Source organism: Halopseudomonas sp. (genome assembly GCF_036961105.1).
Taxonomy (GTDB): Bacteria; Pseudomonadota; Gammaproteobacteria; order Pseudomonadales; family Pseudomonadaceae; genus Halopseudomonas.
In genome coordinates this window covers 344,294-458,566 of record NZ_JBALWW010000001.1, presented here as the reverse complement: position 1 = coordinate 458,566, position 114,273 = coordinate 344,294, and the positions used below count along the sequence as shown (strand labels likewise).

At 60.8% G+C, this 114,273-nt stretch carries 101 protein-coding genes, 3 tRNA genes, 1 pseudogene and 1 riboswitch (2 of these 106 only partly in view); of the genes and pseudogenes, 53 read left to right on the top strand and 52 right to left on the bottom strand.

Annotation, left to right across the window (positions count from 1 at the left end):
- Together V7756_RS02075 and V7756_RS02070 are read left to right on the top strand one after the other, a co-directional pair.
- Positions 1–527, top strand: partial view of an OmpP1/FadL family transporter gene (locus tag V7756_RS02075; RefSeq protein ID WP_335608500.1) — the 3' portion only. 772 nt of this gene lie to the left of the window's left edge; 527 of the gene's 1,299 nt are visible here — the last part of the coding sequence; the start codon falls outside the window, past its left edge; its stop codon occupies positions 525–527.
- 38 nt (positions 528–565) lie between these two features.
- A complete protein-coding gene (locus V7756_RS02070) occupies positions 566–1,501 on the top strand; it encodes an autotransporter domain-containing protein (protein WP_335608499.1) in 936 nt (311 codons plus the stop codon).
- Positions 1,502–1,593: 92 nt separating this feature from the next.
- Here V7756_RS02070 and V7756_RS02065 read toward each other — a convergent pair whose 3' ends face one another.
- Both V7756_RS02065 and V7756_RS02060 read right to left on the bottom strand, forming a co-directional pair.
- A complete protein-coding gene (locus V7756_RS02065; protein ID WP_335608498.1) occupies positions 1,594–2,955 on the bottom strand; it encodes a DUF1329 domain-containing protein in 1,362 nt (453 codons plus the stop codon).
- 445 nt (positions 2,956–3,400) lie between these two features.
- Positions 3,401–5,086, bottom strand: coding sequence for a fatty acid--CoA ligase (locus V7756_RS02060; protein WP_335608497.1), 1,686 nt, complete (start codon positions 5,084–5,086; stop codon positions 3,401–3,403).
- Between the two features lie 219 nt (positions 5,087–5,305).
- Between V7756_RS02060 and V7756_RS02055 the strand changes: the two genes are divergently transcribed.
- From V7756_RS02055 to V7756_RS02020, 8 genes are all read left to right on the top strand, one after another.
- Positions 5,306–6,487: an acetyl-CoA C-acyltransferase gene (locus V7756_RS02055; RefSeq protein WP_335608496.1), complete on the top strand. Its 1,182-nt coding sequence runs from the start codon at positions 5,306–5,308 to the stop codon at positions 6,485–6,487.
- 540 nt (positions 6,488–7,027) lie between these two features.
- The gene (gene urtA / locus V7756_RS02050; protein WP_335608495.1) at positions 7,028–8,326 is read left to right on the top strand and encodes an urea ABC transporter substrate-binding protein; all 1,299 of its coding nucleotides are present in this window, start codon (positions 7,028–7,030) and stop codon (positions 8,324–8,326) included.
- 106 nt (positions 8,327–8,432) lie between these two features.
- The gene (gene urtB / locus V7756_RS02045) at positions 8,433–10,136 is read left to right on the top strand and encodes an urea ABC transporter permease subunit UrtB (RefSeq protein WP_335608494.1); all 1,704 of its coding nucleotides are present in this window, start codon (positions 8,433–8,435) and stop codon (positions 10,134–10,136) included.
- Between the two features lie 84 nt (positions 10,137–10,220).
- Positions 10,221–11,279, top strand: a complete 1,059-nt coding sequence (urtC, locus tag V7756_RS02040) for an urea ABC transporter permease subunit UrtC (RefSeq protein WP_335608638.1) — start codon at positions 10,221–10,223, stop codon at positions 11,277–11,279.
- Complete coding sequence (gene urtD / locus V7756_RS02035) at positions 11,276–12,112, top strand: urea ABC transporter ATP-binding protein UrtD (protein ID WP_335608493.1); 837 nt, start codon at positions 11,276–11,278, stop codon at positions 12,110–12,112. The genes urtC and urtD overlap by 4 nt, the downstream gene beginning before the upstream one ends.
- Before the next feature lie 3 nt (positions 12,113–12,115).
- A complete protein-coding gene (gene urtE / locus V7756_RS02030; protein ID WP_335608492.1) occupies positions 12,116–12,811 on the top strand; it encodes an urea ABC transporter ATP-binding subunit UrtE in 696 nt (231 codons plus the stop codon).
- A 146-nt stretch (positions 12,812–12,957) separates the two neighbouring features.
- Positions 12,958–13,260, top strand: coding sequence for a hypothetical protein (locus V7756_RS02025; protein WP_335608491.1), 303 nt, complete (start codon positions 12,958–12,960; stop codon positions 13,258–13,260).
- A 121-nt stretch (positions 13,261–13,381) separates the two neighbouring features.
- Entirely contained in the window at positions 13,382–14,287 is a 906-nt protein-coding gene (locus V7756_RS02020; RefSeq protein ID WP_335608490.1) for an SDR family oxidoreductase, read from the top strand.
- Between the two features lie 270 nt (positions 14,288–14,557).
- On the opposite strand, the gene V7756_RS02015 is transcribed toward V7756_RS02020, so the two are convergent.
- Positions 14,558–15,721: a type III PLP-dependent enzyme gene (locus V7756_RS02015; protein WP_335608489.1), complete on the bottom strand. Its 1,164-nt coding sequence runs from the start codon at positions 15,719–15,721 to the stop codon at positions 14,558–14,560.
- A 481-nt stretch (positions 15,722–16,202) separates the two neighbouring features.
- Between V7756_RS02015 and V7756_RS02010 the strand changes: the two genes are divergently transcribed.
- The 4 genes from V7756_RS02010 to V7756_RS01995 are packed head-to-tail and all read left to right on the top strand — an operon-like array spanning position 16,203 to position 18,577.
- Positions 16,203–17,030, top strand: coding sequence for a MotA/TolQ/ExbB proton channel family protein (locus V7756_RS02010; RefSeq protein WP_335608488.1), 828 nt, complete (start codon positions 16,203–16,205; stop codon positions 17,028–17,030).
- Complete coding sequence (locus tag V7756_RS02005; protein WP_335608487.1) at positions 17,020–17,415, top strand: ExbD/TolR family protein; 396 nt, start codon at positions 17,020–17,022, stop codon at positions 17,413–17,415. The genes V7756_RS02010 and V7756_RS02005 overlap by 11 nt, the downstream gene beginning before the upstream one ends.
- Positions 17,412–17,840, top strand: coding sequence for an ExbD/TolR family protein (locus tag V7756_RS02000; RefSeq protein ID WP_335608486.1), 429 nt, complete (start codon positions 17,412–17,414; stop codon positions 17,838–17,840). The genes V7756_RS02005 and V7756_RS02000 overlap by 4 nt, the downstream gene beginning before the upstream one ends.
- Positions 17,837–18,577 (top strand): energy transducer TonB, encoded by a 741-nt coding sequence (locus V7756_RS01995; protein WP_335608485.1) that lies wholly within the window; start codon positions 17,837–17,839, stop codon positions 18,575–18,577. The genes V7756_RS02000 and V7756_RS01995 overlap by 4 nt, the downstream gene beginning before the upstream one ends.
- A gap of 49 nt (positions 18,578–18,626) precedes the next feature.
- Here the strand turns inward: V7756_RS01995 and V7756_RS01990 are convergent, their stop codons facing one another.
- Genes V7756_RS01990 through V7756_RS01980 form a run of 3 tightly spaced genes read right to left on the bottom strand, consistent with a single transcriptional unit; the run spans position 18,627 to position 22,016 of the window.
- Positions 18,627–19,517: an ABC transporter ATP-binding protein gene (locus V7756_RS01990; RefSeq protein ID WP_335608484.1), complete on the bottom strand. Its 891-nt coding sequence runs from the start codon at positions 19,515–19,517 to the stop codon at positions 18,627–18,629.
- 34 nt (positions 19,518–19,551) lie between these two features.
- Entirely contained in the window at positions 19,552–20,571 is a 1,020-nt protein-coding gene (locus V7756_RS01985; protein WP_335608483.1) for an ABC transporter permease, read from the bottom strand.
- Between the two features lie 59 nt (positions 20,572–20,630).
- Positions 20,631–22,016: a CmpA/NrtA family ABC transporter substrate-binding protein gene (locus V7756_RS01980; RefSeq protein WP_335608482.1), complete on the bottom strand. Its 1,386-nt coding sequence runs from the start codon at positions 22,014–22,016 to the stop codon at positions 20,631–20,633.
- Positions 22,017–22,739: 723 nt separating this feature from the next.
- Positions 22,740–22,841: riboswitch (guanidine-I (ykkC/yxkD leader) on the top strand.
- A gap of 51 nt (positions 22,842–22,892) precedes the next feature.
- On the opposite strand from V7756_RS01980, the gene V7756_RS01975 reads away from it, so the two are divergent.
- The 11 genes from V7756_RS01975 to V7756_RS01925 all read left to right on the top strand — a co-directional run bounded on the left by V7756_RS01975 (position 22,893) and on the right by V7756_RS01925 (position 40,504).
- Positions 22,893–23,921: a putative urea ABC transporter substrate-binding protein gene (locus tag V7756_RS01975; protein WP_335608481.1), complete on the top strand. Its 1,029-nt coding sequence runs from the start codon at positions 22,893–22,895 to the stop codon at positions 23,919–23,921.
- Positions 23,922–23,978: 57 nt separating this feature from the next.
- A complete protein-coding gene (locus V7756_RS01970) occupies positions 23,979–24,797 on the top strand; it encodes an ABC transporter permease (RefSeq protein WP_335608480.1) in 819 nt (272 codons plus the stop codon).
- A complete protein-coding gene (locus V7756_RS01965; protein WP_335608479.1) occupies positions 24,797–25,579 on the top strand; it encodes an ABC transporter ATP-binding protein in 783 nt (260 codons plus the stop codon). The genes V7756_RS01970 and V7756_RS01965 overlap by 1 nt, the downstream gene beginning before the upstream one ends.
- Before the next feature lie 28 nt (positions 25,580–25,607).
- Positions 25,608–26,324: an urea amidolyase associated protein UAAP1 gene (locus V7756_RS01960; RefSeq protein WP_335608478.1), complete on the top strand. Its 717-nt coding sequence runs from the start codon at positions 25,608–25,610 to the stop codon at positions 26,322–26,324.
- A gap of 11 nt (positions 26,325–26,335) precedes the next feature.
- Positions 26,336–26,977 carry an urea amidolyase associated protein UAAP2 gene (locus V7756_RS01955; RefSeq protein WP_335608477.1) on the top strand — a complete coding sequence of 214 codons (642 nt, stop codon included), beginning with the start codon at positions 26,336–26,338 and terminating at the stop codon, positions 26,975–26,977.
- Between the two features lie 85 nt (positions 26,978–27,062).
- On the top strand, positions 27,063–30,677 hold the full coding sequence (uca, locus tag V7756_RS01950) for an urea carboxylase (protein ID WP_335608476.1): 3,615 nt from the start codon (positions 27,063–27,065) through the stop codon (positions 30,675–30,677).
- On the top strand, positions 30,674–32,476 hold the full coding sequence (gene atzF, locus V7756_RS01945) for an allophanate hydrolase (protein WP_335608475.1): 1,803 nt from the start codon (positions 30,674–30,676) through the stop codon (positions 32,474–32,476). The genes uca and atzF overlap by 4 nt, the downstream gene beginning before the upstream one ends.
- A gap of 85 nt (positions 32,477–32,561) precedes the next feature.
- On the top strand, positions 32,562–36,431 hold the full coding sequence (locus V7756_RS01940; protein ID WP_335608474.1) for a DUF1631 family protein: 3,870 nt from the start codon (positions 32,562–32,564) through the stop codon (positions 36,429–36,431).
- Positions 36,432–36,590: 159 nt separating this feature from the next.
- Positions 36,591–38,021, top strand: a complete 1,431-nt coding sequence (locus V7756_RS01935; protein WP_335608473.1) for an alanine/glycine:cation symporter family protein — start codon at positions 36,591–36,593, stop codon at positions 38,019–38,021.
- Positions 38,022–38,075: 54 nt separating this feature from the next.
- Positions 38,076–39,479 carry an aspartate ammonia-lyase gene (locus V7756_RS01930; RefSeq protein ID WP_335608472.1) on the top strand — a complete coding sequence of 468 codons (1,404 nt, stop codon included), beginning with the start codon at positions 38,076–38,078 and terminating at the stop codon, positions 39,477–39,479.
- Positions 39,476–40,504 carry an asparaginase gene (locus V7756_RS01925; RefSeq protein ID WP_335608471.1) on the top strand — a complete coding sequence of 343 codons (1,029 nt, stop codon included), beginning with the start codon at positions 39,476–39,478 and terminating at the stop codon, positions 40,502–40,504. The genes V7756_RS01930 and V7756_RS01925 overlap by 4 nt, the downstream gene beginning before the upstream one ends.
- A 4-nt stretch (positions 40,505–40,508) precedes the next feature.
- On the opposite strand, the gene V7756_RS01920 is transcribed toward V7756_RS01925, so the two are convergent.
- Positions 40,509–41,321: a helix-turn-helix transcriptional regulator gene (locus V7756_RS01920; RefSeq protein WP_335608470.1), complete on the bottom strand. Its 813-nt coding sequence runs from the start codon at positions 41,319–41,321 to the stop codon at positions 40,509–40,511.
- A gap of 209 nt (positions 41,322–41,530) precedes the next feature.
- Between V7756_RS01920 and V7756_RS01915 the strand changes: the two genes are divergently transcribed.
- Positions 41,531–43,120, top strand: coding sequence for a peptide chain release factor 3 (locus V7756_RS01915; protein ID WP_335608469.1), 1,590 nt, complete (start codon positions 41,531–41,533; stop codon positions 43,118–43,120).
- 150 nt (positions 43,121–43,270) lie between these two features.
- Here V7756_RS01915 and V7756_RS01910 read toward each other — a convergent pair whose 3' ends face one another.
- Both V7756_RS01910 and V7756_RS01905 read right to left on the bottom strand, forming a co-directional pair.
- Complete coding sequence (locus tag V7756_RS01910) at positions 43,271–43,840, bottom strand: transcriptional regulator (RefSeq protein WP_335608468.1); 570 nt, start codon at positions 43,838–43,840, stop codon at positions 43,271–43,273.
- 37 nt (positions 43,841–43,877) lie between these two features.
- Positions 43,878–45,050, bottom strand: a complete 1,173-nt coding sequence (locus V7756_RS01905) for a zinc-dependent alcohol dehydrogenase (RefSeq protein ID WP_335608467.1) — start codon at positions 45,048–45,050, stop codon at positions 43,878–43,880.
- Positions 45,051–45,296: 246 nt separating this feature from the next.
- Here V7756_RS01905 and V7756_RS01900 point away from each other — a divergent pair, with 246 nt between their 5' ends.
- From V7756_RS01900 to V7756_RS01890, 3 genes are read left to right on the top strand one after another with little or no spacing between them, the layout of a single operon-like run.
- On the top strand, positions 45,297–46,091 hold the full coding sequence (locus V7756_RS01900; protein ID WP_335608466.1) for a TatD family hydrolase: 795 nt from the start codon (positions 45,297–45,299) through the stop codon (positions 46,089–46,091).
- Between the two features lie 59 nt (positions 46,092–46,150).
- A complete protein-coding gene (locus tag V7756_RS01895) occupies positions 46,151–46,615 on the top strand; it encodes a multidrug transporter (protein WP_335608465.1) in 465 nt (154 codons plus the stop codon).
- An 18-nt stretch (positions 46,616–46,633) separates the two neighbouring features.
- Positions 46,634–47,452: an SDR family oxidoreductase gene (locus V7756_RS01890; RefSeq protein WP_335608464.1), complete on the top strand. Its 819-nt coding sequence runs from the start codon at positions 46,634–46,636 to the stop codon at positions 47,450–47,452.
- Between the two features lie 30 nt (positions 47,453–47,482).
- On the opposite strand, the gene V7756_RS01885 is transcribed toward V7756_RS01890, so the two are convergent.
- Positions 47,483–48,514, bottom strand: a complete 1,032-nt coding sequence (locus V7756_RS01885; protein ID WP_335608463.1) for a Leu/Phe/Val dehydrogenase — start codon at positions 48,512–48,514, stop codon at positions 47,483–47,485.
- Positions 48,515–48,625: 111 nt separating this feature from the next.
- Here V7756_RS01885 and V7756_RS01880 point away from each other — a divergent pair, with 111 nt between their 5' ends.
- A complete protein-coding gene (locus tag V7756_RS01880) occupies positions 48,626–49,459 on the top strand; it encodes a Tim44 domain-containing protein (protein WP_335608462.1) in 834 nt (277 codons plus the stop codon).
- A gap of 384 nt (positions 49,460–49,843) precedes the next feature.
- Here V7756_RS01880 and V7756_RS01875 read toward each other — a convergent pair whose 3' ends face one another.
- Entirely contained in the window at positions 49,844–50,398 is a 555-nt protein-coding gene (locus V7756_RS01875) for a response regulator transcription factor (protein ID WP_335608461.1), read from the bottom strand.
- Complete coding sequence (locus V7756_RS01870) at positions 50,388–51,665, bottom strand: ATP-binding protein (RefSeq protein ID WP_442908939.1); 1,278 nt, start codon at positions 51,663–51,665, stop codon at positions 50,388–50,390. Before V7756_RS01870 ends, V7756_RS01875 begins: the two co-directional genes overlap by 11 nt.
- A 150-nt stretch (positions 51,666–51,815) precedes the next feature.
- Here V7756_RS01870 and V7756_RS01865 point away from each other — a divergent pair, with 150 nt between their 5' ends.
- The gene (locus tag V7756_RS01865) at positions 51,816–52,523 is read left to right on the top strand and encodes an SIMPL domain-containing protein (protein ID WP_335608459.1); all 708 of its coding nucleotides are present in this window, start codon (positions 51,816–51,818) and stop codon (positions 52,521–52,523) included.
- Between the two features lie 58 nt (positions 52,524–52,581).
- Here the strand turns inward: V7756_RS01865 and V7756_RS01860 are convergent, their stop codons facing one another.
- Positions 52,582–52,797, bottom strand: a complete 216-nt coding sequence (locus V7756_RS01860; protein WP_335608458.1) for a hypothetical protein — start codon at positions 52,795–52,797, stop codon at positions 52,582–52,584.
- A 71-nt stretch (positions 52,798–52,868) separates the two neighbouring features.
- Complete coding sequence (locus V7756_RS01855; RefSeq protein WP_335608457.1) at positions 52,869–53,555, bottom strand: energy-coupling factor ABC transporter permease; 687 nt, start codon at positions 53,553–53,555, stop codon at positions 52,869–52,871.
- A 188-nt stretch (positions 53,556–53,743) separates the two neighbouring features.
- Here V7756_RS01855 and V7756_RS01850 point away from each other — a divergent pair, with 188 nt between their 5' ends.
- Positions 53,744–53,917 (top strand): DUF3094 family protein, encoded by a 174-nt coding sequence (locus tag V7756_RS01850; RefSeq protein WP_335608456.1) that lies wholly within the window; start codon positions 53,744–53,746, stop codon positions 53,915–53,917.
- A 122-nt stretch (positions 53,918–54,039) separates the two neighbouring features.
- Positions 54,040–55,362 carry an NAD(P)/FAD-dependent oxidoreductase gene (locus V7756_RS01845; protein ID WP_335608455.1) on the top strand — a complete coding sequence of 441 codons (1,323 nt, stop codon included), beginning with the start codon at positions 54,040–54,042 and terminating at the stop codon, positions 55,360–55,362.
- A gap of 193 nt (positions 55,363–55,555) precedes the next feature.
- Here the strand turns inward: V7756_RS01845 and V7756_RS01840 are convergent.
- From V7756_RS01840 to V7756_RS01815, 6 genes are all read right to left on the bottom strand, one after another.
- Positions 55,556–55,631, bottom strand: a tRNA-Lys gene (locus tag V7756_RS01840).
- Positions 55,632–55,646: 15 nt separating this feature from the next.
- Positions 55,647–55,723: transfer RNA gene (locus V7756_RS01835), tRNA-Pro, on the bottom strand.
- Between the two features lie 13 nt (positions 55,724–55,736).
- A tRNA-Asn gene (locus V7756_RS01830) sits at positions 55,737–55,812 on the bottom strand.
- A 212-nt stretch (positions 55,813–56,024) separates the two neighbouring features.
- Positions 56,025–57,572: a phosphoenolpyruvate carboxykinase gene (locus V7756_RS01825; RefSeq protein ID WP_335608454.1), complete on the bottom strand. Its 1,548-nt coding sequence runs from the start codon at positions 57,570–57,572 to the stop codon at positions 56,025–56,027.
- 173 nt (positions 57,573–57,745) lie between these two features.
- Positions 57,746–58,627, bottom strand: coding sequence for an Hsp33 family molecular chaperone HslO (gene hslO / locus V7756_RS01820; RefSeq protein WP_335608453.1), 882 nt, complete (start codon positions 58,625–58,627; stop codon positions 57,746–57,748).
- Positions 58,628–58,662: 35 nt separating this feature from the next.
- Entirely contained in the window at positions 58,663–59,070 is a 408-nt protein-coding gene (locus tag V7756_RS01815; RefSeq protein ID WP_335608452.1) for an RNA-binding S4 domain-containing protein, read from the bottom strand.
- 368 nt (positions 59,071–59,438) lie between these two features.
- Here V7756_RS01815 and rimB point away from each other — a divergent pair, with 368 nt between their 5' ends.
- A complete protein-coding gene (gene rimB, locus V7756_RS01810; protein ID WP_335608451.1) occupies positions 59,439–59,900 on the top strand; it encodes a retropepsin-like aspartic endopeptidase RimB in 462 nt (153 codons plus the stop codon).
- A 45-nt stretch (positions 59,901–59,945) separates the two neighbouring features.
- Positions 59,946–60,851: a 30S ribosomal protein S6--L-glutamate ligase gene (rimK, locus tag V7756_RS01805; RefSeq protein WP_335608450.1), complete on the top strand. Its 906-nt coding sequence runs from the start codon at positions 59,946–59,948 to the stop codon at positions 60,849–60,851.
- A 306-nt stretch (positions 60,852–61,157) separates the two neighbouring features.
- Here the strand turns inward: rimK and yrfG are convergent, their stop codons facing one another.
- Complete coding sequence (gene yrfG / locus V7756_RS01800) at positions 61,158–61,814, bottom strand: GMP/IMP nucleotidase (RefSeq protein ID WP_442908934.1); 657 nt, start codon at positions 61,812–61,814, stop codon at positions 61,158–61,160.
- A gap of 81 nt (positions 61,815–61,895) precedes the next feature.
- On the opposite strand from yrfG, the gene nudE reads away from it, so the two are divergent.
- Both nudE and msrA read left to right on the top strand, forming a co-directional pair.
- Positions 61,896–62,462, top strand: a complete 567-nt coding sequence (gene nudE / locus V7756_RS01795) for an ADP compounds hydrolase NudE (protein WP_335608449.1) — start codon at positions 61,896–61,898, stop codon at positions 62,460–62,462.
- Positions 62,463–62,555: 93 nt separating this feature from the next.
- A complete protein-coding gene (gene msrA / locus V7756_RS01790; protein WP_335608636.1) occupies positions 62,556–63,203 on the top strand; it encodes a peptide-methionine (S)-S-oxide reductase MsrA in 648 nt (215 codons plus the stop codon).
- Between the two features lie 22 nt (positions 63,204–63,225).
- Here the strand turns inward: msrA and V7756_RS01785 are convergent, their stop codons facing one another.
- Positions 63,226–64,737, bottom strand: coding sequence for an HDOD domain-containing protein (locus V7756_RS01785; protein ID WP_335608448.1), 1,512 nt, complete (start codon positions 64,735–64,737; stop codon positions 63,226–63,228).
- A 128-nt stretch (positions 64,738–64,865) separates the two neighbouring features.
- Between V7756_RS01785 and V7756_RS01780 the strand changes: the two genes are divergently transcribed.
- Both V7756_RS01780 and V7756_RS01775 read left to right on the top strand, forming a co-directional pair.
- Positions 64,866–65,627, top strand: a complete 762-nt coding sequence (locus V7756_RS01780) for an AraC family transcriptional regulator (protein ID WP_335608447.1) — start codon at positions 64,866–64,868, stop codon at positions 65,625–65,627.
- Positions 65,628–65,713: 86 nt separating this feature from the next.
- Positions 65,714–66,580 carry a DMT family transporter gene (locus V7756_RS01775; RefSeq protein ID WP_335608446.1) on the top strand — a complete coding sequence of 289 codons (867 nt, stop codon included), beginning with the start codon at positions 65,714–65,716 and terminating at the stop codon, positions 66,578–66,580.
- Between the two features lie 20 nt (positions 66,581–66,600).
- On the opposite strand, the gene V7756_RS01770 is transcribed toward V7756_RS01775, so the two are convergent.
- Genes V7756_RS01770 through V7756_RS01755 form a run of 4 tightly spaced genes read right to left on the bottom strand, consistent with a single transcriptional unit; the run spans position 66,601 to position 68,837 of the window.
- Positions 66,601–67,812, bottom strand: a complete 1,212-nt coding sequence (locus tag V7756_RS01770) for an AI-2E family transporter (protein ID WP_335608445.1) — start codon at positions 67,810–67,812, stop codon at positions 66,601–66,603.
- Positions 67,809–68,081 carry a hypothetical protein gene (locus V7756_RS01765; protein WP_335608444.1) on the bottom strand — a complete coding sequence of 91 codons (273 nt, stop codon included), beginning with the start codon at positions 68,079–68,081 and terminating at the stop codon, positions 67,809–67,811. The genes V7756_RS01770 and V7756_RS01765 overlap by 4 nt, the downstream gene beginning before the upstream one ends.
- Positions 68,059–68,514, bottom strand: a complete 456-nt coding sequence (locus tag V7756_RS01760) for a hypothetical protein (RefSeq protein WP_335608443.1) — start codon at positions 68,512–68,514, stop codon at positions 68,059–68,061. The genes V7756_RS01765 and V7756_RS01760 overlap by 23 nt, the downstream gene beginning before the upstream one ends.
- On the bottom strand, positions 68,511–68,837 hold the full coding sequence (locus V7756_RS01755) for a hypothetical protein (protein WP_335608442.1): 327 nt from the start codon (positions 68,835–68,837) through the stop codon (positions 68,511–68,513). Before V7756_RS01755 ends, V7756_RS01760 begins: the two co-directional genes overlap by 4 nt.
- A 365-nt stretch (positions 68,838–69,202) precedes the next feature.
- Between V7756_RS01755 and V7756_RS01750 the strand changes: the two genes are divergently transcribed.
- Positions 69,203–70,381 (top strand): saccharopine dehydrogenase family protein, encoded by a 1,179-nt coding sequence (locus V7756_RS01750; protein ID WP_335608441.1) that lies wholly within the window; start codon positions 69,203–69,205, stop codon positions 70,379–70,381.
- 44 nt (positions 70,382–70,425) lie between these two features.
- Here the strand turns inward: V7756_RS01750 and V7756_RS01745 are convergent, their stop codons facing one another.
- From V7756_RS01745 to V7756_RS01725, 5 genes are all read right to left on the bottom strand, one after another.
- Entirely contained in the window at positions 70,426–71,268 is an 843-nt protein-coding gene (locus V7756_RS01745; RefSeq protein WP_335608440.1) for a 23S rRNA (adenine(2030)-N(6))-methyltransferase RlmJ, read from the bottom strand.
- A 199-nt stretch (positions 71,269–71,467) separates the two neighbouring features.
- Positions 71,468–72,148: a Fe2+-dependent dioxygenase gene (locus V7756_RS01740; RefSeq protein ID WP_335608439.1), complete on the bottom strand. Its 681-nt coding sequence runs from the start codon at positions 72,146–72,148 to the stop codon at positions 71,468–71,470.
- 209 nt (positions 72,149–72,357) lie between these two features.
- Entirely contained in the window at positions 72,358–74,655 is a 2,298-nt protein-coding gene (locus tag V7756_RS01735) for a catecholate siderophore receptor Fiu (protein WP_335608438.1), read from the bottom strand.
- Between the two features lie 390 nt (positions 74,656–75,045).
- On the bottom strand, positions 75,046–76,845 hold the full coding sequence (locus tag V7756_RS01730; protein ID WP_335608437.1) for a GspE/PulE family protein: 1,800 nt from the start codon (positions 76,843–76,845) through the stop codon (positions 75,046–75,048).
- A 66-nt stretch (positions 76,846–76,911) separates the two neighbouring features.
- The gene (locus tag V7756_RS01725) at positions 76,912–78,315 is read right to left on the bottom strand and encodes a CYTH domain-containing protein (protein ID WP_335608436.1); all 1,404 of its coding nucleotides are present in this window, start codon (positions 78,313–78,315) and stop codon (positions 76,912–76,914) included.
- Between the two features lie 125 nt (positions 78,316–78,440).
- Between V7756_RS01725 and V7756_RS01720 the strand changes: the two genes are divergently transcribed.
- The 6 genes from V7756_RS01720 to V7756_RS01695 all read left to right on the top strand — a co-directional run bounded on the left by V7756_RS01720 (position 78,441) and on the right by V7756_RS01695 (position 86,878).
- Complete coding sequence (locus V7756_RS01720; RefSeq protein WP_335608435.1) at positions 78,441–79,118, top strand: TIGR00153 family protein; 678 nt, start codon at positions 78,441–78,443, stop codon at positions 79,116–79,118.
- 37 nt (positions 79,119–79,155) lie between these two features.
- Positions 79,156–80,415 carry an inorganic phosphate transporter gene (locus tag V7756_RS01715; protein WP_335608434.1) on the top strand — a complete coding sequence of 420 codons (1,260 nt, stop codon included), beginning with the start codon at positions 79,156–79,158 and terminating at the stop codon, positions 80,413–80,415.
- Positions 80,416–80,476: 61 nt separating this feature from the next.
- A complete protein-coding gene (gene argE / locus V7756_RS01710) occupies positions 80,477–81,625 on the top strand; it encodes an acetylornithine deacetylase (protein ID WP_335608433.1) in 1,149 nt (382 codons plus the stop codon).
- Positions 81,626–81,700: 75 nt separating this feature from the next.
- Positions 81,701–82,984: an amino-acid N-acetyltransferase gene (gene argA, locus V7756_RS01705; protein ID WP_335608432.1), complete on the top strand. Its 1,284-nt coding sequence runs from the start codon at positions 81,701–81,703 to the stop codon at positions 82,982–82,984.
- A 160-nt stretch (positions 82,985–83,144) separates the two neighbouring features.
- Positions 83,145–84,983 (top strand): dihydroxy-acid dehydratase, encoded by a 1,839-nt coding sequence (gene ilvD / locus V7756_RS01700; RefSeq protein ID WP_335608431.1) that lies wholly within the window; start codon positions 83,145–83,147, stop codon positions 84,981–84,983.
- A 230-nt stretch (positions 84,984–85,213) separates the two neighbouring features.
- Positions 85,214–86,878, top strand: coding sequence for an EAL domain-containing protein (locus V7756_RS01695; protein ID WP_335608430.1), 1,665 nt, complete (start codon positions 85,214–85,216; stop codon positions 86,876–86,878).
- 34 nt (positions 86,879–86,912) lie between these two features.
- Here the strand turns inward: V7756_RS01695 and V7756_RS01690 are convergent, their stop codons facing one another.
- From V7756_RS01690 to V7756_RS01675, 4 genes are read right to left on the bottom strand one after another with little or no spacing between them, the layout of a single operon-like run.
- Positions 86,913–87,443, bottom strand: a complete 531-nt coding sequence (locus V7756_RS01690) for a dihydrofolate reductase (RefSeq protein WP_335608429.1) — start codon at positions 87,441–87,443, stop codon at positions 86,913–86,915.
- Positions 87,440–88,234, bottom strand: a complete 795-nt coding sequence (locus V7756_RS01685) for a thymidylate synthase (RefSeq protein WP_335608428.1) — start codon at positions 88,232–88,234, stop codon at positions 87,440–87,442. The genes V7756_RS01690 and V7756_RS01685 overlap by 4 nt, the downstream gene beginning before the upstream one ends.
- Positions 88,231–89,025 (bottom strand): prolipoprotein diacylglyceryl transferase, encoded by a 795-nt coding sequence (gene lgt / locus V7756_RS01680; RefSeq protein ID WP_335608427.1) that lies wholly within the window; start codon positions 89,023–89,025, stop codon positions 88,231–88,233. Before lgt ends, V7756_RS01685 begins: the two co-directional genes overlap by 4 nt.
- A 9-nt stretch (positions 89,026–89,034) precedes the next feature.
- The gene (locus tag V7756_RS01675; protein ID WP_335608426.1) at positions 89,035–89,817 is read right to left on the bottom strand and encodes a sulfite exporter TauE/SafE family protein; all 783 of its coding nucleotides are present in this window, start codon (positions 89,815–89,817) and stop codon (positions 89,035–89,037) included.
- A 164-nt stretch (positions 89,818–89,981) separates the two neighbouring features.
- Here V7756_RS01675 and V7756_RS01670 point away from each other — a divergent pair, with 164 nt between their 5' ends.
- Positions 89,982–90,743: an NRDE family protein gene (locus V7756_RS01670; protein WP_335608425.1), complete on the top strand. Its 762-nt coding sequence runs from the start codon at positions 89,982–89,984 to the stop codon at positions 90,741–90,743.
- A 21-nt stretch (positions 90,744–90,764) separates the two neighbouring features.
- On the opposite strand, the gene ptsP is transcribed toward V7756_RS01670, so the two are convergent.
- Together ptsP and rppH are read right to left on the bottom strand one after the other, a co-directional pair.
- Complete coding sequence (ptsP, locus tag V7756_RS01665; protein WP_335608424.1) at positions 90,765–93,032, bottom strand: phosphoenolpyruvate--protein phosphotransferase; 2,268 nt, start codon at positions 93,030–93,032, stop codon at positions 90,765–90,767.
- Between the two features lie 2 nt (positions 93,033–93,034).
- Positions 93,035–93,523, bottom strand: a complete 489-nt coding sequence (rppH, locus tag V7756_RS01660) for an RNA pyrophosphohydrolase (protein WP_335608423.1) — start codon at positions 93,521–93,523, stop codon at positions 93,035–93,037.
- A gap of 166 nt (positions 93,524–93,689) precedes the next feature.
- Here rppH and V7756_RS01655 point away from each other — a divergent pair, with 166 nt between their 5' ends.
- On the top strand, positions 93,690–94,343 hold the full coding sequence (locus V7756_RS01655) for an HAD family hydrolase (RefSeq protein WP_335608422.1): 654 nt from the start codon (positions 93,690–93,692) through the stop codon (positions 94,341–94,343).
- A 156-nt stretch (positions 94,344–94,499) separates the two neighbouring features.
- Here V7756_RS01655 and V7756_RS01650 read toward each other — a convergent pair whose 3' ends face one another.
- On the bottom strand, positions 94,500–95,693 hold the full coding sequence (locus V7756_RS01650; protein WP_335608421.1) for a class I SAM-dependent rRNA methyltransferase: 1,194 nt from the start codon (positions 95,691–95,693) through the stop codon (positions 94,500–94,502).
- A 136-nt stretch (positions 95,694–95,829) separates the two neighbouring features.
- Here V7756_RS01650 and V7756_RS01645 point away from each other — a divergent pair, with 136 nt between their 5' ends.
- Entirely contained in the window at positions 95,830–96,714 is an 885-nt protein-coding gene (locus V7756_RS01645; RefSeq protein ID WP_335608420.1) for an HDOD domain-containing protein, read from the top strand.
- Between the two features lie 99 nt (positions 96,715–96,813).
- Positions 96,814–97,335 (top strand): glycine cleavage system protein R, encoded by a 522-nt coding sequence (locus V7756_RS01640; protein WP_335608419.1) that lies wholly within the window; start codon positions 96,814–96,816, stop codon positions 97,333–97,335.
- 40 nt (positions 97,336–97,375) lie between these two features.
- On the opposite strand, the gene V7756_RS01635 is transcribed toward V7756_RS01640, so the two are convergent.
- The 5 genes from V7756_RS01635 to V7756_RS01615 all read right to left on the bottom strand — a co-directional run bounded on the left by V7756_RS01635 (position 97,376) and on the right by V7756_RS01615 (position 102,922).
- Positions 97,376–97,663 (bottom strand): ferritin-like domain-containing protein, encoded by a 288-nt coding sequence (locus tag V7756_RS01635; protein ID WP_335608418.1) that lies wholly within the window; start codon positions 97,661–97,663, stop codon positions 97,376–97,378.
- Positions 97,664–98,057: 394 nt separating this feature from the next.
- Positions 98,058–99,437, bottom strand: a complete 1,380-nt coding sequence (gene trkA / locus V7756_RS01630; protein ID WP_335608417.1) for a Trk system potassium transporter TrkA — start codon at positions 99,435–99,437, stop codon at positions 98,058–98,060.
- Positions 99,438–99,476: 39 nt separating this feature from the next.
- Positions 99,477–100,925, bottom strand: coding sequence for a TrkH family potassium uptake protein (locus V7756_RS01625; RefSeq protein ID WP_335608416.1), 1,449 nt, complete (start codon positions 100,923–100,925; stop codon positions 99,477–99,479).
- Positions 100,926–101,237: 312 nt separating this feature from the next.
- Positions 101,238–101,417 carry a general stress protein gene (locus tag V7756_RS01620; RefSeq protein ID WP_335608415.1) on the bottom strand — a complete coding sequence of 60 codons (180 nt, stop codon included), beginning with the start codon at positions 101,415–101,417 and terminating at the stop codon, positions 101,238–101,240.
- A gap of 134 nt (positions 101,418–101,551) precedes the next feature.
- Entirely contained in the window at positions 101,552–102,922 is a 1,371-nt protein-coding gene (locus V7756_RS01615; RefSeq protein ID WP_335608414.1) for an aminotransferase-like domain-containing protein, read from the bottom strand.
- A gap of 83 nt (positions 102,923–103,005) precedes the next feature.
- On the opposite strand from V7756_RS01615, the gene V7756_RS01610 reads away from it, so the two are divergent.
- Entirely contained in the window at positions 103,006–103,620 is a 615-nt protein-coding gene (locus V7756_RS01610; protein WP_335608413.1) for a DJ-1/PfpI family protein, read from the top strand.
- 139 nt (positions 103,621–103,759) lie between these two features.
- Here the strand turns inward: V7756_RS01610 and V7756_RS01605 are convergent, their stop codons facing one another.
- The 6 genes from V7756_RS01605 to V7756_RS01580 are packed head-to-tail and all read right to left on the bottom strand — an operon-like array spanning position 103,760 to position 109,146.
- Positions 103,760–105,700 (bottom strand): response regulator, encoded by a 1,941-nt coding sequence (locus tag V7756_RS01605; protein WP_335608412.1) that lies wholly within the window; start codon positions 105,698–105,700, stop codon positions 103,760–103,762.
- On the bottom strand, positions 105,690–106,535 hold the full coding sequence (locus V7756_RS01600) for a sensor histidine kinase (protein ID WP_335608411.1): 846 nt from the start codon (positions 106,533–106,535) through the stop codon (positions 105,690–105,692). Before V7756_RS01600 ends, V7756_RS01605 begins: the two co-directional genes overlap by 11 nt.
- Positions 106,528–107,532, bottom strand: coding sequence for an ATP-binding protein (locus V7756_RS01595; protein WP_335608635.1), 1,005 nt, complete (start codon positions 107,530–107,532; stop codon positions 106,528–106,530). The genes V7756_RS01600 and V7756_RS01595 overlap by 8 nt, the downstream gene beginning before the upstream one ends.
- Positions 107,529–107,933 (bottom strand): anti-sigma regulatory factor, encoded by a 405-nt coding sequence (locus V7756_RS01590; protein WP_335608410.1) that lies wholly within the window; start codon positions 107,931–107,933, stop codon positions 107,529–107,531. The genes V7756_RS01595 and V7756_RS01590 overlap by 4 nt, the downstream gene beginning before the upstream one ends.
- Positions 107,930–108,292, bottom strand: coding sequence for an STAS domain-containing protein (locus tag V7756_RS01585; RefSeq protein WP_335608409.1), 363 nt, complete (start codon positions 108,290–108,292; stop codon positions 107,930–107,932). The genes V7756_RS01590 and V7756_RS01585 overlap by 4 nt, the downstream gene beginning before the upstream one ends.
- Positions 108,293–108,294: 2 nt before the next feature.
- Entirely contained in the window at positions 108,295–109,146 is an 852-nt protein-coding gene (locus V7756_RS01580; RefSeq protein WP_335608408.1) for an STAS domain-containing protein, read from the bottom strand.
- Between the two features lie 513 nt (positions 109,147–109,659).
- Between V7756_RS01580 and V7756_RS01575 the strand changes: the two genes are divergently transcribed.
- Positions 109,660–110,937: a substrate-binding domain-containing protein gene (locus tag V7756_RS01575; protein ID WP_335608407.1), complete on the top strand. Its 1,278-nt coding sequence runs from the start codon at positions 109,660–109,662 to the stop codon at positions 110,935–110,937.
- Positions 110,938–111,020: 83 nt separating this feature from the next.
- On the opposite strand, the gene V7756_RS01570 is transcribed toward V7756_RS01575, so the two are convergent.
- The 3 genes from V7756_RS01570 to V7756_RS01560 all read right to left on the bottom strand — a co-directional run bounded on the left by V7756_RS01570 (position 111,021) and on the right by V7756_RS01560 (position 112,732).
- Entirely contained in the window at positions 111,021–111,182 is a 162-nt protein-coding gene (locus V7756_RS01570; RefSeq protein WP_335608406.1) for a hypothetical protein, read from the bottom strand.
- A gap of 129 nt (positions 111,183–111,311) precedes the next feature.
- On the bottom strand, positions 111,312–112,361 hold the full coding sequence (locus tag V7756_RS01565) for a DNA topoisomerase IB (protein WP_335608405.1): 1,050 nt from the start codon (positions 112,359–112,361) through the stop codon (positions 111,312–111,314).
- Between the two features lie 236 nt (positions 112,362–112,597).
- Positions 112,598–112,732 carry a hypothetical protein gene (locus tag V7756_RS01560; protein WP_335608404.1) on the bottom strand — a complete coding sequence of 45 codons (135 nt, stop codon included), beginning with the start codon at positions 112,730–112,732 and terminating at the stop codon, positions 112,598–112,600.
- A gap of 318 nt (positions 112,733–113,050) precedes the next feature.
- On the opposite strand from V7756_RS01560, the pseudogene V7756_RS01555 reads away from it, so the two are divergent.
- Positions 113,051–114,273: pseudogene (locus tag V7756_RS01555) on the top strand (ATP-binding protein) (its annotated part continues 439 nt past the right edge of the window); the annotation flags it as partial.

Genomic DNA, 114,273 nt, shown 5'->3' with positions numbered 1-114,273 from the left:
CGCTGCAAACGGCCAATATCAACAGCCTGGAGTTGTCCATGCAGGTGCCACAGACCCTGCTGCTGAGCACGCGCTATCAGGTCGATCCGCAGTGGACCCTGCTGACCAGCCTGGGCTGGCAGGACTGGAGCCAGTTTGGCGACATAGGCGTGGAAGTGGAGGCCGCCGCCGGTAGCGTCTCTACCGGGGTGGATCGCCAGTATCAGGATACCTGGCATGTCTCGGCGGGCGCGCAGTATCAGGCCAGCCCGCAGCTGCGCTGGAGCATGGGGGTCGGCTACGACAGCGCCATGGTCGAGGACGCAGACCGGACGGCAGACAATCCCGCCGCCGATACCTGGCGTTTTGCCGGCGGGCTTAACTACAAGGTGGACGACAGCCTCGACCTGCACCTGGCCTACACCCTGGTCTGGCTGGGCGACATGGAGCTGTCGCAAAGCAAGGCCCGTTCCGGCGATACGCTCTATGGCAGCTATGACAGCAGCGCTCTGCATATTCTGGGTGGCGGCGCGGTGTGGCGCCTTTGAGCGCCCCGGCCAAGCTGCAGCGCTGAGCCTTCGCGATCATGCTCCGACCGATTGACTACCTCAGCTTGTTCACCCTGCTCTCTGCGCCATCGGCGCTGGCCGCCCCCCTGCAACTGACTCAGACCAGCGTGGAAGACAAGATCAATGGCGTGCTCGCGCTGATGTCCTATTCGATGACGCTGGATCTCGCCTCCAGCGCGCTGCAAATCAATGACAACGAAACCGGCGACCCGGCACTGACCATGACTCAGCTGGGCGGCGGCGCCACCATGAGCGATGAGCTGCCACTGTATCTGGAGGGCTCGATTGCCTACAGCCGTTACGACCCCAAGTTCGTTGCCAGTGACGGCATCGATACCCGCAGCATTCCGGTGAAATGGACCTCGGTGTCCGCCGCCGGTGGTATCGGCTGGGACTTTGCACTGAATGATGAATGGGTCATACGCCCCATCGGCAACATCGCGCTGGGCTACATCAGCAGCGACATCAATTCGGCTCGCCTGTATCTGAGCTACGAGCTGGACCGCGAGATCGAGTTTCTCGACGATGGCCACATGAGTTCACTGGGGCTGGGTGGCGCCATGATGCTCGACTGGGAGCGGGTGCGTGACGACTACGAAGCCGATCTTGAGCTGCGCTACAGCTACCTGGATCTGCAGAATATCGGTGGCGACCGGGCCATCGAGGGCAATGTGACTGCACAGACCGCCAATCTCTGGACCCGCTACCGCGCCCCCACCGGTTGGACTGTGATGCACAACCCGCTGCGCTACGTGCTGGAGTACTCGCACTCGGAGTACCTGGGTGAGCAACGCGGCGCGCTGGGCTTTGTGCGCCTGTCTACCGTCGGCGCGGGCATAGAATTTGATTCCAGCGCCTACCCGGTTTTCATCACCCGTACGCGGGTGCTGATTCGCCAGATGTTCGGCGATGGCGTATCCGGCACCGCCCTGAGCCTGGCGGTCAGCTTTTGATCGCTCCCCCAGATACGAAAAAGGCGTATGGAGTGATCCATACGCCTTTTTGTTGTGCCGGCCTGCCACAGGCAAGCCGGTACGATCAACGCTTAGCGAACACCTGCCTGACGCAGCGCCGTGGGCGTAAAGTCGTTGCTTGACGCCTTGTAGCTGTAGTCGTAGTTGTTGCGCTCTTCGTTGTTCATGCCCATGGCCAGATAACGACCAGCCACCAGGTCATACAGGGTTTCCATCGCATAGCTTGGAACCTTGTCGGGGAAGCGCTGCAGGGCTTCGGCCTCAGCCACACGCCAGAGCTCGCCACGGCCATCGTAATGGTCGATGTGCGCAGCCTGCCAGGAGTCTTCGTCAAGGAAGAAATCGCGCTTGGCATAGATATGACGCTCGCCTTCTTTCACGGTTGCGGTCACGTTCCAGACGCGGTGCAGCTCGTAACGCACCAGATCCTGGTTGATGTGACCGGCCTGGAAGATCTGATCGTACTTGACGTCGGGCGACGCCAGCTCAAAGTTGTTATACGAGATGAACATCTCGCGCTTGCCTTCGAGTTTCCAGTCGTAGCGGTCAGGCGCGCCGTTGTACAGATCCAGGTTGTCGGAGGTACGCATGCCATCGGCTGCGGTACCTGGGCCATCGTAGGACACCTGTGGAGCGCGACGAACGCGGCGCTGGCCGGCGTTATAGATCCACGCCATGCGCGGATTCGCGACCTGGTTGATGGTCTCGTGCACCAACAGTACGTTACCGGCCAGACGGCTCGGGTCGGTTACCTGCTGCTTGAAGTAATACAGCATCTCATTGTTGGCGCTGGCATCGTAATCGGTCAGGGCACTTGGCAGCACGTACTCTTCAACAAACCGCACCAGGTTGTAATTGCCGTTCACCTGCGGGGTGGCCTGCGTCACGGTGCGCTGCAGCGAAGCACCGCGGTAACGGGTGATCTGGTTCCAGATCACTTCCAGACCATCCTTGGGAATGGGGAAGGCGTAGGCCATCTGATAATTCGTCAAGCCATTGCCACCGGCAACCAGCTCGGTATTCGCAGCATTGTGCTTGGCCGCGTCGTAGACTTCCTGCGGCAGGGCAGCGCTGCGGCGGCTTTCAAATACGCGCATCTTGAAGGTTTCAGGATAGCGCTTGAACATGGCGATCTGGCCTGGGGCCAACTGATCGGCGTATTCCTCGTAGTTGGCTGCGGTAATCACGAACAGCGGCTGGTCGTCGGCGTAGGGATTGGCAAAGAAGCCATTGGCGTCCACGGCGGCAGCGTCGGTTGCCAGACCACCGGTCCAGGCCGGAATGCTGCCTGCGGCGTTGCCGGCAGTTTCGGCGCCTACGGGGGTCAGGCTGTTGCCGAGCTCGGCAACTTTCTGTGCGTCGGCAGCGGCAAAGCTGATCTGTGCGGCCAGCGCGGAGGCCAGAAAAGTAGAAGCAAGAAGAATGGGTTTCATCGATTCGCCCTTGTTTTGCTTGATTATTGGCGGCTCAGCGCTGCTGGAACTCCACAGCTACAAGGCCGGATGGGTGACATCAAGGAAGCGCGGCCATCGCGCCTGCATAAAGTGTAGACGCACAAAAACGCCCGTGCCGCAGGGTCATTGACCACGGCAACACAGCGTTAAGGATTGTTAGGCTTTTTATATTCCTTGAGGAGCCGAGCACTTTATAGATTGGGATGCTGGCAATCAAGCCCGTCTGTCCCACTTCAAGCCATTATTCAAACCTGAAATGATAGCCGCAAAGCCTGTTGCCACGGGCGCTGGAGCGCGCAGAAGCGACAACCCAGGCACTTGCCGATGAGACATTCGGTGACAATTGCTCAGCAGACCCGGTAGCACCCACAAAAAGACCGCCAACCGATTACTCGGCGGGCGGTCCGGGACAACCAGGCTCAGCTTATTTCAAGGATGAGATACAGGCATCGTTTGACTCCAGCCACTGCTGAATCTCGCCACGAATGCGCTTCTTGTCCAGTTTGCCAACGCTGGTCTTGGGCACTTCACTGACCACCGCAATCTGGGTCGGAATGGCCCACTTGTTGATGCGGCCTTCTTCAACGAAAGGCGTCAGGTGCTCACTCAAGGTCTGCGCAGTCACTTCCTGTCCGGGCGCCGGGACCACCAGCGCGAAGGGGCGCTCATCCCAGCGCGGATCAGGCACACCCACTACAGCCACTTCACGAATCGCCGGGTTGCGGCTAATCAGATCTTCCAGCTCAAGCGACGACAGCCACTCGCCACCGGTCTTGATCACATCCTTGATCCGGTCGCGGATATCGATAAAACCCATCGGGTCAATGGTGGCCACATCGCCGGTGTGCATCCAGCCGCCTTCCCACAGCTCCTTGCTCTTTTCCGGCTCACGGAAATAAGCCTGGGTCAGCCAGGGAGCGCGCAATACCAGCTCGCCCTGAGTCTTGCCATCCTTGGGCAGCAGCTTGCCCTCGGTGTCCATGATCTGCGCTTCGACCATGGGGCCCGGCACACCGGCCTTGATGCGATGGGCGATGCGCTGATCTTCACTGCCCTCTTCCAGCTCCAGGTTGATATAACCGGCGGAAATCATCGGGCAGGTTTCCGACATGCCGTAAGCCGCGCCCAGCTGCATGCCCTTGGCCTTGGCAGTCTCATACAGGCTGCGGTTCAAGGCGCTGCCGCCGATGATCACGCGCATACCGCCAAAGTCGAAACCTTCGGCACCCTTGGCATTGAGCAACATCTGCAGAATGGTGGGCACGCAATGCGAAAAGCTGACCTTGTGTTGCTTGATCAGATCGACCAGCAGCTCAGGCTCGTAGCGGCCCGGGTAAACCTGCTTGAGACCCAGCATGGTCGCGGTATAAGGGATACCCCAGGCGTGCACGTGGAACATGGGCGTGATCGGCATGTAGACGTCACGGTTGCCGAACTGGCGCACCGTGTCCAGCGCCGACAGCGAGGCCGCCTGGGACAAGGTGTGGAGCACCAGTTGGCGGTGGGTGAAATACACCCCCTTGGGGTTGCCGGTGGTGCCGGTGGTATAGAAGGTGGTGGCCACCGAGTTTTCGTCAAAATCGGCAAACTCGTAGGCCGGTTCGGCCGCCGCCAGCAGTTGCTCGTACTCGCCGGCGAAACCGGGAAGATCGGCTTCCTTGTTGTCTTCGTCGGTCAGCAGAATGGTAGTGGTGACCGTGGTCAGTTGGTCTTCGATGGCCTTGTAGATGGGCACGAACTCACTGTTAACCAGCACCACCACGTCTTCGGCGTGGTTCATGGTATAGAGAATCTGGTCTGGCGACAGCCGCACGTTGATGGTGTGCATTACCGCGCCCAGCATGGGCACGGCAAACATGCATTCCAGATAGCGGTGGCTATCCCAGTCCATCATGGCGACGGTATCGCCGGCCTTGACGCCAGCCTTGGTCAGGGCATTGGCTACGCGGCATACGCGCTCGTTGAACGTCGCATAATCGTACCGGCTGATATCCCGGTAGATGATTTCCTGAGTACGCTCGTAGCGCTGCCCGGACAGCAGCAGGTTCTTGATCAGCAAGGGCGTGGAGCGCGCCTCATCGGTAGGCTTGAGGATACGAGTATTAAGCATGAAATGACCTAGTCTTGTTGGGATTGTCAGGGCAGAAGAAGCGTGCCAGAGCCGCGCAGACACTATATCAAATAGCTTCAGGATAGCTCAGGTGGCGTAGTGCGCGATCCATCATACGGATTTTATTCGAGGCCATTAAGCGTATAATTGTAAACAAAAGTCGCTTTATGACTGAATCCTAATTCATAGTTTCAATCACAATAAAATGGAGTCCCCAGCATGTCTGATCAGAGCATTGTCATTGTCAGTGGCGCACGCACGCCGATGGGCGGTTTCCAGGGTAGCCTGTCTGGCGTCAGCGCCGTGGATCTGGGCGCCCTGAGTATCCGTGAAGCGATCAAGCGCGCCGGTATCGAGCCGGAGTCGGTCGAGGAAGTCATCATGGGCTGCGTGCTGCCCGCCGGCCTCAAGCAGGGCCCGGCCCGCCAGGCCAGCCTGAACGCCGGACTGCCCGCCGCCACCGGCTGCACCACCATCAACAAGCTGTGCGGTTCCGGCATGAAAGCCGTGATGCTGGCCCACGATCTGATCAAAGCCGGCAGCAACAGCATCATGGTGGCCGGCGGCATGGAAAGCATGTCCAACGCCCCCTACCTGATGGAAAAAGCCCGTACCGGCCTGCGTATGGGCCACGGCGAGATCAAGGATCACATGTTCCTCGACGGTCTGGAAGATGCCCGCACCGGCCGCCTGATGGGCTCCTTCGCCCAGGATACCGCCGCGCAACACGGCATCAGCCGCGAAGACATGGACGCCTATGCCATCGAGTCCCTGAAACGCGCCCAGGCGGCCATCGAGAACGGCTCGCTGGAGAAGGAAATCGTCCCGGTCACGGTGCAGACTCGCAAGGGTGAAGTGGTGATCAAGGATGACGAGCAGCCGCACAACGCCAATCTGGAGAAAATTCCCACCCTCAAACCGGCCTTCAGCAAAGAGGGTTCAATTACCGCCGCCAATGCCAGCTCCATTTCCGATGGTGCCAGCGCACTGGTCATCATGAGCGAAGCCGAAGCTCTAAAGCGTGGCCTCAAGCCATTGGCACGTATCGTCGGCCACGCGACCCAGAGCCAGGACCCCAGCGAGTTCACCCTGGCCCCGGTAGGCGCGATGCGCAACCTGTTCGCCAAGACCGGCTGGAGCAAGGATGATGTCGACCTGTTCGAGATCAACGAAGCCTTTGCCATGGTGACCATGCTGGCCATGCGCGAACATGACCTGGATCACGCCAAGGTCAACATCTACGGCGGTGCCTGCGCCCAGGGCCATCCGGTCGGCTCCACCGGTTCGCGCATCATCGTCACCCTGATTAATGCCCTGCAGAACACCGGCGGCAAGCGTGGCGTCGCATCACTGTGTATTGGCGGTGGTGAGGCGACTGCCATTGCGATCGAGTTACTCTGACCTCGTGCGTGGCGCTCGACCGTTTCAGATGAGTACGCCACACACTGCCCGTCTTTTGCTCTGACAGCATCTTCGCACCAAAATAGGTCGATGCACCGTCTCGGTGCTCGACCGCTGGGCACCATGCTCCAGCCTGCTTCCAAAACCCTGTTCCAGCAAAACCCACCTATAGAATAAGCCGCTGATTTAAAAAGCCTTTATTTGACAATGCGTGACATTGTCAAACTCTGGCACGGTCCCTGCTCTGCCCTTTATGCCTACAAGGCAGCTACCCGCGACGGACAGGAAACCGATGACTCGCTCATTTCAGGGGCACTACTCAGAATCACCGCAGCCACAGCGCCACGCCGTAGCGGTGTCGCGTCATATCCGCCTCCGGTTTCCGCTTAGCGGCACATCCCGCAGCCACCAACCCACCCGGTTGGCAGCGTGCGCCGATGCTCTGCATATGTTCTGCAGTAGCCAGCGCCATTGGTCTGGCTGCCTGATGCTGTCTCAACACCAATCACTGGACACAATCACAACAATGGAGATGTACCCATGAAACTGAAGAATCTGGTCAAGAAGGCCGGCGCGCTGGGCGTCGCTTGCAGCATGGCGCTGGGTGCGCTGAGCGTGCAGGCCGAAGAAACCATCAAGGTCGGCGTACTACATTCGCTGTCCGGCACCATGGCGATTTCGGAAACCACCCTGAAAGACACCATGCTGATGCTGATTGAAGAGCAGAACAAGAAAGGCGGCCTGCTCGGCAAGAAGCTCGAGCCTGTGGTAGTCGATCCGGCCTCCAACTGGCCGCTGTTTGCCGAGCGTACCCGTGAGCTGCTGGAGCAGCACAAGGTTGATGCCATCTTCGGCTGCTGGACCTCGGTCTCGCGCAAATCCGTACTGCCGGTGATCGAAGAGCTCAACGGTATGCTCTTCTACCCGGTGCAGTACGAAGGTGAAGAATCCTCGCGCAATGTGTTCTATACCGGCGCCGCGCCAAACCAGCAGGCGATCCCGGCCGTTGACTACCTCAAGGATGAACTCGGCGTTGAGCGCTGGGTACTCGCCGGTACCGACTACGTTTACCCACGTACCACCAACCGCATTCTGGAGGCCTACCTCAAGGCAGCCGGCGTCGCGGAAGAAGACATCATGATCAACTACACGCCCTTCGGTCACTCCGACTGGCAGAACATCGTGGCTGAAATCAAACGCTTCGGCAGCGCCGGCAAGAAGACCGCGGTGGTTTCCACCATCAACGGTGATGCCAACGTACCTTTCTACCGCGAACTGGGTAACCAGGGCGTATCCGCTGAAGACATCCCCGTGGTGGCCTTCTCGGTCGGTGAAGAAGAACTTTCCGGTATCGACACCACGCCGCTGGTTGGCCACATGGCCGCCTGGAACTACTTCATGAGCGAAGACACCCCCGAAAACGAAGCCTTCATCAAGACCTGGCACCAGTTCATCGGCGATGAGAAGCGCGTCACCAACGATCCGATGGAAGCGCACTACATCGGCTTCAACATGTGGGTGAAAGCGGTCGAGAAAGCCGGCACCACCGATACCGACAAGGTGATCGACGCCATGGTGGGTGTGGAAGTACCCAACCTGACCGGTGGCACCAGCAAAATGCTGCCAAACCACCACATCACCAAGCCGGTTCTGATTGGTGAAATCCAGGACGACGGCCAGTTCCTGACTGTCTCCAGCACCGACGATCTGGTGCCTGGCGACGCCTGGTCCGACTACCTCGAAGGCAGCAAGGATCTGAAGTCCGACTGGACTGCGCCCATCAGCTGCGGCAACTACAACACCAAAACCAAAACCTGCGTCGGCGCCCAAGCCGAATAACAAGCAGGACACACCGCTGGCGACCTGAGTCGCCAGCGGCACTAGCAGCAGCGGAGCGCCGCTGCTGTCTTGATTGCCCCCGAACCACACCTTCAGGACCGCAGTTATGAACCCACTTTGCCGCTTCACACCCCGGCATACTGCTCGCTTTCTGCACGCTGCGCTGCTCTGGCTGTTCTGCTTCAGCCTGTTGCCGCTGCACGCGAGCGCGCAAGAACTGGAAACACCCCCCGACACTCCGCCCGAAGCCCAAACCGACGCCGTGCCTGCCGCGCCGCACGGCTTCGAGCAACCCAGTTTCGAACAACTGGTACAACAACTGGCCGGCGGTAGCCTGCGTGACCGCGCCGCCACCGTGCAACAGCTCTCCAGCCAGAGCGATGAACGCCTGGCCGATATCTTCAACGCCCTGGTCAGCGGTGATTTGCTGGCCAACAAGGACAAACCACCGGTCGTGGCCATTCGCAATGGCGACCAACTGACTGACGCCCTGACCGGCGCCGAACTGGCCGACAGCAAGGGCCTGCGCCGCATCCCGGTAAATAACAGCCTGCGCACTCAGCTGCGCGGCCAGGTGGCGCAGCTCAACCTGAACCACCCCAACACCGATAAACGCTACGCCGCCGTGCAGCGGTTTATCCGTGACGGCGTGGATGCCGAGACCGCCGCCCTGCTGCGCGCGCATCAGGACGTGGAAGAGTCCGGCCGCGTGCAGGATGCCATCAGCACCGCGCTGGCGGTCTATCAGCTGCAGTCCGACGATCGCGACGTGCGCCTTGCTGCCATTGACGAACTCAGTGGCTCGCTGGAGCAGGAAGCACGCAATGCCCTGCGCGGTATTGCCGAGAACGATGCCGACGCCGAGCTTCGCGGCGCCGCCGCCGAGGCCATCGAATCGATTCAGGGCCGCATCAGCTTCTACCGCTTTGTCGAGAACCTGTTCTTCGGCCTGAGCCTGGGCTCGGTGCTGCTGCTGGCCGCCATCGGTCTGGCCATCACCTTCGGCGTGATGGGCGTGATCAACATGGCCCACGGCGAGCTGATCATGATTGGCGCCTACACCACCTGGGGCGTCCAGGTGCTCTTCCCCGATCTGATCGAGTGGAGCCTGCTGATCGCCATCCCGGCGGCCTTTCTGATTACCGCCCTGGTGGGTATTGCCATCGAACGCGGCGTCATTCGCTTTCTCTACGGTCGCCCGCTGGAAACCCTGCTGGCGACCTTCGGCCTGAGTCTGGTGTTGCAGCAAGCTGTGCGCACCCTGTTCAGTCCGCTCAACCGTTCGGTCAGCTCACCTGATTGGATCAGCGGCACGCTGAGCATCAACCCGGTGCTGTCGATCACCTACACCCGCCTGTACATCCTGATCTTCGGTCTGATGGTGTTCTTCGCGCTGATGCTGGTGATGAAACGCACCACGCTCGGCCTGAAGGTTCGTGCCGTGTCGCAGAACCGCGCCATGGCCCGCGCCGTGGGCGTGCGCTCCAGCTGGGTCGATGCGCTCACCTTTGGTCTGGGTTCCGGCGTTGCCGGTGTGGCCGGCGTGGCGCTGTCGCAGCTCACCAACGTGGGCCCCAACCTGGGCCAGGCCTACATCATCGACTCCTTCATGGTGGTGGTGTTCGGCGGCGTGGGTAACCTCTGGGGCACGCTGGTCAGCGCGATGAGCCTGGGTCTGATCAACAACTTTCTTGAGCCCTATGCCGGCGCCATGTTGGCCAAGGTACTGGTGCTGATCATGCTGATTCTGTTCATCCAGAAAAAGCCCAAGGGACTCTTCCCGCAGAAAGGACGGGCGGCGGCTGACTGATCGCCCCGCCATCCAGAGTCAAACGAATTCAACGAGGGAAGAAGTATGCTTACCCAACGACTGTTACTCAGTGATCGGGGCGGAATGCTGGTGCTGGGCCTGGTGGTCCTCATGGCGATTGTCGTGCCGTTTCTCAACCTGGCGGTGCCCAGTGATTCACCGCTGTACGTTTCCAACTTTACTGTCGCACTGCTCGGCAAATTTCTCTGCTTTGCCCTGCTGGCGCTCTCGGTCGATCTGATCTGGGGCTACGCCGGCATTCTGTCGCTAGGCCATGGCGCCTTCTTTACGCTGGGCGGGTACGGCATGGGCATGTACCTGATGCGTCAGATCGGCGACCGTGGTGTGTACGGTCATCCCGAGCTGATGGACTTCATGGTGGTGCTCAACTGGCAAGAGCTGCCCTGGTACTGGCAGGGTTTCGACATGTTCTGGTTCGCCATGCTGATGGTGCTGCTGGTGCCCGGTCTGCTGGCCCTGGTGTTTGGCTGGCTGGCGTTCCGCTCGCGGGTCACTGGTGTGTACTTTGCCATCATCACCCAGGCGCTGACCTACGCACTGATGCTGGCGTTCTTCCGCAACGAAATGGGCTTTGGCGGCAACAACGGCCTGAACGATTTCAAGGAAATCCTCGGCTTTGATCTGGCCGCCAAGGCGACCCGCGTGGGTCTGTTCATCGCCTCCGCCATTGCATTGGTGATCGGCTATCTGGCCTGCCGCTACATAGTGACCTCACGCGCCGGCCGGGTGATCGTCTCGATCCGCGACGCTGAAAGCCGCACGCGCTTCTGCGGTTATCAGGTAGAAAGCTACAAGCTCTGGCTGTTTGTGTTCTCCGCCATGCTGGCCGCCGTCGCTGGCGCGCTCTACGTGCCGCAGGTGGGCATCATCAACCCCGGTGAGTTCTCGCCGCTCAACTCCATCGAAATGGTGGTGTGGGTCGCAACCGGCGGGCGCGGCACCCTGTTTGGCGCCATCGTCGGTGCCTTCAGCGTCAACTACGCAAAAACCTTCTTTACCACCTTCTCGCCGGAAACCTGGCTGTTCATTCTTGGCGGCCTGTTCGTGCTGGTCACGCTGTTGCTGCCACAGGGGATCGTCGGCCTGTTTGATCGCCTGCGCCGCAAGGGAGACAAATCATGAACCCGCTTAATCGCCTGCGCGAAACCTGGCGCCCCGATCAGGTGTTCGACATCGTTCAGCCCACGCCGACCTTCGACAAGTCGCTGGACACCAAGCACGGCCCGATTCTCTATGTTGAAGACGTCAGCGTCAGTTTTGATGGCTTCAAGGCGCTGAACAACCTCAACCTGTACATAGACGACGGTGAGCTGCGCTGCATCATCGGCCCCAACGGCGCCGGCAAGACCACCATGATGGATGTGATCACCGGCAAGACCAAACCCGACACCGGCAGCGTCTATTTCGGTCAGCGTATCAATCTGCTCAAGCTGTCCGAGCACGAGATCGCCCGTGGCGGCATTGGCCGCAAGTTCCAGAAGCCGACCATCTTCGAGGCGCTCTCGGTATTCGAGAATCTGGAGCTGGCCACCGCTTCCAACAAGCATGTGTGGTACACGCTGAACAAGCACCTCAGTGGCGAGCAGCGCGACCGCATTGATGAAGTCCTCACCCAGATCGGCCTGACCAGCCACTATCAGCAGGAAGCCGGTGCGCTCTCCCACGGCCAGAAACAATGGCTGGAGATCGGCATGCTGCTGGTACAGAACCCCCGCGTACTGCTGGTGGATGAGCCGGTCGCCGGCATGACCGGTGAAGAGGTTGAACACACCGCGCAACTGCTCACCTCGCTCAAGGGCCGTCACTCGGTGATCGTGGTCGAGCACGATATGGCCTTTGTGCGCTCCATCGCCAACAAGGTCACGGTGCTGCACCAGGGCTCGGTGCTGGCCGAGGGCAGTATGGATCAGGTGCAGAGCGATCCGCGTGTGGTCGAAGTTTATCTGGGGGAATAAGACGTGCTGAACATTCAAGGCATTAACCAGTACTACAACCAGAGCCACATTCTCTGGGATCTTGATCTGGAACTGAAAGAAGGCAGCTGCAGCTGCCTGCTGGGGCGCAACGGCGTGGGCAAGACCACGCTACTCAAATGCATCACCGGCCTGCTTCCGGTGCGCGACGGACAGATGAGCCTCAAGGGGCAGGACATCACCCGCATGAGCACCGAAAATCGCGCCCGCTCCGGCATCGGCTACGTGCCACAGGGCCGCGAGATATTCCCGCTGCTGACCGTTGAGGAGAACCTGAAGATCTCGCTGGGCGCGCGCCCCGATAAGGCGCGGCAGATACCTCCGCAAATCTACGAGCTGTTCCCGGTACTCAAGGAAATGAAACATCGCCGCGGTGGTGACCTCTCGGGCGGCCAGCAACAGCAGTTGGCTATCGGCCGCGCGCTGGTGCTCGACCCCAAGCTGCTGATTCTGGACGAGCCCACCGAGGGCATTCAGCCCAACATCGTGCGCGACATTGGCGAGGTGATCCGCAAGCTGAACAGCGAGCTGGGCCTGACCGTCCTGCTGGTCGAGCAAAAGCTGCCCTTCGCCCGCCGCGCGGCCGAGCACTTCTTCATCATGGAGCGTGGCCGCGTCGTCGCCAATGGCGAAATGACCGCGCTGGACGATGAGCTGATCCAGCGTTATCTGACCGTCTGAAGACAGCAGCCTGAGGCCCGAGCGCGGGCCCCGGGCACTGTTTCGCCTGCCAAGCGCTACCTGCATCACAAAGGCTCCATAGCGATGTTGCCGTTACGTGCCGGGCTGCAGAAAATGCCGCGTCACTTGCACACGAGGACCACCGCATGTCGGGCTACTCCGCGCTCATCCCCGTACGGCCTTTTGCACTGCTACCACCTCGGCACGCGCCAGCACCACAACCCCAGCCGAGCTCGCCCAACCCCTATGCCACCACGCTCAAAACCGCATTGGCGGCAGAAGACCGCGTCCTGCGCTGCATGGTGTTCGCACCCCTTGCATTCCCGCTGCATGCCCCAGCCTTGCTGCTTGCAGCTGGTCTGGAGATATTCGCTGCCGCCCTGGTGGATACCGCGCTGCTGCCAGCCGAGCTGCAGAAAAAACAGCAACGCGCGTGCCGCTTACCCTGACCAGCATTTATAACGGGCCATTCACCCGTCGCGCCAAGCTTGCCTTAATCAAACGACTGTTCGACACTGGCTGCCACATTTTCATTTGCACACCGTAAATCCGCACATAAGGGAAGAATCCATGAGCGATATTCGTTTTGACGACAAAGTCGTCATCGTCACTGGCGCCGGCGGCGGTATCGGCCGCGCCCACGCCAAGCTGTTCGCCAAGCACGGCGCCAACGTCATAGTCAACGACCTGGGTGGCAGCACCCAGGGCGAGGGCGCCAACAGCGACGCCGCGCTCAAGGTCGTGGAAGAAATCAAGGCTGCTGGCGGTACTGCCGTTGCCAACCCCGACAACGTGATTGATGGCGACAAGATCGTTCAATGCGCCATGGACAACTTCGGCCGCGTCGACGTCGTCGTCAACAACGCCGGCATCCTGCGCGACAAGAGCTTCGTCAAGATGACCGATGCCGACTGGGATCTGGTCTACAAGGTCCACGTTGAGGGCGCCTACAAGGTTACCCACGCTGCCTGGCCCTACATGAAGGACAGCAACTTCGGTCGCGTCATCTTCACCGCGTCCACCTCCGGCATCTACGGCAACTTCGGCCAGGCCAACTACGGCATGGCCAAGCTGGGCCTGTACGGCCTGACCCGCACCCTGGCCATCGAAGGCCGCAAGAACAACATCTTCGTCAACGCCATCGCCCCCACCGGCGGCACGCGCATGACCGAAGGCCTGTTCCCCGAAGGCGCGTTTGAAAAGCTCAAGCCCGAGCTGGTCAGCCCCCTGGTAGCCTTCCTCTGCTCCGACGACTGCAAGGAGACCGGCAGCCTGTTCGAAGTCGGCGGCGGCTGGATGGGTAAAGTACGCTGGGAGCGTTCACTGGGCATTGGCTTCAACCCCGATGAAGGCTTCACCCCGGAAGACGTTGCCGCCAACTTCGAGCAACTGTGCAGCTTCGAAGGCGCCGTACATCCGAAGGACAACATCGAAGCCCTGCGTGAGTTGATGGCCAATATCCAGAAATTTGCTTAACCGCAGCTGCAAGCTTCAAGCGGCAAGTGACAAGCTGAAGGTCAAAAGCTGGAAGCAAGCGTGATAAGCCCGCCCCCTGATGCAACCGGGGGCGGGCTTTTTTTGTATCCGATTGCCCTGCACCACATGTAGGGCGGGTAACGCCGCAGGTTTACCCGCCATGGCGGATGGCTTCGGCCATCCGCCCTACACCACAAAAAAGCCCTCACTGTTTCCAGTGAGGGCTTTTGCTTGTTGCTTGTTGCTTGTTGCTTGTCGCTGCCTGCTACGTTAAACGTAAAAGGCTTCAAGCGGCGGGAAGCCGTTGAACTCGATGGCGCTGTAACTGGTGGTGTAGGCACCGGTCGAGAGCCAGTACATGCGGTCGCCGATGGCGAGGTTCAGCGGCAGGCCGTACTTGTAGTTTTCGTACATGATGTCGGCGCTGTCGCAGGTCGGGCCGGCGATCACGGCTTCTTCCAGTTCGCCCTGCTTTTCGGTCCAGATCGGGAACTTGATGGACTCGTCCATGGTTTCGATCAGGCCGGAGAACTTGCCCACGTCGGTGTACACCCAGCGCTCCAGCGCGGTGTGCGACTTGCGTGACACCAGCACCACTTCGCTGACCAGAATACCGGCGTTGGCGATCAGCGAACGGCCCGGTTCGAGGATGATTTCCGGCAGCTCGTCACCAAAGTCTTCCTGCAGGAAGCGGGTGATTTCTTCCGCGTAGGTCTGCAGGGTGTTGGTCTTGGTGATGTAGTTGGCCGGGAAGCCACCACCCATGTTGATCATCTTCAGGACAATGTTGTCCTCTTCCTTCAGACGCTCGAAGATCACCTTGACCTTGGCGATGGCGGCATCCCAGGCGCCGATGTCGCGCTGCTGGGAACCCACGTGGAAGGAGATGCCATAGGGCTCCAGGCCCAGCTCCTTGGCCAGTACCAGCAGGTCCATCGCCATGTCGGTCTGGCAACCGAACTTGCGCGACAGCGGCCAGTCGGCGGTGGTGGAGCCTTCGGTCAGGATGCGTACATAAATTTTCGAGCCCGGCGCGGCCTTGGCGATGTTGCGCAGGTCGGCTTCGGAGTCGGTGGCGTACAGGCGCACGCCCTTTTCGTAGAAGGCGCGGATGTGACGCGCTTTCTTGATGGTGTTGCCGAAGCTGATCTGCTCCGGCTTGACGCCCAGCGCCAGCACCTTCTCCAGCTCATAGATGGAGGCGATGTCGAAGTTCGAGCCCTTGTCGCGCAGCAGCGAGAGCACTTCGTTGGCGGGGTTGGCTTTTACGGCGTAGTAGACCTTGGCGAACGGAAAGCCGTCGACCAGCTCGTCGTAGGCACGGTCAATGGTTTTCAGATCAACGACCAGGAAGGGGGTTTCACGCTGGTCAGCGGCGGCCTTCAGACGGCTGAAGGTGTCACGATCGAAGTAGTCGTCAAGTTTGATGGACATGGCGTCGGCTCCAAAGCATTAAGTTCGGGTGACGGACCGCGTGGGGACGAAAAGAGGATCAGATATGCAGGGCAGAGGTGCACACGCACGCCCCGCTCGATGAGCAGGAGCCTGAGGTACGCCTTCCGACGGAAGCGACTCTGAACGCTTTCAGCCAACACACAACCCGGGGGTGCGAACGTCTGATCAGTATCCCCACTTTGGTTCGCCTACTTCCCAAGGCGTGCGCCGAAAGCAATAAGCCCGCTCTGTTCTGCGGTCTTGCTGTCTCGTCGTCAGTACTTGAGCCGTATGGATCGTGCCAGCCTCAACGTTCGGTGCGAACCATAAAACCAAGTGACCTTAGGGTCAATAGTAGCCAAAAAAATAAGGCACTACCGGATACAGACCTGCGGTTTGCCGGGCTGGTTCAATAAATGCATTGTCAATGCAAATAAGAACACCTATCATTTGCACCTCAAAATTTTCTCTGGAGCATACCGTGAGCACTGCAGCTACCAGCAACGCCTCAGGCGAAGCCGTCACCACCGCCTCCAACAGCACAATTTCTACCGCCCCTGACGCCCTTGCCGGCGCAGCCAGCAGCGTCGATCCGACCCAACTCCCCGCAGAGCAGATGGTAAACGCTGCGCATGACAGCGCCGTGGCATCGATGTCCATGGCAGAAACCCTGCAGGGCTGGCTGGTGGTCGGCGGCCCGGTGGTATGGATTCTGCTGGCCATGTCGGTGGCCGCGCTGAGTATTCTCTTGATCAAGTTGTGGCAGTTCAACATGCCGCGCCCAGAAGGTGGCCGCGCAGTGAACCGCAGTCTGTCGCTCTGGCACAAGGGCGATGCCGAAGGCGCTATCGCGCAACTCAATACCCGCCAGACAGTACCGGCGGTACTGCTGCTGGCCATGCGCGGTATGCGCAACGGCACCGATCAGACGCTGCTGCGAGAAGAGCTGCAACGCGTGGGCAGCTATCGGCTGAACCAGCTCAAGCTGCTGCTGCGCCCGCTGGAAGTGATCGCCAACCTGGCGCCGCTACTGGGCCTACTGGGCACCGTACTGGGCATGATCGAAGCTTTCCAACAGATGGAATCTGCCGGCAGCCGGGTTGACCCCTCGATTCTCTCGGGCGGTATCTGGCAGGCATTGCTCACCACCGCAGTGGGTCTGGCCGTAGCCATCCCGGTGGTGGCGATTCACAGCTGGCTGGAGCGCCGGGTCGAGCGCATCGCCGCGAGCCTGAATGATGCGGTAACCCAGGTGTTCACCCATCAGCCCAAACCCCAGCACAGCGCGAAGGTGGCCAATGCAGCTTGAGGCCTTTCCGGGCAAAAAGCGGCGCGGTATCAGCCTGACACCGCTGATTGATGTGGTGTTCATTCTGCTGCTGTTCTTCATGCTGTCTTCGGACTTTATGCACTGGCGGCAGATCAGTCTGTCTTCGGCTAACGAGACCGAGAGTGAACCTGATAACGTCATGTTGATTCGCATTGAAAGCGACACCGGCGAGCTGAGCCATGATGGCAAGCGCTACGCCCTGCAGGATTTGCCTGCGCTGGCCGCTCTGGTGGCCGAGGATCCTGAAGCCGTCTATGCGGTGGAGTCGGTGCCGGGCGTACGCACCCAGACGCTGGTCAGCGTGCTGGACCAGTTGCACAAGGCCGGTGCCGACAAGGTGTCCATGACCGGGGTGCTGCCATGAACTTTACCGGGCACGAGGCGCCGCGCAAGGACAATAGCGAAGATCAGTTGATTCCGCTGATCAACATCGTCTTTCTGATGTTGATTTTCTTCATGGTCGCCGGACAGATCAGCGAACAGGACGCGCAGTTTATCGCGCCGCCGGAGTCCATCAGCGAAACGCCGACAGATGCCGATGCGCCGCGTGTGCTGATTGATGCTGACGAGGTGCTCTGGCTGAACGATCAGGAGATTGCCCTGGAGGCGCTGGAAGCGCCGCTGGTGCAGGCGTTCGAGCAGGCTGGCGACCCTGAGACGTTCAGCATTGCGGTCAAGGCGGATGGTCAGGTGCCGGTGGAAACCCTGCAGGCAGTGATGCGCAGCATCAAGGCCGCCGGCTTCCGCAGCATTACGCTGCTCACGCAGCCCAGTGGGGAGGCCGGATGATTCGTCCTCGACACTGGCTGATTGCTTTCTTGCTGGCGGCAGGCGTGCATCTGGCGGCCTTTGCCGTGCTGGCTTACCACAAGCCCACAGGCGATGCGGCCGATGCCGGCTTGCAAGGTATCGAGATCGACCTGGGCATGCTTGGCGATCTGGGCGAAGCCCAGGAAACCGAGCAACCCGAGGAAGTGGCTCCACCGCCGCCTCCCGCAGCCAAGCCGCCACCACCTCCACCGCCTCCTGCACCGCCGCGCCAGCAGGCCGTGGCCAAGGTTAAAACGCCACCCAAGCCGGAGCCAGAGCCGCCACGCGAACCGGAACCGGTAGCCGAAGCAGTTACCGCGCCTGCTGCCGTGCAGACTGGCGAAAGCCAGGCCGACGCCAATAAACTGAAGCAATCAACCGGTTCTGGCAATGCATCCACAACAGGCGGTCAAAGCAGTGCGACCAAATCCTACTATTCGATGCTGGCTTCGCAACTGGCGCGCAACAAGCGTTATCCCTCAGCCTCGCGCCGGCGCGGCGAAGAAGGTGTTGCGACGCTGTTCTTTGTGGTTGCCCGCGATGGCTCGGTGAGCCAGGCCAGCATACGCACCAGCTCGGGTTCACGGCGCCTGGATGAAGCGGTGCTGGATATGCTCAAGCGCGCCACTCCGCTGCCGGCGTTCAACGCCGACATGTCGGAGCAGCAGCTCACTATCGTCATCCCGGTGGAGTTCAAGCTGAACAACCGGCGCTAGCCTAAGGGCGGACAAGGTAGACCTTGTCCGTCCCCGGCAACCGCAGACCTCAGGTCCCCTCTGGCCGGCGCTGACGCTCGTAGAGAAAAGTCAGCACCTCGGAGCGCAACTGGTTGTAGCGCTCATCACTGGCCAGCGCCAGGCGATGGCGTGGCCGTGGCAAGTCTACCTCCAGCACCTCGCCCACGGTGGCAGAAGGGCCGTTGGTCATCATCACTATCTTGTCCGACAGCAGCACGGCTTCATCCACATCGTGGGTCACCATGATCACGGTGTTGTTCAGATGGCTCTGAATCTCCATGACCGAGTCCTGCAAATGCGCGCGCGTCAGAGCGTCCAGAGCGCCAAAGGGCTCATCCATGAGCAGCACCGAGGGCTCCATTGCCAACGCCCGCGCGATCCCTACCCGTTGTTTCATCCCGCCGGAGATCTCCGCAGGATACTTGTGAATGGCATGATCCATGTGCACCAGCTTGAGGTTGTGCTCTATCCATTCACGCATCTCGGCACGATTCTTTCTGCCCTTGAACACGCTCTTGACCGCCAGTTCAACGTTCTGATAGCAGGTCAGCCAGGGCAGCAGCGCGTGGTTCTGAAACACCACGGCGCGCTCCGGTCCCGGCTCGTTGACCTCCTTGCCGTTGAGAATGGCGCCGCCCTCGGTGGCCTGCGCCAGCCCGGCGACTATGTTCATTACCGTCGACTTGCCGCAGCCCGAGTGGCCAATGATGGACACGAACTCGCCCTTGGCGATCTTCAGGTTGACCTTGTTCAGCGCCCGAAACGGGCCCTTGCGGGTCGGAAAGTCGATGGAAACGCCCGAAAGCTCTAGAAAGCAGCGGTCTCTGTTGCTGCTGGCTTCACTGCCTTGTTGCGCTGTCACTTCAGACGCTGTCTCTGCCACATTCAGCTCGCGTTTGAGCATTTGCACGACGGACATGGTGTCACCTCGTAATCTTTGGAGTTAAATGGGTTCAGTGGCCGGCCGGTTTCTGATGCGACAGCAGGGCCTGCAGGGTGGTCATCAACCAGTCGAGCAGAAAGCCAATGATGCCGATGGTGATCACCGCGACCATGATGCGGCCGAGCGAGTCGGAGCTGCCGTTCTGGAATTCATCCCAGACGAACTTGCCCAGGCCCGGATTCTGCGCCAGCATCTCGGCGGCAATCAGCACCATCCAACCCACCCCGAGCGACAGCCGCAGGCCGGTGAAGATCATCGGCAGCGCCGCCGGAATGGCGATCTTGAATACCTGGGTTACCCAGCTCAGGCGGATTACCCGGCCGACGTTGATCCAGTCCTTGTCGATCGAAGCTACCGCCACTGCGGTGTTGATCAGGGTCGGCCAGAGCGAGCAGAGGGTGACGGTCACCGCCGAGGTAATAAACGACTTCTGGAACAGCGGGTCGTCACTGATATAAACCGCGCTCACTACCATGGTGACGATCGGCAGCCAGGCCAGCGGCGATACCGGCTTGAATATCTGCACCAGCGGGCTGATGGCGCCGTACAGCTTGGGACTCAGGCCGCAGGCCACGCCCAGCGGAATGGCGATCAAACTGGCCAGCAGAAAACCGGTGAATACCGTAACCAGGCTGGTACCAATCTGATCGATGAAGGTCGGCTTGCCGGTGTAGTCGCGCCACTTGATCTCGGCCTCCGGGTTGGCGGCCAGCTTCTTGGCGTTGCGCTCTTCCTGCCGCGCGTAAAAGGCATCGGCCTTCTCCCGCTGCTGCAGGTGTTCGTCATACAGATTGGTCGCCTGATGCCAGACGGCAACCGGGCCCGGCAATACGCCCAGACTGGTTTTCACCTGCGCCGCGCCGGCCGACCATATGGCCAGAAACACCAGCAACGCGATCAGCGGCAAACCCACCTTGGTAAACAGCTCGGCGGCCTGCTCGCGTACATCTTCGCCTTTGCACAGTCTGACCATGGGCACCATCCAGGACAGCCCGGCGGTTTCCATGTAGCCAATCAGTTTGTTGCTCATGAGCTCATCTCCACAGGTTACGCGTGGGATGGCGGCGCGCTGCGCCGCCGGGTCCCGGTTCAGATCTGGTCATCACCCTTGAGGCCAATCTCGAACTGCTGCAGATAGGCGTTGGGTTTGCTGCCGTCGTAGGTCAGGTTATCGATGAACTCGGACTGCGGCGGCTTGAAACCGGTCTCGCTGGCAAAATCAGGGAAGGCGGCCGCCGGAATCTTGCCCTCGGCAATCAGCTCCTTGGCCGCCACCGCGTAGATATCCGGGCGATAAACCTTCTTGGCGATGTCCATGTACCAGCTGTCTGGCTGGGCCTCACCAATCTGGCCCCAGCGGCGCATCTGGGTCAGATACCAGATGGCATCGGAGTAGTAGGGGTAGGTCGCGTTGTAGCGGAAGAACACGTTGAAGTCCGGTACCGAACGCGTGTCGCCTTTTTCATACTCAAAGGTGCCGGTCATGGAGTTGGCAATCACCTCGGCATCGGCACCGACATAGGCCGATTGCGAGAGGATCTTCACCGCTTCGCCGCGGTTGGCGTTGTTGTCGGCATCCAGCCACTCGGCGGCGCGAATCAGTGCCTTGACCACGGCGATGTGGGTATTGGGGTTCTCATCCGCCCACTGCTGGCTGACGCCGAAGACTTTCTCCGGGTTGTTCTTCCAGATTTCGTAGTCGGTAATGACCGGCACACCAATGCCCTTGAACACGGCCTGCTGGTTCCAGGGCTCGCCCACGCAGTAACCGGAAATGGTGCCGGCTTCCAGCGTCGCCGGCATCTGCGGCGGCGGCGTCACCGAGAGCAGCGCATCGGCATTGATCTGGCCCGAAGTGTCACCTTTGGCCGGGGCGTAGAAACCTGGATTGATACCACCGGCTGCCAGCCAGTAGCGCAGCTCGTAGTTGTGCGTGGAAACCGGGAACACCATACCCATATTGAAGGGCTTGCCAGCCGCCTTGTACTGCTCGATTACCGGCTTGAGTGCGGCGGCGCTGATCGGGTGCTGTGGTTTGCCGTCGGCGTCTAGCGGAATGTGCTTCTTCATCTCCTCCCACACGGCATTGGAGACGGTAATGCCGTTGCCGTTGAGGTCCATCGAGAAAGCGGTAATCACATCGGCCTGGGTACCAAAGCCGATGGTGGCGCCCAGCGGCTGCCCGGCCAGCATATGCGCGCCATCCAGTTCGCCGTCGATTACCCGGTCGAGCAGCACTTTCCAGTTGGCCTGAGCTTCCAGGGTTACGTAGAGGCCTTCGTCTTCAAAAAAGCCCTTTTCATAGGCAATCGCCAGGGGCGCCATGTCGGTCAGCTTGATAAAACCGAACTTCAGCTCTTCCTTCTCCAGGTCTTCTACGGCCTGGGCGCTGTGCAGCGGCAGCAGGCTGCCGAGCGCGAGCGCGACCGCCAGGGACAGGCCTGCACCAAAGGTCTTGCGGCTAGATTGCTTCATGGGAAATCTCCGTTAGCAGTGTATGTCCGTAACATCATCAAATTTGCAGGGCGCCGGCTCCCCGAAAAAGGGCCTGCCGCCAAGCCCAGGGTGGGCGCCAGGTAAAATGCGTCGCTCTTGCTTCGCTGATGCAAAAGCACCCTTTCCTGAAAAACGCGCACAAAAAAAGGCGTCCACGAACATAGCTGTCGAGAACAGGTATGTTGGTGGACGCCTTTGCCCGAAAATTCTGTAATTGCTTTTACTGAGACTGACGCCGCGCCCAGTCGTTGAGCGTTGCATCACAGAGGAATTAGCAAGCGCTGTGCCAGAGATTTCAAGCCGTTGTTTTTGATATTTATTTCAACAAGGCTCGCAGCAGGGGCCAGGTTGTACTGCAATAGTCCAGTGCAGGTTGTGCCTTCATCGCACTACTGCTGTGCAAGCAGGCAGACAGATCAACAGGCTTTTTTTCAACTGTCGCCACTCCTCGCCGAACCACCGCTCACCTCAACAGGCTAGCAGCTACTGACGGTTACCGAGCAAGACTGGCCACTTTGCACCACTAAAGCGCATGCAGGAATCTACGCCCCAGAAGGGTGCGCAAAAAATTCGCCTGACCCAGCCTCGCAAGCGATCAACCGCCGCAAGACTGCGTTGCCGCTTGAGACAGACGATTCTGGTCTGCTATTTGCTTTGAAAAAAGCGTTCGCACTCCTTCACGCAGTCGCAACACACAATTTGCAAATAGAGCGCTAGGGTTCCGGCTGAGCTGTTCAGTGACTGGTCCGAGAGCACTCGACCTTTCAGTCAAAGGTTACACGGTGGGACAAAAGCCCGGGAGACGATTGGCATAACGCCAGGAGTGCTCCGCGTGTCACTGAATGAGAGGTCATTATGAAAAAGATTTCCGCACTGGTTCTATCCCTTCTGCTTTCCTCCACCGCCCAGGCGCAGGACAGCTTCAAGGTCTGCTGGTCCATTTATGTCGGCTGGATGCCTTGGGCCTATGGCGCAGACAGCGGCATCGTCAAGAAATGGGCCGACAAGTACGACATCGATATCGAGGTCGTGCAGATCAACGACTACATCGAATCCATCAACCAGTACACCGCTGGCCAGTTCGACGCCTGCACCATGACCAACATGGATGCCCTGACCATTCCCGCTGCGGGCGGCGTGGACAGCACCGCACTGATCGTCGGTGACTTTTCCAACGGCAACGACGGCATCGTGCTCAAGGGCAAACAGCAACTGGCTGACATCAAGGGTCAGAACGTGAACCTGGTTGAGCTGAGTGTCTCCCACTACCTGCTGGCCCGCGCGCTGGAATCGGTGGATATGAAAGAGGCCGATGTGCAGGTGGTGAATACCTCGGACGCCGACCTGGTCGCCGCCTACGGCACCGACGACGTCACCTCGGTAGCGACCTGGAACACGCTGCTGAACGAGATCGCCAGCCAGCCCGACAGCCACAAGGTGTTCGACTCTTCACAGATCCCCGGTGAAATCATCGACCTGCTGGTGATCAATACCGAGACCCTGAAAGCGCACCCGGAGCTGGGCAAGGCACTGACCGGCGCCTGGTACGAGATCATGCAGAAGATGCAGGCCGACGAAGCCGTACGCACCTTCCTGGCCGAAGCCTCCGGCACCGATCTGGCTGGTTACGAAGCGCAGCTGGCCAGCACCGAGATGTTCTATACCCCTGCCGCCGCCCTCGAGCTGACCAACAGCCAGAAACTGCAGCAAACCATGCAGTACGTGGCGGAGTTCTCCTTCGATCACGGCCTGCTCGGCGAGGGCGCGCCGGATGCCGGTTTTATTGGCGTCGAGATGCCTGCCGGCACCTACGGCAACAGCAACAATACCAAGCTGCGCTTCGACCCCAGCTACATGCAATTGGCCGCCGACGGTCAGCTCTGAGCTGATCCGCTGCGCTGAATTCACCAGGGGTTTGCGCCCCCGCCGCAAGGAAACACCATGAAGCGACTGATCAACCTGTCCCCCGCGCCAGCCACCCGGCTGTTCATCGGGCTGCTGCCGTTCGTGCTGTTGCTGCTGGTGTATATAGTGGCGTCCGATGCGCGGCTTGAGGCCAACCCCAACGACAAGCTGCTGCCGGCGTTCAGCCAGATGGGCGCTGCGATCGACCGCATGGCGCTGGAGCCGAGCAAGCGCACCGGCGAATACCTGTTCTGGGTAGACACCGCCAGCAGTCTCAAGCGCCTGGCCATGGGCGTGGCCATCGCCGCGTCCATCGGCCTGGCGCTGGGCCTGCTGACCGGCGCGCTGCCGCTGATCAACGCCAGCATGAGCCCACTGCTGACGGTGGTCTCGCTGATTCCGCCGCTGGCGATTCTGCCGGTGCTGTTTATCGTCTTCGGGCTGGGCGAGCTGTCCAAGGTCATGCTGATTGCCTTGGGCATCACGCCCTTCATTGCCCGTGACCTGCTGCGCCGCACTCAGGAAATCCCCAGCGAACAACTGGTCAAGGCGCAGACGCTGGGCGCCAATACCAGCCAGATCATCGTTCGCGTGCTGCTGCCGCAACTGATGCCCAAGCTGATCGACGCGGTGCGCCTGTCGCTCGGCGCCGGCTGGCTGTTTCTGATCGCCGCAGAAGCCATCGCCTCCACCGACGGGCTGGGCTACCGCATCTTCCTAGTGCGCCGCTATATGTCGATGGACGTGATCCTGCCGTACGTGGCCTGGATCACCCTGCTCGCCTTCCTGTTCGATTGGCTGCTGGCCACCCTGAGTCGTCGCCTGTTCCCTTGGAACGTGCAAGGAGGCCACTGATGATTGAAGTAAAGAACGTCGGCAAGCGCTACGGCGACAACGTGGTGCTGGAACGCCTGAATATAAACGTAAAAGAAGGCGAGTTCGTCACCCTGGTGGGCGCCTCCGGTTGCGGCAAGAGTACCTTCCTGAAGATGCTGCTGGGCACCGAATCACCGAGCAGCGGCCAACTGCTGCTGGACGGCAAACCCATTGCCGACGAGCCCGGCCCGGATCGCGGCATCGTGTTTCAGCAGTACTCGGTCTTCCCGCACATGACCGTGCTGGACAACGTGATGGCCGCCGTCGGTTTTGCCCAGCGCGGGCTGAGTGGCTACCTGTTCGGCAGCAAGCGCAAGCAGGCACGCCTTGATGCCGAAGCCATCCTGCAGGAAGTCGGCCTGGGTCAGGCGCTGAAAAAGTACCCCCACGAGTTGTCTGGCGGCATGAAGCAGCGTCTGGCGATTGCCCAGGCACTGCTCGGCAAGCCGCGCATCCTGCTGCTAGACGAGCCCTTTGGTGCGCTCGACCCGGGCATTCGTGCCGACATGCACGAACTGGTACTGCGGCTGTGGAAGGAGCACAAGCTGACCATATTCATGGTCACCCACGACATCAAGGAAGGCTTCCATCTGGGCACCCGCCTGTGGGTGTTCGACAAGCTGCGCCACGACCCGCACGCGCCCCAGGCCTTCGGCGCCACCATTACCTACGACCTGCCGATCGACAGCAGCGCACGGCAACCGGCGGCGCGCACCACCGCTGAAACCATTAAGCCACTGCTGGCCGAGAACGCCAGCTGATCGCTACCCAGATACGGAGACACCGGCAATGAGCATCACGCACTACAGCACTGAAATCCCTGGCGCCAGCCACTGGTCCCTGCGCGTACGCGCCGGCACCCTGATGCGCCTGACCGACCTCACCGGCGGCGCCAACGTCGGCATGCTGTTCTACAACCCCGACAACCTGCTGGAACGCTATAACGCGCCCGACACCCTGAAAGGCCAGCACACCTTCAAGCTGACCCTGGGCAACTGCCTGTACTCCGACATGGGCCGGGTATTCGCCTCCATCGTCGAGGACCAGCTTGGCTGGCACGAAACCGTCTGCGGCAACAGCAACGCCGCGCAGGTGGCCGAGCGCTGGGGCGCAAGGGACTACCAAAGCGACCGCAATGAATGGCACCAGAATGGCTATGACGCCTTTCTGGTCGAGCTGGCCAAGTACGGTCTGGGCCGCGCCGACATGGCCGCCAACTTGAATCTATTCAGCAAGGTCGCCACCGATGAGGCCGGCAACCTGCAGCTGGTCGAAGGCCATAGCGCCGCCGGCAGCCAGATCGCCCTGCGCTTCGCGATGGACACCCTGGTGCTGCTGCACACCTGCCCGCACCCGCTGAACCAGGCCAAAAGCTACCCCTACACCCCGGTGCAGGTTGATCTGAGCCAGGCAGCCCCCGTGGACGATGACGATTACTGCCGCAACTTCCGCCCGGAAAACCAGCGCGGCTTCATGAACAACGCCCTGTATCACCTGGGCAAGTAAGCGAGGACATTATGATCAAGACCAGCTCACGCCAACCCGAGACGGCCTCGCAACGCACTAACATCGGCGCCGGCGACTACTACATCGGCATCGTCAAGGCCGGCCAGACCCTGCGCCTGCTCGACCTGGAAGGCAATCAGGCCGCCGACACCCTGTTCTTCAGCGCCGCCAACCCGGTCGAGCGCTACAGCGTGACCGATACCATCCGCGAGCAGGGCAATGTGTACCTCACCGCCGGATCGGTGATTCGCTCGAACGAGAACAACCCCATGCTGGAGATCGTCGCTGATACCTGCGGCCGTCACGACACCCTGGGGGGCGCCTGCGCCAGCGAGAGCAACACCATCCGTTACGACCTGGAGAAACGCTGCATGCATTCCTGCCGTGACAGCTGGATGCTGGCCGTGGCGGAAAACCCCGAGTACGGCATCAGCAAGCGCGACATCACCCACAACATCAATTTCTTCATGAACGTTCCGGTTACCAGCGAGGGCGGCCTGACCTTTGAGGACGGTATTTCCGGCGCCGGCAAGTATGTCGAGCTGACCGCGCTGATGGACGTGGTGATCCTGATTTCCAACTGCCCGCAGCTGAACAACCCGTGCAACGGTTACAACCCGACGCCAGTTGAATTGCTGGTTTGGTCTGAGTAACCCGTACAACGAGACATCACAGCTTCAGTGGACGGCCACTGTCGTAAACAAAGCAGCCTGGGACGGCCCGGCAAAGGCTAGCGACATGTTCAACAAGGTTCTGATCGCCAACCGTGGCGCCATCGCCACCCGCATCATCCGCACCCTGCGCAACCTGGGTATCGGGTCAGTCGCCGTCTACGCCGAATGCGACGCCGACAGCCTGCACGTGCGGCTCGCTGACGAGGCCTACAGCCTCGGCGAAGGCGCCGCCGCCGACACCTACCTGCAGGTCGACAAACTGCTGGCCATCGCCGCCGACACCGGCGCCCAGGCCATCCACCCCGGTTACGGCTTCCTCAGTGAGAACGCCAACTTCGTGCGCCGCTGCGAGGCCGCCGGGGTCGCCTTTATCGGCCCGACGCCCGAGCAGATGCTGGCCTTCGGTCTCAAGCACCGCGCCCGCGAGCTGGCGGAGCAAGCCAATGTGCCGCTGCTGCCGGGCACCGACCTGCTGACCGATCTGGCTGCTGCCAGAACCGAGGCAGCGCGCATCGGCTACCCGGTGATGCTCAAGAGCACGGCGGGCGGTGGCGGTATCGGCATGCAGCTGTGTCACAGCGAGGACGAACTAGTCGGCTCCTTCGACAGCGTCAAGCGCCTTGGCGCCAGCAACTTTGCCGACGACGGCGTGTTCCTGGAGAAATTCATCGACCGCGCCCGCCACATTGAGGTGCAGGTGTTTGCCGACGGCAAGGGCAACGCGCTGGCACTCGGTGAGCGCGACTGCTCCAGCCAGCGCCGCAATCAGAAAGTAGTGGAAGAATGCCCGGCACCGAACCTGAGCGACGCGGTCCGCAGCGAGCTGCACGCCACCGCCGAAAAGCTGCTGTGCAGCATCGGATACCGCAACGCCGGCACCGTCGAGTTCATCTACGATGCCGACAGCCACGAGTTCTACTTTCTTGAAGTAAACACCCGCCTGCAGGTCGAGCACGGCGTCACCGAAGAGGTTTATGGCGTTGACCTGGTCGAGTGGATGCTGCGCCTGGCCGCAGGCGAAGCGCCAGACCTGGATGCGCAACGCAAAACGCTCAAGCCACAGGGCCACGCCATTCAGGTACGCCTGTACGCTGAAGACCCGTTCCGCGACTTCCAGCCCTGTGCCGGCCTGCTTAGCGAGGTTGTCTTTCCGTCCGGCGACGGTATTCGCATCGACCACTGGATCGAGTCCGGGCTGGAAGTACCGCCCTACTTCGACCCCATGCTGGCCAAGGTTATCGTGCATGCCGCAGACCGCGATGCCGCGCTGGCCAAGTTGCAAAGCACGCTGGACGCCCTCCGCCTGTACGGCAGTGAAACCAACCTCGACTACCTGCGCGCACTGACCCGAGACCCGGCGCTGCTGGCCGGTGAAGTCACCACCCGTTACCTGAACAGCTTCCGCTTCCAGCCGGCGCGTATCGACGTACTGGCCGGCGGCACCCAGACCACCATTCAGGACTTTCCCGGCCGCACCGGCAGCTGGGACGTCGGCGTGCCGCCGTCCGGCCCGTTTGATAGCTACGCCTTTCGCCTCGGCAACCGCCTGCTCAACAACGCCAAAGACGCCGCCGGGCTGGAAATCACCCTGCAAGGACCGACCCTGCGCTTTGCCGCAGCGAGCCAGATCGTACTCAGCGGCGCCAGCATCGACGCCAGACTGGACGATCAGGCCATTGAGCCCTGGCAAGTCATCGATGTGGCCGCCGGCCAGACCCTGACCCTGGGGCGCATCAAGGACGCCGGCACCCGCGCCTATCTGGCGGTACTGGGCGGCTTGCAGTGTCCGGACTACCTGGGCTCCAAGTCGACTTTTACCCTCGGCCAGTTTGGCGGCCACAACGGCCGCGCGCTGCGTACCGGCGACGTGCTGCACCTGAGCGCATCGGTCAGCCCGGTTGCGTCCGCCAGCGTGCCGTCTGAGTTACGCCCCAACATCAGCAATACCTGGGAACTGCGCGTGATTTACGGCCCGCACGGCGCGCCCGACTTTTTTACCGGCAAGGATGTGGACACCTTTTTCAATACTGACTGGGAGATTCACTACAACTCCAGCCGCACCGGCGTGCGCCTGATCGGCCCCAAACCCGAATGGGCGCGTGAAGACGGTGGCGAAGCAGGCCTGCACCCGTCCAACATTCACGACAACGCCTACGCCTTCGGCACCGTCGATTTTACCGGCGACATGCCGGTGATCCTCGGCCCGGACGGCCCTTCGCTGGGTGGCTTCGTCTGCCCCGCCACCGTGATCACCGCAGACCTGTGGAAGCTCGGCCAGCTGCGCGCCGGCGACAAGGTGCGCTTTGTGCCGGTCAGCATCGAGCAGGCGGTGGCGCTGGAAGCGGCGCAGATCAAACAGATCGACGCCCTGGCCGCCGAGTCGGTTGCCTGGCAGCCGGTGCCGGTCGACAGCCCCATTCTCAAGCGCTTGCCCGCCGAGCAGTTTGGCGACGAGATTGTCTACCGCGCCGCCGGCGATCACTTCCTGCTGGTCGAGTACGGCGAGCAAATGCTGGATATCCGCCTGCGCTTTCGCGCCCACGCGCTGATGCAGTGGCTGCAGCAGAACCCGTTGCCCGGCATGCGTGAACTGACGCCGGGCATCCGCTCGCTGCAACTGCACTTCGACAGCCAGCAGCTCAGCCATGCTGCACTGCTGGAGCACCTGCTGCGCGCCGAGCAGGCGTTGTCCGAAAGGCTCAACGAGCTCTCGGTGCCCTCTCGCATCGTGCACATTCCGCTGTCGTGGGACGACGAGGCCTGTCAGCAGGCGATCGAGAAATACACCCAGTCGGTACGCAGCAACGCGCCCTGGTGCCCGAGCAACCTGGAGTTCATCCGCCGCATCAACGGGCTGGACAGCATCGACGACGTCAAGAAAGTGCTGTTCGAGGCGTCCTATCTGGTGATGGGCCTGGGCGACGTGTATCTGGGAGCGCCAGTCGCCACACCGACCGATCCACGTCACCGTCTGGTGACCACCAAGTACAACCCGGCGCGCACCTGGACCGCGGAAAACTCGGTCGGCATCGGCGGCTCTTACATGTGCGTCTACGGTATGGAAGGCCCCGGCGGCTACCAGTTTGTCGGCCGCACCCTGCAGATGTGGAACCGCTACCGCCAGACCCGCGAGTTCAGCAAACCCTGGCTGCTGCGCTTCTTCGACCAGATCCGCTTCTATGAAGTCAGCCACGACGAGCTGCAACAGATTCGCCGCGACTTTCCGCAGGGCCGCTACCCGCTGCGCATCGAGCAAAGCCAATTCAGTCTGTCGGAGCACGAAGCCTTTATCGCCGACAACGCCGCCGAGATCGATGCTTTCAAACAGCAACGCAACGCCGCCTTCGCCGAGGAGCTGCGCCAGTGGCACGCCAATGGCCAATTCAATTTCCAGAGCGAGGAGCTGGAAAGCGCCGCCGACGACATCAGCTGGCCGGAAGACAGCGTGGGCGTGGACAGCCCCGTCTCCGGCAGCCTGTGGCAGGCCGAGGTCAAGGTCGGCGACCAGGTCAAGGCCGGGCAGACCCTGCTGATTCTCGAGTCCATGAAAATGGAAATCCCCTTGCAGGCGCCGTGCGACGGCGTCGTTACCCACGTATTGCAGCAGCCCGGTGGCCGTGTACAGGCCGGCCAACCGCTGGTGGTATTGCAGGACGCCGCCCAGGAGAACAACGCATGACAATCGATATGAGCATCAACGGCCTGAAACAGGCCTATGCCAACGGCAGCCTCACCCCCGCCCAACTGCTGGCCAGCATCCGCGAGCAGGCCGCCGCCCTGGCTGACCACAACATCTGGATTCACCTGCTCAGCGAAGCCGAGCAGCAGCCCTACCTCGCCGCACTGGCAGCCAAGGACCCGGCAACCACACCACTGTGGGGCGTGCCCTTTGCCATCAAGGACAATATCGACCTGGCCGGCATCCCCACCACCAACGGCTGCGCGGCTTTTGCCTACACGCCGAGCGAATCGTCACAGGTGGTACAGCAACTGATCGACGCTGGCGCCATTCCGGTCGGCAAGACCAATCTCGACCAATTTGCCACTGGCCTGAACGGTACGCGCTCACCGCATGGCGCATGCCACAATGCTTTTGATTTCGATTACATCAGCGGCGGCTCCAGCGCCGGCTCGGCGGTGTCGGTCGCCAAGGGTCTGGCCAGTTTCAGCCTGGGCACCGATACCGCCGGCTCCGGCCGCGTGCCCGCCTGCTTCAACAACCTGGTTGGCCTGAAACCGACTCGCGGCCTACTCTCGGCCAGCGGTCTGGTGCCGGCTTGCCGCAGCCTGGATTGCATCAGCATCTTTGCCCTCAACAGCGACGACGCCAACAGCGTACTGACCAGCGCCGAGGGCTTTGACGCGCAGGACGGCTACAGCCGCGCCAACTCTTTCGACAACCAGACTCGGCACTACGGTTTGCGCAGCGGGCCGCTGAAAATCGGCGTGTTGCCGGCCGAGCAACTACAGTTCTTTGGTGATGAGCAATACGCCGCCGCCTACACCGCCACCCTTGAGCAACTGCGCGGCGATGACATCGAACTGGTCAGCATCGATTACACCCCCTTCAACGAAGCCGCTTTGCTGCTGTATGAAGGCCCCTGGGTAACCGAGCGCTACCTCGCGGCGCAGCCGCTGATCGACGACAATCCCGAGGCCATCTTCCCGGTGGTACGCGAGATCATCGCCCCCGGCGGCAAGCCGCCGGCTACCGCACTGTTCAAGGCGCAGTACCGGCTGGAAGAACTGAAAAAAGCCAGCCATGACCAACTGCAAGGGCTCGACTGCCTGCTGACCCCCACCGCCGGGCGCCTGTTCAGCATCGCGGAAATGCTCGAAGAGCCGATCCTGCGCAACAGCCAGCTGGGCTACTACACCAACTACATGAACCTGGTCGACATGACCTCGATCGCCGTGCCCACCGCCTTCACCCAGGCGGGGTTACCGTTCGGCGTGACCCTGGTCGGCCCGGCGTTCAGCGACCGCACGCTGCTGTCGATTGCCAATCGTGTGCAGCAACGTTTGCCTCTGCCCGCCGGCGCAAGCCAGCTGCCACAACCAGCGCTAAACAACCAGGCAGTCGGCGCACGCGACTGCATCGATGTGCTGGTCTGCGGCGCTCACCTGGAGGGCCTGCCGCTTAACTGGCAGTTGCGCGAGCGCGGCGCGGTGCTGCGACAGCGCACCCACACCGCTGCATGCTACCGCATGTACGCGCTGGCCGGCGGTCCGCCGTTCCGGCCAGGGTTGATCCGTGACGAACAGGCGGGCGCGGCTATCGAGGTGGAAATCTGGTCCGTGCCCAGCAGCGAGTTCGGCAGCTTCGTCGCCGGCATCCCCGCACCACTGGGTATTGGCAAGGTGCAGATTGCCGATGGCAGTTGGGTCTGTGGTTTCATTTGTGAGCCCTGCGGGCTGAACGGCAGTGACGAAATCACCCAAATAGGTGGCTGGCGCGCTTACCTGGCAGCACGCTGACGACAGCCAGCAGACAATGCAAGACATTTGGCAGAACTGCACATAAACTGATCTCGGTGACCACGTAGTCAGTTGGGTGCAGTTCATGGAAAAACGGAAATTCCCCCGCCAGGTATGTGCAGTGGATGCGCTACTGACGGTAGGCGAGGGAGAGAGCCATCAATGCGTCATCTGCGAGTACAGTCAAGGTGGCTTGCAGATCACTTTTGATACCGCCACCGCTGGCGGCATCATCAGCAGTCTCAACCGTCTGGCAGCCGAGCACGGCAACGCCAGCGTGAGCTTTCGCCAGGCCGGGCAACATCTGCGCATTCCCGTGGCCATCATCCGTTTGACTCCCCAGGGCGCCGGCCTGCAGCTGCTGGCGCCGCAAGCCTCGGTCTTTCGCGTATTGCAGCACCTGTCAGCCGCCCAGCACGCAGCCGCGAGCGACCGCAGCAGGTTGCCGGGCAACCAGCTTGCACTAAGCAGCCGGCATCGCAAGACCCTGATGCGGGCAGCCTGCACCGTGTTGCACAACTTCCTGCGCCAGCACTACTCCTGCTTTTGCCACCTGCTGGAACACGAGTTGCTGGCGGCCGCCGACAAACAGACCCAAACCGACGCGCAGCAACATTTTCTAGTTGCCATTCGCCAGTTTCGCAAGGAACGCCAGAACCTTTTCGCGGCGCTGAGTCAGAGCATGATTGCCGAAGCCATGCAGCTCAGCCGAGGCCAACGGGTGGAAGACCCCGAGCCAGGCGCCGGCCCCAAGCGCTCCTCGCCGCTGGAGCTGGTCACCAAGAGCGACTTTGAAGACTGGCTGCTGGTGCGCGTGGCGATTTCCAAGGTGGAGCTGAAATTGCGTGATGCCCTTATCGAACTTCAGGTTCGCGTGGATGCCGCCTTCGGCAATCGCGATGGCAAGCGCACCTACAATCCTTTTTCGCCCGCGGCGCTGTGCAACGGCTTTGCCGATCAGGTGCGCAGTCTGAATTTGCAGCACGCGCAGTTGCAGGTGGTGATAGGCGTACTGCAGAAAACCATCCTCAGCGAACTGCCGAATTTCTATCAACAATTGAATCAGGTGTTCATTGATGCCGACATCCTGCCGGATATCGACGTCGATCAATATCTGGCCGAGCAGGCCCTGCAGCGGCGCCCAGCGCCGACCCCCGAGACTGCCACGCCTGCTCCGCCAGCCGCCGTGCCTGGTGCGGGCAGCCCGGCTCCAAGCGTCGCCACCAGCACGGGCGACGGTCCGGCGAGCGATGCGACAATCAGCCAGAGCACGCAAAGCATTCAGAACAATGCGATAGCCAGCACTGCTGCGCCGGCGGCAGCCGCGTCTGCCTATGGCACGGTCAGCCAGTTGCTGGGCCTGCGCCGCCAGGCGCGCGGTGAAACCGGCACCGCCACTACGCTGCCGGAAGAGCGCCATGCCACGGCGCAGCAGTTGGGCCAGCTGCAGGAAAGCGTTCTCAATGGCGCTGTGCCGCTAATCGACCCGGGCGCGCTGAAGCAATTGATGCAGCAGGCCAAGGGCGATACCCAGCCCTTGAGTGCGCAGGAACAGGACGCCGCGGATACCATCGAGGGCCTGTTCGACAGCATCATGCACAGTGATCGCATCACTGCCGAGCTGCGCGATGAGTTCCGCAAGCTGCAGGTACCCTTGTTGCGGGCCATGCTGCAGGATCCCGAGATTTTTTCCGCCGAGTCGCACCCGGCGCGCCAGGCACTGAATTACATTGCCCTGCTATCGGACAAGAGCAGTACCAATCTGGCGTCCAACACGCCGGTCATCCTCGACGCCATTCGCAGCATTCTCTCCGACAAGACCGACACCCAGGGCTTCAGCCAGAGTATCGGCAAGCTTGATCAACTGGTGAGCCGCGAGAAGCGACTGATAGAGCGCAACCTGCAGCGCATTCGCCAGGGGTGTGACGGCCAGCAGCGACTTCGCCACGCCAACCGCCAGATTCACCACGAACTCGGCCGCATGCTGGCCGAACCAGTGCCCCAGGCGCTGATTGATCTGATCGAGCACGGCTGGCGCGACCTGCTGCGTCTGAGCTATCTGCGCGAAGGCGTAGCCAGCCGCTCCTGGGAAATCACCCTGCAGATTCTCGAGCAACTGGCCGCCAACAATGACCCCGAACGCCTCAGCGCCATAGAACGCCCGATCAATCAGGAGCAATTGCTGCGCCTGCTGGAAAAAGGCCTGTCCAAGGTGCCGGAAGATCAGGTGCCGCACAGCCAGCTCCTGACCCAGTGCCAGCAACTGCTTAACGCGGAGCCGGGTACGCTGTCGCTGAGCCATTATCAACCGCCAGCCGTGCCTGAACCTGGTCTGCAGGAGCGGCTTGAGACCCTGCCCGACGGCGGCGTGTCACTGCAGCGCTGGATCAAGCGGGTACGCGATCTCAAAGTGTCGCAATGGTTCGAGCTGACCCACGGCAAGCTGCAGGAAAAGTTGGTGCAGCTGGCATGGATCGCCGACGACGACAGCCTGTACGTCTTTGCCAATCATCAGGGCACACAGAAGCTGGAGCTACCGCTTGAGCGGGTTGCGGCATTGCTGCGCGACGGCAATCTGGTATTGCTCAGCGACGCTGCGCTGCCGGCAGTGGAGCAGGGCCTGGATGCCCTGGTGCAGAAGGTTTACGACAAGCTGGCCTTCGACTCCTGCCACGACCCGCTGACCGGCTTTCTCAACCGCAAGGAATTCTGCCGCGCGCTGGCCCAGCGGGTCGCCAAGGCCGACGAGGAAGCTCAGGATTTCAGCCTGATCTTCATCGACATCATGCAGTTCAAGATCATCAACAACACCTGCGGCTACGACGCCGGTGACAGCTTTCTGCGCGAACTGGCGCAACGCCTGAAGAGTTTTCTCAAGGAAGGTTCGCTGGTCGGCCGCCTGGGCGCCGACCAGTTTGCGATAGTGCTCAACGAAGAAGCCGAGACCTTTGGCTACACCAGCGCGCGCGAACTCAAGGCCATAGTCGAAGAGAAGCGCTTCGTGTACGAGGAGCACAGCTTTGTGATCAGTACCGCGCTCTCGCTGGTGGGCTTTGACAGCAAGAACCAGAAGATCATGGAGCTGCTGCGCTCCGTAGAAGCGGCGACCAGTCTGTCGAAGAAGTCCGGCTTCCATGATGTGCAGGTGGTGCGCCCGGGCAACCAGCAACTGGAGCGGCTGGACGAGGTGATGGCCTGGGTCACGCGCATCAACCGTGCGCTGGACAACGACAATCTGAAACTGCGCTGTCAGAAGATCGTGCCCATCAACGGCAGCGCACGCACGCTCGCGCATTATGAAGTGCTGCTCAGCGTATTGGATGAACAGGGCGAAGCCTCCCCGCCGGCCGAGTTCATCAAGGTCGCCGAAGAGTACAACCGCATGGCTGCCGTCGACCGCTGGGTAGTCGAGCATGTACTGCAGTGGATGCATCAGAACATGGACGACCTGCACCTGTTTGGTGGTTTCTCGGTCAACCTCTCGGGCCACAGCATGAATGACGAGACCTTCCTCGATTTCATCTTCGATGCCCTGGTGCGCTACCCGGTCCCGCGGGACAAGCTGGTGTTCGAGATCACCGAAACCGTGGCCGTGACCAATCTCGATGATGCGGCAGATTTCATCAAGGAGATGCGCAGCATCGGCTGCCGCTTTTCGCTGGACGACTTTGGCGTGGGCCAATCGTCCTACTCCTACCTCAAGCGCCTGCCGGTTGATTTCATCAAGATCGATGGCAATTTCGTGCGCGACATCAACAACAACGATGTGGACTACGCCCTGGTCAAATCCATCACCGAGATGGGCCATTATCTGAAGAAGAAAGTCATCGCGGAGTACGTCGGCAGCCAGGACATCCTCAACACGGTCACCCATGTGGGCGTGGATTATGCGCAGGGTTACCAGTTCGGCCAGCCGCTGATGCTGGACCATCTGGATCTGCGCAAGCAATTCTGAGCAACACCCAAAGGGTAACTGTCGCTACCTGACGCTGATGATGAATCATTCAGCACCAATACGTATCAAGTTACAAACTATTCACATCGAATTCTCTCCGTTTCAATGAGCCTGCGCGTTTGCAAATAAAAATCGGCTCAACCGAATAAGGAGTTCGTCATGCTTTCCCTTCTCAGCGATCTGCTATGGAGCAAGGTCCTCATTGCGTTGCTCATTGGCCTCGGCGTGTGGTTTACCATCGCCTCGCGTTTCGTGCAGTTTCGTTATTTCGGCAAGATGTTCGGCATTCTCACTGCCAATCATCACGAAGCGGACAAGCGTCACCTCAGCTCCTTTCAGGCTTTGATTCTCTCGGTTGCCGGCCGGGTTGGCGGCGGCAACATCGCAGGCGTCGCCGTGGCCATCACCCTGGGCGGGCCGGGTGCGATTTTCTGGATGTGGGTCGTCGGCCTTATGGGCATGGCAACCAGCTTCTTCGAGTGCACCCTGGCGCAGGTCTACAAGACCGCTGAGCCCGATGGCGCCTTTCGCGGCGGCCCGGCGCACTACATCGAACGCGGCCTGGGCAAGAACTGGAAGTGGCTGGCGGTCATTTACTCGATCCTGCTACTAGTGACCTTCGGCATCGGCTTTATTGCCCTGCAATCCTATGCGGTAGCCACCTCCCTGCAGGATGCCTTCGACATTCCCCTGTATTACAGCGGCATCGGCCTGGCACTGGTGGTAGGGCTGATCATCTTTGGCGGCGTCAAGCGCATCGCCCAGGTGGCCGAGGTATTGGTGCCCATCATGGCCGGCGGTTATCTGCTGATTGCCATTGTGGTGCTGGGACTCAACTTCAGCGCCATTCCCGATACCTTGATGCTCATCGTCAACAGCGCCTTTGGTCTGGGCCCGGTCGTGGGCGGCGGTATTGGCGCCGCCATCATGATGGGCGTCAAGCGCGGGCTGTTTTCCAACGAGGCCGGTCTGGGCAGTGCACCGAACGTGGCGGCGGTGGCCTTTGTGCCGCACCCGGCCAATCAGGGCGTGGTGCAATCGTTCTCGGTATTCATCGATACCATTTTGCTCTGTACCTGCACTGCGCTGATCATTCTCATGGGTACGGCCTATGACCCCAGCCTGACCGACTCCAGCCAGGGTGTTGCGCTGACGCAGGCGTCACTGGCGACCCACATCGGTGAATGGGGCCGGGTGTTCGTGAGTATCGCCATGTTGCTGTTCGGCTTCAGCACCGTGCTCTACAACTACTACCTGGGCGAAAACAGCGTCAGCTACCTGACCGGCGGCCGCGGCAATGAATTTCTCATGAACGGCTTCCGTGTGGTGGTGATCTGCCTCTGCTGTCTGGGCGCGATCATGGACCTGGGCACGGTATTCGGTTTTGCCGACCTGACCATGGGCCTGCTGGCACTGGCCAACCTGATTGCCCTGGCCATGCTGTGGAAGAAAGGCCTGCGGGTGATGCGCGACTACGATAGCCAACTCAAGGCCGGCAATCCGACACCCGTGTTCCGCGCCGAAGACTTTGCCGATCTGGACCTGGACCCCGAAGCCTGGCCGCGCACCCCGCAAGTCAAACAAGCCTGACGCTGACCCGGCGCCCCGATTCCGGGGCGCCCTTCCCTTTCGGTAGAAAACCACATGAACACCCGCTCAGAATACGATCTGCTCGGTTATCAGGATGTGCCCAGCGATGCCTGGTATGGCATCCAGACCCAGCGCGCCGCTTTCAACTTTGCCATCACCGGCGTACCCATTTCCCACTTCCCGGAACTGATCCGCGCACTGGCGATGGTCAAGCAAGCCGCTGCGCTGACCAACCACGACTACCGCTTGCTCAGCGCCGAAAAGAAGGACGCCATTGTCTCGGCCTGCCAGGATATCGCCCAGGATCAATACCACGACCAGTTCATTGTCGATGTAATTCAGGGCGGTGCCGGCACTTCAACCAACATGAATGCCAACGAGGTGATCGCCAATGTGGCGCTGGTCAAGCTCGGCCACCAACGCGGCGACTATCAGTTCCTGCACCCCAATGACGACGTAAACCGCTCGCAATCGACCAACGACGCCTACCCGACCGCCGCCTGTCTGGGGATTCAGTTTGCCGCGGACGCCTTCGTTCCGGCACTGGCCTCGCTGAAAGCCGCACTGGAAGACAAGGGCCGCGAGTTTGCGCATATTTTGAAGATGGGCCGCACCCAGCTGCAGGACGCGGTCCCCATGACGCTGGGTCAGGAGTTCGACGCCTTTGCGGTAACTCTGGGCGAAGACATCGACCGCATCAGCGAGGCCTGCGCCCTGCTCTGCGAGGTCAACCTGGGCGGCACCGCCATCGGTACCGGCATCAATACCCCCGATGGCTATTCCGCCAAGGTGGTGGCATGCCTGGCGCAGATCTCGGGCAAACCGCTGGTACCGGCCAGCAACCTGGTGGAAGCCACCTCGGATATGGGCGCCTTCGTGTTCTTTTCCGGTATTCTCAAGCGCCTGGCGATCAAGCTGAGCAAGATGAGCAACGACCTGCGCCTGCTCTCCAGCGGCCCGCGCACCGGCCTGGGTGAAATTCAGTTGCCGCCCATGCAGCCTGGCTCGTCGATCATGCCCGGCAAGGTCAACCCGGTGATCCCCGAGGCGATGAACCAGACCGCCTATCAGGTAATCGCCGCCGATCTGGCGGTGACCCTGGCCGCCGAGGCGGGGCAGCTGCAGCTCAACGCCATGGAGCCGATGATCATCTACAATCTGCTGAACTCCCTGAAGATGCTCAAGGAAGCCTGCCAGATGCTGGAGCAGCGCTGCATTCGCGGCATCATTGCCAACGAGCAGGTGTGCGCCGCGCACGTGGACAACAGCATTGGCATCATCACTGCCCTGGTGCCGCACATCGGCTACGCCAACGCTTCGCGCATTGCCCACACTGCCTTGATGACAGGCGGCACAGTGAAGGCGCTGATCATTGCCGAGAACCTGATGTCGGAAGCACAGCTGAATCTGCTGCTCAGCCCGCAGTCGATGCTGGCGCCACACAAGGAGGCGTCATGAGTGCCGCGGTGCTGATCCTGTACACGGGCGGCACCATCGGCATGACCCCGACGGATCAGGGCCTGACCCCCACGCCCGGCCTGCACGGGCGTATCGAACAGCAGTTTGGCGCCAGCCTGGCTGAGCTGCCGAGCTTTGACCTGCTGGAGCTAGAACCGCTGATCGATAGCGCCAACATCACCCCGGCGCACTGGCAGCGTCTGGCCGCGCTGCTGGCCGAGCATTGGGACAACTATCAGGGCTTCGTCATTCTGCACGGTACCGACACCATGGCCTACAGCGCTGGCGCACTGGCATTCATGCTGGGCGCCTGTGCCAGAAATGTGCTCTTTACCGGCGCGCAGATTCCACTGGGCCTGCCCGGCAGCGACGCTGCAGACAACCTGCGTAACGCCCTGTTGCTCGCAGCTGGGCCGCGCCTTCCCGATGTCTGCCTGGTTTTCAATAACCAGCTGTTGCGCGGCAGCCGCATCCGCAAGGTCAGCAGCAAGCGCTTTGCCGCTTTCGACAGCCCCAACGAGGCGCCGCTGGGTGAACTTGGCGCCGCAGCCAGGCTGCATCATGAACGCCTGCTGAGCGCAGATTCTGCATCTCGCGCCCCGCAGCTGGCGGCTCAGCTGAACTTTGAGCCTGGCGCGGTCGCTCTGCTCACCCTGCATCCCTGCATGCCGGCGGCCCTGTACGATGCGCTCCTGGCCGACAACCATTGCCGGGCGATAGTGCTGCTGAGCTATGGCGCCGGCAATATCCCCAGCCGCGACCAGGCTTTCAATGCCTTTTTGCGCCGCGCCCGCGCGCGCAGCAAGGTACTGGTAAACGTCAGTCAGTGTCTGGACGGCGGCGTCAGCCCGGGTACCTACGCTGCCAGTGCAGCCTTGCAGGAACAGGGCGTTCTCAGTGGCGGCGACATGACACCGGAGGCCGCCTTCTGCAAACTGCACTGGCTGATTGCCGGCGGCCGCGACCAGCAGGCGCTGCGCGACGATTGGGCACAGCTCTACTGCGGTGAACGCTCAAGCGATTGAGCGTTCAGAAGCGCGCCCGGAAGTGCCATTCACCCGCACCGATGTCATTGCGTACCGAGGCGCGAATGTCTTCGTCCAGTTCTGGATCATCAGCAGCATAGAGGCCGCAGAGCGCCAGCACCCGATGCAGGTCCACCCGCGTTCCCAGGTACTCGTAGAGCACTCGGGTGCAGCACGGCACGCGTTCGCCACTCCCGGATACGCCCAGCCGCAAACCGGTGATGCGGTCTACGCGGTTCTGGAACGAAGGGTAGAGAACGGTCTGGGTCATCTCGAAATTGGTCAGGGTTTCGTAATCGAGCAGAAAGATGCGGTCGGAGAGAAACTGCACCAGGCCCTTGTACACCCCGTGAAACGGCTTGCCACCCCGTCGGGGCTTGATCCGTTCAGTGCGCTGATAGCAGGTATTGCCGTCGCGCTGCTCGATGCAAACCAGGGTGCGCAGAATACTGCCCGGATAGGCCATGGACAGGTAATACTCGAAGTAATAGCCCAGATACTTGTCCAGTCCCGCCTGACCAACCCCATTCAGATGCCCCAGATGCTCTACCGCTGCCGAACGCGCTACCGGACGTGACTGCTGCTGCGGTCGCACCTGCACCAGCCGCTGAAACTGGCTATGCGGCAATAGCATCTCGTGAACTTCAACGCCAAAGAAATCGCAGAGCCTGCGCATGGTGCTGTCCGAAGGCTTGTTGACGCCGTTGAGATAGCGATTGAACTGTGGGCGGTTGATGCCCAGGCGACGGCAGACTTCGGCGGTGGATTTGTAGTAACTGCACAGCAGCCGCAGATTGTCGCCAAAATCATCGCGCATGGGGGCTCTCCATTTTTGCGCCATACTAGTCAAAGGCCACGCGCTTGGAAACCGCCTGCTTTGCGTCACTGCCGAGCGGGTCATTTGTCCGCTGTCGATTGTGTCTGGGTGCCGGATCAGGGAAAATGGCTGCCACTTTTCGTTCAAGCCGCACGCCACGCCGCATCCAGGCCGCGCGCCGGCAGCCAAACTCTGGAATACCTCAGCAGATGTCGAACTCCCCGATCGCCAAGGAAGTCGGTAAGCGCCGTACTTTCGCCATTATCTCCCACCCTGATGCCGGTAAGACCACCATCACCGAGCGCCTGCTGTTGATGGGCCAGGCAATCAGCGTGGCTGGCACGGTCAAATCGCGTAAATCCGACCGCCACGCCACCTCCGACTGGATGGCCATGGAGAAGGAGCGCGGCATTTCGGTGACCACCTCGGTCATGCAGTTCCCCTACCGCGACGGCATGATCAACCTGCTCGATACCCCTGGTCACGAAGACTTCTCGGAAGATACCTACCGCACCCTGACTGCGGTCGATTCGGCGCTGATGGTGCTCGATGGCGGTAAGGGCGTGGAGCCACGCACCATCGCCCTGATGGATGTGTGCCGCCTGCGTGATACGCCCATCGTCAGCTTCGTCAACAAGCTCGACCGCGATATCCGCGACCCGATCGAGCTACTCGATGAAATCGAGGAAGTGCTCAACATCAAGGCTGCGCCCATCACTTGGCCAATCGGTTGCTACCGTGACTTCAAGGGTGTGTATCACCTGAGCCGCGACTGCATCATCGTCTATCAGCCAGGCCACGGCCACGAGCGTACCGAAACCAAAACCATCGAGCGCCTCGATTCGGACGAGGCGCGCGCACACCTGGGTGATCTGTACGAGGACTTCGTCGAGCAGCTGGAACTGGTGCAAGGCGCCTGCCACGAGTTTGATCACGAGGCTTTCCGCAAGGGTGAAATGACCCCGGTCTTTTTCGGTACCGCCCTGGGTAACTTCGGCGTGGATCAGGTACTTGACGCTGTCGTCGATTGGGCGCCGCCGCCGCAGTCACGCGCCAGCCATGAGCGCACCGTGGAGCCCACCGAGCCTCCCTTCACCGGTTTCGTGTTCAAGATCCAGGCGAACATGGACCCCAAGCACCGCGACCGCATCGCCTTCGTGCGCATTTGTTCGGGCCGCTACGAAAAGGGCATGAAGCTGCATCACGTGCGTACCGGCAAGGACGTGCGCATCGCCGACGCCCTGACCTTCTTTGCCGCCGAGCGCGAGCATCTGGAAGAGGCCTGGGCCGGCGACATCATCGGTCTGCACAACCACGGCACCATCCAGATCGGCGACACCTTTACCGAAGGCGAGAAGATCGGCTTCACCGGTATTCCACACTTCGCCCCCGAGCTGTTCCGCCGGGTGCGCCTGAAGGACCCGCTGAAATCCAAGCAGTTGCGCCAGGGTCTGCAGGAGCTGGCCGAGGAAGGCGCTACCCAGGTGTTCTTCCCCGAGCGCAACAACGACATCATTCTGGGCGCCGTGGGTGTGTTGCAGTTCGACGTAGTCGCCGCGCGCCTCAAGCAGGAATACAAGGTGGAATGCCTGTACGAGCCGATCAACGTCTGGTCGGCGCGCTGGGTTGAATCTACCGATCGCAAGAAGCTGGAAGAATTCAGCAACAAGGCAACCGACAACCTGGCAGTCGATGGCGGCGGCCACCTGACCTATCTGGCGCCGACGCGCGTCAATCTGGCGCTGATGGAAGAGCGCTGGCCGGACATCAAGTTCCGCGCTACGCGCGAGCATCACTAAGCCGCAGCGCGGCTTAGTAGCGGCAAGCGGCAAGCGGCAAGCGGCAAGCGGCAAGCGGCAAGCAATGAGAAGCCCGTTCCGACGTCCGGTTCGGGCTTTTTGCTTTTTTCTTGTCGCTTGCGGCTTGCGGCTTGCAGCTTGCCGCTTGGTTTAAACCAGCTCGCCTGGATCAGGCGGCGCCTTGGGCGTGACCAGCTCGGCGTTCTCGCCCAGGTCGGCACCTGATTGCCCGCGATCCTTTTCGCTGGTCGCTATGCCGCGCATTTGTGAGGCGGGTTTCGGGAAGCCGCTGCGGTCACTGTAGTCATACACCTTGTGCGGCTGATGCTCGGTCTCCAGCCCCTTGCTGCACTTCCAGTCCATGGCCGCGATGCCCGCCACACTGCCGGCGGCCAGAACGGCGTTCAACGGCTTGTTGCCGAACTGCGCCGCCAGCCCCAGGCAACCGAGGTCCAGTGCATCACCTGCTACCCGCGCCTTCATCCAGGGCTCGGGCTTGTCGGTCAACAGCAGGCCGGCGCCGGTTGCCAGTTCGCGCATGCCGCACATGCGCAGTAACATGCCAGCGGCAGACGGCAATCCCAGGGTGCGCGCCATTGGTGCTGCCAGGCACAGTTGTGCCACCCCCAGCCCGACACTCATCCAGCCCATGCGACGAGCTGATTTGCGGGCCGGAAAATTACGCCGATATTCTTCATATTGCTCACGTGTAAGCGACATTTCTTATCTCCTCTGAGTGTAAGTCAGCCAGCGTGACTCAAGGCTTGAGTACCACTTTCACGCAGCCGTCCTGCTTGTCCCGAAAGGTCTTGTACATCTCCGGGCCCTGCTCCAGCCCAACGCTGTGGGTAATCACGAAGGAGGGATCGATCTGACCTTCCTGAATGCGCCGCAGCAGGTCATCGGTCCAACGATTGACGTGCGTCTGGCCCATGCGGAAAGTCAGGCCCTTGTTCATCGCCGCACCAAAAGGGATCTTGTCGATCAGACCGCCGTACACCCCGGGAATAGAGAGAATGCCGGCGGGCCGGCAGACATAGATCATTTCGCGCAGTACATGGGGGCGATCGCTTTCCAGCTTCACCGCCTGCTTCACCCAGTCATACATGGAATCGATGGAGCGCGCGGCGTGTGCCTCCATGCCGACGGCATCAATGCACTTCTCCGGTCCCTTGCCCAGGGTCAGCTGCTGCAAGCGCTCGAGCACGCTTTCTTCATCAAAATTGATGGTGATGGCTCCGCCGGCGCGTGCCATGGACAGACGTTCGGGCACATTATCGATGCAGATGACCTGCTCGGCGCCGAGCATGATGGCGCTGCGAATAGCGAACTGAGCCACCGGTCCTGCGCCCCAGATCGCCACAGTGTCGGTCGGCTCGATGTCGCATTGGGCAGCTGCCTGCCAGCCAGTGGGAAAGATATCGCCAAGAAACAGTACCTGCTCGTCGGTCAGACCGTCCGGTATTACCACCGGGCCCACGTCGGCGTAGGGCACACGCACATACTCCGCCTGGCCGCCGGCGTAACCACCAGTGAGGTGGCTGTAGCCGTAAAGTCCGGCGGTGGTATGACCGAATATCTTGTCGGCAAGCGGCTTGTTGCGGTTGCTGCGCTCGCATACCGAAAAGTTGCCGCGTCGGCATTGGTCACAATCACCGCAGACGATGGTAAAGGGCACCACCACACGATCACCGACCTTCAGCTTGTGCTTGGCAGATCCCAGTTCCACCACCTCGCCCATGAACTCGTGACCGACAATGTCGCCCTCCTTCATCCCGGGCATGAAACCATCGTGCAGGTGCAGATCGGAGCCGCAAATGGCGCAGGCAGATACCTGGACAATGGCATCGCGCGGGTCTTCTATCTTCGGGTCCGGAACATGATCATCGCAGCGGATATCGTTCTTGCCATGCCAGCGTAGTGCTCTCATGAAAGTCTCCTGTTCGGTAGCGTAGATCCCCGGATGAATTCCTGCGTGTTATAGCGGAGGCAGCCTGAACAGGCTGAGGACAGGCCGTGACCGGGTGCTACAGTTTTAGTAGCCAGGGCCTGACGAAAAGTTGCGGTTATATTTTTCTGCTTGCTTGCGGGTCTCAGCGCAAGCTGGCTCAAGCAGTTTGTACACACTGGACCGTCAGGGCTTGCAGCGCATGGCCGGCCGTCGTAGCGTTAAGCCATGCGCTACATAGACACTCATACTCATCTCGACTTTGCAGCCTTCGACCACGACCGCGAGGCCGTCCTGCAGGACTGCGCCCATCTGGGCGTGGAGCGCCTGGTGGTGCTGGGCGTGACCGCCGACAACTGGACCAAGGCGTGGCAGCTAAGTCAGCAGCAGCCGGCGCTGTACGCGGCCTTTGGCTTGCATCCGATGTTCGGTGAGCAGCACCGAACAGAGCATCTGCAGCAGTTGCGTCAGCGACTGCAGGACTGCCAGGGCAGCGAGAAGCTTTGCGCAGTGGGCGAGTTTGGCCTGGACTTTTATATCGAAGGCGCCGACCGCGAGGCCCAGCAAGCGTTGTTTGAGCAACAACTGGCGCTCGCCGCCGATTTTGCGCTGCCGCCGCTGTTGCATGTACGTCGCGCGCACGCCCAGTGCATCGCCACCCTCAAGCGCTTCAAGCTCAAGCGCGGCGGCGTAATCCACGCCTTTACCGGCAGCCGCGAAGAAGCCGAGGAGTACATCAGGCTGGGGTTTCGTCTGGGCTTTGGCGGCGCCGCCACTTGGCCACAGGCCAAACGCCTGCATCGCACCGTGGCCGACCTGCCGGCCAACAGCATGGTGCTGGAGACCGACTCGCCCGACATGCAACCCAGCTTTGCCAGGGGCGAGCGCAACAGCCCGCAGAACATCCCGCAGATTGCCCGCTGCCTGGCCGAGCTGCGCAATGAGCCAGTCGAACGCTTTGCCGAGCAGTGCTGGCATAACAGCTGTGAATTATTCGACTGGGCCGAGACGCCGATGCCTTGAGGCGGGCGGTCTGCTACAGTCGCAAGCCTGTGCCATAGAGCAACCGAGGAGACCGACCCATGCCATTCCTGGGCGCTGCCATTTTTCTGGTCTGGTTGATATTGCTGCTGCGCTTTCCGCGGACCATGCTGCCCGTGAGTGGCGTACTGGCCGCGATCGGCCTGCTGCTGGGTCTGGGCGTCGGTTTCATGCAATGGCAGCAGGCGCAGCGCCTGGACCAGCTGGAGTTCGCTCTGGCCTACCAACCACAGCAATGCGAGTTCGGCAAACCTCTGACTGTGCGTATCCGCAACCAGAGTGAGTATCCCGTGCAGCACATCCGTTGGCAGCTGATAGCCAACCAACCCGGCTACAATACCAACCTGCTGGATGCGGGGGTGGCCCAGGAGTTCAGCAGCGCCGCCCGTTTGCAGCCGGGAGAACAACGTCTGCTGTGCTACAGCGTGCCGCGTCTGCGCCGCGGCTATCGCGAAGCAGAGCTGGAATACCGCGTCGAAGCGGTCAACGCAGAATTCATCCGATAATCAACAAGGACAACAAAGATGACCCAAGAAGTCGCGTTGATAACAGGCTGCTCCACCGGCATTGGTCAGGCTCTGGCCCACTGCTGTCTGGATGCCGGCTATCAGGTATGGGCTACCGCCCGCAATCCCGACACCCTGGCACCATTGGTGGCACGCGGCGCCATCGCCGTCACCCTGGACGTCAACAATGCCGAACAGCGCCAGTCCTGTGCCGAGCGGCTGCGCAGCGAAGCCGGACGCCTGGATCTGCTGATCAACAATGCCGGTTACGGCGCCATGGGCCCTATCATGGACGCTGACCGCGAGACCCTGCTCAAGCAATTCGATACCAATGTATTCGCGCCCTTGCAACTGGTGCGCGATACCGCTGATCTGCTGCGTGAAAGCAAGGGTCTGATCGTCAATATCGGCAGCGTATCCGGCGTGACTACCACGCCATTTTCCGGCGTTTACTGTGCCTCCAAGGCGGCGTTGCACGCCATTTCCGACGCCCTGCGTATGGAGCTGCATCCCTTCGGCATACAGGTACTCACGGTGCTGCCGGGCGCCATTGCCTCGGATTTTGGCAACAACGCCAGCGCCGCCATTACCATGGCCGAGACCTCCTGGTTCAAACCTTGGGAGAAAGCGGTACAGGCCAGGGCCAAGGCCTCGCAGAACAGCAAGTCGACCAGCAGCGCCGATTTTGCCAGGGAGCTGTTGGCCTATGTGAAGAATCCGGTTCGACCGGAGCAGGCCCTGATCGGCCACAGCGCTCGCAGCATGGTTCGGCTCAAGCGCTGGCTGCCGCTGTCGATACTCGACAAGCGCATGCGCAAGCGCTTCAAGCTCGAGTAGGCAGGCTACTGCCAGCAGTTACTGGACGCGCTAGAAACCCGTGTCCGGATAGAGAATGCGCTCCGCCTGGCGGTCCGCTACTTCGGCCGGCGAGCGCCCCTCGGCTCTGCTTTGAGCAAAGATGCTGTCCAGGCGCTCACCGATCTGCTTGACGCGCGCAGCTATATCGCCGTGAGCCACGCCGCGGTGCGTCAGCGCCACATGCAGCAGGCCGCCGGCATTGATCACGTAATCTGGGGTATAGAGAATGCCGCGTGCGTCCAGCTGGCCGGCCATATCCGGCTCGGCCAGCTGATTGTTGGCGGCGCCCGCCACGGCGGCGCAGCGCAACTGGCCGATGCTGCGTTGATTGATCGCGCCACCCAGCCCGCAGGGTGAAAAGATGTCACAAGGCGCTTCGTAGACCGCTTCCAGCGCCAGCGGCTGCGCGCCCAACTCCTCTTCCGCCAGACGCACCTTGCCATGATCCAGATCGCTGACCATCAGCTCGGCGCCTTCCGCGTGCAGCAACTGCGCCAGGGCATAGCCAACATTCCCCAGTCCCTGCACGGTAATGCGCACGCCCGACAGGCTGTCCTGCCCCAGACGAGTGCGCACCGCAGCGCGGACGCCGGCGAGCACGCCAAGTGCGGTATGGGGCGAGGGATCCCCCGCTTCGCTGGTGCTGGTCACGTGGCCAGTCTGCTGGGCTATACAGTCCATGTCTGCGCTGCTGGTGCCGCTGTCCATGGCTGTGATGTAACTACCGCGCAAGGATTCGATACAGCGACCAAAGGCTTCGAACAGCGCGGCGCGATTGGCCACATGCGGCTGACGCACTATCACCGCCTTGCCACCGCCCTGCTCCAGGCCCGCCAGCGCTGCCTTGTAGCTCATGCCGCGGGCCAGACGCATGGCGTCGTCCACGGCATCATTGAAACTGTTGTAGGCCAGATAGCGACAACCACCCAACGCCGGGCCGAGACGGGTGTTGTGAATGGCAACAATGGCTTCCAGCCCGGTTTGCTGATCGCTGAACAGATGCAAGGATTCAACTTTCTCCGACCGCATGGCTGCAAACATGTACGCACTCCTGCTTTTTTCCGGTGTCTGAAATAACCATACACACTAATTCTATTCATTACCCGTGACGCTTTGGCAAACTTGCCTTCTTCTAAAACCGGAGATTCAAAGATGCGTTGGATGCTGCCTTTTTTTGCTGTGATGCTGATGGTTGTAGTCAGCGTTCCTGATGCCGAAGCCCGTCGTATGGGCGGTGGCAAGAGCTTTGGCAGTACCCCTGCCCACCAGAGCGCGCCGGCCCAGCGCCAGGCGCCGCGTGATCAGGCCGCACCCCGGCAGCAGCCAGGCGCCGCCGCTACGTCCGGGGCCAGCCGCTGGCTCGGCCCGCTGGCCGGCATCGCTGCCGGTGGCCTGCTCGCGGCCATGCTCTTTGGCGATGGCTTCGAGGGTATTCAGCTATTCGACATCCTGCTACTTGGGCTGATCGCCTTTGTGCTGTTCAAGTTGTTCGCCCGCCGCCCGCAGGCGAGCCCGCAACCCGCAGGCGGACCGGCCATGCGGGAAACGCAGGCACCGATTTTCGGCCGTCAGCCAACCCCAACCGCGTCCGCCAGCAGCAGTGCGGCGATGGATGCCCCCGCCTGGTTCGACCCCGAGGCCTTCCTGCGCGCGGCCGAAGAACACTTCTATACGCTGCAACGCCACTGGCGTGACGGCGACACCAGCGCCATGGCCGAGTACCTCGACCCCTCGCTGCTGCAAGTGCTGATTCAGGCGCGCGCCGAAGAACCACCGGCTGCCAACGGCTTCGTCGAGCAACTGCAGGTACGTCTGGACGGCGTCAGCCAGCGCAACGGCAGCACCCTGGCCACCGTGAGTTTCAGCGGCCTGGATCGGGACTTCCCGGAAGATGAGGGCAATTGGTTCGATGAGAGCTGGGCACTGGAACGCGCCGACGGCGACAACCAGCCCTGGATCATCACGGGCATTCGGCAGAACGGCTAGGCGCGCGCTGCGCGCCAGCGGCAAGCTGCAAGCTGCAAGCTGCAAGCTGCAAGCGATGAGAAGCCCGTTCCGGTTATCGGTTCGGGCTTTTTTCTTAAGCTGGAAGCTGGAAGCTATATCAGGATGGCGCCTGTGGAATCGGAGTCAAGACCACAGCTCCACCTGGTCCTTTCCTGCCACAGGGCCATTTCTCGAACCATGTCATTTCCCCGAGGCACGTCCACCGTTATCTCCCGTTACTACGCACCGCCATTTCCGCGCCGGCGGAAATCCATGTGCCCGGTTAGTACCCCTGATCGCTGGATTTCCGCCTGCGCGGGAATGACGGGTTAGGAAGCGAGCTGCAGCTTTTGGCTTGAAGCTTGAAGCTTGCGGCTGGCGCGCTCAGCGCCGCACCGGCCTTTTCTGCAATTTGCGTTGCAGGGTGCGGCGGTGCATGCCAAGCGCTCTGGCGGTAGCGGAGATGTTGCCGTCGTGCTCGGCCAGCACGCGCTGGATGTGCTCCCATTGCAGGCGGTCGACCGACATCGGATGCTCGGGCACCAGGGTGTCCGGGTCGGCCTGATCAGAGAGCAACGCGGTGAGCACGTCATCGGCATCGGCCGGTTTGCACAGGTAGTTGCAGGCGCCACGCTTGATGGCTTCCACCGCTGTGGCGATGCTGGAATAGCCGGTCAGAATGACGATCTTGAGCTCCGGGTACAACTCCAGCAGGCGCGGCATCAGTACCAGACCCGAGTCGCCTTCCATCTTCAGGTCGAGCACGGCAAAGTCCGGCTGACGCTCGCGCGCTATCTGCATCGCCTCCTCCGCTCCACCGGCGGTGTCCACGCGCAGGCCGCGACGGCTTAACGCCCTGGCCAGGACCCGAGTAAAGGTCGGGTCGTCGTCCACCAGCAGCAGCAGCGGCTGCTCTTCCGGGTTCAGTTCATCGCTCATGCCTGATCTCCTGTGCAATCGGCAATTTCACTTCGGTCAAGGTACCACCACCTTCCTGATTGAACAGCCTTACGGTGCCGCCAATGCGCTCTACTGCAGCCTGGCTGAGGAACAGACCCAGGCCAAAGCCCTTCTTGCCCTTGGTGGTAAGAAAGGCGGTACCCAGTTGCTCGGCGATATGCAGCGGCACACCTGGGCCGCGGTCATGGATACACAGCGTGACGCAGCGCTGATCCCAGGCAAGGCTTACGCGAATCTGCTCGGGGCAGGCGTCAGCGGCGTTGTTCAGCAGATTCAGCATGGCCTGTCCCAGTTCCGGGCTGGCGCGCAGGTAGGGCACCGGGCCATCGGGCAGCGCCTCCCATTGCCAGGATACTTCCGGGCGCATCAGTTGCCAGCGTGCGAGCAGCGCACGCAGCCAATCATCTGCCGGCTCCACGCGCTCGGGCTGGCGGCGGTTGTCTTCGGCGCTACGCACCATGTGCTGCAGACTCTCCTTGCATAGCCTGACCTGCTCCTGCAGTACGGCCAGATCTTCTTGCAACTCGGGCTCGGGATAATCCTTGCGGATGTCCTTGAGCAGCACACTCATGGTCGACAGTGGTGTAGACAGCTCATGCGCTGCGCCGGCCGCCACGCTGGCAATACCCAGCAGCTGGGCATCCCGGATGCTCTGCTCGCGGCGCTCGGCCAGACGCTCGGAATGCTGACGCAGGGCATCCGCCATGCGTACCACAAAGAGGCTGATCAAACCGGCGCTCATGGCAAAGTTCAACCACATGCCAATCACATGCAGGCTCACCAGCCCGCCGCCCAGCGGTACGTCAAAAGCGGTCAGCGGAACGTACCACACCAGCAGCGCGCTGTAGGACGTAACGGCCACCACCGCCAGGACGGCGGTGAAGAACCAGGGCAGCGTCGCAGCCGCGATGGTCAGCGGCACCAGATAGTAGGACACAAAGGGGTTGGTCGGGCCGCCGGAGTAATACAGCAGCACGCTGTGAATGAACATGTCGAACAGCAACTGCAGGGCGTATTCCAGACTGGTCACCGGCCAGTCGCGGCGCAGCCGCAGCAAGGTCAGAATGCTGACCAGCGCCGAGCCACCCAAGGCCACTAGCAGCGGAGCCCAGGGCAGCGGTAGCCAGCCGCTGAGGTAGGCGGCCATGACCGATACACTCTGCGCCAGCAACACCAGCAGGCGAATGAGAACAAGACGCCAGAGGTTCTGACGGGAGGGCGACAAAGCTAGGGTATTGGGGCTCATGAGTGATCGCGTGGACATGCCGGACTCCAGTATAGGCTCGCCAGGCTATTGCCCGGCGCGACACAGGGTCGCATAAAGCGGCGATTCAGGGGAGTATGGAACCAGTAAGCAGGCATTGAGTCTGAGTGTGCATTATCAAGGAGACCTACCATGCGTTCACTTCCCCTCCCGCTAACCGGCCTGTTTCTGAGCATGAGTCTGTTGGCTGCCACTGCCCAGGCAGAACCACTGCGCTACAATCAGGTGTCGCTGCACGCGCAGGCAGAGCAGTCGGTCAATCATGACACCATGCGCGTGATCCTGTTCAGCGAAGCCCAGAACAAGGACCCGGCCAAACTGGCCGAGCAGATTACCCGCACACTGAACGACGCTTTGACTACCGCCCGCCGCCAGGACAAGGTTGAGGTCAGCAGCGGCAGTCGCAGCAGTCAGCCGGTGTACGATGAAAAGCACGAGAACATCATCGGCTGGCGCGAGCGTGGCGAAATCATCATTGAAGGCAGCGACTTTGCAGCCATTTCCGCGCTGACCGGCGAACTGCTGGGTGATCTGAGTCTGGCTGACATGCAGTTCAGTCTGTCCGCCGGCAGCCGCAGCGACACCGAAGACGAGCTGATGGCCAAGGCCATCGAAGCCTTCAAGGCGCGCGCCAACATTGTTACTCGCAGCCTGGGCGGCGCCGGCTACAAGATCGTCAACCTGAATCTGAATACCCAGTTCATGCAGCCGATGCAGTATCGCGGGCAACAGAAGATGGCCCTGGCTGCCGACATGGAAATGAGCAGCCCATCGGTAGAAGGCGGACAGTCGGACGTGACTGTCAGCGCCGACGGCACCATCGAGGTCCAGGGACTGTAATCGCGCGCCGAGCTGCGTGTAGCAACGCAGCTCGGCATTGCCCTACCCGGTGCCGGGGTCAGGGGCGCATGAACGCGTACTCTTGGTCCTCATCCAGGTTATCGGCCTGAAATTTCAGCTCGCTGGCAATGTCGTCCATGCTGCGCGCGCGCCGGTAAACCGCAATCACCTCGGTCATCATTGCACGAGCAAAGGCCTGCTCATCGTAGCCCTCGCCTGCCGCCTGCTCGATCCCCTGCGCCATTACGGCTTTGGCCAACTTGTAAACCGACATGTTCTTGCTCCTTCGTGAATATCACCAAGCCATATTGCATCACGCCAGCGCCTGGCTGATTTTGATCTGGCTCAGCGTTTGTCGTTGGAATCATAGGGCTCCTGCAGATAACGATCGGTGTTGAAGGTATCGACCCAGTCGGGACAGAATACAATCAGCGCCGCCACCGCAGTGCCATTGATAAAGCCCTCCGGGAACATCACCAGCAACAGGTAACCCAGCAACTCAAGCAGACTGTCCGGCGCCAGCAAACTGCCAGACCACTGCAGCAAGCCCATGCCAACCAGCACCGTGCTCGCGGCAGCCAGCCCGGCAGCAAAAAAGCCACTGATAAAGATATATAGAAACAGGTTACGCGGCTGGAAAGACTCCAGCGCCCGGCTCAGCACCAGCGTAATCGCCACCGGCACCAGAATGCGCAACAATCCATTGGCACCCAGAGCGGCGCTATCATCCAGACCCAAAAGGCACAATCCCAGCTGAGCCAGGCTGCCCGCGACTATCGCCAGCGGCCAGTCGAGCAACAGCATCACCGCTGTGACGCCGATAAAATGCACCGTCAGGCCGTTATCGAATTCGCGGCGCACCAACCACAGGGCAAAAAGCGCAAACACGCTACCAAAGAACAGATGATGCCGCCGGCTGTCGGCAATCAACTCGACCCAGCGCACTCTGGTCAGCGCATAAAGCAGTACCAGCGCATAGATTACCCCGCAGATCAGCAACTGGCTGGACGTCAACAAGGTGGCAGAGAGCATGGAGCAACCTCCTGGATCAGGGCACAGCATGATAGCAGTCGAGCAACGGATTCTCAGCCCTTGGCAAGCGCTGCGCAATACGGACACCGCGTGCTGATGCAATATATCCGGGGCCGTACTAGAATGACCGCAAAGTCAGTCAAGCCTCCGCGCAGCAATGTACTGCGTCGCCTACAAAAGGTCGCACCATGCCAAGTCGCCTGAATCAGCAGGATCAGGAAAGGGTCGCCAAGTATCTCGAATCGCCGATCCACCAGGTGCCGCGCCGCCCCTTCAAGGTGTGGCTGCTGTTTGCACTGGTGATAGCGGTGGTGGTCGGCCTGGGCCTGCTCTCGCGCTTGCTCGGACAACTGGTGGTGTAACCCGCAGAGCCCCATTGGCCCTGCGATCTCGCCGCACCATCCTGCCGGCGCGCGCCAGCGATAAAGCGCCATCCAGAGCACGACTGACACCCGGCTTCCTACACTTCCGTGAGTAACCACGCATGTCAGACGCAGAAACCCTGAATCAATCTCCCCGCATCCTGATTGTCGGCGGCGGCGCCGGCGGCCTTGAGCTGGCCACCAGTCTGGGCCGCAAACTGGGCAAGAAGCGCAAGGCCAGAGTCACCCTGGTAGACACCAACATGACCCATATCTGGAAGCCACTGCTGCATGAAGTCGCGGCCGGCTCCCTGAACTCCACCGACGATGAGCTCAACTACGTCGCCCAGGCCAAGTGGAACCATTTCAACTTCCAGCTAGGCGCCATGACCGGGCTGGACCGCGACAACCGCACCATCACCCTGGCGCCGCTGCTGGATGAGCAGGGAACCGAGCTGGTCGCCAGTCGCACCCTGGATTACGACTACCTGGTCATTGCGGTGGGCAGCACCACCAATGATTTCAATACACCCGGTGCCGCCGAACATTGTCTGTTTCTGGATACCCGCGCCCAGGCCGAGCGCTTTCACCGGGCCCTGCTCAATCAGTACATGAAGACCCAGGCAACCGACCGCCGGTCGCCCGGCCAACAGATCAACGTGGCCATCATCGGCGCCGGTGCGACGGGCGTGGAACTCTCGGCCGAACTGCATCACGCCGCGCAGATGCTGCAGGCCTACGGCTTTGACCGGATCGAGCCGGAAGATCTGAATATCAATATCATCGAGGCCAGCGAGCGGGTGCTGCCGGCCCTGCCCGAGCGCATCAGTGGGCCGGTAACCCAGGTTCTCAAGGATCTGGGCGTCAAGCTGCACACCGGCTCGGCAGTGAAGGAAGTGTTGGCCGACCGGCTGGTGCTGGCCAATGGCGAAGAAGTGCCCGCCACCCTCAAGGTCTGGGCCGCCGGCATTCGCGCTCCGGTCTTTCTCACCAGCCTGGGGCTGCCTACCAACCGCATCAATCAGCTGGAAGTGGAACGTACACTACTGGTGAAAGGTGAGGATCGTATCTTCGCCTTCGGTGACTGCGCTGCCTGCCCGATGGGTGACGAAGGCCGCTTCGTCCCACCGCGCGCGCAGGCAGCTCACCAGCAGGCCAGCCTGCTGGCCAAGAACCTGCGCAAGATACTTGAAGGCAAGCCGCAGGAAGAATACAGCTACCGCGACTACGGCTCGCTGATCTCACTGTCGAGCTTCAGCGCCGTGGGTAACCTGATGGGCAACCTGACCGGCAATGTGATGCTGGAGGGGCGTCTGGCTAGGATGTTCTACGTATCACTGTATCGCCTGCACCAGATGGCGCTGTACGGCTTGCCGCGTACCCTGATGCTGATGCTGAGCGATCAGTTCGGCCGTTCTACCGAACCTCGCCTGAAACTGCACTGAGGCTCGCCGGGGCGCGCGACCGCGCGCCTCTTCTCTCTTCTACACCTTCCCCGTGCGCGCTACGCGCAGCCGGCAGGCAAGAAACCGGGACACGCGCACGACAAAGCGCAGCAAAGAAGCTGAACCGGCTGACATTCAAATGGGGGTGAGTACCACGAGGAGGCCGTGCAAGAGTACAACAGAAAGGTTTGAGTGGTGGGTCGTGTAGGATTCGAACCTACGACCAATTGGTTAAAAGCCAACTGCTCTACCAACTGAGCTAACGACCCAATGCTCAAAAAAAATGGTCGGGGTAGAGGGATTCGAACTCTCGACATCCTGCTCCCAAAGCAGGCGCGCTACCAGGCTGCGCTATACCCCGATCCTGCTTGAAGTGGCTCCGCGACCAGGACTCGAACCTGGGACCCAATGATTAACAGTCATTTGCTCTACCAACTGAGCTATCGCGGAATTACCTTCAAAACATCTCAACCTGGGCGGTGGTTGGTGACACATAACCCCTGCTGAGGCGCGCCATTTTACCGACCAGCGCAAAGCTGTCAACCTTTTTTAAGCCTTTTATTTCAAGGTTCTATACCAAACCCCAGCCAGCCGCCGGGCGGTACGCCAGAAACACAAAACCCGCCATATGGCGGGTTTTGTCAAGCCTTGCAGAGTGGACTTCAGCCGAGCTGAGGACCCGCCGCCACAATGCTGTCGGCCACGTCGAACTTCTTGAAGTTCTCGACAAACAGCTTGGCCAGATCGGCCGCGGCCTTGTCGTAGGCAGCCGGATCGGCCCAGGTATTGCGTGGGTTGAGCAGCTTGGTTTCAACGCCGGGTACGGCCTTGGGCACGTCCAGGTTGATGCCGGGCAGGTGCTCGGTCTCGGTACCGATCAGCGCACCGGACTGAATCGCGGAAATGATGCCGCGGGTAGTCGGAATGCTGAAGCGAGTGCCTTGGCCGTAGGAGCCGCCAGTCCAGCCGGTGTTGACCAGATAGACCTTGCTGCCGAAGGCGTTGATGCGCTTGATCAGCAGTTCGGCGTATTCGCCAGCCGGACGCGGGAAGAAAGGCGCGCCGAAGCAGGTAGAGAAGGTCGACTTGATGCCGCCACCAGAACCCATTTCGGTCGAACCCACCAGCGCGGTGTAACCGGACAGGAAGTGATAGGCAGCCTGCTCGTTGTTGAGAATCGACACCGGCGGTAATACGCCGGTCAGATCGCAGGTCAAGAAGATGATGGCGTTCGGCTCACCGGCACGGTTGGCTTCAACGCGCTTCTCGACGTGCTCGAGCGGGTAGGCCGCACGGGTGTTCTGGGTCAGGCTGACATCGGCGTAGTCGGCAACGCGGCTGACCGGATCGATCACCACGTTCTCGACGATGGAGCCAAACTTGATGGCATTCCAGATCACCGGCTCGTTCTTCTGCGACAGATCGATGCACTTGGCGTAGCAGCCACCTTCGATATTGAACACGCTGCCTTCGGCCCAGCCGTGCTCGTCGTCGCCAATCAGGTTGCGCGACTCGTCGGCAGACAGGGTGGTCTTGCCGGTGCCGGACAAGCCGAAGAACAGGGTGGTGTCGCCATCGTCACCCACGTTGGCGGCGCAATGCATCGGCAGCACGTCCTTGGCCGGCAGCAGGAAGTTCTGCACCGAGAACATGGCTTTCTTCATTTCACCGGCGTACTGCATGCCGGCGATCAGGACCTTGCGCTGGGCAAAGTTGAGAATCACGCAACCATCGCTGTTGGTGCCGTCACGCTCGGGTTCGCAGGTAAAATACGGTGCGTTGAGAATCTGCCAATTGGCCTTCTCGGACGGGTTGTACTGCTGCGGATTGATGAACAGCGTTCGGCCGAACACGTTGTGCCAGGCGGTTTCGGTTTCCATCACCACCGGCAGGTAATGCTCGGGATCGGCGCCCACGTGTACGTGAGACACAAAACTTTCACTGGCGCCAAGGTAGGCTGCCACCCGATCCCACAGGGCATCGAACTTGTCGGCCGGGAACTTGCGGTTGATCGGCCCCCAGGCAACGGCGTCCTGAGTGGAAGGCTCTTCAACGATGAAACGATCCATCGGAGAGCGACCGGTACGTTCGCCAGTCTTGACTACCAGTGCGCCGTTATCAGCCAGCTGGCCTTCCTTGCGCTGAATAGCCAGCTCAATCAGCTGAGCAATGCTCAGATCGGTGTACACAGTATTGGTAGCTTGCGTCATCAAACATAGTCCTCTTCGACTTAGACCGAATATTCCAGAAAGACCGACAATCGGCCTCAGCACGTGGGGGTGTAAGGTTTATTTATCATCCATTGATACTGCACTGGCTCAGCGCGCAGGCGCGCCATTATGCCAAAAAAAAACAGCCTGCGCGAAAACTCCTCGCCCAGCGGTCAGTGCAACTGCCGCGCGTGCTCGTCGGCCGCAGAAAACAGCGCCTCGACCGCCGGTTCGTCGAAACGATAACGGGCATTGCAGAACTGACAATCAACCTCTATCTCACCGCCCTGTTCCTGCAGCAATGCCAGCACATCGGCCTTGCCCAGGCTGACCAGCGCGTTGCCTGAACGCTCAGCTGAGCAACTGCATTCAAAGCGCACCGGGCGTGCGTCAAAGAGCCGCAGCGGATCCTGGTGAAACAGGCGATGCAGCAGAGTTTCATTATCCAGGCCAATGAGCTCTTCGGCACTCAGAGTATCGGCCAGCACATTGAGGTGTTGCCAGGTGGCCGCGCGCTCCTCCGGATCGGTCTGGCGGTCGGCGGGCAACGCCTGCAGCAGAAAGCCGCGCGCCATGCGGCCATCGGCCTGCAGGCGGAAACGCGTGGGCAACTGCTCGGAGTTGGCAAAGTAGCCATCCAGTGCAGCCGCCAGCGAGCCGCCAGCCAACGAGACTATGCCCTGATAGCGCTGACCGTTGTCAGGATCAATGGTGATGGCGAGCACGCCCTCGGGCATCAGCTCGTCCAGGCCGCTGCCCTGCAGGTCTTCGGCGTAGCGGGCGATGCCCCGTACCGCCTGATCACTGGAACACTCGACCATCAGCGTGGACAGCGGGCCTTCGGACTTGGCCTGCAGAATCAGCAGACCGTCAAACTTGATGGTGGTGGACAACAATATGGCCGCCGCCAGCATCTCGCCCAGCAGCGCCTTGACCGGCTCCGGGTAGGGATGTTTGGCCAGAATCTCGCGGTAGCTCTGGTCTGCGGAGACCATTTCGCCCCTTACGTCGGCGTTCTCGAACAGAAAACGTTGGGTAATGTCCTGCGACGCCATGCTGGATTCCTCGCAAAAGGCGGAATTATAACCAATCAGTCGTCGCCAGGTGCATTACGTTCATCGCGGAAGCGGTGGATCTGGCGTCGCTGTTTCTTGGTGGGTCGGTGTTCACTGATCAGACCGCTCGCGCCCAGAGCCTTGCGCTGCGCTGCGGCAGCCTCGCGGCGGCTGAGACTCTCTGCCGTTTCGGCATACAAGGCCTGCGCCTCGGCCGCGCCGCGGCGCTGCTCGCTCAATACCAGAACCGCTACATCGCGCACATCGAAGCCCTGACGTATCTGCAGCTGATCGCCCACACGAATTTCCTTGCTGGGCTTGCACCGTTCGCCCTGGCACTGCACCTTGCCACCCTCGATGGCGGCCTTGGCCAGCGAGCGCGTCTTGAAGAATCGTGCGGCCCAGAGCCATTTATCCAGCCGCAACTTGCCATCTTGCTGCATAAGGTCTGTACTCCCCTTTCGGCCTGCAGTTTAACAGGCTTGTCGAAACCCGTGCGTTAACGCATGATGCGCGCAATTGGCGGAGGGTCTGTTGCCGTTTCATCACGACCGCGCCGGCGCCAGTTTTTGCGCGGAGCAAGGCGCGAGGAATGTAGTTTGGTTATTCCAAATGAATGACGCGTAACGCAGCGCCGCACAAAAATCGGCACCGGCCCTACGGGTTGCGCTTGAAAATTGGCCATGCGTCGTTGTGATACTTGGCGAGGGAACGCCATTACCTACGCCTCACGCCTTGCCTGGCCAGTTTTCAATCAGCAACGCGGCTCGCGATGAAACGGCAACAGACCCTGCGGTCTGGAGAAACAACCATGAAAACCTTTGACCATTTGACCGTGATCGGCCTGCGCGAGTGGGTCGGTTTGCCGGCTCTGGGCGTCGACCAGATACTGGCCAAAATCGACAGTGGCGCCAAGACCTCCTCCCTGCACGCCAGCAATATCGAAACCTTTGAACGCGACGGTGAAACCTGGGTGCGTTTTGATGCTCATATTGGTAGTCGCAGCAAACAGCGCACGCGGCAATGCGAGGCGCACCTGGTTGAGGTCAAACGGGTGAAAAGCTCCAACGGACATTTGCAGGAACGCCACACCATACGCACCCCCATGGTGCTCGGAGACCGCTGCTGGCTGGTTGAATTCACCCTCACCTGCCGCAAGTCCATGCGCTACCGCATGCTGATGGGCTGCACCGCCATGCTCGATGGCAATCTGGTCATCAATCCCGGGTTACGTTTCGTGCAGGAAAAGCCACAAACCCAAGAATTTGCCTGATTCCCAGGCCCCCCAACACCGCACCAAAGCGTTAAAGGAAACACCATGAAAATCGCGGTTCTGTCACGCAACGCCAATCTGTACTCGACCCGCCGGCTGGTTCAGGCAGCGACCGAGCGTGGCCATGAAATACGGGTGATCGACACCCTGCGTGCGTATATGAACATCGCCAGTCACAAGCCATCTATTCATTACAAGGGCCAGGAGCTGGAGGGCTTCGATGCGATCATTCCCCGCATCGGTGCCTCCATTACCTTCTACGGCTCGGCCGTGCTGCGCCAGTTCGAGATGATGGGCGTGTATCCGCTGAACGAGTCGGTCGCCATCAGTCGCTCGCGCGACAAGCTACGCTCCCTGCAGCTGCTGGCGCGCAAGGGCGTGGGCCTGCCGGTCACCGGCTTTGCCCATTCGCCGGATGACATCCCCGACCTGATCAACATGGTGGGCGGCGCGCCCCTGGTGATCAAGCTGCTGGAAGGCACCCAGGGTATCGGCGTGGTCATGTGCGAAACCGAGAAGGCCGCCGAATCGGTACTCGAAGCCTTCATGGGCCTCAAGGCCAACATCATGGTGCAGGAATATATCAAGGAAGCCGGCGGCGCCGACATTCGCTGCCTGGTAGTAGGCGACAAGGTGATTGCCGCCATGAAGCGCCAGGCCAAGCCCGGCGAATTCCGCTCCAACCTGCACCGCGGCGGCAGCGCCAGCCTGATCAAGATCACCCCGGAAGAACGCATGACCGCCGTGCGAGCCGCCAAGGTCATGGGCCTGAACGTGGCCGGTGTCGACATCCTGCGCTCCAACCACGGCCCGGTGGTAATGGAGGTCAACTCCTCCCCCGGCCTGGAAGGCATCGAGTCCACGACCGGCAAGGACGTCGCCGGCCTGATCATACAGCACATCGAAAAGAACTGGCGCCCCAACAAGACCAGCACCAAAGGGACCGGCTAAGCCGGTCCCCAGCCGCAAGCGGCAAGCAGGTACTGCGTGGGCTGCTGGTTTGGGTGGCTGGCAGTGGCTTGAAGCTGGAGGCTTGAAGCTGGAAGTTAAAAGCGGTCCGCGCGAGCGGCTGGTTTCACCTGCGAACTCAGGACCTAGCGTTTTAAACCGCTACCCACACGATCGGCGTCAAGCTTCCAGCTTCAAGCCTTCAGCACTGCACTCACACAAAAAACCAACCACCCACACCTATTCGCTTGTAGCTTGCCGCTTGCCGCTTGCCGCTTGCCGCTTGAAGCTTGAAGCTGCTTCCCAGGCCTAAAGGCCGGCAAGCAAGGCCGCGTAGTCTTCTACTGCGTCGAACTCTTCGGTATCGCGGGCGGTGCCGCGGCTGTCAGGTTCGCGCACGGCAAGCAGGTGGCCTATGCCGTAGTCCTTTGCGGCCCGCAAAACGCTAAGGCTGTCGTCGATAAAGAGCGCACGTTCGGGGTCGAAGGGCAGATCCGCTTGCAACGCCTGCCAGAAACTCCGGGTTTCCTTGGGATAGCCGTAGTCATGCGAGCTGATCAGGCGCTGGAAATAGGTACGCAGTTCAATGCGTTCCATTTTCAGTGACAGCGAATCGCGATGCGCATTAGTTATCAGCACCACCTGTTTGCCGCTGCGCTGCAGCGCCTGCAGAAAGGCCTCCGCGCCGGGGCGCAGGCTGATCAGATGGGCTATCTCTCGTTTGAGCTCGATGATCGGCAGGCCCAGCTCGCGGGTCCAGTAATCCAGGCAATACCAGTCGAGCTGCCCCTGGATTTCACGCATCATCGGGTAGACTTCGGCCTTGGCCCACGCCAGCGACTGGCCATGATGGCGGGCATAACAGGCGGGCATGTGCTCCAGCCAGAAGTGGTTATCAAAGTGCAGATCCAGCAGGGTACCGTCCATATCCAGCAGTACGGCATCAATCTCGTTCCAATTCAGCATATCCAGTCAACCGGCAGTTGGGCTTGGGCTTGATGTGCGGCTATGATACCCAAGCACCCGCCCCACCACCACGGAGTCCGCATGCCGCAAAAGCCAGAAACTCTCGAAGCTCGCATTGTTGCCAAGAGCCGACTGTTTACCGTCGAGCAGGTCCAGCTGCGCTTCAGCAATGGCGTCGAGCGCACCTACGAGCGGCTAGTCAACAAGGGCCAGGGCTACGGCGCCGTCATGGTAGTGGCGATGCAGGACGCCCGCACAGCCGTGTTGATCGAAGAGTATTGCGGCGGCATGGACAGCTACCAGTTGTCACTGCCCAAGGGCCTGGTGGAGCCGGGCGAAGACGTGCTGGAGGCAGCCAACCGCGAGTTGATGGAAGAGGCCGGTTTTGGCGCCGAGCAACTGGAATTGCTGACCAAGCTGTCGCTCTCGCCGGGTTACATGAGCCAGGAAATCAGCGTGGTGCTCGCGCGCGGTCTGTACGAGAAACGTCTGCCCGGCGATGAGCCCGAGCCGATTCGCGTCGACAGCATCGATTTGTATCAACTGAGCGAGCTGACCCAGCGTGAGAACTTTACCGAAGGTCGCGCCCTGGCGGCGCTGTATCTGGTGCGCGACCTGCTGGAGCAGCGTGGCGAGCTGAGCCGCTGAGCAGCGCGCGTACTGTAACAACCGGCCTGCCGCGTAGTCGAATACCCATATCGGCAGATACGTTCTGCCCTTCTTGATCCGTAATGGGAGCCGCTGATGTTCATGCAACGCACACCCGAATACAAATTGCGCATGCCGACCGCCGAGGAAGCCTTGCCGGGGCGCGCGCAGCCGATTCCGACCAGCAGCACCCACACGGTGCTGAACACGCCGATACAGCCACCTTTCCCGGACGGCATGCAGCAATTGATCGTGGGCATGGGCTGTTTCTGGGGCGCGGAGCGCCGCTTCTGGCAGGTGCCCGGTGTCTACACCACGGCGGTCGGCTACATTGGCGGCATCACGCCCAACCCCACCTACGAGGAAGTCTGCTCGGGGCGCACCGGTCACAATGAGGTAGTACTGGTGGTATTTGATCCAGAGCAGGTAAGCCTGGAGCAACTGCTGAAAGTATTCTGGGAGTCGCACGACCCGACTCAGGGCATGCGCCAGGGCAACGACAGCGGCACGCAATACCGCTCTGGCATCTATGTCAGCAACATGGCGCAGCGCGCCAAGGCGGAGGCCAGCAAGATCAACTTTGCCAGCGCCCTGGAAGACGCTGGCAAAGGCAGCATCACCACCGAGATACTCGAAGCGCCGACCTTTTATTACGCCGAGGCTTACCACCAGCAGTACCTGGACAAGAATCCGGGTGGCTACTGCGGCCTGGGAGGCACCGGCGTCTGCCTGCCGAACTGATCGCGCAAGCACGTGCTGGCCTTCAGTTGCGCGCCTGACTGAGGCGCTGCAACGCCAGCCCCGCCAGCTCCGCCGCCTTGCCAAAGGCGGATAACTGCAACTCGGCAGGCTCGCGACCGGACAGGCGCATATCGGCGTAAAGCACCCCCACCTGGCGTGTGCCCGCCCACACCGGTGCCACCACGCAAGGTCCGGAACCTATGAGCTCAAGCAACGGCTCGGTCATCAGAGATCCAAGGCGCTCCTTGCTCTGTGGACCAAAATAGAGCATCTCGCGTTGCTGCAAGGCATGCGAGAACAGCTGCGGCGAAGCATCCAGATTGGTCAGATTGAAATTCTCCAACCATTGCTGACTCCCCTTGCCGGCGACCTTGCGCGCCTTGAAACGAGTCTGCCGTTCGGCCAGCACGGCCAGCATCACCCGTTCGAAACCGGCACCGCGATGCACCGCCTGCATTACCGTAGACAAGGCCGACTCGACGTCCACCGCCGTGCGCGCCATCAGTCTGAGATTCTGCAAAGACAACTTGAGCAGCTCCAGATCCGGTTGCAACAAGGGCTCCGCTGGCTCGCTGAGCAGCGTTGTGGCCGACGGCGCAGGTGGCGTGCTGTGATCGGCCTGTAATAGCGCAGAGAGATCCAGTGGCAGGTCGTCGGTGCGCGGGATCCAGGCCTTGAGGTCGCTATTGGCACAGGTGCCGGCGACTCGCACGGCTTCATCACCACTGGCCACCAGCTGCTGCCAGGCCTGCTCGGGCTCGACGCCGATCAGACCGGCTACCGGCGCGATCAGCTCCTGCACCTGCGCACTGGTCCAACCGTGCGAGGCCACCGCGTCGGCCAGCTCGGAACCCAGGGCCACGGCCAGCGCCGCCGGGCCACGCTGACTCTGACTGGCCTGGATCAATTGACCGATCTCACCCATGTTCCAGCTTTTCAGCAAGCCGATGGTGAGCTGCTCAAAACCGGTGCCCAGCACGCGCTTGACCACTTTTTCCCGATCCGCATCAGGCTCGGCCAGCGCGCTGGCCAGTTCCTCGGCCTGCTTGCCGCCATGACTCCAGAAAGCCAGTTCGCCCAGATTGAGCAGCAAGGTGGCGATAAAAACTTCTTCTTTCTGCTGCTGGCTGATGTGCTGAGCCAGGTTGCGTGCCTGCACGGCGCCATGGAAGGAGCGTGCCAGCAAGGATTGCAATTGTTCACGGGGAGAGTCGCGCAGCAGGCCATCCAGCAGACTCACCGAGAGACCTATCATGCGCACCTGATCGAACCCTACCACCACGACCGCGCGAGAAATGGTACGGACCACCTCACGACCCGGGTTGCAATAGACGCTGTTACTCACGCGAAGGACTTTTGAGGTGAGCGAGGCGTCACGCATCAGCACATCGGCCAATTGCCGGACCGAGGCGGTGGCGGACTGCGACAGGCGCAGTAAATCGTGCACCACCACGGCCATGGCGGACAGTTCGGCTTTGTTCAACTGGTCCATCCAGGACCTGAGGCCGTGGGTTTTATTGTTCAAATGTGCCACCTGGTTTTCTCGTACAGCTTGATAGTGTCAATATAACATCAACCGTATTGACTAGCTTGCGCACAGGCTCGCAAAGACGGCTGATGCGACGGCTTCTCTCGCCGCACCAAGGCTAATAGAATACTCTCATGTCCAACCTGCAATTAAACACACATTACTACCCCACGGCAGCAGCCAGCCACGCCCATGCAGAGCACAGCCAATTGGTGTTCGGCCTGCATGGCAGTCTGGAATTGGAGTTCGCCGGCCATGGCGCGCAGGTTGACTGCGCCGCTGTTGCCATCATCGCGCCCGGGGACAACCATACCTTTCTCAGTAGAGACAATGGTCGCTGTCTGGTGCTGGACATCACCCCGCAGCAGCAGCTTGAAGGCCTTTCTGCCGACATGAGCCAGCAGCAACGACTGCTCGAACATACCGCCTTACGTACCCTCAGCCCGCAACAAAGCAGCCTGGTTCGCAGTCTCGCCGGACTCATGGAGACGCAACCGGGACTGAGCATGGCCGGAGCCAGTCTGCTGCTGGCAAGCTTGCTGCAGCAACCTGCCTTGACTGGACGCCTGCCGCTGGCGGCGCTGGATGACTACATCGATTTACACCTGGCTCATCCCATCGAAGCCGGTGATCTGGCGTGCATCGCTCACTGCTCTGCCTCTCGCCTGCGCCACTGGTTTGCGCTGGAGCTGGGATGCAGTCCGTTGGAATATGTCCGCCGACGCCGGCTGCAGCGCGCGCGCCAGTTGCTCGAATGCGGCCACGAACCGGTGGCAATCATTGCTGAACGCTGCGGTTATGCCAGCCAAAGTGCTTTCGCGCAGGCGTTCAAACGGCACTGGGGGATGTCGCCGCAAGGGGCACGCCATCAGGCAGGACGCCGCAACGCGCGTTAGGCAACAATAATCGAGCGTCTGACGACACTGCTTGCCAGCTCGGGTGGCTACACTGGCCGTCCATCCCACTCCATGGCAGAGGCGACATGCCCAAACTGACTCATCAGCGCGCCTTGATCTACATGCACATAGCCGCGCTGCTGTTTGGCCTGACCGGTATTTTCGGCAAACTTGCCAGCGTCGGGCCCGATGTCATAGTGCTGGGCCGGGCGCTCTTCGCCGTACTCGCATTGTTGCTCTTCGCGGGTTACTACCGGCACCCCATGGTGCGCGGGCTCAACCCGAGTCGGTTGTTGCAGCTGGGCATTTGCGGGCTATTGCTTGGAGTGCATTGGCTCACTTTCTTCCATGCCATAAATCTCTCCGGCGTAGGTGTCGCCACGTTGGGCTTCGCCAGCTTTCCGGCATTCGTAGTGTTGCTGGAGTGGCTGATCTGGCGTGAGCAGCCCAGTGGCATGGACCTGCTCAAGGTCGGCTTGGTGTGTGCCGGCCTGATGCTGGTGCCGCCAAGCTTCGATCTGCAACACAGCAGCGCCGAAGGACTGCTCTGGGCTCTGTGCTCGGGCCTGTGCTTTGCAGCGGTATCGGTGGGCAACCGACTGACCAGCGGCAAACTGCACCCAGTGCAGATCGCCTGCTGGCAAAATCTGGTGATTGCCCTCTGTCTGCTGCCGCTCAGCAGCAAGGCGATGCTACAGATGTCGGGACTGGACTGGCTGTGGATCGCCCTGCTGGGAACGCTCTGCACCGGAGTGGCGCACGGCCTGTTCGTTACCAGCCTCACCGTGCTCAAGGCGCGGGTAGCATCCCTGTTTTTCGCGCTCGAGCCGGTTTACGGCATTCTGCTGGCCTGGTACCTGTTTGCTGAAGAACCGAGCCTGCGCATGTTGCTGGGCGGGACACTGATCGTCAGTGCCTTGTTGCTGGTGCAGCGCGCGCCTAGACCGGCCTGAGGCCGGCGATAGTGGATTGATCAGCCGGGAGTCTCGATCAGCTTGACCCAATGGGTGAAGACGTTGAGACGCGCCGCTGCCAACTTCAGGCACACCAGCAAAGGCACCGCGATCAGCACCCCCACCACACCCCAGACCCAACCCCAAGCGATCAGCCAGAGCATGAGTATCAGCGGGTTGAGGCGCATGTTACGGCCCAGCACGGTTGGCGTAATGAACTGCGCTTCCAGCAAATTGATGCTGAAGTAGATGAGCACCGGCATCAGCGCCGTCAACACTGGCCCATACTGCACCACGCCGGCAAGGCAGAGTACCGCCATACCGATGATGGGGCCCACGTAAGGCGCGAAGTTCAACAACGCCACCATGACCCCCCAGAGCAGTGCATCTTCTACACCAAATGCCCAAAGCGCAAAACCGGTCACCACACCAAGTGCCGTATTGATCACACTGACAGTGAGGATGTAACGCGATAGCTCATGTTGCACCTCCGCCAGGAGATCATTGGCCGCTTCCTTGTCACGCACCTGCGGGAATACAGTAATAAAGTTGCTGTACAGCAAGGGTCCGAAAACCAGCATGAACAGCACCAGAATGACAAAGGTAGTGAACTGTGCCAGCACCAGGGGCGTTGCGCCCAGCAGTTGCACCATGAGCTCCACCCCACCTTGCATCACGCGGTCTGATACGGCGCTGTCGGAAGTCGGCGCAGGTGCGGGCGCCGGCGGCTTTTCTGTTGCCTCCTCGTCGGGCTCATCGTCACGGAACCAGCCGAATAGCTTGAAGCCTTCCTTTTCTTCAATCTCCAGCTTTTTTGGGGCGTGCACCGTCACCGGCGCGGTGGAGGGGGACAGTTTTTCGCTGAACTCGTCGAGTTCTTCGGTCAGCTGGGCGGACAATTCCGGTATGCGTTTGACCCACTTCTGCGCGGGATCGGCCAACTGCATGCCCAGCAGAGTAAAGGGCACGCCAATCAGCGCCAGCAAAAGCAACGCGGAGATAACACGGGGGATATGAAAGCGCTTGAACAGCCCTACCAACGGGCTAAGCAACAGCGCAAAGAGGGCCGCCACCACCACGGGAAGAAAAAGCGTCTTGGCAAAGTAAAGTGTGTAAACCACAGCCAGCGCCAGCAACCAGTACAAAGCCATCTGTACGGGAGGTACTTTCTTGCGTGGGCCGGTAATTTCATCGATTTCATTGGTTGGAGCTTCCTGCTCCAACTCGTTCATTCGCGCGCCCCAATACTTCGACCCAGATGAAACGCATGCTGCGCCATTGGCAACAAACGCATACTGGTAAAGCCCAGCGTGTAAGCGCGGGTAACCCCAATGCGGCCGGCGAGACCGCCAAGCAAGGCACCAGTTGCCACCAGCCACCCCGAGGGTATCTGGCGCAGCAGGTGCTGGCTGTGCTGGGAGAGTACGCTGACCACCTCGGCACGCAAGCTCATCTGCCGCTCCTGCAACTCTATCTTGTCAATCAGCTCTTGGCGCTTCACCCCGCACTCCTTGCACTAAGCGTTTGAATTGAGTCTTGGTACGGTTGAAACCCAGTTGCCGGCGGTACCGTGACGCCAGATAAACCAGTATTGCCACCACCACCAGCTGCAAAGCAGCGAACGTGGTAAACCCCAAGGTCGCCGATCCGCTGGCTTCATACACCAGCCAGGCACCCAGGACCCCAAGCGAAATCCAGCAAAGCAGCACCATGGGCGCCAATGCCAGGCCAACGAACAACAGCCGCCGGGCGTCACCCAGCGTCAGTTGCAGCTCCAGTCGGAACAGATTGGCCAACTCGCCCCCGGCCGCCAGCGAATGCTGGACCCAGGCAGTCAGCTGCTCGATTAGTTCCTGGGGTAGGCTCTCATCGCCAGACTGGCCACGCGCGGCGTCTTCCGCCGCGCGCTGCTCTTCGGTAGCCGCATCACTCATTTGCGCGAGCAAACCTGCGAAATGACAAACCCGGCGGCAAAGGCAATGCCCAGAGTGGCCAGGGGCTTCTCTTTCATGAAGGCGCAAGCCTGAGCGCTAAGCACTTCAGCTTTAGCTCGGCCTTTTTCCATCTGATCAGCAGCTTCGTGTTTCAGGTCCACACCTGCCGCTTCTGCCGCCAGCTTGAAATGACTCTTCGCTTCCATCAGCTTTTCATAAGCATCGGATACTGCAGCCTTGCTGGCAGCCAACTCCCGTTCCTTGCTGCTGGACGTCGGTGAGGTTGCAGTTGTTGTGTTGTTCGCATTGTTGGCTGTCGCCATGGTCGTTCTCCTTGTGGATCCAAACCTTGAGTGAATAGCCTCTGAACAGCTGGTGGGCTATCCGATGATGTTTATCCCAGCCTAATACAGGGACGGTGCCTGCGCCATTTCAGCAACCCGACGCAAACCATGCATGGGCGTTATCAAAGACCATTCGCAACGCCGAAACCTGCGTCTGGACCTTTACCCGCCACTGATAAGAAATCAACCTGCTAGTCAGTTGCGCATGCATGAGTGCCAAGCTGTGCCAGACTATCTGGCGCGCATTAGCACCGTTCAGACATTAGGACAGGAGTCTGACTGCCGAGTTCAGCTTTTAACGTTGCAGTCTGCTCCGCCACCCTCAACCACTGCAGGAAGAACAGATGAAGACCACCACCGAATTCGACATCATCGTCTATGGCGCCACGGGTTACACCGGGCGCCTGGTCGCCGAATACCTCTGCCAGGAATATGCCGGTGACAAAAATCTGCGCTGGGCCATGGCCGGCCGCAGCCAGGCCAAGTTGGAAGCCGTGCGTGACGAGATTGGCGCCCCTGCCGACACCCCGCTGGTAGTCGCCGATACCGAAAACGCCGCCAGCCTGAAAGCCATGGTTGAACGCACCAAAGTCGTACTGACCACGGTTGGCCCATATCAGCTGTACGGTTCGGAACTGGTTGCCGTGTGCGCCGCCACCGGCACCGACTATGTCGACCTGTGTGGCGAGCCGGCCTGGATGCGCCAGATGATTGATGCCCACGGCGAGGCCGCCAAGCAGAGCGGTGCGCGCATCGTCTTTTCTTGCGGCTTCGACTCCATTCCCTTCGATCTGGGCGTTTACTTTCTGCAGCAGGCCGCGCGCCAGCAACTGGGCAAAACCCTGCCACGGGTCAAGGGCCGCGTACGCAAAATGAAAGGCACCTTCTCCGGCGGCACCGCTGCCAGCCTCAAGGCCACCCTGATTGCCGCCAAGCAAAATCCGGAAATCTACCAGCTGCTGAGCAACCCTTTCGCCCTGACCCCAGGCTTCACCGGCCCCGCACAGCCGCCGGCCGCCAAGCCCGAGTTTGACGAGTCACTGGGCAGTTGGTCCGCGCCCTTCATCATGGCCGCCATCAACACACGCAACGTGCATCGCTCCAACGCACTGCTGGGCCACGCCTATGGCGAGAATTTTGTTTACGATGAAATGCTGTTGACCGGCCCCGGCGAACAAGGTGAGAAGATCGCCAACGCGGTGGCAGGCGACAAGTCGCTGTCGGGCGACTCGGCGCCCAAACCCGGCGAAGGGCCGAGCAAGGAAGAGCGCGAAAACGGATTTTACGATGTGCTCTTTATCGGTGAAGGCGACGGCGGTGAAAAACTCATGGCCAGCGTTTCGGGCAAACGCGACCCGGGCTATGGCTCGACCTCCCGCATGATTGCCGAGAGTGCCATCTGCCTGGTCCGTGACGCCACCGACACGGACGGCGGCATCTGGACCACCGCACCGGCCATGGGCGAGAAGCTGATCAAGCGCCTGCAGGAGCACGCGGGCCTGACCTTCAAGCTGGAATCCTGAGCCTGCCAGCACTGGTCGCCATTCGCGCGTCCAGTGCTGCATTTTCAAGGTTCGCCTGCCAACCAGTCCAACCGGTAGCTACCCTCCCCCGACTGCGCCAAGGTGCGCGCCAGCCAAGGCAACACTTGCTCCAGTTCCTCCCAGATGGGCCAGGGCGGGTTGACCAGAATCAAGCCTGAGCCATTCAAACCAAGCTGATTATCGACCGGCCTGATATTCAGCTCGACCCGCAACGCCTTGGGCAAACCCGCATCGGCAATCTGCTGATAGAACTCGCGCAGCAGGCGCTGATCCTTGATGGGATACCAGAGCGCAATCACCGTTTGCCGCATGCGCTGCACCGCGATCTGCACAGCCTCTACGCAGCGCTGCAGATCATCGGTTTTTTCAAAGGGCGGGTCGAGCAACCAGAGGGCGCGCTTCTCGTCCACCGGCAAAAACGCCTTGGGCAACTGATAGCCGTCGCGCTGATGCACCGCCACCTGATCGCTATAGGCAAAATGCTGCTTCAGCGTCTCAGCATCCTCGGGATGCAGTTCGCTGAGGATCATGCGGTCCTGCGGCCGCAGCAGATCGGCGATGAACTGCGGCGAGCCAGGATAGAAACGCAGGCTGCCGCCCTCGTTGTGCGCGGCCACGGCGGCGCGAAAATCGGTCAGCCACAAGGGCAGCTCGTCGTCTGACCACAGCCGCCCGATACCATCCTGAAATTCACCCGTCTTGCCAGCGCTTTCACCCTGTAAATCATAGAACGCAGTGCCGGCATGGCTATCGAGGTAACACAGCGGTGTTTCCTTGCGCTGCATCAACTCGAGCAGACGACGCAGCAAGGCGTGCTTGAGGACATCGGCGTGATTGCCGGCGTGGTAGCTATGACGGTAGTTCATTGAGGGACCCGCGAAGTGGCTGTGTCAAAAACACGCATTCTAGCAGGCTGGCCACCGCTTTAGGCGTGACCGACCATGTGGCTGACCGGGCAGCGCTGCGCGCTGAGGCCGCGATAGATCCGGTTGCACAACGATATGCGCTACGCCGGCGGGCAGCCGCCACCCACCAGGGAGCGCAGCCCCCATGCCGGCAAACGCGTTACAGATCCGACCATTGGCGCAATAGATTATGGTAGTGGCCGGTCAAACTCAGCAGCTCGGGACACTCCCCGATTCTTCCGCGCAGCTGCTGGATAGTGCCATCCAACTGGTAGAGCTGAGCGCGTTGGGCGTCGGAGCGCACCATGCTCTGGCTCCAGAAAACACTGCACACCCGTTCTCCCTGCGTCACCGGCGTAACCTGATGCAAGCTACTGGACGGATAAAGGATCAGGTCACCGGCAGGCAGTTTAACCTCGTGGCAACCATAGGTGTCCTGCACCTCGAGTTCACCGCCCTCGTACTCGTCCGGCTCGGAGAGAAACAAGGTGGATGACACATCGGTTCGCAAGCTGAGCTGGTTGAAGGGTAACTGACGGATAGCGCCATCGATATGGAAGCCATAATGCTCACCGCCGCTGTAAATGCTGAACAGGGGCGGCACCGAGCGCAGCGGCAAGGCAGCGGCCATGAACAGGGGGTTGGCGTAGATCCGTTTCAAGATGAATTCGCCCAGCTCCAACCCCAATGGCGAATCCACCGGCAGTTGCCGGTTGCGTTTTACCTGGGCGCCCTGATGTCCAACCGTGGCGCGGCCATCAGCCCAATCAGCGGTAGCCAGATGTTTACGTATCTCTGCCACTTCGGGCTTGCTGAGTACTTCCGGCACATGAATCAACATAGAGCATTTACCAATAACGAGAGAAGCGGACAGACGGACTGGAATCAGCAGGGTCATCAGGCATGACGAGTGCAGCCGCTGTCAGCAAAAACGACTACACCCGCAAAATACGCGGGGGTAGCCGAGGTGTCACGGCTTTCCAACCAAGTTGCCTCAGCCTGCGGCCCCCCCCTGTCGAATTACCGGAAGGCCGCAGGATGCCAGCTCGCCTAGAAGCTCATGTCGGCACTGAGCAGGAAGGTGCGAGGCGTGCCCGGCGTATAACGGTAACCACTCTTGTTGATCGCCGCGACATACTCCTCGTCAGCCAGGTTGTAGGCGTTCAGACGCAGGGAGACATTGTCCAGAACAGGGTAGGACACGACCGCATCGAACACCGTGTAAGAATCAGTATGATCCGGGGTGCCCTGCGCGCCGTCGCTACCTCGGGTCAGCCCGGCAGTGTAGCGCGCGCCGCCGCCGATGGTCAGACCGGACGGGAAGCGATAGGTGGTCCAGCTGGTGAACGCGTTATCCGGCGTGTAGGTCAGGTTATTGGATCCGTTGGCGGTAATGGTATCCCCTTCCGTCACCTCGGTATCCAGATGGGTATAACCGGCGGTTACCGACCAGTCCGGCGTGATATTACCGATCATCGACAACTCGACGCCCTCAACCCGCTTTTCGCCATCCTGGGTGGGATTGCCTAGATCATCCTCGCTTATTTCATTGAGCACATCGGTGCGGAACACCGCCGCATTCAGCGTCAAACGATTGGGCACCGCATCCCACTTGACGCCAACCTCATAGGTGTTGGCCTTCTGCGGATCCATATCCGGATTACTCGCGCTGCTGGCAGAATCGCTGAGCTGGAAGTTCAAGCCGCCAGGAGGCTGCTGAGACAAGGCGTAGTTGGCGTACAGGCTGGTTTGCGGAACCGGTTTGTATACGGCGCCCAGCTTCCAGTTGAGCAAGGTATCGCTGTCATCGGTATCGATGGTGCTGACGATGCTGCCGACTGGCAGGGCGCCGCAGCTGACCGCACCGCGGCCCGTACCGTTGTTACATACGGCGTTGCTGCTGTAGTCGGTATTGTAACGGTCGGCGCGCACCCCACCGCTGATCAGGAACTGCTCACCAAACTTCAAGGTGTCGAAGACATACAGCGAGTAGGTATCGGTCTCACCTTCGCTCTTAGCGCCACTGCGGGAATACGCCAGATCGCCGCTGTCATTCCAATCCGGGTTATACAGATTGGCCGGCGGGCGGCTGCCGGTAGATGCTATGCCGTAGCTGGTCTGCTCTTCCTTGGTCAGTTCCAGTCCGGTCACCAGGTTATGCTCGACACTGCCGGTGGCAAAATCGACGCGCAGATTCAACTGGTCGGTCAGGATGCTGTTTTCTATGTCCTTGAAGGTCGAATTGCTCCGCGCGAGCATATAGGTGGATAGGTCATTGACATCAGAATAGGTGATGTTGGTGCCTGTGCTCATGAAGGCGGTCAGCAGATAATCCTGTTTCGTCTCGCCCCAGCGCAGGGTATTGGTCAGTTTGACCTGCTCGGAAAAGTCGTGCTCAAAACGCAAGGTCGCCATTTTGGCGGTGACATCGTCGTGATCCTGGCGGGTGCCGTAGAAATTCTCGCTGTCGACCGGATTGCCCACCAGATTTTCCAGGCCCGCTTGCGGGCTCCAGTGATCAATACCCACGGTAGGTACGTAGCCATCGGGAATATTGTCCTGCTTGACGTAGAGCAGGTTGAGGTAAGCGCGGGTATCGGTATCCAGGCCAAAGCCAAAGGACGCGGCCAGACCGTTGCGGCTGTTGTTCACGTGGTCACGCCCGGCCACATCGCTGTCCTGCCACAGCACATTAAGACGCACCGCGCTGCCCGGCAGCCCATCCAGCGTCTGATTGATATCCGCTGTAACCCGCTCCTGGCCATCAGTGCCCATGGTCACGCTGCTCAGGTTGGCGTCTCTCAGGTTGGCCTGCTTGGTAACCATGTTGATCGCGCCTGAGGGCGCAGTGCGGCCACTGTCGGTGCCGGCCGGCCCCTTTTCCACTTCTACCTGTTCGATGTTGAACAGGTCACGCGAGATCGATCCGATGTCGCGCACATCATCGACAAAAATACTGCCCGAGGTATCAAAACCACGCATGTAGATGGAGTCGCCGGTGGTGGTGTTGCCGTTTTCTCCGGCGTAGAAGGTGCCCACGCCTGCGCTGTTACGAAGCGCCTCGGTCAGCGTGGTTGCGCCTTGCTCGGTGAACACCTGGTTGGTAATCACCTGGATGGTCTGAGGCGTGTCCAGAAGAGGTTGGGTGAACTGGGCAGAGCTGGCCGTTTCCGCGCGATAGGAAGCGGAATCAGCCTCGACTTTCATGGTATCCAGCTCCACCACATCAGACGCCTCTTGCGCCGCAGCGCTACCCGACAGGAGCAGCAAAGAAGAAAACGCCGTGGCTACCGGCTGCTGGAATCGATGTTTTTTGGATCGAATGAATGGCGAAGATGTCGTGGTCATGGCGTTGATACCCTTTCCTTTTAGTATGCTCAGAAGCCAATGGCGCCGATGAAGCGCAATTCGAGATGGCATGCTAATGATAATCAGTATCAACATCAATAAAATTATTCTCTTAGATTTCATTTGATTTAAATTTGTGTACCCCTTCCGCTTTTTCTGTGGGCTCTGGATGCTGGAAAACCTACAAAACTCGCCACTCAAACTACGAAGATTGCGCGGTACGCCTACGGCGCACAGCAGAGATGCATACAAGGGGGATTTACTATCGAGGCCAGTCAAATGAGCGTAAGCACCTACTCCACGCCCATCTGATTTCGCTCAGAAAACTACGCACGCGCTGCCAGGGTCAGCGGGCCAACCCATCACGCCTGGCGAGCGAGGGCTCAGGCGTTAGCCCTGCTGACTCTGGGGCGTGACCCGCAGTACTTCTTCGATGGTGGTCAGACCCGAGCCCACCTTCTGCGCACCCGACAGCCGCAGGCTGTGCATGCCTTCCTTGTAGGCCTGACGACGCAGCGCGCCCAAGTCGGTATCGGCGTGAATCAGCGACTTGATACCCTCGCTCAGCGGCATGAGTTCATACACCCCGGCGCGCCCACGGTAGCCGGTCTCGCGGCATTCAACGCAGCCCACCGGCTGCATGGCCTTGCTCGGCAGCGGCGCGTTCCAGGGCTTGGTCAGATCACCCCAGCCGTCTTCGTCTATCTCTACCGGCGCTTTGCAGTGCGGGCAAAGTGTACGCACCAGCCGCTGCGCCATCACGCCCAGCACTGTGGCCTTGATCAGGTAAGCCGGCACGCCCAGTTCAATCAGGCGGCTGACCGCGCTGGGCGCGTCGTTGGTGTGCAGGGTCGAGAGCACGAGGTGGCCGGTCAGCGCGGCCTGAATCGCCATTTCGGCGGTTTCCAGATCGCGAATCTCGCCGATCATGATGATGTCCGGATCCTGGCGCATCAATGCCCGCACCGCGCTGGCGAAGTTCAGGTCGATGTTGTGCTGCACCTGCATCTGATTGAAGCTGTCCTCGACCATCTCGATCGGATCTTCGACGGTACAGACGTTGACCTCGGGCGTGGCCAATTGCTTGAGCGTGGTGTAGAGCGTGGTGGTCTTGCCGGAGCCGGTTGGCCCGGTCACCAGGACGATACCGTTGGGCTGCGCGACCATGCTCTGCCAACGGCGTTGATCCTCGCTGGAGAAACCCAGTTGATCGAAGCTGCGCAAGAGTACATCCGGATCGAAGATGCGCATGACCATCTTTTCGCCAAAGGCGGTCGGTAACGTCGAGAGTCGCAGCTCGACCTCATTGCCCTTGGGCGATTTGGTCTTCACCCGGCCATCCTGTGGCTTGCGCTTTTCCGCCACGTTCATACGGCCCAGGGTTTTCAGGCGGCTGACCACGGCCACGGTGACCTGCAACGGAAACTGATAGACGGTGTGCAGCACGCCGTCGATGCGCAGGCGCACGCTACCCGTCTCGCGGCGCGGCTCGACGTGAATATCGCTGGCGCGCTGCTCGAAGGCGTACTGGAACAGCCAGTCGACGATGTTCACCACGTGGGCGTCGTTGGCATCCGGCTCCTGGCTCATGCTGCCAAGGTTCAGCAGTTGCTCGAAATTGCCGATACCGCTGAGCTTCTGATCGCTGGCGTTGGCACCGGTCACCGAGCGCGCCAAGCGGTAGAACTCCACGGTATAGCGCTGCAGGTCGGCGGGGTTGGTGATCACGCGCTTGATATCACGCCGCAACACGTGGCGCAGGTTGTCCTCCCAGCCACTGACAAAAGGCTGGGCGCTGGCGATGGTAACTTCCTTCTCGTTAACATCAACAGCGAGAATCTTGTGCCGCTGGGCGAAGGCGAACGACATCAGCGGCGTGACTGCCGAGACATTGATCTTCAGCGGGTCGATTCGAAAATAGGGCTGCCCGGTTTCAGTCGCCAACCAACGGCTGAGAGTATCGATGTCCAGCTTCTTGCCGGGGCGCGCCAGGTCGTTCACTTCCTGCGCGGCAATGAACTGCAGCGGATGCAGTTTGGCGGTATCGCCTGTGCCAGAGCGGCGCAGCGTTACCAGATGATCCAGGGTTTCGGCGTCGATCCGCCCCTGGGCCACCAGCACGTTGAGAAAGTCGCCCAACTCCAGTGGCCGGTCGCTGCCCGGAATTGCCAGCTGCGTCAACGTCTTCATACCGCTCTCCCTTTATCTGCTGCTTTCCCTCAAGTCTGGCAGCCACCTGGCCGCCAGACCAGCCTGCTACTGATTCAACTCGCGCCAGGCATTGAGTTTGCGAACTCGCTGCCCCTGCTTGCGCAGCGCGGCGAGCAAAAGGTCGCGTTGCTCATCATCTATCTGCGGATACTGTTCCAGCAGCGCCTGCAACTTGTTCAGCTCGCCGAACAGACGATCGGGTTCGGGCACGTCCAGGTGCGAGCGGAAGTTGCCCAGCAACAGCTGCAGGCGCCCCAGGCGCGGCAACTGATCCGTCCATTCGCTGGCCAGATGATCAGGGTCATTATTGTGCGGCACGCGCAGCTCCTGGATTTCCTTGGCGACAGCTGCCAGCAGCCACCGCTCCAGCGCCAGCGCTGCAATGCGGTCGCCACGCGGCGGACGATTGCTTTGCCAGCGCTTGTCGAGCAACCACAGCGCCAACTCGACAAACAGCTGCCCCCAGGCCGGGTCGGCTACTTGCAAATCGAAGGCTTCGCCAGCCTGGCGGCGTGCGGCCTCGCCCTGGCTGTCGTCAGCCCAGCCGGCCAGCACCAATGGCTGAAAGGTCGCCAGCAATTGGTCCAACGGCGCAGTGAAGGGCTGTGCCGCTGAGCGCGGCAAGGCCAGATCGAAAACATTGAAGCAGGCACGCAAGGCCGCGAGATTGCCGGTCAGTTCGCGGAACAGCTTCCATTGCCGGGCAAAGCGGTACTGCTCGGCCAGCCGCTGCACGCGCCCCAGCAACTGCGTGATCAGCTGCTCAATGACGGTATCCACGCTGGTCTCAGCCTGCCACTGCGGTGCATCAAGACGCAACGCGTAGCTCGCCGGATCAAACAGCCGGTAACCGCGTTCGGCCTTGCTGATATCGCAGGGCATCAGCACCTGATCGCGGCACAGCTCCAGTGCCAGTTCCAGCAGCGCTACCGGTGAGCCGGCGCGGATTTCCAGTTCCAGCTCGCTGATCGGTTCGCGCTGTTCGCGGGCGCTGACCTCGCCCTGATCCAGTGCCACCTCAACCTCGACCTGCTCGCCCTCGCGCTCCCAGCGCAGCAGCGCGCGGGTGCGCTGAAAGTCGGTGGTGAAGACCGGCTGCAGCGTGCGCTTGTCGAGGTCCGCCAGCGCGGCGGGCCAGCAGCTGTCATCCAGCAGATCCAGGTCCAGCTCCGATTGCTGCAGATGCCAGTCCCATTCGTTGCGCTCGGACAGCCCCGCTACGCTCTGACCGCGGCTCTTCAGCGTCTGAATGACGGCAGCGCCATCGCGGCGCAGGCGCAGCGCAACCTTGGCACCCGCCAGCGCGCGGTCGGCGGTGTCGTAATACTGATTGAACAGGGTGCCGCTTTGCCATTCACCGGTCAGGCGGCTATTGAGCAAGGGATGTTCACGCAGTGCAGCCAATACCTCGGCACTGGCGCGTAATTTGATTTCGGTTTCTTTACCCATGAAATTCTCTGCCATACCGCAGGATCAGATGCCAGCGGTAAAATTGTGTTCTTTTCATTTCAATCGGATGACGGTGAGGCATGCAAGTCCTATACTTTGCGGCCTCAACTCCCGCTGGAGGCGCTATGCCTAACAATCCTTTTCTCAGCCTGTTCGGTCGCTCCCCCATAGGCCCGATGCAGCAGCATATTGCCAAGGCACACGAGTGTGCAGCTCAACTGATGCCCTTCATAGAGGCCGTGATCGCCAACGATTGGGTGGAAGCGGAGCGCGTGCAACAGCACATTGCCCAACTGGAGCGCGACGCCGACAAACTCAAGAAGGATGTTCGCGTGCACCTGCCCAAGAGCCTGTTCCTGCCGGTACCGCGCTCGGACCTGCTCGAGCTGCTCAGTGTACAGGACAAAGTAGCCAACCGCGCCAAGGATATCGCCGGCCTGATGCTGGGCCGCCAGATGATGATTCCGGTGCCGCTGAGCGAGGCGTTCCGCGCTTTTGTGCAACGCTCCATCGATGCTGCAGCGCAGGCCCTCAAGGCCATGAACGAGCTGGACGAGTTGCTCGAAACAGGCTTCTCGGGGCGTGAGGTTACTCTGGTAGAGCGCATGATCGAAGAGCTCGACAGCATCGAGCACGACACCGACAACATGCAGATCAAGCTGCGCGCCGACCTCTACAAGCTGGAGAAGGACCTGCCTCCAGTGGACGTCATGTTCCTGTATCAGATCATCGAATGGATTGGTGATGTGGCTGACCGCGCACAGCGCGTAGGCAACCGCCTGGAATTGCTGATGGCCCGCTAAGGGCCGGCTTAACCATGCACCCAATAGAGTACTGAATATGACGCTGATTGCAGAGTACGGCACAGTCCTGCTCATCCTGGCCTGCCTCTTCGGTTTTTTCATGGCCTGGGGGGTAGGCGCCAACGATGTTGCCAACGCCATGGGCACCTCGGTCGGCTCCCGCGCGCTGACCATCAAACAGGCGATTCTGATCGCCATGGTATTCGAGTTTCTCGGCGCCTATCTGGCCGGCGGCTCGGTTACCCAGACCATTCGCAGCGGCATCATCGATGCCGACATGATTCCCCCGGACAAGATGGTATTCGGCATGCTGGCCGCGTTGCTCGCGGCCGGCACCTGGCTGCTAATCGCCTCCATCAAGGGCTGGCCGGTCTCCACCACCCACTCCATCATCGGCGCGGTGATCGGCTTTGGCGCGGTCGGTGTGTCCATGGACGCCGTGCACTGGGGCGGCGTGGTGCCCATCGTATCGAGCTGGGTGATTTCACCGCTGCTGTCCGGTTTTGTCGCCTTCATGATCTTCATGAGCGTGCACAAGCTCATCCTCGACACCGAAGACCCCTTCGCCAACGCCAAGCGCTACGTGCCCTTCTACATGTTCATCGTCGGTTTTGTGGTGACCATTGTGACCCTCACCAAGGGGCTCAAACATGTCGGCCTGCATCTCAGTGGCTGGCAGAGTCTGGGACTGGCGCTGCTGTTTGGCGCCGTCGTGTGCGCGGTTGGTGTGCTGCTGCTCCGCCGCATCAAGGCTGACCCTGAAGCCGACAAGGCCTTCCATTTTGCCAGCGTGGAAAAGGTCTTTGCCGTGCTGATGATCTTCACCGCCTGCGCCATGGCCTTTGCCCACGGCTCCAACGACGTTGCCAACGCCGTCGGCCCCCTGGCTGCCATTGTCGGCGTACTCAGTTCCGGCGGAGAAGTGGCCAGTCAGTCCACAGTGCCCGGCTGGGTCCTGCTGCTGGGCGGTGTGGGCATTGTTGTTGGTCTGGCTACCTACGGCTACCGGGTGATTGCCACCATCGGCCAGCACATCACCGAATTGACCCCCAGCCGCGGCTTTGCCGCCGAGCTGGCGACCGCCACCACAGTGGTAGGCGCATCAGCCATCGGGTTGCCGATTTCGACCACCCACACTCTGGTGGGCGCGGTGCTGGGGGTGGGCATGGCCCGCGGCATAGGCGCGCTCAACCTGCGTGTAATCGGCACCATCTTCAGTTCCTGGGTAGTCACCCTGCCCGCCGGCGCGGTGCTGGCCATCATCTACTTCTTCATCCTTTCCGGGATTTTCAGCTGACGGAAGGCATCCGGCGGCGTAAGCTGAACTTCATTGTTCGCTTACGCCGCCCGGAGTTTTCATGGCATTGCCCTCGCTGAAAGCGCAATTCGATGCGCTGCTCAAACTACCCTCCATCAGTTGCACCCAGGACGATATGGACCAGTCCAACCTGCCGGTGGTGCATCTGCTGGCCAGTTGGCTGGGCGACCTGGGATTTGCCTGCGAAATTCAACCCATCCCCGGCGAGCCCGGCAAGGCCAACCTGATCGCCACTCTGGGTAGCGGCCCCGGTGGCCTGGTCATGGCCGGCCATACCGATACCGTGCCCTGCAATCCCGAGCGTTGGCAGCACGACCCCTTCAAGCTGACCGAAGCCGATGGCCGCTGGTATGGTTTGGGCAGCTGCGACATGAAGGGCTTTTTTCCGCTGATCATCGAAGCCGTCCGCAACTACGTAGACCAACCCTTCAAGCAACCACTGATCGTGCTGGCCACCGCCGATGAAGAAAGCTCCATGAGCGGTGCTCGGGCGCTGGTCGCCAGCGGCCTGCCCAAGGCGCGGCATGCGGTCATCGGCGAGCCAACCGGGCTCAAGCCGATACGCGTGCACAAGGGCATCATGATGGAGCGCATTGACATCACCGGTCAGGCCGGCCACTCCTCCGACCCGGCCCTGGGCAACAACGCCATGGAAGCCATGCACAGCGTGATCAGCGAGCTCATGGCACTGCGCACCGATTGGCAGAAACGCTGGAACAATCCGCTGTTCGGCGTACCCACGCCCACGCTCAATCTCGGCTGCATCCATGGCGGTGACAATCCCAACCGCATCTGCGCCAAGTGCGCGCTGGAGTTCGATATTCGCCCCCTGCCGGGCATGGACCCGGATGCCCTGCGCGCCGACATTCAGACCCGGCTCGACCTAATCGCCGCCGAGCGGCAGGTGCAGATTGTCTATGCACCGCTATTCCCCGGTGTACCGCCCATGGACACCGCCGCCGATGCGCCACTGGTACAGGCCTGCGAAGCCCTCACCGGCCACAGTGCCGGCAGTGTGGCCTTTGCCACGGAAGGCCCCTACCTCAACCAGATCGGCATGCATACGTTGATTTTGGGCCCCGGCGACATTGATCAGGCGCACCAGCCGGACGAGTTTCTGGCCATGGACAGACTCAATCCGACCGTGGATATTCTGCGCCAGCTGATCAAGCGATTTTGCCTGCAGTAGACAATTCCAGCGCCAGCGGCTTGATGCCGGCGCCGCCACACTCTTTAATAGCTCTTTTGCCTGGAAACGCCGCGAATGCTCGACTACGTCAACTGGTTCCGCCACTCGACGCCCTACATCAACCAGCACCGTGACTGCACCTTTGTGCTGATGTTGCCCGGTGAAGGCCTGGCGCACCCGAATTTCAGCAATATCGTGCACGACATCATGCTGCTCAACAGCCTGGACGTGCGCCTGGTGCTGGTGCATGGCTCTCGCCCGCAGATCGAGGAGCGACTGAAGGCACGCGGCATCAGCTCGCGCTACCACAACGACCTGCGCATCACCGACCTGGATACCCTGGCCTGCGTAACCGATGCTGTGGGCGCGCTGCGGATCGCCATAGAAGCCCAGCTGTGTACTCAGCAACAGGGCGCTCGCCTGCGGGTTACCAGCGGCAACCTGGTCACCGCCAAGCCCATCGGCGTGGTCGACGGCGTCGACTTTCATCACACCGGCGAGGTGCGCCGGGTTGATCGCAAGGCCATCAGCCGGCATCTGGACGAGCACGACATCGTGTTGCTCTCCAGCCTGGGCTACTCGCCCACCGGCGAGGTATTCAACCTGGCCAGTGAAGATGTCGCCACCAGCGTGGCGGCCGCACTGGGCGCCGACAAACTGATTCTGTTTGGTGAAGACACCGGCATCCGCGACGAGCACGGCGACCTGCTGCGTGAGCTCAAACCCACCCGCGCCGCGCCCCTACTCAACAACCTGGGCAACTCGCTGCCGGGCAACCTGCTGCGCGCCGCCTGCAAGGCCAGCAACGCTGGCGTGCGCCGCTCACACATTGTCAGCTTTGCCGAAGACGGCGCCATGCTCAACGAGTTGTTCACCCGCGACGGCAGCGGCACTCTGGTCGCCCAGGAAGCCTTCGAACAGGTTCGCTCGGCGACCATCGAAGACGTCGGCGGTCTGCTGGATCTGCTGCGTCCGCTGGAAGAAGCCGGCATTCTGGTGCGTCGCTCACGGGAAGTGCTGGAGACCGAGATCAGCCAATTCACCCTGGTCGAACGCGACGGCACCATCATCGGCTGCGCCGCGCTCTACCCGCTGGAAGGCTCTACCAGCGCTGAACTGGCCTGCGTCGCCATCGACCCCAATTACCGCCAGGGCGGTCGCGGCGACCAGTTGCTGCAGCATATCGAAGCCCAGGCGCGCAGCCTGAAGATCGATACCCTGTTCGTGCTTACCACGCGCACCGCGCACTGGTTCCGCGAGCGTGGCTTTGTGCCCAGCAGTGTTGAGCGCCTGCCGGCCAAGCGGGCCGAGTTGTACAACTATCAGCGCAACTCCAAGGTGTTCGAAAAGGCGCTCTGACTGCTCGCTGAACAACGACCGGCGTTGCCATCACGAGGCGAAAAGAGGCTTTTTCACCGCCCTGCCCGGTTCAACATGCAACACACCCGCGCCGAGCGGCTGCATGCCGCCCGGTGAATTGGTATGCTTGCGTATTGCAATACACCACGAGAGTACCCTCATGCCTGATTACCGCTCAAAAACCTCCACCTTTGGCCGCAACATGGCCGGCGCTCGCGCGCTGTGGCGCGCCACCGGCATGAAGGACGAAGACTTCAAGAAGCCGATTATTGCGGTCGCCAACTCCTTCACCCAGTTCGTACCCGGCCACGTGCACCTCAAGGACATGGGCCAACTGGTTGCGCGTGAAATCGAACGCGCTGGCGGCGTGGCCAAGGAATTCAACACCATAGCCGTGGACGACGGGATCGCCATGGGCCACGACGGTATGCTCTATTCGCTGCCTTCGCGCGAGATCATCGCCGATTCAGTCGAGTACATGGTCAACGCCCATTGCGCGGATGCTATCGTCTGCATCTCCAACTGCGACAAGATCACCCCCGGCATGCTGATGGCCGCGCTGCGCCTGAATGTACCGGTGGTATTCGTTTCCGGCGGTCCGATGGAAGCCGGCAAGACCAAGCTGGCCAGCCATGGCCTGGATCTGGTCGATGCCATGGTGATTGCCGCCGACGAAAGCAGCTCGGACGAAAAAGTCGCCGAATACGAGCGCTCGGCCTGCCCCACTTGCGGCTCCTGCTCCGGCATGTTCACCGCCAACTCGATGAACTGCCTGACCGAAGCGCTGGGTCTCGCGCTGCCGGGTAATGGCTCAACCCTGGCGACCCACAGCGACCGCGAACAACTGTTTCTGCGCGCCGGTCGCACCGTCGTCGATCTGTGCAAGCGCTACTACGGCGACGGCGACGACAGCGTCCTGCCGCGCAACATCGCCAACTTCAAGGCGTTCGAGAACGCCATGACGCTGGATATCGCCATGGGCGGCTCCACCAACACCATTCTGCACTTGCTGGCCGCAGCGCAGGAAGGCGAAGTCGAGTTCGACCTGCGCGACATCGACCGTCTGTCGCGCAAGGTGCCGCAACTGTGCAAAGTCGCGCCAAACATTCAGAAGTACCACATGGAAGACGTGCACCGCGCTGGCGGTATCTTCAGCATCCTGGGCTCGCTGGCACGTGGCGGCCTGCTGCATACCGACCTGCCGACGGTGCACAGTGCCAGCATGGAAGAGGCAATCGCCACCTGGGACATCACCCAGACCGACGACGAAGCCGTGCATACCTTCTTCAAAGCGGGCCCGGCGGGTATCCCGACGCAGACAGCATTCAGCCAGTCGACCCGCTGGGACACCCTGGATGATGACCGCGAAAACGGTTGCATCCGCAGTGTTGAGCACGCCTACTCCCAGGAAGGCGGCCTGGCCGTGCTGTACGGCAATATCGCCCAGGATGGCTGCGTTGTGAAAACCGCTGGGGTGGACGAGTCGATTCACGTCTTCGAAGGCCGCGCCAAGATCTACGAGAGCCAGGACACCGCCGTGAAGGGCATTCTGGCCGACGAAGTGAAAGCCGGCGATATCGTGATCATTCGTTACGAAGGCCCCAAAGGCGGTCCCGGCATGCAGGAGATGCTCTACCCCACCAGTTACCTGAAGTCCAAGGGACTGGGCAAGGATTGCGCGCTGCTGACCGACGGTCGCTTCTCCGGCGGCACCTCGGGGCTGTCTATTGGGCACGCCTCGCCGGAAGCCGCTGCCGGCGGCGCCATTGGTCTGGTGCGCGACGGCGACAAGGTACTGATCGACATTCCCAACCGCAGCATCAACCTGCTGGTCAGCGATGAAGAGCTTTCCCACCGCCGGATCGAGCAGGACAAGCTGGGCTGGAAGCCGGTGGAAAAACGTCCACGCAAGGTCACCACCGCGCTCAAGGCCTACGCCCTGCTGGCCACGAGTGCCGACAAGGGTGCCGTGCGCGACAAGAGCATGCTGGAAGACTGAAACAACGCCGGCGCGGCCAGCCAAGCCGCGCCGGATTCTTGCCATTGAACCAATCAGCGAAAACTTTAGTCAACTACTTGACAGATAAGGCCATGTGCCATACCGCTGGTCGGAGATTCCGCCCTCCTGCTACATCAAACAGCTGTAAGCATTCTGTGATGACGTTAACATTATGACGTCATTGAATTGTGCATGGACGAACAACACCAAAGATGCCTGGCACGGATCAGATGGAAACTACAGCCACCACGTTACTGCTGGTTGAACCCAACATCAAAAAGCGCGAGCAACTGCTCGAGCTGTGCCACGCCCAGAAATCCCCCCTGCAGGTCGAAGTCTGCACTCGCCCGCGTGAAGCCATTTCCCGCCTGGCCAAGGGTGACTTCACCGCCTGCCTGCTGCCCAATGACGTCGCACTGCTGCAGGAAGCCCGCCGCGCTGCCAACAGTACGCTGTATCTGCTGATCAGCGACGGCACCACCCCCGAGCAGGACAGCGCTGCAATCAATGATGGCGCCGACGACGTTCTTGCCTACGCCACGCTGGATGCCGAACAACTGGAGCGCGCGCTGATTCACGCAGCAATGCGTCGCAGCAGCGGCGAGAAGCTGGCCCAACTGGCGCGCCAGGACCCGCTCACCGGCCTGGGCAACCGCGCCCTGCTGGAAGATGAACTCGAACGCATGATCATGCGCGGCCAGCGCAGCCCTACCGGCTTTGCGCTGCTGTATATCGATCTGGACTATTTCAAGCAGATCAACGACAGCTTCGGCCATGGCCTGGGTGACCTGCTGCTGGCAGTGATCGCCAACCGACTGCGTCGCACTATCCGCCAGGACGACCTGATCGCCCGTATCGGCGGCGACGAGTTCGTCGCCCTGCTCAACGACCTGCACGACCCGAACGACGCCGCGTTGATCGCCAGCAAGATCATCCACACGCTGAGTGAGCCCATCACGCTCAGTGGTCACCACCTGCTGATTTCTGCCAGCGTAGGCATTGCCACCTTCCCCGCCCACGGCACCACGGCAACGGAGTTGCTGCAGCACGCAGACCAGGCGCTCTACCGCGCCAAGGCCAATGGCCGCAACGCCTATGCCTTCTATAGCCCGCAGGAAGAGGCGCAGACGCGCCACAATCTGAATGTGGAGCAGGGCCTGCGCCACGGCCTGCTGGACGGGCAGTTCCGCCTGCACTATCAACCCATAGTGGACACTAGCAATGGCGACACCGTGGCGTGGGAAGCCCTGCTGCGCTGGCAGCACCCCACCCTGGGCCTACTCTCGCCCGACGCCTTCCTCAAGCTGGCGGAACACAGCGGTCTGATTCTGCCCATGGGTCACTGGGTGATTGGGCAGGCGCTGGAAGCAGTTCGCCAGTGGCAGGAAGCGGGCATCGACTGCCGCCTGTCGATCAATCTCAGCGACCGCGAGCTGAAGCAGCCACGCTTTGCCGAGCAACTAAAACAGCTGCTGATGAAAAGTCGGGTGTCACCCCGAATGCTGCAGCTGGAGCTGCGCGAAGACGCTCTGCTCAAGCACGCCAGTCAGGCCACCCAGTTGTGCGAAGCACTGGCCGCGCTGGGCGTGGATATCTGGCTGGATCACTTCGGCTCTGAATATGGCGCCTTCGGCTATCTCAACCGCCTGCCGATCAAGGGTGTGAAGATCAACGCCCGCGACCTGACGCAGGATGCCGACCCGGACAAAGCCGCGTATGTGCAAAACCTGATCAGCCTGACCCGCAGCATGAACAAGCAGGTCACGGCCAATTACGTGGAGAACGCGCACAGTGCCGATCAGCTATCCAGCTGGGGCGGCAACTTCCTGCAGGGTTATTGGATAGGCAAGCCTCGCCCACTCGATGCCATCATCAGCGGCGTGCCCAGCGTCTAGGCACAGCGCCTAGGCAATAGACCGCCGCAACCACTCAGACAGCAGCGCGACGCTCCAGCACCTGATACGCGTGTGCCGGATAATCCGCACCGGCAGCGACCGCGCGCTCCGAGCTCAACTCCCAATCGGCGTCGCTGAACTGCGGAAACCAGGCATCCCCCTCGGGCGCCAGCTCCACGCGGGTCAGATACAGCCGATCAGCCAGCGCCAGGCACTGCTGGTAGATATTGCCGCCGCCGATCACCATGATCTCGTCTACCGCGTCCAGCTCGGCCTGATGCCGCGCCAGCTGCAGCGCCGCCGCGATATCACCCACCACCTGTACGCCGGCAATGCTCAGCCCAGGCTGCCGGCTGATCACGATGTTACTGCGACCCGGTAACGGCCTTCCCAGCGAATCAAAGGTCTTGCGTCCCATCACTATGGGCTTGCCCCACGTAGTGGCGCGGAAGTATTTGAGATCTTCTGGCAGATGCCAAGGCATCATGTTGTCGCGCCCAATCACATGATTGCTGCCCATGGCCGCGATCATCGCGATCTTGATGTCGTTGTGCGCACCAGTCATACCGCCACCGGTGCCTTGATGTGCGGATGCGATTGGTAGTGTTCCAGGGTGAAGTCATCGAAGGTGAAAGCGAACAGATCCTTGACCTCCGGGTTCAGCCGCATGGTGGGCAGCGGCAGCGGCTCACGCGTCAGTTGCAGATCAGTCTGCTCGATGTGATTGGCGTACAGATGGCAGTCGCCGCCGGTCCAGACAAAGTCACCGGGCTGCAGATCGCAGACCTGCGCCACCATCAGCGTCAACAGGGCATAGCTGGCAATATTGAAGGGCACGCCCAGGAAGATATCCGCCGAGCGCTGATACAGCTGGCAGCTCAGCTTGCCGTCGGCCACATAGAACTGAAACAACGCATGGCAGGGCGGCAGCGCCATCTGGTCTACCAATGCCGGGTTCCAGGCGGAGACTATCAGACGGCGGGAGTCGGGATTGCTCTTGATCATCTGGATCAGTTTGCTGATCTGATCGATCGACTCGCCATTGGGCGCTGGCCAGGAGCGCCACTGGTAGCCGTAGACCGGACCGAGGTCGCCGTTTTCATCGGCCCACTCGTCCCAGATGGAAACGCCGTTTTCCTTCAGATAACGGATATTGGTATCGCCCTGCAGAAACCACAGCAGCTCATGCACAATGGACTTGAGATGGCACTTCTTGGTGGTCACCAGCGGAAAGCCGGCGCTCAGGTCAAAGCGCATCTGGTGGCCGAACACACTGCAGGTACCGGTGCCGGTACGGTCACTCTTGAAGGTGCCGGTTTCGCGCACCAGGCGCATCAGATCAAGATACTGCTTCATGCGTAGCGCCCCTCTCGACGGTAGGCCTGGCCCATCATGAAGGCCCCCAGAAGAATCATTGGAATGCACAGCAACTGGCCCATGGTCAGCCAGCCGAAGGCCAGGTAACCAAGCTGCGCGTCCGGCACCCGGACAAACTCGACAGCAAAGCGGAACACCCCGTAGCAAATGGCAAACAAGCCGCTGACGGACATGGTCGGGCGCGGCTTGCTGGAGTAGATCCAGAGAATCACAAAGAGCGCCACACCCTCAAGCGCAAACTGATACAACTGTGAGGGGTGCCGTGGTAGCCGCTCGGGATCGGTCGGAAACACCATGGCCCAGGGCAGATCGGTCGCCTTGCCCCACAGCTCGGCATTGATGAAATTACCGATGCGCCCGGTGCCCAGACCAATGGGTACCAGCGGCGCGACAAAATCCATCAAGCGGAAGAAACGCACATTGTGCTTGTGCGCAAACCAGAGCACCGCCAGCAACACCCCCAGCAGGCCACCGTGGAACGACATCCCGCCCTTCCAGATCTCCAGCACCAGTACCGGGTTGTCGATATAGGCTGTCAGATCATAAAACAGCACGTAGCCCAGACGCCCGCCGGCTATCACCCCAAGCGCGACCCAGAACACCAGATCGGACAGGGTTTCCTTGTTCCACTCCGGAAAGTGCTCCGGCAGCCGGCGCTTGGCCAGCCACCAGGCACCGCCAATACCGATCAGGTACATCAGGCCGTACCAGTGAATCTGCAGCGGTCCCAGCGATACCGCCACCGGGTCGATATTCGGGTAAGTCAGCATAACCACTCTCTAGACAAGGAAATTGATACCCACACACAACAGCAACAGAGCAAACAACCGCTTCAGCAGGGTCTGCGACAAGCGGTGCGCCAGGCGCGCACCAAAACCGGCAAACAGCATACTGGTGGCCGCGATGCCGATCAGCGCCGGCAGATAAATATACCCCAGGCTCCACGCCGGCAAGGGCGTTGCCGTCCATCCGGTCCAGACAAAGCTGGCCGCACCGGCCAGCGCAATCGGCAAGCCACAGGCAGACGAGGTCGCCACTGCCTGCTGCATGGGCACGCTACGCCAGACCAGAAAGGGTACTGTGAGCGAACCGCCACCAATGCCGAAAATGGCCGAAGCCCAACCGATCACCACGCCCGCCACCGAGAGCGTCGGCTTGCCCGGCTCGGCCAGCGCCGCCTTGGGCTGCAACTTGAAGGCCATCTGAATGGCCACGGCGATGGCAAACACGCCGATGATCTTCTGCAGCGCCGGACCGGAAATGTAAGCGGCGGTCAGGGCGCCCAGCACACAACCAGCGACAATGCCCAAGGTCATCCAGGCAAACAACGGCCAGCGTACCGCACCCAGACGATGGTGCGCGCGAATAGCGTTGATGGAGGTAAATACGATGGTTGCCAGCGAGGTACCTACAGCCATGTGCGTCAACACGTCCGGCGAAAATCCCTGCAGCGCAAAACTGTAGACCAGCACCGGCACTATGATCATGCCGCCGCCCACGCCGAAGAGCCCGGCCAGCGTTCCGGCAAAACCACCCAGCACCAGATAGATCAGAAATTCCACAACGCCCCCGGCAGCAACGGACCCGGATGCGCATGCAGGCCCCGGAAAGTTCGCTAGTTTAACGGAAAACGGCTGGCCACCATAACCGCGCACCGCATGCAGTTGAACACACCCCGACTTCCGGTTGAACAGGTAGACTGTCGCGCAACCAAGAGGAGAACCGCATGTGTCTGATTGCCCTGGCCTGGCAGGTGGCCGAAGAATATCCGCTGACCCTGATCGGCAATCGCGATGAGTTTCATCGGCGGCCCGCGCGCCCCGCGCAACCCTGGAATGACGAGCAGTTGCCCGAGTTGCTGGCCGGCAAGGACCTGGAAGCCGGCGGCACCTGGCTGGGCGTGACGCGCACCGGACGTTTTGCCGCGCTGACCAATATTCGCACCCCCGGTGCCATGCGCGGCCCGCTGTCACGCGGCAAGCTGGTACTGGACTACCTGCAGAGCGACAGCGCGCCCCAGGACTATCTGGCGCCGTTAAGCGCTCAGGCGGGAGAATACGCGGGTTTCAACCTGCTGGTCGGCGATCGTCGCGAACTCTGGTTTCTGAATAGCCTGGAGGGCAAACCACACCAACTGCCGCCCGGCGTCTACGGCTTGTCCAATGCCGCCCTGGATACGCCCTGGCCGAAGCTCACCCGCCTGCGCGACCAGTTGGCAGCGCAACCGGCTGCTTCGGCCGAGCAACTATTGACGCTGCTGCACGATGATCACATCTATCCTGATGAGCTGTTGCCACACACCGGCATCAACCCGGATATGGAAAAGATGCTGTCGGCGGCCTTTATCCGCGGCAATCAGGACTACGGCACCCGCGCCTGCAGCTTGCTGCGTCTGCACGCGAACCATGATGTGGAGTTGATCGAAGAGCGTTTTGGCCCGCTGGGGGAAGCCGAAGGGGAAAGCCGCTGGCGGCTGGCCGGCCACTGATGCGCAGCGGCCTGGCCAGGCTCAGCGCGCCTGGCTGAGCACCTTGCCCAGCCCCATGCGGCGCAGAGCCAGGTGCAGGGTACTGAGGATCAGGTGCGGATTGTCCAGGCCTATCACCTCGTCCAGCAAGGCCTTGGCGTCGGTCATGCTGATCTGGCGTAGCAGCCATTTCACCTTGGGCAGGTTGGTGGCATTCATCGACAGCACATCACAGCCCATTGCCATCAACAGCACCGCTGCTGCGGGGTCGCCCGCCATCTCACCACACACACTCATTGGCTTGCCCGCCTCTCGACAGGCAGCCGCGACCTTGAGCAGCGCCTGCAGCACGGCTGGGTGCAATGAATGGTACAAGTCGGCCACGCGCGGATTGTTGCGGTCTACCGCCAGCAGGTACTGCGTCAGATCGTTGGTGCCCACGGAGAGAAAGTCGACCATCTGGATCAGCTCACGCGCCTGATACACCGCGGCAGGCACCTCGATCATCACCCCCACCGGCGGCATGGGGACATCCACGCCTTCATCCAGCACTTCACCGTAAGCGCGGTGAATCAGATGCAGCGCCTCTTCCACCTCGTACAAACTGCTGATCATCGGCAGCATGATGCGCAGGTTGTTCAGGCCCTGACTGGCCTTGAGCATGGCGCGCGTCTGCACCAGGAAAATTTCGGGGTGATCCAGGGTAACCCGGATACCCCGCCAACCGAGGAAGGGGTTGTCCTCCTTGATCGGGAAATAGGTCAGCGCCTTGTCACCACCGATATCCAGCGAACGCATGGTCACCGGCAGCGGATGGAACGCTTCAAGCTGCTCGCGATAAGTGGCCTGCTGTTCCTTCTCGCTGGGGAAGCGATCCTGAATCATGAAGGGCACTTCGGTGCGGTACAGCCCCACGCCTTCGGCGCCGCGATCCAGTGAGCGCGCCACATCAGCCAGCAACCCGGTATTGACCAGCAATGGCATGCGATGGCCGTCGGTGGTCACACAGGGCACATCGCGCAGCTTCTCCAGCCCCTGCACCAGCTCGCGCTCTTCGCGCACCAGCTCAAGGTACTGCCGACTCAACTCGGTGGAAGGGTTGGTGTACACCTCGCCACGGTTGCCATCGACAATCAGCTCCATGCCGTCCACCCGGGTATAGGGCAGATCCACCGCGCCCATGACCGTGGGGATGCCCATGGCGCGCGCCAGAATGGCCACGTGCGAGCTGCCGGACCCCAATACCGAGACCAGGCCTACCAGCTTCTCCTTGGGCACCTGCCCCAGCATCACTGGCGATAATTCTTCGCTGACCAGAATGGTGTGCTCGGGAAAGACCAGTTCCTGCTGATTGACCGCTTGCAGGTAGGCCAGAATCCGCCGCCCCAGGTCCTTCACATCGGCGGCGCGTTCGCGCAGGTAGGGATCGTCCATCAATTCAAAGCGGCCAACGTGGGCGCTCACCACCTCACGCAGGGCACCCTGGGCCCACTGCCCGGCCTTGATGACCTTGATCACCTCGTTGCCCAGGGCGGCATCGTCGAGCATCATCAGATAGACATCGAACAGCGCCAGCTCTTCCGGGCGCAGTTGGGTAGACAGCTTGCTCGACAGCATTTGCATGTCGGCACGCACGCTATCCAGCGCGCCGCGGAACAGGCGAATCTCGTTGTCGATGTCCTTGGCCTGTTTGTCGGGCACGGCCTTGAGGTCGGCCGGCGGCAGAATCACCACCGCATGCCCGATGGCAACGCCCGGCGCCCCGGCTACACCGTCAAAGCGCGTATCTTGCACCACCTCGCCGCCCCAGCCCAGGCCGCCGATGGCGCCAGTGGCCTCGGCGTGGGCAATAACGCCCGCCAATTGGGCGCTCATGGTCACCAGAAAGGCTTCTTCGCCCTCATCGAACTGGCGCCGTTCCTTCTGCTGAATCACCAGCACGCCCATGACCCGGCGGTGGTGAATGATAGGTACACCGAGGAAGGAGGCATAACGCTCTTCACCGGTCTCGGCAAAATAGCGAAAGCGTGGGTGCGAGGCGGCATCTTCGAGATTGACCGGCTCCTCGCGGGTGCCCACGTAACCGATCAGACCTTCGTTGGTAGCCAGGGTAACGGCGCGCACCGCGTCCTTGTTCAGACCTTCGGTGGCCATCAGCACATAGCGGCCGATTTCAGGGTTGAGCAGATAGACCGAGCACACCTCGGTACCCATGGCTTCGCGCACACGCTGCACGATAATGTCCAGAGCTGCTGCCAGGTCTCTGGCAGAGTTTACCTCCTGAACAATCCGGCGCAGCGTGTTGAGCATATTCAGCAACCTGGGAGACTGGTGAGTAGCCGCGGAGCCAGCTCTTTCATGGCCCGCCGGTACACATCACGTTTGAATGGAACCACCTGCCCCAGAGGATACCAATAACTGACCCAGCGCCAGCCATCGAATTCGGGTTTTGCGGTCTTGGTCATGCAAACACGCTGTTCTTCCGCCGTCAGCCGCAGCAGGAACCATTTCTGTTTCTGGCCGACGCAAATCGGCTGCGAGTGATTGCGAATCAACCGTTGTGGCAGGCGGTAACGCAACCAGCCGCGGGTGCAGGCAAGAATCTCGACATCTTCCGGCAGCAGGCCGACCTCTTCGTGCAGCTCGCGGTACAGGGCCTGCTCGGGGCTTTCATTACGCTGAATGCCGCCTTGTGGAAACTGCCAGGAATCCTGCCCGATACGTCTGGCCCAAAGCACCTGCCCCAACTCATTGGTCAGGATGATGCCTACATTGGGTCTGAAACCATCGGGGTCAATCACAGCCAGTATCCTTCTTTTATATCTCCTGCATTGTTCCACAAAGGAGCGTAGAGCAGCAATTGCAGAAACCGGCAATCTGTCGCGGCACGCAGGCAGCGCATTTGTCGGCTCAGTGGATTATTCTAGCGGCTGATTTTTTTACCGATCCGACTTTCAGGAGCTGCTTTTGAGCCTTGCCATCTTTGACCTCGACAACACCCTCCTGGGCGGCGATAGCGACCACGCCTGGGGCGAATTCATCGTTGCCCAGCGCATTGTCGATCCCGAGGCCTACCAGGCCCAGAACGACAAGTTCTTCAATCAATACCTGGCTGGTGAACTGGATATTCAGGTTTATCTCGACTTCTGTCTGGCACCGCTCGGCCAGCACGAGCCCGCGCAGCTGGACGCCTGGCACCAGCAGTTCATGGCCGAGAAGATCATGCCGATCATGCTGCCCAAGGCCGCCGAGCTGATCGCCAAACACCGCGCCGCCGGCGATACCCTGATGATCATCACCGCTACCAACCGCTTCATTACCGCGCCGATTGCCCGCGAACTGGGCATCGACATACTGCTGGCCACCGAGTGCGAACGTGAGAACGACCGCTATACCGGACGCAGCATAGATGTCGCCTGTTTCCGCGAAGGCAAGGTCACCCGCCTGCAACGCTGGTTGCTGGAAAACAACAAGACGCTGGAAGGCAGCTACTTCTACAGCGACTCGCACAATGACCTGCCGCTGCTGAGCATGGTTGACCATCCCGTCGCCGTCGATCCGGATGAGACCCTAAAGGCACACGCCGAAGCGCAGGGGTGGCCGGTCGTCAGCTTGCGCTGACGACAGCTTCAAGCGGCAAGCTTCAAGCGGCAAGCAGTTCGAGTGGCCCGAACTGATGTCTGCCAAGACCTGCTCGGTGTTTCTCCCAACCTCACTCGCCAGCAAACGCCGATCCGCGCTTGCCGCTTGCCGCTTGCCGCTTGTAGCTTCCCGTCTTCAGACGGGTGTAACCCGGCAGAACAGCGCTTTGATATAACCTGTTTCCGGTATCGCCGGGTGCAGCGGGTGGTCGGCACCCTGAAAGCCGCGCTCGGTGATCATCAGGTTGCGGTCCAGATGGCGACTGGCGCCGAGCAGGGCTTCTTTCAGCTTGTCTTCTTCCAGGTGCATGGAGCAGGACGCCGAGACCAGGATGCCGTCCTTGTTGAGCAGGCGCATGGCCTGCTCGTTCAGGCGGCGGTAGGCGGCTTCGCCGTTGCGTATGTCCTTGCGCTTCTTGATGAACGCCGGCGGATCGGCAATGACCACGTCAAAGCGCTCGCCGGCGTTTTTCAACTCCTTGAGTGCCGCCAGTACGTCACCCTCGACCACCACCATCTTTTCCGCCACACCATTGAGCTCCGCATTGGCTTCGACCCGGTCCAGGGCCGGTGCGGAGCTGTCCACACACATGACTTCACTGGCGCCAAAGGCAGCGGCCTGCACACCCCACCCGCCGATGTAACTGTACAGATCCAGTACGCGCTTGCCCGCCACGTAGGGCGCCAGGCGCGCGCGGTTGGCCCGGTGATCATAGAACCAGCCGGTTTTCTGTCCATCACGCACCGGCGCTTGAAAGGCCACGCCGTTCTCTTCCAGCGCTACCAGCTCGGGCATAGTGCCAAAAGCATCTTCGACGTAGGACTCCAGCCCTTCCAGCTTGCGCGCGCCGCTGTCGTTCTTGAACAGCACCGCCTGCGGCTTGAATACCTGCACCAGGGCCGCGACTATGTCATCACGCACACGCTCCATGCCGGGCGTGCCGATCTGCACTACAAAATAATCACCAAAGCGGTCGACAACCAGACCCGGCAGCAAGTCCGACTCGCCGTAAACCAGACGATAGAAAGGTTTGTCGAACAGCCGCTCGCGCAAGCTCAGCGCCACCTTGAAACGGTGCACCAGCAGCGATTTGTCCAGCACATGGCTGCTGTCTCGGCTGTGCAGCCGCGCGCAGATCAGGTTGTTGGGGCTCACACAGACCAGGCCCAGCGGCTTGCCGGAGGCGGTTTCCAGCTGTACTTCCTGGCCGGCTTGCAGCTCGGCCAGCGGCGTCTGGGCGGTATCCACCTCGTTACTGAAGACCCACAGATGGCCTCCGCGGATGCGTCTGTCGGCATTGTGTTTGAGACGCAGGCTTGGCAGTGTCATGGGGGGTTACTCCAGTCGGGCAGTCGGATTCAGCAGAAAAATGTCACAGGCGGGCGATTATACAGGGTGCCAAGCGCGCTAGTCTCCGGCTAAACTCGTCAGTCCGATACTCGCGACGATACTGGACTACCCCGCCATGACCCCGGACTTTACGGACGAGCAAATTACCAGCGCCCTGCAAGGCATCAGCGTGCCGCCGCAGCCGCAGATCATGGTTGACCTGATGATGGAGCAGGTCATGCCCGACCCCGATCTGAAGGTTATTGCCCGACTGATCAGCCAGGACCCCGGCCTATCCGGCAGCCTGCTGAAGATCGTCAATTCGCCTTTCTTCGGCCTGGCCAATCGCATCACGTCCATTCAGCAGGCGGTCAATCTGCTCGGCGTCAGCCGGGTAATCAACATCGTCAATGCGCAGTCCATTCGCGGCGAGCTGACCGACGAGAACATCGTCAACCTCAACCGGTTCTGGGACAGCGCACAAGACATCGCCATGACCTGCATGACCCTGGCCAAGCGCATCGGCTGTGTCGAACCGGATGAGGCCTACGCACTGGGCCTGTTCCACAACTGCGGTATCCCGCTGATGCTGGCGCGCTTCCCCTACTACATCGAGGTAATGGAAGACTCCTACGCGCAGGATCAGGCGCGCATCGTCGATGTGGAAAACCAGCGCATGAACACCAACCATGCGGTGATCGGTTACTACACCGCCAAGTCCTGGTTGCTGCCGCGCCATCTGTGCGAGGCTATTGCCAGCCATCACAACGCCCAACAGCTGTTTCTCGCACCCGGTAGCAGCGACGCGGTACAGAAAAACCTGCTCGCCATCCTTAAAATGGCCGAACATATCTGTCAGGCTTATCGGGTCCTGGGCAACCAGAAGATCGACCATGAATGGAACGCCGTCGGCCACGCCATTCTCGAATACGTGGGACTGTCGGAATATGATTTCGAGAACCTCGAAGCAGTCTGCCAGGAACTGACCGCCAGCGGCGAGGGTCGCTACTACCAGGACTGATCCCGCAAGGCGACCGGGCCGCCGCGCCAGGTAGCCTCGCGGTTCGGCCCGGCCACGCCACCAACCGCTGCAATCTGCCCAAGCCACAGGAGATACCGCATGACCACCCCCCTCGTGATCACCGTAATGTCAGCCGACAAACCCGGCCTGGTAGAAAGCCTGGCGCTGGCCATCAGCCGCCACGGCGGCAATTGGCTGGAAAGCCGCATGGCACGCATGGCCGGTCAGTTTGCTGGTATTCTGCGGGTCGATATCGCCAGCGACCGGGTCGAAGCCCTGCGCGTGGAGCTCGATAGCCTCACGCACCTGGGTATCAACGTGCAGGTGGCGGTAAGCGGCCTGGCCGATGAACCGGAACAACAGACACTCTTGCTGACCCTGGTTGGTAACGACCGCCCCGGCATCGTGCATGAAGTGTCCCAGGTGCTGGCCAGCCACGGCGTCAACGTCGAATCCCTGGACACCGAATGCGTACCCGCCCCCATGAGTGCCGACCTGCTGTTCAAGGCCGAAGCGCAGTTGGGCGTTTATCCGCAGACCGATCTGAGTGCCCTGCGCGATGCTCTGGAGAATCTGGCGGATGATCTGATGGTCGAGCTGCAGGAACAGCCTCTCACCTGAGTCTGAAATCCCCGCGCATCACGCGCGGGGCACCGTCTCGTCAGTGTTTGCCGAGCTTCTTCTCGGTAAACAGATACTCGCGCAGCTGCTCATCGAAGATCGGATCACGGCGGCGAATCCACTCGATGGTCATGGCTGCGTGCTCCTTCTCCTCGTCGCGATTGTGAATCAGGATCGCCTTGAGTTCCTCATCCTTGCAGGCATCAACCCGCTGGTTGTACCAGTCCACCGCCTCCAGCTCTTCCATCAGCGAGACCACGGCGCGATGCATATCGCGGGTTTCATCGCTCAGCTCGGCGACGGGTTCATGGTAGCCCTCGTTCGACATAGTCCTATCTCCTCGACATCCACAGATTGCGCCGCCCCTTCTACGCGGGGCTCAGCATGAGTATGGCAGCCAGACTGCCAAGATCTGATACAGCACCTGCACACCCAGAATGACACAAAGTGCGTACCGCGTGGGCGGCGCATAGAAAGCCAGCCTCAGAACCCAGCGCCGGTCTCACCTGGGAAGGACGAGCGCCATCTCGTCCAGCGGCGCAGCCGCTAATCTCGGTGATCAAGCTGGTGTGCTCGCCCTTTACACAAAGAACACAACTGCGCCCTCGGTGGGTATCACCACCTCTCGCGCCGAGTCAGGTGCCGCGGCCGGGATGGAACCCGGCCTTCCCAGGAAAACCACCGGCCGCTGAGACGTCAAGCTTTGGCCGGCAAAAAAACCACTACAGCAAGAAAGTCAGGCCCACCTGAAACAGCCGCTCCACTGCCGGCATATCACGCTGATCGGAAACAAACACAATCACATGGTCGCCATCTTCAATCACGGTGCTGTCATGCGCGATGATCACGTTGTCGCCACGCACTACCGCGCCCACCACGGTGCCATCTGGCAGCGGCAGCTCATCCAGCCGCCGCCCAACTACCTGCGAGCTCTGGGCATCACCGTGAGCGATGGCTTCGATAGCTTCGGCGGCGCCGCGGCGCAGTGAATGCACAGCCACCACATCCCCTTTGCGCACATGAGTCAGCAGAGCGCCAATCGAGGCCTGCTGCGGCGAAATGGCAATGTCGATATCCCCACCCTGCACCAGCTCGGCATAGGCCGGATTGCTGATCAGGGTAATAACGGTACGCGCGCCCATGCGTTTGGCCAGCATGGAGGCCATGATGTTGGCTTCGTCATCGTTGGTGACCGCCATGAACACATCGGTCGCCTCAATGCTCTCCTCAATCAGCAGCTCGCGGTCCGAGGCACTGCCGTGCAACACAGTGGTACGTTGTAGCTGTTGCGACAACCACTGACACCGCGGCAGATCCTGCTCAATCAACTTGACCCGGTACTCTTCTTCCAGTGCCTGCGCCAGGCGCGCGCCTATACTGCCGCCGCCGGCGATGATGATGCGCTTGTAGCGCTTCTCGCGGCGGCGCAGCTCGCTCATGACCAGACGAATATCGGACTTGGCAGCGACAAAGAACACTTCGTCGTCTTCTTCAATAAGGGTGTCGCCGCGGGGTACCACCGAGCGATCACGACGGAAGATCGCCGCCACGCGAATCTCGACCGAAGGCAGCAGCTCGCGCAACGAGGCGATCTCCTGGCCTACCAGCGCCCCGCCGCGCAGAGCGCGCACGGCCACCAGTTGCGCGCGACCGTCGGCAAAGTTGATCACCTGCAGGGCGCCGGGGTAACGAATCAGTTTTTTCAGGTGCTGGGTGACCAGCGCCTCGGGATTGATCAGCACATCCACCGGCACCGATGCTTTGCTGAACAGCGCCTGGCCCTGCTCCATGTAGCCGGGCTCGCGGACGCGGGCAATCTTGCTGGGCACATTGAACAGCGATTGCGCCACCTGACAGGCAATCATGTTGATCTCGTCACTGCTGGTCACGGCGACCAGCAGGTCCGCATCCTCGGCGCCGGCACGCGAGAGCGTGACCGGATGCGAGGCCGGCGCGCACAACGTCTTGACCTGAAACCGGTCGGACAGCATCTGCAGACGCTGCTTGTTGATGTCCACCACGGTGATGTCGTTGCTGTCGTTGACCAGATGTTCCACCAGGCTACGGCCCACCTGCCCAGCCCCCAGCACTATGATCCGCATCAACCCTCTCCAGCCGTATGAATGCGCCGCCGTTGCATCTCAGCCGCGCCAGAACATGGGGGTAAAGAGTACCATCAGCGTCAAGAGTTCCAAGCGACCCATCAGCATCGCCAGCGACAACAGCCACTTCGCGGCATCCGGCAAACTGGCAAAGTTGCCCGCCGGCCCAACAATCTCGCCCAGCCCCGGACCTACGTTAGTCAACGCCGTGGCCGCGGCTGTCAGACTGGTAAGCAGATCCAGCCCCATCATTGCCAACAGCATGGTTGTCACTGCCAGGGTAACGAAGAACAGGAAAGAGAAGGCAATGGCCGAAAGAATGATGTCATCCTGCACCGGCTTACCGTTGTACTGAGTCACAAAGACGCCATTGGGGTGGATCAGCTTGCGGATCTGCGAGCGCAGAAACAGATAGCTGAGCTGAAAGCGGAAAACCTTCATGCCGCCGCTGGTAGAACCCGAGCAGCCACCGATAAAGGTCACAACAAAAAACAGCGCGATGCTGAAAGTGCCCCACTGGGTATAGTCGCTGGCGGCGAAGCCGGTAGTGGTAATCACCGAGACCAGATTGAAAGCCGCCTGCGTGAGCGCTTCGAAGGGGCCGAACAGGTTGAGATTGATCAGATCCACCGTCAGCAGCAGCGTGACAACGAACAATATGCCGAGAAAGCCCAGCACCTGCTGATTCTTGAACAGTGCCAGCGAGGGCCGCCGGCCAAAAGCGATCAACAGGGTAAAGGGCAAGGCACTGAGCACCATGAACAGAATAGACACCCACAACACCGCCGCACCAAAGCGGCCCATCGAGCGATCATCGGTGGCAAATCCGCCGGTCGAGACGGTCGCCATCGCATGATTGATGGCGTCGAATAACGTCATACCCACCAACCAGTAACTGGTGATGCAGGCGACGGTAAGGGTCAGGTAGGTGAGCACCAGCAGGCGCGCCAGCGACTGAACCCGGGGAATCGACTTGTCCGACCAATCGGACGATTCGGTATGGAACAGCCGCATGCCACCAATGCGCAAAAAGGGCAGGATGGATACCGCCATGCCGATCACCCCCAGGCCGCCCATCCATTGCAGCAACGAGCGCCACAGTAGCAGGCTGGCAGGCAGATCCTCGATCCCGCTGAGAATCGTCGACCCTGTGGTGGTAATCCCGGATACCGCCTCGAAAACAGCATCGGCCGGGCCCAATTGAAAGTGGCTGAAGAACAGCGGCAAGGCACCAGCCAGGGAAAGAAAGACCCAACTGAGGCTGGTGAGCAGATAGAGCTGGCGAGAAATCAGGTGAAAACCGGGCGTACGGCAACTCACTACCAGGCTACCGCCAACCCCCAGGGTGATAGCCGCCGAGATCAGAAAAACCTGCATCTCCGGGTCCTGCCGCCACCAGGCAAAAACCGCCACGCAGGCCATCAAACCGGCCATGATCAACATCAGAATGCCGCATACGAATAAGACGGGACGCAAGAACCGCAACATGTACTGACCTACCTCGAAAAGCGTCTGCACATGATAGCCAAACGCGGCCACACACGCCGTAATTCTTTATGCGCTTTTATCTCGAGCAGAGCGTGCGAAAACCAGTGCGCCAGCCTGATTCAAGCGCAACGCGCTGGCGGCCAAACGAACCGTAGTGGAATCAGTTGCGGGGATAATTTCCAGCCCTGCTGGTAAATCGCCAATACCAGCGATGCGGCCAGCGATCTTCAGTACTGAAAGGAACAGGCGCCGGCCAGCCTGCAGCTGATCGACAGATAAAAAAAACGGAGGCTTGCGCCTCCGCTCCAGCGATCAGCTCCGGCGACCGCCGCTGTGGCTGTTCTGGCCACCTTTCTTGCCTGCTTCCGAAGCCTTTTCGCGGTCATTGGCAAAATTGCCGCCACTGCTCTGGCCGCCTTTATGACCTGCCTCGGATGCCTTTTCCTTGTCGTTCGCGAAGTTGCCTGGGTTACCTTTTGCATTGTTGCTCATGATGAACCTCCTCGTCTTGTCAGAGGCAAACCTGGGTATCAAGCGCCTCTGTTCTGTTGACGGGGGCCCGTAAACAATAGTTCGAGCGATGATCTTGCCCCGGCGACAGGCGGCAGCCGCCGCTCTAGGCCGGGCTACGGCGAGGTAGTTACACCGCAGGAGCAAGCGTAGATTACCCGTGCCACCTGCCGCAGGGCAACCTCCAGCATGGGTAGCGCCACCGAACCCAACGCGAGGCGAATGGCGTGCGGCACCCGCTCCGAGATAGCAAAGGGTTCGGCTGAAGATACCGCCACCTTCGCCCGCAGCAAGCCCATAACGACCTGATCGGCGCGCACCTCGGCGGGCAAAGGCAGCCAGAGAAAATAGGACGCCGAGTGGCCGACGCAGTGCAGCTCCTTCAGTATTTGCCGCGCCATGGCCTGGCGCTTAGCGGCATCCTCGCGTTTTTGCGCTTCCATACGCGCCACGCTGCCGTCGGCCAGCCAGTCGCATACCAGCGCTGTCATCAGGCCGGGGGTATTCCAGGTGGTCACACGTATTACGCGTTCCAACTGCGGCACCCACTTAGTTGGCGCCACCACGTAGCCAACCCGCAATCCGGTAGCCAGACTCTTGGAGAATCCCGATACATACAAGGTACGCTCCGGCGCCAACGCAGCGAGCGGCGCAGGCGGTGCATCGGCCAGAAAGGCGTAGGCGGCATCTTCGATAATCAGCAGGTCATGTTTGCGTGCAATGGCCACCAGCCGCCGACGCTGCGCCAGGCTCAGCACCCAGCCTAGCGGGTTGTGCAAGGTGGGCATTGCGTAGATGGCGCGCACGCGCCGCTGCGTGCACTGCACGGCCAAGGACTCCAGATCAGGTTGCAGGCCAGCGCACTTGCCGCCGTGCGTTACCGGAATGGGCAGCAGTTCCAACCGCTGGGCTTCGGCCAGCGCCTTGAAACCCGGATAGCTCAGACTATCGACCGCCACCACATCGCCCGGATCAAGCAGCGCCATGACACTGGCCGCCAGTCCATGCTGCGCGCCGCTGACTATGAGCACCTGCTGCGCCGTTACGGCCAGGCCTCGGCACGCAAGATACTGGGCTACCGCCGCGCGCTCATGCGGCCGTCCGGCGTGCGGCTGATAGCGCAGCAGAGCGTCCAGATCACCGGCGCTGGCCAGTTGCCGCAGACCGCTGCGAAAGAGATCGGTCTGCTCGGGTAGGGCCGGGTAGTTGAAATTCAGATCCAGCATCTCTGCCGCGGTTGTTTGCTGATCCACGCCATGGCCGGGCGGCAAGGCCAGCTCGCGGACAAAGGTGCCGCGCCCCGCCTCACCACTGACCAACCCCATGATTGCCAACTCCGCATAGATGCGCGAGGCGGTTACCAGGGCTATCCGCTCCTGGACGGCCAGCTCACGATGGGTGGGCAATCGGGTGCCGGGAGCCAGCTGGCCTGCGCGAATTTGCGCCGCCAGTGAATCCACCAGTTTTTTGTATCTGCTGCGCGCCACGCCAATGTATCCATGACAATTATTTGATTGTCATGGTCAAGCATTCGATGCTGCCGGGCAACCCCCGACCACAGGAGCAGCTCATGCACATCAGCATCCTCACTTTCGACGGCTTCAACGAGCTCGACTCGCTGATCGCCTACGGCATTCTCAACCGCATCAGGCAGCCAGGTTGGCGCGTGAGCCTCACCAGCCCAACACCTCGCGTACGCTCAATGAACGGTCTGGTGCTGGAAAGCCAGAGCAGCCTGGCCGAGGCCAGCAGCGCCGATGCGGTAATCATCGGCAGCGGGATCAAAACGCGCGGCATAGCAGCCGACACCGAGCTGATGGCTCAGCTCAAGCTGGATCCGGCCCGGCAACTGCTGGCCGCGCAATGCTCCGGCGCCCTGCTGCTGGCCAAGTTGGGTCTGCTGCAGGGTTTACCCGCCTGTACCGACCTCACTACCAAACCCTGGGTACAGGAAGCGGGCATCGAGGTGCTCAACCAACCCTTCTTTGCTCAAGGCAATATTGCAACAGCAGGCGGCTGCCTGGCCTCCAGTTACGTTGCCGCCTGGGTAATTGCCCGGCTGCAGGGTGACGAAGCGGCCGCTGCGGCGCTGCACTATGTGGCGCCGGTGGGGGAGAAGGAGGAATTCGTGAGCCATGCCATGGCGTTGATCGGATGCATCGCCGAGCCGCTGCCCACGTGCTGATCAAGGCCAGCATGGCGCTGGCCAGCCCAACCTCTAAAGCAATGCCAGCGCCCCGACTAACGCCCCCTGGAAACCCTGGCCCGGCAACCAGGGTCAACAGCGGCCGACGCGCGATGACCCTGAAACCGATGCTGGAGAATCAGCGACTGCTCAGCAACAACCCTACCTTGTCGAGTAACTCGTTCATGCTGAACGGCTTGAGCATGATATCCATGCCGGGCTCTCGGAAGTTCTCCCGGTTCTTGGCACTTTCGGCGTACCCCGTCATGAACAGCACCGGCAGCTCGGGACGCGCGTTGCGTGCGGCCTCGGCCAATTCGTTACCGTTCATGCGGGGCAAACCGATGTCGGTCAGCAACAGGTCGATGGAGTGATCGTCGTTGAGAATCTCCAACGCGGCCTCTGCGCTATCGGCCAGCGTACAGCAGTACCCGGCATCGATCAGCGTCTCCCTGAGCGCCGCACTGACGGCAAGAATATCGTCAACAATCAGGATGTGGCCGCCGGCGGACGTAGAAGCGCTGCGGGCCTCGGCCTTGATCTCGTCCGGCATCTTGTCACCCACCGGCAACAACAGGGTCACTTCAGTAAAGCGCCCCACTTCACTGCGCATCCGCGCTACACCACCCGACTGGCCGGCAAAGCCGTACAACATGGACAACCCCAGGCCGGTACCCTTACCGCTAGGCTTGGTGGTAAAGAAAGGATCAAACACCTTGTCCAGCAGCTCGGGCGCTATGCCCGTGCCGTTATCGCGTACACGGGCAGCCACGTAACGGCCGTCGGCCAATTCCGAGTCACCTTCAACCTCCAGCACATGGGTGCTGATGCGAATTTCACCACCGTTGAGCAAGGCATCGCGGGCGTTGATAACGAGGTTGATGATTGCGCTTTCGAGCTGGCTGTGGTCGGCGTGGGCAATGGCCGGCTCGGGCGATAGGTCCAGCACTAGCTCTATGTTTTCACCAATGGCACGCCGGATAAAATCATTCAGCGAGGCCACCAGAGCGTTGAGATCTACCGATTTCGCTTCAAGCGGCTGCTGCCGGGCAAAGGCCAGCAGGCGGTGAGTCAGGGCTGCGCCGCTCTTGGCCGATTGCAGCGCGCCTTCGGCGTAGCGTTGAATCTGGTCGTACTTGCCTGCATTTACCCGCTCGATCACCAGCTCCAGGCTCATCATCACGCTGGTCAGCAGGTTGTTGAAATCGTGCGCAATACCGCCGGTGAGCTTGCCCAGCGAATCCATCTTGCTGGCATGCAGCAACTGCGCTTCGGTGCGCTCGCGCTCTTTCACCTCGGTTTGCAACTGGTGGCTGACGGTCGCCAGCAACTCTTCCTGATTGCGTTCCTTCTGCAGCCGTTCGGTCACATCTTCGATAAAGATGAACGACAGATCCGGTGCACGATAGGGCGCAACCTGCCACTGCGTGACGCGATCCGAGTCTTCCCCAAGCATGGTGAGCAAACCGCTCCAGCGGCCGCGAGCGGCAATGGTAGTACGCACGATGTCGAGCGTACTGTCTTGGCCGGGGACCATGCAGTCGCTTAGTTCATCACTGGTGCAATCCAGGGCCAGCCGGTTGAACGCCTGATTTCTGTTATGGATATTCAGCGATGAATCGACCACCGTAATAGGCGCCGAGATGTTCTCGAATATCTCGCGAAAGTGCTCCTCTCGCTCCCTCAGCGCCTGCTCGGTGTCTCGCACCCGCAGCAGAGTCCCCAGGGTGGCCAGCAGCACATCGGGGTCGATGGGGTGAATCAGATAGGCGTCAGCGCCCGAATCCAGCCCCGAGATGATATCGCGGGTATCGATAGAGGCCGCTGACACGTGAATGACCGGCAGCAAGGCGGTGCGCGGATCGGCGCGCAAACGCCGAGCGATATCAAAGCCGCTCATGTCGGGCAAATTGATATCCAGAATCAGGGCATCCAGCGGGTGGGCGTCGATCAACGCCAGGCCATCTTCGCCATTACCTGCTTCCAATACCCGATAGCCGTGACTTTCCAGGCGCCGGCGGATGGAATACCGCGTGGCTGCGTTGTCGTCGACTACCAGCAGGCACCGCTCACTCATCATTGTCCTCCACCCCCGCTGACACCGGTATCACGAGGTAAAAAGTTGAACCTACCGAGGGGTGGCTTTCGACCCCCACACTGCCGCCCAGTAGCTCCGCATACCGCTTGCACAGGGACAAGCCCAGGCCAGTGCCGCGCAGCCGTTTTTGCAGGGGGGAGTCAATCTGCACAAAATCTTCAAACAGACGATCGTGCATCTCATCGGGAATGCCAATACCGGTATCACTCACCGAGAAGCGTACCTGATTGTTATCCACCAGCCGAGCTGAGACGCGCACTTCACCGCGCAGCGTGAACTTGAGCGCATTGGAGATAAAGTTGCGCAGAATCTGCGCCAGCTTTTTATCATCGGTGTACAGCCGGGTCACCCCCACCGGCTGCTCAAACACCAGATCCACTGCCTCGCTATCCACGATGGGTCGGAACATCCCGCGCAACGCGGCAAACAGGTCGAACATATCGAACCAGCCCGGCGAGATGCTTATACGCCCGGCTTCAATCTTGGCCAGATCCAACAGGTCGTTCACCATTTCGGTGAGCTCCTGCGCCGATGTTCTGACGAACAGAACCTGCTTTTGCTGCTCGTCGTTGAGCGGGCCATCGAGCTCGTCCTTGAGCAGACTGGTAATGCTCAATATCGAACCCAGGGGCGTGCGAAATTCGTGGCTCATGTATGACAGAAACCGGCTCTTTAGCTCGGAGGCCTGCTTGAGCGCCTCGGCCTGGCTGTCCAGTTCGGCATAAAGCGCCAGCACACCCTGATTGGTCTCTTCCAGCTCCTGCTGCAGCGCTTCGTTCTCGGTCTGCAGACGGATCAGTTCTGTTGATTCAACCATTGGGCAACTCCAGGTCTATGGCCATGATGGTGACATCGTCTCGGCCGCGGCAGAAGTCCCGGTGCAGCACCGCCGTTATAGTGGCCGGGTGTTGTAACACCAACCCCGGATAGGCATTCAGGTCCCAGCGTGACTGCAAGCCATCGCTGTACAACACCAGCAACTGCCCTCTCGCCTCAGGGTAGCTGAACGTATGCACCTTGCGGTATTGGCCGCCGACAATGCCGGGATGCGAGGCCAAACCACGCGAGCCCACAGGCGACAACACCCGCGCACCTATGTTGCCAATCCCGGCAAACTGCAGCATCCCGGTCTCGCCGTCGTATTGCGCAATGGCGGCCGCACCGCCGCGCGTACCATTCATGGCCCGATGCATACTCGCAAACAGGCTGTCGGGATGCTCAAAGGGGCGCAGTGCAAACGCCTCCCGGCCGGCGTTGGCAGCCAGTCCGGCATCTTCACCGTGGCCCAGCCCGTCGATCACCAGGGCACTGAGTCTGGAGCCACTGATGCTCAGATGCCATACATCGCCGCAGGCCGTTTCGTAGTTCATCGCATGCATCTGAATCCCCAGGCGCAGGTCCTTGACGCCCGCCGGCCACAACCGCGCCAAGACTACTGCGCCGCGCTCATCGGCAAAAATATCCAGCAGTTGCGACTGCCTGGATATGGACCCCAGCCCTTCGCCCTGGGTGCCGCCGGTAGAAAAGCCGTCGCGCAGACAGCGATGCACGTCGAAACCGGGGCCGCGGTCGATCGCCACCAGCTCAAGGCAATTGCCGCCCTGTGCGGGCAGCACACGGCAATGCAATTCGCCCTGGCCGGCATGTTTGAAAATATTGCTGGCCAGCTCGGTGGCCACCAAGGCAGCTCGCCCCGCATCCGCCTGACTGAAACCTGCCGCTTCGGCCAACTGCTTGGCGCGGCGACGGGCTTGGCCTATCTGGCTATCATCCTCAATTACCGTAACGTCGGTGAGGCTCCCTCCCAGATTCAGCTCCATTGGGTAATCGAAATGCGAGTGCCTTCACCTGGCGTGGTTGCAATCTCAAATTCGTTGACCAGGCGCTTGGAACCGGTGAGCCCCAGGCCCAGGCCGTTACCCGAGGTCCAGCCATCAGTCATCGCCAGATCCATATCGGGGATGCCGGGGCCTTGATCACTGAACACCACCCGCAATCCCTGGCGCATGCCCTCGTCAATGATCAACCAGTGCATGTCGCCGCCACCGCCGTGGATCAGCGTGTTCCGCGCCAGCTCACTGACAGCGGTAACCAGTTTGGTCTGCGCCACCAGGCGCAGTCCGCAGTCCTGCGCGAGCTTGCGGCACAGCTGGCGCGCCATGACGATATCCTGCTCGCTGCGGATGGGCCGCGTCCCTTCGTCTTTTATATTCATTGCTGGCGCACTTTCGCGCGCAGCAATTTCATTCCGCGGTCCACGTCCATCGCTGTTGCCACGCCCGGGAGATTCAGGCCCAGCTCGACCAGGGTAATGGCCACGGCCGGTTGCATGCCCACCAATACCGTCTGCGCGTCCATGATCTTGGATAGCCCGGAAATGTTGGCGATCATGCGCCCGATAAAGGAATCGACGATTTCCAGCGCGGAAATATCGATCAACACGCCGCGCGCCGCCGTTTCACTGATGCGCTCTGCCAGATCTTCCTGCAGGGTCAGGGCCAACTGATCGTGCATCTCAACCTGAACGGTCACGAGCAGATACTCGCCCATCCTGAGTATGGGAATACGCTCCATGATCAGCTCGCCTTGGTGACAGTCAGGTTTGAGCGTTTCAGTGCCAGGGCAAAGGCATCAGCCAGGTTGGCCTTGGTCACGATACCCTCAAGGTCCAGCCCCAGATGCACTATGGTTTGCGCGATCTGCGGGCGTACGCCACTGATGATGCAGTCGGCACCCATCAGGCGGATGGCGGTCACGGTTTTCAGCAGATGCTGTGCGACCAGCGTATCGACGGTAGGCACACCGGTGATATCGATGATGGCAATCTCCGAACCGGTATCCACAATGCGCTGCAGCAGTGATTCCATCACCACCTGTGTGCGCTGCGAATCCAAGGTGCCGATCATCGGCAGTGCCAGCACGCCGTCCCAGAGTTTGACTACCGGGGTAGACAGCTCCAGCAATTCTTCCTGCTGGCGCTTGATTACCGACTCGCGCGCCTTCTGGAAGGTGCGCACGGTGTGCAGGCCCATTTCGTCCAGCAACTCGGAGATGCTGGTGATCTGCGTGGTCAGAGCCGCAGAATCTACTGCGGCTTCGCGTTGCAGCACATCAAACACTGGGCGCTTGAGCGAAAAGATGAAGTTGGCGGTCTGCTGAGCATCCAGGCCCTGCAGCGCGCGACTGTGAGAAATCTTTTCCAGGAACTGGCGAATTTCGTTCCAGACATTGGCATCCCAGCTGTCGGTACCGGCCTGAGTGGTGCCGGCTATAAGCAGCTGCAGAAACTCTGCAGTCTGCTTGCGCAGCTCATCCGGGCGTACCCCTCTGGCAGAGCCGTTCTCTTCCAGGCTGGTGATCCATGCAGTTTGTATATCCGCTTGTTTTGCTTGCAGCGCGTCAATAGCGCTCTGATCCAATTTTGACATTCGTCCATTCTCATCTGTGAGATTTTGATCCAACCTGGCAGCTGGCTTTTTAGCATACTCAGCCATACAAAAGCGATGGCAGCTGGCCACTGTGCCTCACTAGCAGTCGCGGCCACGCCGGTATGAGCAAGAAGATGTGGGGCTGGCCATTCTGCGCCTGACGCTCTGAGCAGACAACAGCCTGATCGAAAAGGCGCTGGTGCAGACTCTCCGCCAGCGCAAGTCTTCATTGATATCGAACCCTCCGCGGCCGCAAAGGTTCAGTCGATTCGGCTTTTTGTGTCACCCGCCCGATCCACTCACCGCCAACCAAGCGGTGAGTTTTGCGGGTAAAAGAGAGCTAGTCCAAAGCGCATCAAACGCGCCCTGGCGAGCAAGGCGTCATGGCGGCGTAACCTGAATGTCATCTCTCTGTCGCACTCTGCTATCGCCCAACAACTCCGCGTCCCGCTACCAATGAGGTCACCGATGCGCTCTGTCTGCCGTCGCCTATTGTACTCCCTGTGGTTTGCCATGGCCTGCACCCCTGGCATGGCTGCCGCCCATGATCTGGAAATTCACGGCTCCAACACCATTGGCGCCCACCTGGCGCCCACCTTGATGACTGCCTTTCTGCAGCAGCTCAGCGGCTCGGCCGTGACCGCCAAGGGCACTGGCACCGCCAATGAAACCGTGCTCAGTACCCAGCGCGACGGCAAACCCCTGACCGTGCTAGTCGCCGCGCACGGTACCAGCACCGGCTATACGGCGCTGGCAGACAGCCGGGCCGACATCTGGGCCGCCTCGCGGCGCGTGACCGAGCAGGAGATCGCCGCCATGGCCAGCCGCGCCGATATGGTAAGCGCCGAGAGTGAACACGTTATCGTTATCGACGGCCTGGCGATTCTGGTTCACCCGTCCAACCCGGTGAACCAACTGAGCATAGAGACCCTGGCGCGCATCTTTGCCGGCGACATCAGCAACTGGTCGGCGCTGGGCGGCCCGGACCTGCCCATACACCTCTATGCCCGCGACGAGCAGTCCGGCACCTGGGATACCTTCAAATCTCTGGTGCTGGCGGGCAACTACAGCCTGAGCGAGCAGGCCAGACGCTACGAGTCCAATGACCAGCTGTCCGACGACGTCAGCGCCGACCCCGCCGGCATCGGCTTTGCCGGCTTTGCCTCGGTACGCAACAGCAAGCTGCTGGCCATAGCCGACGGCAACGCGCCCGCGCTCAAGCCCAACAAGCTCTCTGTGGCCACCGAGGATTACGCCCTCGCCCGCCGTCTCTATCTCTACACTGCCGGCACCAGCACCAACCCCTTGGTCCAGGCCTTTATCGAATTTGTCCAGAGCCAGGCCGGGCAGGAACTGGCCGCCACCACCGGCTTCTTCGCGCAAACGCCCTTTGCGGTAGACCCGGTCTATGACGCCAGCGTGCCCGACACCTTCAAACGCCTGACCGAGCACTACCAGCGCTTGTCGGTGAATATTCGCTTTGCCGCAGGCCGCACCCGGTTGGACAACAAGGCCAAACGCGATCTGCTGCGCATTCAAAATTACCTGCAGCAAAGCGGCAAGAGCGGTAGCGATTTGATGCTGATTGGCTTCGCCGACCAGCAAAACGACGAGCTACGCGCGCAGATGATCTCGGAACTGCGCGGGCTCTCGGTCAGCAAGGCCCTGCGAGAACTGGGCACTCAGGTGCAGGGATATACCGGTTACGGGCACTACATGCAGGTGGGATCCGCCGGTGGCGAGAGTGGTGAGCAACGTAACGGACGCGTGGAGGTCTGGGTTCAGCGCTAGGAGTGCAACGCCAGGTGCGGGGCAAAAAAATGCTGAAGCGCACCGGGTGCCGCTTCAGCATGGGGCAGCAACAGGGGCATCCCTTAGTAATTGGCCGGCGGATCGCTGGCCGGAAAGGTATCTTCCAGGGTTTCATCAAGGTGTTCTTGCTCGTGCTTGTCCTGCTTTTTCTTGTCCTTTACCGGTTGCTCCTGCTCTTTGTTCGTCTGCTGGTTGCCTGCCTTGTTGGCGTCTGGATCTGTCATGCAAATCTCCTCGTCAGTGAATGCGGTTTGAGCGTCAACACAAAACAGCCGCTCCTGAATAAATCGACTCCGCCCGGCCGGGCGAGGTTCAGCAAATACTTTGCGTACCCGCGGCAGAAAACACGGCGGCTAACTCGCCTTGGCATTGCTTGAGGCGTCGGCCGCCAACTGTTCCAGAAACATGGCCAAGGCCACTTCTTCGGCCTTCAGCCCCTTGCGTACGCGCGGCTTGGGTAATCTGGCCAGTTCGCCCAGGTTGAAGTGCTCCAGTACCGCCGGGTGGATGTAGCACTTGCGGCACACCGCCGGAGTATTGCCCAGCTGTTTGGCCACCTCCTTGACCATCGCCACCACATGCCGCTTGGCCTCGCTCTCCGGTTGCCATTGCAGCTCGCGCAGCACCGCCAGCGCCATGGCCGTGCCCGCCCAGGTGCGATAATCCTTGGCGGTAAAGTCCGCCCCGGTCAGGCTGTGCAGATAAGCGTTGACGTCGGAGGAGCTCACATTGTGTCGCTCGCCCTCCTCGTCCACATACTGGAACAGATTCTGTCCCGGCAACTCCTGACAGCGTTTCACCACCTTGGCCATGCGCCTGTCCTTCACGCTCACCTGGTGCTCCACCCCGCTCTTGCCGCGAAAGTGAAACTGGATCTCGCTGCCGTGAACATCCACGTGCCGGGTGCGCAGCGTGGTCAGCCCGTAGGATTTGTTGTCCCGCGCGTACTGGGTATTGCCCACCCGAATCAGGGTCGCATCCAGCAGCATCACCACCGTAGCCAGCACCTTCTCGCGGGTAAAACCCGGCTCGGCAATCTGCGCCTCCAGCTGCTTGCGCAGCTTGGGCAACGCCTTGCCGAACGCCTGCAGGCGCGAGTACTTGTCGATATCGCGCACCTCGCGCCAGCGCGGATGATAGCGGTACTGCTTGCGCCCCCGCGCGTCGCGCCCGGTGGCCTGCAGATGCCCGCGAGGATCGGCGCAGATCCACACGTCGGTATAGGCCGGCGGCACTGCCAGCGCGTTGAGACGTTTGATCTCCTCGGCATCGGTAATGCGCGCACCGTCTGGGTCAAAATACTGGAACTTGCCGCGTACCTTCTTGCGGCGGATGCCGGGCTGGGAGTCGTCGACGTAGTGCAGATCGCGAGGCAGATCAGCGTGCAACGCGGAATCGGGCATGGGGTGATTTTCCTGGCAGTCTGTCAGTTGGCTATATGTGATTGACCGCAGGGGGGGACGGAGGTGCCGATAGGATTTTGACCGAGACTGATTGTCAGGCAGCGTGCGGCTATCACTGGCACGCCACTGGGGCTTTCCGTTCAGGTGAATCATTTTAACTCTGCGACTTCCGCTCCCGTTTACCAGTATGGCAAAACCGGGACTCACGTTACGGCTTTTCGGTTACTGCTTGGCAATCACTTGGCCTGCAGGACGCCCAACAGATCCTGATCCAGTTGACCCTGGCTGATAACGGCCAGGCCGTGCGCGCGCCCTGCCAAACCGATGAACCCGCCGGCGGTGCCAACTCGAGTGCAGGCTCCGCCCGACATCCGGCTGTGCTTAACGAGCTGCCGCTCAGATTGGTAAAAGTACCCTTGGCACCTGCCTTCACATTAGCGTTTCAGCTATGCTGCCAGGGCAAAGGCGCGATTTTGACAGCGCCGTCACCCAGCACCGGACGCGCACCACCAGCGCGCCCGCTGCGGCCAGAACCAAGCCTGACCTTCCCCGTTGCCACCCACGGGGCAACAGACCAAAGCCTAGAGGCGCCACCTGTGGCGCGGTGAATTGCAATGACCGATACCACAGACGAGCTCGCGACACTTCGAGCGGAAAATGAGCAGCTCCGGCTGCAACTGGCTGAGGCCGAGCTTTTGCGCGCAGGCGAGGCTCAAGCCCGACGAGACAACGAGCACGTGCGCAGCGCGCTTGCGGCCGGTGGCGTCATTGGCACATGGAACTGGCACCCCACCAGAGACAGCTTCACCGTAGACGAGGAATTTATTCTCGCTTTCGGACTGGACCCCAGTTTTTTGAATATCGAGGTACCCATTGCCAGAGTTCTCGAGAACGTGCATCCCGAAGACCGGCCAGGGCTGGATGAAGCAATCAAGGAGGCGGTAGTGCGGGGCGGCGCTTATGCGCACCAATATCGCGTCAAACGGGCTGATGGAAAATACTACTGGCTGGAGGCCAACGGCCGAGTCGATCTTGCACCCGATGGCACGCCCGTCAGCTTTCCCGGCGTACTTATCGACATCGAAGGGCGCCGGGCAGTCGAGGCTGAGCGTGACAATGCCATTGCTGATTTGCAAAGTCTCAACGAGACGCTGGAACTGCGCGTGGCCGAACGGACCGCCGAACTCATGGACGCCGAGGCCAGGCTACGCCAATCGCAGAAGATGGACGCGGTCGGCCAATTGACCGGCGGCCTGGCGCACGATTTCAACAACCTGCTTGCCGGCATCTCCGGCTCGCTTGAGCTCATGCAGGTGCGCTTGCAGCAAGGGCAGTTTGCCGACGTAGAGCGGTATGTGGTTGCCGCCCAGGGCGCTACTAAACGCGCCGCCTCTCTCACACATCGCTTGCTCGCCTTCTCCCGACGCCAGACCCTGGATCCAAAGCCGATAAATGTAGACCGGCTGGTCAACGACATGCAGGAGATGATCCAGCGCAGCGTAGGCCCTGGCATCGTGGTCGAAGTGGTAGGCACCGCTGATCTATGGGCGGTACTGGTAGATGCACCGCAATTGGAAAGCGCGCTACTGAATCTGTGCATCAACGCACGAGATGCCATGCCCGACGGTGGGCGCATCAGGGTAGAGACCGCCAACAAGTGGCTCGACGAACGCGCTGCCAAGCAGCTGCAGGTCGCGCAAGGCCAGTACCTGTCGCTGTGCGTAACCGATACCGGCACAGGCATACCACCAGAGCTGATCGCCCGCGTGTTTGAACCCTTCTTCACCACCAAACCCCTGGGTTCAGGCACCGGCCTGGGCCTATCGATGATCTACGGGTTTGCCCAGCAATCCGGCGGGCAGGTGCGCATCCATTCAGAGGTAGGCCAGGGCACCAAGGTGTGTCTCTATCT

What these genes read in the sequence shown, in the direction of transcription:
- nudE (WP_335608449.1), top strand. Translation starts at nt 61,896, where the DNA reads ATGCCGCAAAAGCCAGAAACTCTCGAAGCTCGCATTGTTGCCAAGAGC.
- V7756_RS01760 (WP_335608443.1), bottom strand. Translation starts at nt 68,514, where the DNA reads ATGAGTGATGCGGCTACCGAAGAGCAGCGCGCGGCGGAAGACGCCGCG.
- V7756_RS01890 (WP_335608464.1), top strand. Translation starts at nt 46,634, where the DNA reads ATGACCCAAGAAGTCGCGTTGATAACAGGCTGCTCCACCGGCATTGGT.
- V7756_RS01690 (WP_335608429.1), bottom strand. Translation starts at nt 87,443, where the DNA reads ATGACTGGTGCGCACAACGACATCAAGATCGCGATGATCGCGGCCATG.
- urtA (WP_335608495.1), top strand. Translation starts at nt 7,028, where the DNA reads ATGAAACTGAAGAATCTGGTCAAGAAGGCCGGCGCGCTGGGCGTCGCT.
- urtD (WP_335608493.1), top strand. Translation starts at nt 11,276, where the DNA reads ATGAACCCGCTTAATCGCCTGCGCGAAACCTGGCGCCCCGATCAGGTG.
- V7756_RS02025 (WP_335608491.1), top strand. Translation starts at nt 12,958, where the DNA reads ATGTCGGGCTACTCCGCGCTCATCCCCGTACGGCCTTTTGCACTGCTA.
- V7756_RS01900 (WP_335608466.1), top strand. Translation starts at nt 45,297, where the DNA reads ATGCGCTACATAGACACTCATACTCATCTCGACTTTGCAGCCTTCGAC.
- V7756_RS01960 (WP_335608478.1), top strand. Translation starts at nt 25,608, where the DNA reads ATGAGCATCACGCACTACAGCACTGAAATCCCTGGCGCCAGCCACTGG.
- V7756_RS01600 (WP_335608411.1), bottom strand. Translation starts at nt 106,535, where the DNA reads ATGGTTGAATCAACAGAACTGATCCGTCTGCAGACCGAGAACGAAGCG.
- urtB (WP_335608494.1), top strand. Translation starts at nt 8,433, where the DNA reads ATGAACCCACTTTGCCGCTTCACACCCCGGCATACTGCTCGCTTTCTG.
- V7756_RS02005 (WP_335608487.1), top strand. Translation starts at nt 17,020, where the DNA reads ATGCAGCTTGAGGCCTTTCCGGGCAAAAAGCGGCGCGGTATCAGCCTG.
- V7756_RS01580 (WP_335608408.1), bottom strand. Translation starts at nt 109,146, where the DNA reads ATGTCAAAATTGGATCAGAGCGCTATTGACGCGCTGCAAGCAAAACAA.
- V7756_RS01735 (WP_335608438.1), bottom strand. Translation starts at nt 74,655, where the DNA reads ATGACCACGACATCTTCGCCATTCATTCGATCCAAAAAACATCGATTC.
- trkA (WP_335608417.1), bottom strand. Translation starts at nt 99,437, where the DNA reads ATGCGGATCATAGTGCTGGGGGCTGGGCAGGTGGGCCGTAGCCTGGTG.
- V7756_RS01610 (WP_335608413.1), top strand. Translation starts at nt 103,006, where the DNA reads ATGCACATCAGCATCCTCACTTTCGACGGCTTCAACGAGCTCGACTCG.
- ptsP (WP_335608424.1), bottom strand. Translation starts at nt 93,032, where the DNA reads ATGCTCAACACGCTGCGCCGGATTGTTCAGGAGGTAAACTCTGCCAGA.
- V7756_RS01990 (WP_335608484.1), bottom strand. Translation starts at nt 19,517, where the DNA reads ATGTCCGTCGTGCAAATGCTCAAACGCGAGCTGAATGTGGCAGAGACA.
- argA (WP_335608432.1), top strand. Translation starts at nt 81,701, where the DNA reads ATGCTCGACTACGTCAACTGGTTCCGCCACTCGACGCCCTACATCAAC.
- argE (WP_335608433.1), top strand. Translation starts at nt 80,477, where the DNA reads ATGGCATTGCCCTCGCTGAAAGCGCAATTCGATGCGCTGCTCAAACTA.
- V7756_RS01730 (WP_335608437.1), bottom strand. Translation starts at nt 76,845, where the DNA reads ATGAAGACGTTGACGCAGCTGGCAATTCCGGGCAGCGACCGGCCACTG.
- V7756_RS01695 (WP_335608430.1), top strand. Translation starts at nt 85,214, where the DNA reads ATGGAAACTACAGCCACCACGTTACTGCTGGTTGAACCCAACATCAAA.
- V7756_RS02065 (WP_335608498.1), bottom strand. Translation starts at nt 2,955, where the DNA reads ATGAAACCCATTCTTCTTGCTTCTACTTTTCTGGCCTCCGCGCTGGCC.
- V7756_RS01740 (WP_335608439.1), bottom strand. Translation starts at nt 72,148, where the DNA reads ATGTTGATTCATGTGCCGGAAGTACTCAGCAAGCCCGAAGTGGCAGAG.
- V7756_RS01815 (WP_335608452.1), bottom strand. Translation starts at nt 59,070, where the DNA reads ATGCAGCAAGATGGCAAGTTGCGGCTGGATAAATGGCTCTGGGCCGCA.
- V7756_RS01625 (WP_335608416.1), bottom strand. Translation starts at nt 100,925, where the DNA reads ATGTTGCGGTTCTTGCGTCCCGTCTTATTCGTATGCGGCATTCTGATG.
- V7756_RS01585 (WP_335608409.1), bottom strand. Translation starts at nt 108,292, where the DNA reads ATGGAGCGTATTCCCATACTCAGGATGGGCGAGTATCTGCTCGTGACC.
- V7756_RS01910 (WP_335608468.1), bottom strand. Translation starts at nt 43,840, where the DNA reads ATGTCGCTTACACGTGAGCAATATGAAGAATATCGGCGTAATTTTCCG.
- V7756_RS01755 (WP_335608442.1), bottom strand. Translation starts at nt 68,837, where the DNA reads ATGGCGACAGCCAACAATGCGAACAACACAACAACTGCAACCTCACCG.
- V7756_RS02060 (WP_335608497.1), bottom strand. Translation starts at nt 5,086, where the DNA reads ATGCTTAATACTCGTATCCTCAAGCCTACCGATGAGGCGCGCTCCACG.
- V7756_RS01570 (WP_335608406.1), bottom strand. Translation starts at nt 111,182, where the DNA reads ATGACAGATCCAGACGCCAACAAGGCAGGCAACCAGCAGACGAACAAA.
- V7756_RS01565 (WP_335608405.1), bottom strand. Translation starts at nt 112,361, where the DNA reads ATGCCCGATTCCGCGTTGCACGCTGATCTGCCTCGCGATCTGCACTAC.
- V7756_RS01975 (WP_335608481.1), top strand. Translation starts at nt 22,893, where the DNA reads ATGAAAAAGATTTCCGCACTGGTTCTATCCCTTCTGCTTTCCTCCACC.
- V7756_RS02015 (WP_335608489.1), bottom strand. Translation starts at nt 15,721, where the DNA reads ATGTCCATCAAACTTGACGACTACTTCGATCGTGACACCTTCAGCCGT.
- V7756_RS01870 (WP_442908939.1), bottom strand. Translation starts at nt 51,665, where the DNA reads ATGAGCCCCAATACCCTAGCTTTGTCGCCCTCCCGTCAGAACCTCTGG.
- V7756_RS01865 (WP_335608459.1), top strand. Translation starts at nt 51,816, where the DNA reads ATGCGTTCACTTCCCCTCCCGCTAACCGGCCTGTTTCTGAGCATGAGT.
- rimB (WP_335608451.1), top strand. Translation starts at nt 59,439, where the DNA reads ATGAAAACCTTTGACCATTTGACCGTGATCGGCCTGCGCGAGTGGGTC.
- rimK (WP_335608450.1), top strand. Translation starts at nt 59,946, where the DNA reads ATGAAAATCGCGGTTCTGTCACGCAACGCCAATCTGTACTCGACCCGC.
- yrfG (WP_442908934.1), bottom strand. Translation starts at nt 61,814, where the DNA reads ATGCTGAATTGGAACGAGATTGATGCCGTACTGCTGGATATGGACGGT.
- V7756_RS01645 (WP_335608420.1), top strand. Translation starts at nt 95,830, where the DNA reads ATGACCCCGGACTTTACGGACGAGCAAATTACCAGCGCCCTGCAAGGC.
- V7756_RS01715 (WP_335608434.1), top strand. Translation starts at nt 79,156, where the DNA reads ATGACGCTGATTGCAGAGTACGGCACAGTCCTGCTCATCCTGGCCTGC.
- V7756_RS01920 (WP_335608470.1), bottom strand. Translation starts at nt 41,321, where the DNA reads ATGCGCGATGATTTTGGCGACAATCTGCGGCTGCTGTGCAGTTACTAC.
- V7756_RS01880 (WP_335608462.1), top strand. Translation starts at nt 48,626, where the DNA reads ATGCGTTGGATGCTGCCTTTTTTTGCTGTGATGCTGATGGTTGTAGTC.
- V7756_RS01685 (WP_335608428.1), bottom strand. Translation starts at nt 88,234, where the DNA reads ATGAAGCAGTATCTTGATCTGATGCGCCTGGTGCGCGAAACCGGCACC.
- V7756_RS01940 (WP_335608474.1), top strand. Translation starts at nt 32,562, where the DNA reads ATGGAAAAACGGAAATTCCCCCGCCAGGTATGTGCAGTGGATGCGCTA.
- lgt (WP_335608427.1), bottom strand. Translation starts at nt 89,025, where the DNA reads ATGCTGACTTACCCGAATATCGACCCGGTGGCGGTATCGCTGGGACCG.
- V7756_RS01605 (WP_335608412.1), bottom strand. Translation starts at nt 105,700, where the DNA reads ATGATGAGTGAGCGGTGCCTGCTGGTAGTCGACGACAACGCAGCCACG.
- V7756_RS02020 (WP_335608490.1), top strand. Translation starts at nt 13,382, where the DNA reads ATGAGCGATATTCGTTTTGACGACAAAGTCGTCATCGTCACTGGCGCC.
- V7756_RS01855 (WP_335608457.1), bottom strand. Translation starts at nt 53,555, where the DNA reads ATGCTCTCTGCCACCTTGTTGACGTCCAGCCAGTTGCTGATCTGCGGG.
- V7756_RS01970 (WP_335608480.1), top strand. Translation starts at nt 23,979, where the DNA reads ATGAAGCGACTGATCAACCTGTCCCCCGCGCCAGCCACCCGGCTGTTC.
- V7756_RS01985 (WP_335608483.1), bottom strand. Translation starts at nt 20,571, where the DNA reads ATGAGCAACAAACTGATTGGCTACATGGAAACCGCCGGGCTGTCCTGG.
- V7756_RS01925 (WP_335608471.1), top strand. Translation starts at nt 39,476, where the DNA reads ATGAGTGCCGCGGTGCTGATCCTGTACACGGGCGGCACCATCGGCATG.
- V7756_RS01670 (WP_335608425.1), top strand. Translation starts at nt 89,982, where the DNA reads ATGTGTCTGATTGCCCTGGCCTGGCAGGTGGCCGAAGAATATCCGCTG.
- V7756_RS01860 (WP_335608458.1), bottom strand. Translation starts at nt 52,797, where the DNA reads ATGTCGGTTTACAAGTTGGCCAAAGCCGTAATGGCGCAGGGGATCGAG.
- V7756_RS01915 (WP_335608469.1), top strand. Translation starts at nt 41,531, where the DNA reads ATGTCGAACTCCCCGATCGCCAAGGAAGTCGGTAAGCGCCGTACTTTC.
- V7756_RS01825 (WP_335608454.1), bottom strand. Translation starts at nt 57,572, where the DNA reads ATGACGCAAGCTACCAATACTGTGTACACCGATCTGAGCATTGCTCAG.
- V7756_RS01780 (WP_335608447.1), top strand. Translation starts at nt 64,866, where the DNA reads ATGTCCAACCTGCAATTAAACACACATTACTACCCCACGGCAGCAGCC.
- V7756_RS01775 (WP_335608446.1), top strand. Translation starts at nt 65,714, where the DNA reads ATGCCCAAACTGACTCATCAGCGCGCCTTGATCTACATGCACATAGCC.
- V7756_RS01895 (WP_335608465.1), top strand. Translation starts at nt 46,151, where the DNA reads ATGCCATTCCTGGGCGCTGCCATTTTTCTGGTCTGGTTGATATTGCTG.
- V7756_RS01770 (WP_335608445.1), bottom strand. Translation starts at nt 67,812, where the DNA reads ATGAACGAGTTGGAGCAGGAAGCTCCAACCAATGAAATCGATGAAATT.
- V7756_RS02070 (WP_335608499.1), top strand. Translation starts at nt 566, where the DNA reads ATGCTCCGACCGATTGACTACCTCAGCTTGTTCACCCTGCTCTCTGCG.
- V7756_RS01995 (WP_335608485.1), top strand. Translation starts at nt 17,837, where the DNA reads ATGATTCGTCCTCGACACTGGCTGATTGCTTTCTTGCTGGCGGCAGGC.
- V7756_RS01720 (WP_335608435.1), top strand. Translation starts at nt 78,441, where the DNA reads ATGCCTAACAATCCTTTTCTCAGCCTGTTCGGTCGCTCCCCCATAGGC.
- V7756_RS01845 (WP_335608455.1), top strand. Translation starts at nt 54,040, where the DNA reads ATGTCAGACGCAGAAACCCTGAATCAATCTCCCCGCATCCTGATTGTC.
- urtC (WP_335608638.1), top strand. Translation starts at nt 10,221, where the DNA reads ATGCTGGTGCTGGGCCTGGTGGTCCTCATGGCGATTGTCGTGCCGTTT.
- V7756_RS01935 (WP_335608473.1), top strand. Translation starts at nt 36,591, where the DNA reads ATGCTTTCCCTTCTCAGCGATCTGCTATGGAGCAAGGTCCTCATTGCG.
- V7756_RS01590 (WP_335608410.1), bottom strand. Translation starts at nt 107,933, where the DNA reads ATGAATATAAAAGACGAAGGGACGCGGCCCATCCGCAGCGAGCAGGAT.
- V7756_RS01885 (WP_335608463.1), bottom strand. Translation starts at nt 48,514, where the DNA reads ATGTTTGCAGCCATGCGGTCGGAGAAAGTTGAATCCTTGCATCTGTTC.
- V7756_RS01560 (WP_335608404.1), bottom strand. Translation starts at nt 112,732, where the DNA reads ATGTCGGGCGGAGCCTGCACTCGAGTTGGCACCGCCGGCGGGTTCATC.
- V7756_RS01875 (WP_335608461.1), bottom strand. Translation starts at nt 50,398, where the DNA reads ATGAGCGATGAACTGAACCCGGAAGAGCAGCCGCTGCTGCTGCTGGTG.
- V7756_RS01750 (WP_335608441.1), top strand. Translation starts at nt 69,203, where the DNA reads ATGAAGACCACCACCGAATTCGACATCATCGTCTATGGCGCCACGGGT.
- V7756_RS01640 (WP_335608419.1), top strand. Translation starts at nt 96,814, where the DNA reads ATGACCACCCCCCTCGTGATCACCGTAATGTCAGCCGACAAACCCGGC.
- V7756_RS02055 (WP_335608496.1), top strand. Translation starts at nt 5,306, where the DNA reads ATGTCTGATCAGAGCATTGTCATTGTCAGTGGCGCACGCACGCCGATG.
- V7756_RS01650 (WP_335608421.1), bottom strand. Translation starts at nt 95,693, where the DNA reads ATGACACTGCCAAGCCTGCGTCTCAAACACAATGCCGACAGACGCATC.
- uca (WP_335608476.1), top strand. Translation starts at nt 27,063, where the DNA reads ATGTTCAACAAGGTTCTGATCGCCAACCGTGGCGCCATCGCCACCCGC.
- V7756_RS01965 (WP_335608479.1), top strand. Translation starts at nt 24,797, where the DNA reads ATGATTGAAGTAAAGAACGTCGGCAAGCGCTACGGCGACAACGTGGTG.
- hslO (WP_335608453.1), bottom strand. Translation starts at nt 58,627, where the DNA reads ATGGCGTCGCAGGACATTACCCAACGTTTTCTGTTCGAGAACGCCGAC.
- V7756_RS01980 (WP_335608482.1), bottom strand. Translation starts at nt 22,016, where the DNA reads ATGAAGCAATCTAGCCGCAAGACCTTTGGTGCAGGCCTGTCCCTGGCG.
- V7756_RS01635 (WP_335608418.1), bottom strand. Translation starts at nt 97,663, where the DNA reads ATGTCGAACGAGGGCTACCATGAACCCGTCGCCGAGCTGAGCGATGAA.
- V7756_RS01575 (WP_335608407.1), top strand. Translation starts at nt 109,660, where the DNA reads ATGGCCTGCACCCCTGGCATGGCTGCCGCCCATGATCTGGAAATTCAC.
- V7756_RS01905 (WP_335608467.1), bottom strand. Translation starts at nt 45,050, where the DNA reads ATGAGAGCACTACGCTGGCATGGCAAGAACGATATCCGCTGCGATGAT.
- V7756_RS01930 (WP_335608472.1), top strand. Translation starts at nt 38,076, where the DNA reads ATGAACACCCGCTCAGAATACGATCTGCTCGGTTATCAGGATGTGCCC.
- V7756_RS01725 (WP_335608436.1), bottom strand. Translation starts at nt 78,315, where the DNA reads ATGGGTAAAGAAACCGAAATCAAATTACGCGCCAGTGCCGAGGTATTG.
- V7756_RS01850 (WP_335608456.1), top strand. Translation starts at nt 53,744, where the DNA reads ATGCCAAGTCGCCTGAATCAGCAGGATCAGGAAAGGGTCGCCAAGTAT.
- atzF (WP_335608475.1), top strand. Translation starts at nt 30,674, where the DNA reads ATGACAATCGATATGAGCATCAACGGCCTGAAACAGGCCTATGCCAAC.
- V7756_RS02000 (WP_335608486.1), top strand. Translation starts at nt 17,412, where the DNA reads ATGAACTTTACCGGGCACGAGGCGCCGCGCAAGGACAATAGCGAAGAT.
- V7756_RS01620 (WP_335608415.1), bottom strand. Translation starts at nt 101,417, where the DNA reads ATGAGCAACAATGCAAAAGGTAACCCAGGCAACTTCGCGAACGACAAG.
- V7756_RS01955 (WP_335608477.1), top strand. Translation starts at nt 26,336, where the DNA reads ATGATCAAGACCAGCTCACGCCAACCCGAGACGGCCTCGCAACGCACT.
- ilvD (WP_335608431.1), top strand. Translation starts at nt 83,145, where the DNA reads ATGCCTGATTACCGCTCAAAAACCTCCACCTTTGGCCGCAACATGGCC.
- V7756_RS01745 (WP_335608440.1), bottom strand. Translation starts at nt 71,268, where the DNA reads ATGAACTACCGTCATAGCTACCACGCCGGCAATCACGCCGATGTCCTC.